Origin of the sequence: Vibrio aquimaris, assembly GCF_009363415.1 — a bacterium.
In the GTDB taxonomy this organism is placed as follows: domain Bacteria; phylum Pseudomonadota; class Gammaproteobacteria; order Enterobacterales; family Vibrionaceae; genus Vibrio; species Vibrio aquimaris.
On the sequence record NZ_CP045350.1, the window covers coordinates 576,715 to 692,057 of the forward strand.

Here is a 115,343-nt window from a genome sequence, read left to right on the forward strand (position 1 = left end):
CTTAGAAGAGTTTTGCAATCCTAATCATGCCTACCAAATAGGGCTTACAGGTCAGCACTATGAGGGTGTTTGTGAAGGAACTGAAGGTGCACAAAAGTTTCGTATGGAATGGCAGCGTGGCTGGAATGAGTATTCCAATTGACAACGGTATTTTGGAGTCTTAACAAATTCTAATATAAAAATGGCAAAATAATATTATTGAACTATGTTCATATTGCTCAATGGTGAGCATAAAACAAGGAATAATATTATGTCAACGCATATGGTTGGTGGCTGGAGTCCATTTCATGAACTCACAGAAGAAAATAAAGAAGTATTTGCTAAAGGTATTGAAGGGCTTGTGGGTGTTAAATACTCGCCTTTAGTTGTAGCAACTCAAGTCGTTGCTGGACAAAATTATGCATTTTTCTGTAATGCAGAAGTTGTTTCCCCTGGAGCGCAGCCCTATCCAGCAATGGTTCATATGTTTAGTGATCTTGATGGTAATGTAGGTATTACTCATATTGAACGCTTAGATTACTAAGTCACCAAGACAACCAGCGCCTGATTTAAAGTTGGGCGCTTTACTTATGCTAACTTCTGTTTGTTTGTTCAATGACAGCTTTCCTCAAGTAACCATTTTGAAGGTTTAACTGTTCTTTAGCCGCATCTCTGTCTAGGCCAGTTAATAGCATCAAAATAGCGAGTTTAACGTCATAGTCGGTTTTTTTAAGGGTGTCTTGGGCCTGTTGCTGACTACAATCGGTTGCTTGTATGACAATGCGTGTGGCTCTTGCAACAAGCTTGGCGTTAGTCGCTTTCACATCGACCATTAAATTTTGGTAGCTTTTGCCTAAGCGTATCATGCTTGCTGTTGTCAGCATATTGAGTACGAGCTTTTGTGCCGTTCCTGATTTTAGGCGAGTGGATCCGGTTAATGCTTCTGGTCCAACAATTGGGCATATCGCGATATTGGCAATATTGGCAATCGGAGATTCTGGATTACAAGATAATGCAATGCTTGTTGCGCCTACCTTATTGGCGTAGTCTAACCCGCCAATGACATATGGAGTGCGCCCGCTGGCCGCGATGCCAACTAGTACATCTTGATGGGAAAGTTTAATACCTTTTAAATCTTGCTCTCCTAATGATGGTGAATCCTCTGCTCCTTCTTGAGCTTTTAATATTGCTTCTTTACCACCAGCGATTAATCCAATCACCATATCATCAGAAACGCCAAAGGTTGGTGGGCATTCAGAGGCATCTAATATACCTAAACGACCGCTTGTTCCCGCGCCCATATATATCAGTCGGCCACCAATTTTAAAGGCGTCAGTGATTTTATCGACGGCTCGTGCTATCTGTGCTAAAACTTTCTCGACAGCGAAAGGTACTAGTTTATCTTGCTGGTTAATACGCTCAACAATGTCCAATGATGAAAGGGTATCAATGTCCATGGTATCTGGATTACGACCTTCTGATATTAAATGAGAAAGTGCGTTAATCAATGTGTCGTTTGTCATGGTCTTCCTTATATATCACTAGGTCTAATCGGCAAAATATACGACACCAAGAGAAGCCAAGCGACTTGCCCCCGTGACTTGTGGTATGTTGCTTGGTAGGTTGTGCATGCGGCGATAGGCAAGCCAAGCAAACGCCATCGCTTCAATATTTTGACTATCGATTCCCTCTGATTCTGTTGACTCAACCGACCAGAGCGGTAAAAGCGCCTTCAATCGTTCCATCAATAAAGGGTTCTTAGCACCACCACCACAGACTAGGAGCCTTTGCCGACTATTGTTATCGTATTTTTTAACTTCATTGCAAATGGTTTGAGCTGTATATTCGCATAAAGTTCTTTGTACATCTTCAGCTGAGCATGAGTATTTGTCTAATATCTTGCCTAGCCATGTCAGATTAAACAACTCACGCCCGGTACTCTTGGGAGATGGTTTTGTCAGGTAAGGTTCTGCTAGCAGCTCATCTAATAAAAGAGTGTATACACTCCCTTGCAAGGCAAAAACAGCATCCTTGTCATAAGGTAAATCTTTATGTTTCACACACCAAGCATCCATTAGTAGATTGCCGGGGCCCGTATCATAACCGAGCAAAGGTTGCTCTGGGCTCAGCACAGAAATGTTGGCAATGCCGCCGATATTCAGCACCACAGTGGTGAATTCTTGTGAGCGAAATAGAGCGTCATGAAAGGCTGGGACCAATGGCGCGCCTTGACCTCCCAGTGCGATATCTTTGCGTCTAAAGTCTGCTATGGTAGTAATTCCTGTTCTCGCAGCAATGATATTGGCATCACCCAGTTGTATGGTAAACGGCGCTTTCCCTGTTGGTTGGTGAAAAACCGTTTGACCATGATTACCAATGGCAGTGACTCTTTCTTTATTCACTCCTGTTTCTTTCAGAAGCGCCAGAACGGACTCAGCATAGAGGTGACCTAGTTGATTATCTAATTTACCGAGTTTGGGTAGATCTGTACTTTGGCCAAGGGATACACTTAAGACTTGTTGCTTGATTACATCCGGATATTCAAAGCTTTTAGCCTCAATCAATACCACCTTGTCATCACATATTTCCGTTAATACCACATCGATGCCGTCTAGGCTGGTACCTGACATAATGCCAATGTATTGCTCTTTCTTCATAGATCCCTGTCTTCCCTAGAACACTCTTAGTACATAGTATGCGATGATACAGAAGGAAAAAGCGATAGATAAGGTGTTATTTGATGAGTTATATAGGCTTATTATCTATGAGTTAGAGTGCTGCGTGTTTGTTCAATCAAATCTGGTATTGGCAAGAGAGGCATCAAAGAAAATGCTCTGCCGATAGTGTCGAGATCTTGTTATTATCTTTGTCTCGTTTCTACGATAATACTTTGCTAGTTATTTAAATAATGAGGAACAACGGTATGGGACCTTTATGGCTTGATGTGGAAGGATGTGAATTGACGGCGGAAGATAGAGAAGTTCTACAGCATCCGACAGTAGGAGGTGTCATACTCTTTTCTCGAAATTATTATGATAATGAACAGCTTATAGCGCTGAATGAGTCTATTCGAACCGCCGCTAAGAGGCCTATTTTAATTGGCGTCGATCAGGAAGGGGGAAGAGTACAGCGTTTTAAACAGGGCTTTTCTAACATTCCAGCAGCAGAGCTCTATGCTAAACAGACGCAAGGTGAAAAATTAGCTGAGCAAGGAGGGTGGCTCATGGCCGCTGAATTGATTGCTCATGATATCGACCTTAGTTTTGCTCCGGTGCTCGATAAAGGTCACCAATCAAAAGCGATAGGAAGTCGTTCTTTTGGTGAAAGTATTGATACCATAGTTCGCCATAGCAGCGCATTTATGCGCGGAATGAAGTCTGTGGGAATGTCGACAACAGGGAAACATTTTCCAGGTCATGGTGGGGTAACAGAGGATTCTCACCTTGAAACACCTCACGATAATCGAGAGTCAATCTTTGATCAGGACATGGCAATTTTTGATGCTCAGATAAAAAACAATTTGCTTGATGCCATGATGCCAGCTCATGTCATTTTTCCTCATTATGATCCCAAGCCGGCGAGTGGTTCAGAGTATTGGTTGCAGAAAGTATTAAGAGAACAGTTAGGCTTTAAAGGGATTATTTTTTCTGATGATTTGACCATGGAAGGTGCGGCAGTCATGGGCAATGTTGCAGAGCGTGCGCAAAAGTCATTAGCCGCAGGCTGTGACATGGTACTTGTTTGTAACCAACGTGATGCTCAAGTCGAGGTGTTAGATACTTTGCCAATTAGTCAGGTTACAAAGGCTACGGGTTTGGTTAAGAAGCAATCGTTTAAACTTGACGAGCTTCGTCGTAGTCAAGAATGGAAAAATGCATCAGAGGCGATGAAATACATTCTTGATTGATGGTGTAAATAATTTATTACATAATGTTTTTTTTGATTTACACTTTGAGTTTTTAATAAACACTGATAAGGTATGTTTGTCCTGCCTTGGCAGGTTTGAGGTGAATTGATGTAAATTTAAATGTACAAAAGTGTGAATATGCAAAAAAGTGAATTGAGCAATATAAATATTACCGAAGAGCAGGTGCTTATCACTCCTGAGGAACTTAAAGCAAAGTTACCGCTAAGTGAAAAGGCTCGCCATTTTATTCAACAGTCTCGTCAGACAATATCGGACATTATTCATAAAAAAGATCATCGTTTGTTGGTTGTCTGTGGGCCATGCTCAATTCATGATATCGATGCTGCCAAAGATTATGCGAGGCGCTTGAAAGCACTTTCTGAGCAATTAAATGATCATATTTACCTTGTAATGCGAGTTTATTTTGAAAAGCCTAGAACCACTGTGGGCTGGAAAGGCTTGATTAATGATCCTCAACTTGATGGCTCATTTGATATAGAACAAGGGTTGCATGTCGGCCGAAGACTACTGGTGGATTTGGCTGAAATGGAGATTCCTCTTGCTACTGAAGCTCTCGATCCTATAAGTCCTCAGTACCTTGCTGACACTTTTAGCTGGGCTGCAATTGGTGCGAGAACGACAGAGTCTCAAACTCACCGTGAAATGGCCAGTGGTCTATCAATGCCAATCGGATTTAAAAATGGTACAGACGGCAGCCTATCTACAGCCATAAATGCTATGCAAGCAGCTTCTTCGAGTCACAGATTCATGGGGATCAGCCGTGAAGGGCAAGTGGCATTGCTAACGACCCAGGGGAACACGGATGGCCATGTGATTTTGCGTGGTGGAAAGCAGACCAATTATGATTCAGTATCGGTGACAGAGTGCGAGCAGGAGATGGAAAAAGCAGGATTGTCCCCATCCTTGATGGTTGATTGCAGTCATGCCAACTCTCGTAAAGATTTCCGTCGCCAGCCAATGGTTGCTGAAGATGTGATTCACCAAATCCGAGAGGGTAACAAGTCCATTATAGGCTTGATGATTGAAAGTCATATCAACGAAGGAAATCAAGCTTCGGACATCCCATTTGATCAAATGGAATATGGTGTTTCAATTACCGATGCTTGTATTAATTGGGATGACACTGAAGCATTATTACGTAGAGCACATAGTGAGTTGGTGCCATTTTTGGTGCAAAGAGTTAAAGGTTAGAAGACTAAAAAAGGAATACGCATGGCTGTTGAACTGAACGCATTGCGCGATCAAATAGATGCTGTCGATAAGAAAATTCTTGATTTATTGGCACAACGTTTATCCTTGGTGGAGCAGGTTGGTGAAGTGAAAAGCACTCATGGTTTACCCATTTACGCTCCCGATCGTGAAGCGGCCATGTTAACGTCACGCCGTGAAGAAGCTGAAAAGATAGGTGTACCTCCTCAGCTGATTGAAGATATTTTACGCCGTACCATGCGAGAATCTTATGCAAGTGAGAAAGACGCTGGCTTTAAGTGTTTGAAGCCTGAGTTGGGTACTGTGGTAATAGTTGGTGGTCAAGGTAAGCTAGGACGGCTGTTTGGTAAAATGTTTACCTTATCGGGCTATCAAGTTGAAGTCATTGGTAGTGATGACTGGGAGCAAGCCGATGATATACTGGCTAACGCTGGTCTGGTGGTTGTTACTGTACCAATAGATCTCACACTAGAGGTGATCAGTAAACTGGGTAATTTACCTAAAAACTGTATTCTTTGTGATTTGACATCGATTAAGGCTACGCCGTTGCAGGCCATGCTAGATATTCACCATGGACCTGTAGTAGGGCTTCACCCTATGTTCGGACCTGATGTGCCGAGTTTAGCCAAGCAAGTCATTGTTTGTTGTAATGGTCGAGGTGAAGAGCAATATCAATGGCTATTGAAACAGTTTTCTATCTGGGGCGTAAGTTTGTGTGACATGGAAGCTTATGAACATGATCATGGTATGACATTTATTCAAGCGTTACGTCACTTCACTTCATTTGCTTACGGTTTACATTTGAGCCGAGAGAACCCAAGCATTGATAAGCTTCTTAAACTTAGCTCACCTATTTATCGGCTTGAATTGGCAATGGTAGGACGTTTATTCGGACAAGATCCTAACCTATATGCTGACATTATTCTTTCATCGGATGAGAATATCCAGATGATTAAGCGCTTTCATCAATGTTTTGGCGAAGCGATTAAGATACTTGATGACCGAGATAAGAAAGCTTTTGTTGCTAGCTTTGATAAAGTTAGTGAGTGGTTTGGTGAGTACTCCCTGCATTTTCTGTATGAGAGCCAAAATTTGTTGAAACAAGCGAACGATGCCATCCACAGAGAGTAATGTATCCGGTATTAGTTGGTGCCCCGAGGTGCAATTCAGGTATCTGGTATTGGGTCAGAATTATATGCTGGCCTATGAGTTGTTACCTGTTTTGTATGCTTACAGCTAGTGATATTCTCCCAAATCGGTTAAGTGTTCTATATCTCTGTGGAGAAGTTCATCATCTCCCACATTCAATTCGATCAACCTTTTTAGGTGCCCAATACTTTCGATGTCTATGTGGTCGATACTCAGGCGTATTACATTGCTGTTGAGGCCAACAACTTGTCCGACAAGTTCAATCACAATATCAGTGTCTTGAAGCGAAAATTCTACATCTACCATGGTATTCAGGCTTAACTCGTCTGCGTTATCAGACGTGAGTAGCAGTCCGTGTAGAGATAAATCGCAAATAAAGCATTCTACTACCTTATTATTTTGAGATAACACTGCGGGCGTCTGGTAAATAATACGCGAAAATTGTCTGCGTTCTATCATGACTGTCTCTCTCTGTGGTACTTAATATTCAATGATTATCAATCAGGAATAACTACCATTTAGCCTTTAATATCAACAAGGTGAGATTATGGCTTTGTTTGCTGTGGCGTTGAAACAAGTAAGGCCGCTAAGTTAAGCGGCCTTACTACGAATGATAAGCGAAATTTATTTGGCAATACGCTTATACTTGATTCGATGAGGTTCCGCCGCATCTGGCCCTAACGTTTTCTTCAGCCATTCCATGTATTCAGTATAGTTACCTTCATAGAAGTTGACCTGACCTTCATCACGATAGTCAATAATGTGGGTTGCAATTCGGTCTAAGAACCAACGGTCGTGAGAGATAACCATGGCACAGCCCGGAAATTCCAATAGTGCTTCTTCTAAAGCTCTGAGAGTCTCTACGTCTAGGTCGTTGGTAGGTTCATCAAGTAGTAATACATTGCCGCCAGCTTTTAATAGCTTGGCTAAGTGTACTCTGTTACGTTCGCCCCCTGATAACTCTCCAATAATTTTCTGTTGGTCGCTGCCTTTGAAGTTGAAGCGAGAGCAGTATGCTCGTGCTGGGATCTCAAAGTTGTTGATTTTGATAATATCAGCACCTTCAGAAATTTCCTGAAAGACGGATTTTTTATCATCCATGCTATCGCGGAACTGATCTACAGAAGCAAGTTTGACGGTATCACCCATTTCAATACTTCCCGAATCAGGTTTCTCCACGCCACTTAGCATCTTAAATAGTGTTGACTTACCAGCACCGTTAGCACCTATGATTCCTACGATCGCACCTTTGGGAATGCTGAAGGACAAATCATCAATTAATACACGTCCATCAAATGACTTGGAGATGTTCTTTGCATCGATAACCTTGTCACCTAAGCGCTCACCTGGCGGAATGAACAGCTCGTTAGTTTCATTACGCTTTTGGTGATCGTTACTTTGAAGCTCTTCGAATCGAGCCATACGAGCTTTTGATTTAGCTTGGCGTCCTTTAGGGTTTTGACGTACCCATTCTAGCTCTTTTTCTATGGTTTTTTGTCTTGCTTTTTCTTGAGACGCTTCTTGTTGTAAACGTGCGTCTTTCTGCTCTAGCCAAGACGTGTAGTTACCTTGCCAAGGAATGCCTTCACCTCTATCTAACTCTAGAATCCAGCCCGCTGCATTGTCGAGGAAGTAACGGTCGTGGGTAATTGCGACTACCGTCCCCGTGTAGTCAACTAAGAAGCGCTCAAGCCAGGCTACAGATTCTGCATCTAGGTGGTTAGTTGGTTCATCAAGCAGTAACATATCAGGCTTTTCAAGTAACAGTCGGCAAATGGCGACTCGGCGTCTTTCACCACCAGATAAGTGTTTAATCTGTGCATCCCATTCAGGTAAACGCAATGCATCTGCCGCTCGTTCAAGAGCATTTTCCAAGTTATGTCCATCTTTAGCTTGTATTAAAGCTTCAAGCTCTCCTTGCTCTTTTGCCAGCGCGTCAAAGTCGGCATCAGGCTCTGCGTAGGCAGCGTAAACTTCATCCAGTCGTTTCATTGCTCCAGCAACGTCAGATACCGCTTGTTCGACAATTTCTCGTACTGTTTTTGACTCATCAAGAACCGGCTCTTGAGGTAAGTAACCGACATTCAAGCCAGGCTGAGGGCGTGCTTCGCCATCTATATCAGTATCAATACCGGCCATGATACGCAGTAAAGTGGATTTACCCGCACCGTTTAGACCTAGAACGCCGATTTTTGCTCCGGGAAAAAAGCTAAGAGAGATATCTTTGAGAATTTGACGTTTCGGAGGCACAACTTTGCTCACCCGAGACATGGTATATACGTATTCAGACATTGCCGATTGTCCCTAGACTGTGAATTGAAATAAAAGGCTATTTTATACTAAGACGAGACGCTTTGTTACCGTCCAAGCAAGGGATAATTATTCTGACTTTTTTGTTTTTAATTAGATTGCTTTTATCGACTAGCTTCACATTGATATGATTTTATTAGTATTTATATCTAGTAAGCGGACTGTTCTGTTTAGAATGGGGATACGTTGGGAGTGATTTCTAAACACACTGTTTTTTCTAATTTGAGAAAAAGCCTATTGGTTTTTTTTGTGATGCATAGCTTGTTTTTATGGCTATCCTTTAAACAGAGTTTTAAGAAATAGAATGATAACAGCCTAGTTCGGCTGAGCTGAAAGTAGACCAACACGCTCTCTTCTAGCGTGTATCAGATTGTTGTAGTAATCGTAATAACCGCGAACTAAACCTTAATTTCTCTATGGGATGAGAACTTATGACACTAATGTTTCCTAAGTCGCTGCATCGCATTCATTCACTGTCTCTTGCGTTAGGGGCAATGGTTTGCAGCTCAATAATTGTCTTACCTGTCTTAGCTGGCGATCTTCAACAGCAACGCAGCATTTATGATAAAGCTCAGCGCTTATTGGATGCAGGGAAGGTATCTCAGTATTTTAGTATTCGTGAACAAATAGACGGCTATCCGCTCACTCCCTATACAGATTACCGAGCCTTTTTGATTAACATTGGCGATAGAACGCCACAAGAAGTTGATACCTTTATTGAAAATTACAAAACAGTGCCTTTTTCTGGCCGAATACGAGCCCCTTATATCGATAGCCTTGTGCATAAAAAACAGTGGAAAAAGCTAATTGAATTCCAAAGGGTTGAACCTAGAGGAGAAAGCTATCAATGTCATTATTATTACGCTTTATACAAATCGGGACACAAAGACAAAGCCTTTATCGGAGCCAGTAAGCTATGGCTATCAGGAGAGAGTGTTTCTGACGCTTGTGATGGCCTTTTTAGTGCTTGGGATCAATCAGGAGTGAGAACAGATCAAGATATTCTAGATCGAATGCAACTTGTATTCGAAACAAGTAATGGCTCTTTGATGAATTTTTTGAGAAAGCAGCTCAGAACGAAAAAAGCCCAGCAGCAAGCGAAGGAAATGAAAGTTTTATTCAATCACCCTGAACAGGTACTCGATTTTGCGTTTGAGAAGCCAGATAATGATTGGTATCGAACCTTGACAGCAATGGCTTTAAGAAAACTTGCTCGCAAAAATAGTAAAAAAGCTTTTAGTGTTTTTGAGCAAGTGGTTTCAGCCAAGAAAATGTCGAAGAAACAAGTTCAGGATTTAGCGGATTACCTAGCATTTCGATTAATCAATACAGATTCGCTGCTGCAGCAACACTGGCGTGACAAAAAAATAGCCACCTCATCCAACTACAAGCTGATAGAAAGACGTATACGACTTGCAATACAGGATGCCGACTGGCAGGGAGTCATTAATTGGATTGATTTACTTCCAGAAAGTAAGCAAGCAAGTTTACGCTGGCAATATTGGTTGGGGCGAAGTGAATTAGCCAAGGGGAAAGTTAAGCAGGGGAGTCAACGTTTAGAGAAAATTGTTGGTCAGAGAAACTTTTACAGTGTTGCTGCAGCGAAAGAGATTAAGCGCTCAATTAACTATCCTGTCTCTACTATTTCTTTTCAGCAAGAGGCAGTACAACCGTTTCGAACTACTTTAATTAGAATTGAAGAGTTGATCGAACGTGATAAAATTGCAGTCGCAAAAAATGAATGGCAATGGTTACTTGACCGAGCTAATGACGAACAAAAAGAAATGTTAGCCGCTTATGCTGCCAATAAGCAATGGTCCCATTTGTCTGTCAAAGCCAGTATTCAGGCTAAAATGTGGGACAATATCGAGCTGCGTTTTCCCGTGGCTCATCAGTGGTGGTTCGACTTTTATGGCGAAAAGCATAGTATTGATCCTATTACGCTGATGTCTTTGGCTCGGCAGGAGAGTGCACTTGATGCTCTAGCAAGATCTCCTGTTGGTGCAAGAGGCATTATGCAAGTCATGCCGTCTACGGCTAAATATACGGCACGTAAATATCAATTAATGTATCGCAGCAGTAATGATTTGTATGAAGTCGGAAAAAATATTGAAATTGGCAGTCACTATTTGAAAGGTTTGCTAGAAAGGTACGATAATAATCGAGTTTTTGCTCTTGCGGCGTATAATGCGGGCCCGCATAGAGTTAAGACTTGGCGAAAACGTACTCAAGGCCGGCTCGATGCCTATGCTTTTATAGAAGCTATCCCATTTAAAGAGACACGTGGCTATGTCCAAAATATCTTGATGTTCGAGACATATTACCGTGACTTGTTAGGAGTAGATGGTGCGTTTTTAAACCAGCATGAGATTGAAACTAGGTATTAGTGTTTAAACATTAAAAGATCATATTTGAATATCTTACTTGATTAAAGTGCCTTTACCTTGGCTACTATTCAACCCCAAAGGGCCAGCAAGCCCTATCTGTCTTAAGAATTCTTGGAACTGTACAATAAATGGCAACACAAACCGAATATCATGAGTGGCAACAAATCTTAGATCTAATAAAAAGTAGCACTAAAGCTAATCAACACGAAATGCTGCTTACTATGTTACTGACTGCGGATGAGAGAGAGGCTTTGATTGCGCGAGTAAACATTTGTTGTGAATTACTTAAAGGTGAGCTTTCTCAAAGGCAGATAAGCAATAAATTGGGTGTGGGGGTCGCGACAATCACTCGGGGCTCTAATGAGTTAAAATCAAAATCAGCAACAGAAAGAGCTCAGATACTCTCACTCCTAAATATCAAATAAGGTTAATCGATATTTAGGAGGTTGTTGGGGAAGTGTTCAGGATTAGTAAATGGAACCAGTGCTAATATCAAGGCTTGATGATAGACACTGCTGCGTGTAAGGCGGTCATGGGTTAATAAGCTAATTGCCCCACCTTTTCGTTTAATATTTTCGGTGCCAAACACATCGTCCATCACATCACCAAGCTCGTTTGCATCGAGCAGTTTTTCTAATACCAGAGGGGGAAGTATTAAACTGGCCGAGCGGGACTCCCCTCTCTGTGTCGCTGACTCTATTATCATCCATGCAAAAGTAGAATTACCCTCTATTCCTGCTTCTAGGCCCACGTAATAGTCTGCATTGGGCTGGTTTTTTTTTGCATTTTTTACTCGGTTAATAGCACCTCTACGAGTTTCTTTATCGCACATAGGTTGATCTGCAACATCGCTTGGTACTTTTATCGTCATAAAATCAAAACGTTGAGAGCCAAATACAGCCTCAAAAGCACTCTCTACAGCCTTCTTCTTCGCAGGGTTAAGAGAAGTGATAACAACTTTCTGTATTGACATCTTTACACCTATGTTCTGGTTGATTAAGAATTTTTAATTCTGATAGTGATAGAGGAGGAGATAGGAAATAACCCTGCATATAGTCACAATGGTTGTCGGTGAGCCAGTTTAACATAGATACAGACTCTATTCCTTCAGCGATTACTATCATTGATTGGGAGTGGCATAGTTCTACCAATGGCTTGATGACTTTTTGATTTTGGGTTTTTATCAATGTGGTCAGAAATTCTCTGTCGAGTTTGATCTTCTGTACGGGGTACTCCACTAATTGAGTGATAGAGGTGTAACCTGAACCAAAATCATCAATAGCTAGCTTGAAGCCCATTAAAGAAAGTTCATGCAGCAGAGGATAGCTTTGTGAGTCAGTCGCAAAAGTTTCAGTAATTTCGAAGTCAACTAAACTGGGCTTTACATGATACTTTTGAGCTGCCGTTTGTATGTCTCTTGCTAACTGTTGAGAGTCCAATTCAGCAGAGGATAAATTAATAGACAATTGAAGAGGGTATTCGAAGCACTCTTGCAATGCTTGGAAGTCTTTGAATGCCTGATGAATAACCCAACGATCAATTTTACCAAATAGGCCAGTTTTTTCCGAAATGGGGATAAATTCTGCAGGATTGACTTTGCCCATGTTTGGGGAAAACCAACGCAGTAATGCTTCAACACCCACAATTTTTCCACCTGAACGGTCAAAGTAGGGTTGGTACATCAATGAAAATTCATCATCGAACTCCCCATTTCTCAGTGCTTGTTCTATTTGATTTCTACGTCGTACAACTTCATCTAGCTCTTGTGAGTATCGCGCAATTTGATTCTTTCCTGCTCGTTTGGCTTGATACATAGCTGTATCTGCATTGGAAAGCAGTTTTTCCAGATCTTGGCCATCATCAGGGTAGGTTGCGATACCTATACTGGCAGTGATTGGAAAATTGCCTAAGGGAGATCCTTGAGAGTTTTGTATTGGCTCTAGGATATCTTCGGCGAGTTGATAAGAATAATCACTGCTTGTTGAAGAGGAGATAAAAATAGCAAACTCATCGCCAGATAATCTTGATGCGAGGCATTTTGTGCCTTGTTTCTGTTCATATGTATGGCTGACTGTACGAATATGCTCCGCGAAATCGATTAGGAGAGAGTCACCTACATGATGACCATATTTGTCATTAACGTATTTAAAATTGTCTAAATCAATATACAAAATCCAAGCCTGAGTACATAGAATATTATCTCTTATTGCTTGGTTTACACATATTTGAAATTGGTATCTATTCGCGAGTTGGGTTAAATGGTCATTTTCAGCCATCGCCTTGGTTTTTTGATAGATCGAACTGAGCTCCTTATACATGTCGTAGAATCTAGTTGATAGTCGTCCAATCTCATCGCTAGTGTTAAGGCGCTGAATATTAAAGCTTTGGCGCTGCTCTACTTGCTGTAGCTGTTTATCAAGAAAAGTAATCGGGCTGATAACTCGGTTATGTAGTAGAAAGAGTAGAATAAAAATAGTGACCACGGTGGAAGCGCCAAAAAAAAGGAGCAGCCTCTGTTTTATCGTATAAAGTTGCTCTGTAAGCAAATATTGAGCAGGATCCAAAACAGCATAAATATCTGATAACAGCTCAACCGATTGAGTTAAACCTGGTTTTACAATAGGGTAATCACTGAAATAGATACTGGTGTCATTGTCAAACTCAATAATATGTTTGAGCTGATCAAACTTGTCTAAGGATAAATAGACAACAACAAAGAAGAAATGATCTCTATTATAACTAAGTGGTGACATTAAAGTGTCAATATCGAGGACATCGTAACGGACTAGGACACTTTGACCCTGATGGTTTTGGGTAAACCCGATAAAAGAATTACTTCCAGTCAACCGATAATTAGCTTCGACGAAATTATGCACCTTTTTATCGAGTGTTGAAAACGGGTCAAGTTGATTATCGGCATAAAACAAGGGAGTACGAGAGTGATCAAGGATCGCTATTGCCACATCGCTATTTTTATCTACTTGAAGGCTAGAGAGCGTAGTGTGCAGTGTATCTATGAGTTCCATCTCGCGATATGGGTTATCTTCCTTGATGAAATAATGGCGTATGATATCGCTTTTCGTTAGAGTCAAAGAGTAACTATTTAACATAGCTACAGACTGACGAAAATGCCCTGCCAGCTTTTCCATTGTTAATTGAAGGTAACTATTTTCGCGTTTTACTAACGCATCTTTTTGATTGTTATATATACCGTAGCTAGAAAATGCAGCACTAATTAGAATGACTGGCGATACTAGCAACAGTACTCTAGTACTGAGTTTCATGACGTTTTAGAATGCGGTTGAGTATTTTAGTTCGTAAACTTATGTTTTCAGGGGATAGCTCTACATCAACGCGACCCTGATCTATTCTTTTCTGTGATGGAAACAATGATGCATCATTTTTATACCAATCAGGTGTTTGTTTTAATGCCGTAAGATTGGGAGTTGAAGCCTTGATAAATATTGCATTTTTTGCAGCCACATCTGGGTCCATCAAATATTCCAGAAAAGCTTTTGCTCCATCAGGGTTAGTTGAGCGGTTATTGATAGCAAGGCAATCAAGCCAGATGAATATTTCACCATCAGGAATAGTAAACGCCCATTTATTCCCAACGAAATATCGGTTGAGAGAATATTGGTCTCCGCTGTAGGCTAGAGCCATGGCAAGCTTATCGTTATGATTTTCTGTTCCCCTTACGTAACTCAATATATATTCGTATGTTAATACTTTTTCATTGAAACTTTGTAGTTGAGGATAAGCAGCTTTGATGGCAGAGGGGGTACCTTCATCAGGAGCCAAACCTAAGCTATAAAATGTAGGAAGAAAGCTTTCAATAGTATCATTGATCATTCCAATACGCCCTTCTAGTTCCTTCGGAGGGGAAGTAAACTCGCTCCATGTTGAAGGTGGGGTTGGGACTAGATCTTTTCTATATGCTATTCCGACTGTACCCCAGAAATAGGGGACAGCGTAATCACCACAAGCTTGCAACCATTTGCTTCCATTATGGTGCCGATTTTTGAGAGTACTGAGATCTTTAAAAGCCCCAAAACGGCCATAAATTTGGGCTGAGACATTGTCTAAAATCACTATATCAAAAGGTAATTGAAGACTTTTCATCATCAACAGGTTGCGTTCATCATCATTATCAAAATGGGTTGCTTTGAGAGGCATGCCCGTTGATGATTCCCAATCTTCAACGACGTAAGGTGAGATAGTATCTTCCCACATGTAGATGTTTATAGGTGCTTTGGTTTGTGCTGAAAAGCTTTGCGTGGTGAACGCGAGTAAAAGGAGAAATAGCGATTTCATGTCAAACGGGAAGCTCCATATGCTCCGATAAATTCGCTCAAAATGACATGTCTGAAATGACTGACACTACATTCATATGCAACTGGTGTTGGCATGTTAAATATTTTTCTTATTAGTGTCAGTCATATGAGATTATTTATTTGATCTATATTCCTTTTTTATTCACTTTTTATTTTTGTGGGTGACACATTTTCACTGGGATAACATCCTAAGACCTTGAGATGTTTGGTTAGCTTTGTAAGTTCTTGCAGTGCTTTTTGCATTTGCTCAGATTCGAGATGAGACTCCAAGTCTACATAGAACATCTCTTCCCATGGATTTCCCATGATAGGTCTAGACTCTAGTTTACTCATATTAATTGAATATTTTTGCAATACGAGTAAGGTTGCAACTAATGATCCTGCTTCCTGAGAAGTTGACATGATTAATGTTGTTTTCGCTGGAATTTGACTCGAGACTTCCACTGGCTTTCTTGCAACAATGATAAAGCGAGTATGGTTTTCTGTTTGGTTCGCAATATTTGTCTGTATAGATTGTAAACCATACAGCTTTCCACTTGCAGCATGGCCAATGGCAGCGACATCGCTTTGGTTTATTTCTTTTACTTTTTTCATTGCATCTGCAGTACTTGTACACGACTCGAGTGTAATATTTTTAAATCGACTCAGAAATTCACTGCATTGCTGATGGGGCTGAGGATGTGAGTAAAGCGTTTTGATGTCTTCTATTCGAACGTCCGACGTAGCAACTAGGCAGTGCTCTATTGGCAGAACAATTTCTCCAACAATGTGCAAAGTCGTATGTTGAAGTAGGTCGTACACCTCATTAATTGAGCCTGAGCTTGTATTTTCAATTGGTAGAACGCCAAAGTCAGCATGGCCAGATTCAACCGTTTGAGCGACCTCTTTAAAATGCTGACAATTAAGCTCGATTAACTCGGTATTTTTTCGGCTGAAGTATTCAAGGCTAGCAAGGTGAGAGTATGACCCTTTTGCCCCTAAAAATGCGACCCTAGCTAATGGCTTACGACTGAGGTCAGGGTTAGCGAGGTTCTGTAGATAAGACTGTTGAAGTAAGACCGAATCTTCAATGATAGTATGAAATAGCTTTGTGATATATTGGGCATCCAGCTCATATTTATCACGTCCTGCGTTAATTAGTTTTACCAAAAGTTGCTGTTCACGAGCTGCGTCGCGTACAGGTTTAGATGTCTGAACCTTACTTTTGGCTACCTCAATACTCATTTGTCTTCTCTCAGATAAGAGCTTTAACAGTTCGTCGTCTAACTCATTCAAACGTGAGCGAATATCATCGAGTGAGTATTTTTGTTCAGTCATCTTGTTGTCCTCATTAAAAAAGCCTCCCAAATGGGAGGCTTCCTGTTCGTTTCTGACTTATCTTTCGAAAACGAGAGTGCCTCCAGGTTTATCGGAGAAAAAAGAAGTCAAAAAAGAACAGGTAGTTTAGAATCATATCTATCAATATAGTTGTGATGGCGCTAACACAATAAGCAAGCGGTTAATCAGCGTCAAGCAAAAAAATAGCGCACAAGGCGCTATTTTCTAACTAGTCATTCCAAACTGATTCAGATAGAGCTTATTCAGCTTCGATTTCTTCGGGCTCTAGTTTCTCAGCACGCCGAGCTTCGGGCTTATGGCGTAGTTTGTTGAGTTGTCGCTCAAGCTTCTGTTCCACCTCATTAACAGCGGCGTAAAGATCTTCGTGTACAGCAGAAGCAACCAATTTACCTTTAGGTACGGTAATTACTGCCTCAAATTTCATTTGTTTATTTGGTTCTTCACTAAAGCAGGCTTGACAGCTGATAATATCGACTTGCCACTTTTCTAACTTCTTAAATTTACTCTCTATATGAGTTCGGATAGCAGAGGTGATGTTAATGTTTTTACCAGTGATGTTTACTTTCATAGATGTTCTTCCTCTGTAGCACCCTTAGTGGATTAACTTCAGATTACCTATCTAGTACCAAAATAATGTGATCTGGATCAATATTCGATTTATGTTTCGAGATAGGCAATTTAAACGTGATCGATATCTAGAATTGAACTTTTGGATGAAAGAAAAGACTTGTGAAGAAATGAGGAGTTGCTAGTTTGTTGGTGTAACAAACTAAAAAGTCTATACTTTTTAGTGCATCCCCTCGACTTAAAAAAACATACCCCAATGTTATCTGAGCACTTGTGGGATACGTTTAGTGTCTTGTTGTTAACACGATATCCCAAAAGCACAATCTACATATCGTTCAAATCAATTAATTGTTGAGTGTGCTTTACAGCATCTTTTAGGCCTAACTCTTGATATGCTTCCAGCTGAATTTTAAGCGATCTTAATGCGGCTTCAGTGTCAGGGTAAGTTTTTTGTAACTCTTGTGCGCGGTTGATTGCGGCTATCCAAGCTTCGCGGCGAAGATAAAAATCTGCAGTTGCCAGGTCGTAATCAGCAAGGCGATTTTTTAGTGAAATCATGCGCTTGTGAGCGTCCTCTGCATATGGGCTATTTGGGTAACGCTCGAGTAATTTTTTAAAGTCAGCAAAAGCCTTTTTCACAGGTTCTGGATCTCGGTCACTACGATCTACGTTAAATAAGTCATGCATAAAATTACGATCTTGTGCCATGTGAGTAAGGCCACGCATATACAATACCCAATCAAGCTTTTCATGCGTTGGATTTAAGCGGGAAAAGCGCTCTATGGTTGCTAATCCTAGAGCTAAGTCATCATTTTTATAATAAGCATAGATAAGGTCTAATTGGACCTGCTCTGAATAAGCACCAAATGGATATCGAGAATCCAAAGCTTCCAACTTATCAATTGCCGATAACCAGTTTCCACTTTGCAAAGATACTTGAGCTTCAGAATATAATTCGGAAGGTGGGATATCCGGAACAATCTCATCGCTGCTAGAGCAGCCGACTAATACAGATAATGCTAATAAGCCAGATAAAGTATGCTTTTTCATGTCAGGATTCGATTCCTCGAGATAAATATTTTGTTGCTTCCGTTACTTTCTGGTCGGGAGCAGATACAATGGAGCAATATTCTTCCACACTAGTGGCAATTAGTCCCACAGTTTTTGAAAAAGTTCGATATGGCTCAGCAGATTGAATTAAGTAATACAGTAAAAGATAGTCAATTGGGTCAGCGTCTTGACCAGGCAATCGCAGAATTATTCGCCGATTTTTCTCGTTCTCGTTTTAAGGAATGGTTATTGGATGGCAAAGTTCAGGTAAATGGAGAAGTTGTCATTAAGCCTCGAACCAAAGTTATGGGTGGTGAAATTATAATCGTTCAAGCCGAGTTAGAGGATGAAGAGCGTTGGGAAGCTCAAGATATTGCGTTGGACATCGTTTACGAAGATGACGACATTATCGTTATTAATAAACCGAGGGATTTTGTCGTTCATCCGGGAGCGGGTACGCCAGATGGAACAGTATTGAATGCTTTGCTGCATCATTACCCAGATATTGCCGAAGTTCCCCGTGCTGGAATTGTCCATCGTCTCGACAAAGATACAACGGGTTTAATGGTTGTTGCCAAAACAGTGCCAGCGCAAACGCGTTTAGTTCGAGCGCTACAAAAACGCAATATTACTCGGGAATATGAAGCTATTGCGATTGGTCGTATGACAGCTGGTGGACGAGTTGAACAGCCTATCGGTCGTCATTCTACAAAACGCACATTGATGTCGGTTAGTCCTATGGGTAAGCCAGCAGTGACGCATTATCGCGTTGCTGAACATTTTCGAGAGCATACGCGTATTCGGTTAAGGTTAGAAACTGGCCGAACTCACCAGATTCGTGTTCATATGGCTTATCTTCAGCATCCATTGCTTGGTGATTCTGCCTATGGCGGACGGGCAAGAATTCCTGCTGGAGCTTCTGAACAATTGGCGAACATGATACGCCAATTTGATCGTCAGGCCCTACATGCCGTGATGCTTAAGTTTGAACACCCTATCTCTGGAGAGGAGTTAGAGTTTCATGCACCTGTACCCGAAGATATGGTATCGATGACAGAAGCTTTGCGCCAAGACGTTCATGAACATGGCATTGAGGAAGACATATAAGGTGGAGATGATTATTCCCAACTGGCCTGTGCCTGCAAATGTTAAAGCTTTTTCTTCGACTCGTAAGCAGGGTTTTTCGAATGGCAAATACCAAGGGTTAAACCTTGGTAGTCATGTTGGGGATGATATCACTCACGTTGAAAGCAATCGCTCTTGGTTAGCTCAACAATCGTCGATGCCTAGTGCGCCGATTTGGTTAAATCAGACACACTCAACCACAGTGTTGGAAGTCTCCACGCCAACTCAGGAAGTACTCAATGCAGATGGTCTATATACCAAGCATGTGGGTGTGGTTTGCTCTGCCATGACAGCTGATTGCCTTCCTGTGTTGCTATCAAACAGCTCTGGTACCGAAGTGGCAGCTGTGCATGCGGGATGGCGAGGTTTAGCCAATGGGATCGTTGAAAACGCGGTTGCACAATTTGACAACCAAGTAATGGCTTGGATAGGCCCTGCGATTGGCGTATCAGCATTTGAAGTAGGAAAGGACGTAGTAGAAGCTTTTGTCGCAAAAAATCCCTCAGCTTGTGAGGCATTCTATCCGACGAACTCACCATTGAAATGGTTAGCTGATATGAACATACTCATCACTCAAAGATTGAACAGCATAGGCATTAGCGATGTGTATTACAGCGGCATGTGTACTTATTCTGATCCTGAGCGTTTTTTTTCCTATCGTCGAGATGGTATAACAGGTCGACAAGCTACTTTTATCTGGATCGATAAATAATACTTTTCAATACATTCCCCTTGAAAGTCGCTGCTTTCGCATCCATCTATCATACTGACTAAAAGAGTTTTCTTCGTTAAGGTTAGGAAGGTAGATATGCGTCTTGATAGGTTTACTAGCAAATTTCAAATCGCGATATCTGACGCACAATCACTGGCGTTAGGACGTGATCACCAATACATTGAGCCCGTTCATCTTATGGTTGCTTTAATGGACCAAAACGGTAGTCCTATTCGTCCGTTGCTTACCACGCTCGATGTCGATGTTACTCACCTGAGATCCAAATTAAGTGAAATCCTTGATCGTTTGCCCAAAGTGAGTGGGATTGGTGGCGATGTACAACTATCAAGTTCAATGGGAACCTTATTTAACCTTTGTGATAAGGTCGCACAAAAGCGCAAAGATGCTTATATTTCATCGGAAATCTTCCTCCTCGCAGCAATAGAAGACAGAGGGCCTTTAGGTGAGTTACTTAAAGAGTTGGGCCTTACTGAAGCGAAACTGAGCGCTGCAATTGATAAAATTCGAGGTGGTCAAACGGTTAATGACCCGAATGCAGAGGAACTTCGTCAAGCGCTAGAAAAATTCACTATTGATTTAACAGAGCGGGCTGAGCAAGGTAAATTGGATCCTGTTATCGGTCGTGATGATGAAATCCGTCGCACTATTCAGGTTTTGCAAAGACGTACCAAAAATAATCCCGTCATTATCGGTGAACCTGGAGTCGGTAAAACGGCTATTGTCGAGGGTTTGGCCCAGCGTATTATAAATAATGAAGTCCCAGAAGGACTGCGAAATAAACGAGTTCTCTCACTTGATATGGGAGCTCTGGTGGCGGGTGCAAAATATCGAGGAGAATTTGAAGAACGTCTCAAATCCGTACTTAGTGAGCTGTCTAAAGAAGAGGGCAGCGTCATTCTCTTCATAGATGAAATTCATACTATGGTCGGAGCTGGTAAAGGTGAGGGTTCAATGGATGCGGGCAATATGCTCAAACCGGCTTTAGCGAGAGGTGAACTTCATTGCGTTGGTGCGACAACACTAGACGAATATCGTCAATATATAGAAAAAGATCCAGCACTGGAGCGCCGTTTCCAAAAAGTATTGGTTGATGAGCCTTCAGTAGAGGATACAGTGGCAATACTACGCGGCCTTAAAGAGCGTTATGAACTTCATCATCATGTAGAGATAACGGATCCAGCGATTGTTGCCGCAGCGAGCTTGTCCCACAGGTATATTTCGGATCGTCAGTTACCAGATAAAGCAATAGACTTAATCGACGAAGCGGCATCCAGTATCAGAATGCAAATAGATTCTAAACCAGAATCATTGGATAAACTTGAACGAAAAATTGTTCAGCTTAAGATCGAGCAGCAAGCACTGACCAATGAACATGATGAAGCGAGTGAAAAGCGTCTTTTTAACCTCAATGAGGAGTTGCAAGATAAAGAGCGTGCTTTTGCTGAGCTTGAAGAGGTTTGGAATGCTGAGAAAGCAGCGCTATCGGGTACACAACACATAAAAGGTGAATTAGAACAAGCGCGATTGGATATGGACTTTGCTCGCCGAGCTGGTGACCTTAATCGAATGTCAGAACTCCAGTATGGGCGTATTCCTGAACTAGAAAAGCAGCTAGACCTTGCGACCCAAGCCGAGATGCAGGAAATGACTCTGCTTCGCAATAAGGTCACGGATAATGAAATAGCCGAAGTGCTATCTAAGCAGACAGGTATTCCTGTATCTAAGATGCTCGAGGCTGAAAAAGAAAAGCTGCTTAGGATGGAAAAAGTTCTCCACACTCGTGTTATTGGTCAAACTGAAGCGGTTGAAGTGGTATCCAACGCGATTCGTCGCAGCCGTGCGGGGCTATCTGACCCCAATAAACCCATTGGCTCATTTTTATTCCTCGGCCCAACAGGTGTAGGTAAAACAGAGCTTTGTAAGACTTTAGCTAACTTCTTATTTGATAGCGAAGACGCCATGGTTCGTATTGATATGTCAGAGTTTATGGAGAAACACTCCGTTGCCAGACTAGTAGGCGCTCCTCCAGGGTATGTTGGATACGAAGAGGGCGGCTATATCACTGAAGCAGTCAGAAGAAAGCCTTACTCAGTTATTTTGCTCGATGAAGTTGAGAAAGCTCATCCAGACGTGTTTAACATATTGCTCCAAGTTCTAGATGACGGAAGACTCACCGATGGCCAAGGTCGAACCGTCGATTTTCGCAACACTGTTGTTATTATGACTTCCAACCTTGGATCAACAAGAATCCAAGAAAACTTTGGTTCATTGGATTATCAGGGTATAAAGGAAGAAGTAATGGAAGTGGTTAACAAGCATTTTCGTCCTGAGTTTCTTAACCGAGTCGATGAGAGTGTGGTGTTTCATCCACTCGCACAAGAGCATATCAAATCTATTGCCTCTATTCAGTTGGATCGACTCTCCAAGCGAATGGAAGACGGTGGATATAAATTGCAAGTAACAGATAAAGCGCTAGATCTCATTGCTCAAGTTGGTTTTGACCCTGTATTTGGTGCTCGACCGTTAAAGAGAGCCATTCAACAAAGTGTCGAGAATCCGCTAGCTAAAGCAATCCTTGCTGGTAAGGTGATACCAGACAAGCCGATTAAACTATCAGTGAGTAAAGATCAGATAGTTGCTCAGCAATAGATTTATACCTGATAGTAGAGTACATCTTTGCTCTACTATCGGGTGGTTTTTACTCCTTTAGTGTGAATTGTGAGCGAACGATACAGTAAATTGAACTTTTTACTGTTTTGCTCTTGTGCTCTTAGAATTCTTCTCTATAATCCGCTCTCGTTGTCAGGGCAAAAGCTCTGATACATCGGTCAGCTTGGTTTTACTAGGCTAAGCAAAAGAAAAATAAAGAAAAGTGTTTGACTCTTTATTTTATATCGCTAGAATGGCCGACTCTTCTTTAGAGAGTAAATAAAGCTAAAGAAGAACGCTCTTTAACAAACTAAACCTATCAATCTGTGTGGGCACTCGTTGATGATAATCCAAATAGTTTCTTTAGAAACAATTTAGGTTTCAATGATACGAAGTGACCATTCGAATTGGGAAGCAGCCTTGAGCTGTTTTGTTTTACTTTTTCAAAAGTGAACACCAATAAGAGCACAGTCAATTCAAACATTACGTTATGTAATGTTCAGTATTCATTGAGCCTCCCCTATTTATTTAGGGAATCAAAACTTTAAATTGAAGAGTTTGATCATGGCTCAGATTGAACGCTGGCGGCAGGCCTAACACATGCAAGTCGAGCGGAAACGAGTTATCTGACCCTTCGGGTGACGATAACGGCGTCGAGCGGCGGACGGGTGAGTAATGCCTGGGAAATTGCCCTGATGTGGGGGATAACCATTGGAAACGATGGCTAATACCGCATAATAGCTTCGGCTCAAAGAGGGGGACCTTCGGGCCTCTCGCGTCAGGATATGCCCAGGTGGGATTAGCTAGTTGGTGAGGTAAGGGCTCACCAAGGCGACGATCCCTAGCTGGTCTGAGAGGATGATCAGCCACACTGGAACTGAGACACGGTCCAGACTCCTACGGGAGGCAGCAGTGGGGAATATTGCACAATGGGCGCAAGCCTGATGCAGCCATGCCGCGTGTATGAAGAAGGCCTTCGGGTTGTAAAGTACTTTCAGCAGTGAGGAAGGTGGGTATGTTAATAGCATACTCATTTGACGTTAGCTGCAGAAGAAGCACCGGCTAACTCCGTGCCAGCAGCCGCGGTAATACGGAGGGTGCGAGCGTTAATCGGAATTACTGGGCGTAAAGCGCATGCAGGTGGATGATTAAGTCAGATGTGAAAGCCCGGGGCTCAACCTCGGAATAGCATTTGAAACTGGTCATCTAGAGTACTGTAGAGGGGGGTAGAATTTCAGGTGTAGCGGTGAAATGCGTAGAGATCTGAAGGAATACCGGTGGCGAAGGCGGCCCCCTGGACAGATACTGACACTCAGATGCGAAAGCGTGGGGAGCAAACAGGATTAGATACCCTGGTAGTCCACGCCGTAAACGATGTCTACTTGGAGGTTGTGGCCTTGAGCCGTGGCTTTCGGAGCTAACGCGTTAAGTAGACCGCCTGGGGAGTACGGTCGCAAGATTAAAACTCAAATGAATTGACGGGGGCCCGCACAAGCGGTGGAGCATGTGGTTTAATTCGATGCAACGCGAAGAACCTTACCTACTCTTGACATCCATAGAACTTTCCAGAGATGGATTGGTGCCTTCGGGAACTATGAGACAGGTGCTGCATGGCTGTCGTCAGCTCGTGTTGTGAAATGTTGGGTTAAGTCCCGCAACGAGCGCAACCCTTATCCTTGTTTGCCAGCACTTCGGGTGGGAACTCCAGGGAGACTGCCGGTGATAAACCGGAGGAAGGTGGGGACGACGTCAAGTCATCATGGCCCTTACGAGTAGGGCTACACACGTGCTACAATGGCGCATACAGAGGGCGGCCAACTTGCGAAAGTGAGCGAATCCCAAAAAGTGCGTCGTAGTCCGGATTGGAGTCTGCAACTCGACTCCATGAAGTCGGAATCGCTAGTAATCGTGGATCAGAATGCCACGGTGAATACGTTCCCGGGCCTTGTACACACCGCCCGTCACACCATGGGAGTGGGCTGCAAAAGAAGTGGGTAGTTTAACCTTCGGGGGGACGCTCACCACTTTGTGGTTCATGACTGGGGTGAAGTCGTAACAAGGTAGCGCTAGGGGAACCTGGCGCTGGATCACCTCCTTATACGATGATTATTAAGACAAGTGTCCACACAGATTGATGGTTTAGAAGTTTTAGAGACGATACTGGGTCTGTAGCTCAGGTGGTTAGAGCGTTCGCCTGATAAGCGAGAGGTCGGTGGTTCAAGTCCACTCAGACCCACCAATCTTATTCCCAATAAGACGTGGCATACAGTATCACCTGATGGGGCTATAGCTCAGCTGGGAGAGCGCCTGCCTTGCACGCAGGAGGTCAGCAGTTCGATCCTGCTTAGCTCCACCATCTTTAAGCGCATTTCTTTTGAAATAGAAAGTCTTAAGTGTTCTTAAACATGGTTCTTTAATGAATCTGCTCTTTAACAATTTGGAAAGCTGACAAAGCAATCTTGATTCTTTGTGAATAAGATTGTTTGTAAAGTTCTCAATGTTTATCGAAAGATAAACACCAATAAACACATTCAAGTGTTCTTGGAAACAACACCTTAGTGTGTTGTTTATATTTGAGTCCGGCAAAATCGAGTCTGCATCATGTTTAAATAATTGCAGACAACTTTGGTTGTTTAATCTAAGACCCTTTGGGGTTGTATGGTTAAGTGACTAAGCGTACACGGTGGATGCCTTGGCAGTCAGAGGCGATGAAGGACGTATTAACTTGCGATAAGCCCAGATTAGGTAGTAAAAACCATTTGAGTCTGGGATTTCCGAATGGGGAAACCCAACTGCATAAGCAGTTACTGTTAACTGAATTCATAGGTTAACAGAGCGAACCGGGGGAACTGAAACATCTAAGTACCCCGAGGAAAAGAAATCAACCGAGATTCCGAAAGTAGCGGCGAGCGAAATTGGATTAGCCCTTAAGCTTTACACGCGTTAGACGAACGGTCTGGAAAGTCCGACAATACAGGGTGATAGTCCCGTAGTTGACGACGCGTGTTCAGTGAAATCGAGTAGGGCGGGACACGTGATATCCTGTCTGAATATGGGGGGACCATCCTCCAAGGCTAAATACTACTGACTGACCGATAGTGAACCAGTACCGTGAGGGAAAGGCGAAAAGAACCCCTGTGAGGGGAGTGAAATAGAACCTGAAACCGTGTACGTACAAGCAGTAGGAGCAGGCTTGTCCTGTGACTGCGTACCTTTTGTATAATGGGTCAGCGACTTATATTCAGTAGCAAGGTTAACCATCTAGGGGAGCCGTAGAGAAATCGAGTCTTAACTGGGCGTCGAGTTGCTGGATATAGACCCGAAACCAGGTGATCTAGCCATGGGCAGGTTGAAGGTTGAGTAACATCAACTGGAGGACCGAACCGACTAATGTTGAAAAATTAGCGGATGACTTGTGGCTAGGGGTGAAAGGCCAATCAAACCTGGAGATAGCTGGTTCTCCCCGAAATCTATTTAGGTAGAGCCTCGGACGAATACTACTGGGGGTAGAGCACTGTTAAGGCTAGGGGGTCATCCCGACTTACCAACCCTTTGCAAACTCCGAATACCAGTAAGTACTATCCGGGAGACACACGGCGGGTGCTAACGTCCGTCGTGGAGAGGGAAACAACCCAGACCGCCAGCTAAGGTCCCAAATTACAGCTAAGTGGGAAACGATGTGGGAAGGCTTAGACAGCTAGGATGTTGGCTTAGAAGCAGCCATCATTTAAAGAAAGCGTAATAGCTCACTAGTCGAGTCGGCCTGCGCGGAAGATGTAACGGGGCTAAGCTGTAAACCGAAGCTGCGGCAATACGATTTATCGTATTGGGTAGGGGAGCGTTCTGTAAGCCGTTGAAGGTGTGTTGTAAAGCATGCTGGAGGTATCAGAAGTGCGAATGCTGACATGAGTAACGATAAAGGGGGTGAAAAACCCCCTCGCCGGAAGACCAAGGGTTCCTGTCCAACGTTAATCGGGGCAGGGTAAGTCGACCCCTAAGGCGAGGCCGAAAGGCGTAGTCGATGGGAAACGGGTTAATATTCCCGTACTTCTTACAATTGCGATGGGGGGACGGAGAAGGCTAGGTGGGCCTGGCGACGGTCGTCCAGGTTCAAGTGCGTAGGCTTGAGAGTTAGGTAAATCCGGCTCTCTACAAGGCTGAGACACGATGTCGAGCTACTACGGTAGTGAAGTCATTGATGCCATGCTTCCAGGAAAAGCCTCTAAGCTTCAGATTGTAAGGAATCGTACCCCAAACCGACACAGGTGGTCGGGTAGAGAATACCAAGGCGCTTGAGAGAACTCGGGTGAAGGAACTAGGCAAAATGGTACCGTAACTTCGGGAGAAGGTACGCTCTTGTCGGTGAAGTCCCTCGCGGATGGAGCTAATGAGAGTCGCAGATACCAGGTGGCTGCAACTGTTTATTAAAAACACAGCACTGTGCAAAATCGTAAGATGACGTATACGGTGTGACGCCTGCCCGGTGCCGGAAGGTTAATTGATGGGGTTAGACGTAAGTCGACGCTCTTGATCGAAGCCCCGGTAAACGGCGGCCGTAACTATAACGGTCCTAAGGTAGCGAAATTCCTTGTCGGGTAAGTTCCGACCTGCACGAATGGCGTAATGATGGCCACGCTGTCTCCACCCGAGACTCAGTGAAATTGAAATCGCTGTGAAGATGCAGTGTACCCGCGGCTAGACGGAAAGACCCCGTGAACCTTTACTACAGCTTGGCACTGAACATTGAGCCTACATGTGTAGGATAGGTGGGAGGCTTTGAAGTGTGCACGCCAGTGTGCATGGAGCCATCCTTGAAATACCACCCTTGTATGTTTGATGTTCTAACTTAGACCCATTATCTGGGTTGAGGACAGTGCCTGGTGGGTAGTTTGACTGGGGCGGTCTCCTCCCAAAGAGTAACGGAGGAGCACGAAGGTGGGCTAATCACGGTTGGACATCGTGAGGTTAGTGCAATGGCATAAGCCCGCTTGACTGCGAGAATGACAATTCGAGCAGGTGCGAAAGCAGGTCATAGTGATCCGGTGGTTCTGTATGGAAGGGCCATCGCTCAACGGATAAAAGGTACTCCGGGGATAACAGGCTGATACCGCCCAAGAGTTCATATCGACGGCGGTGTTTGGCACCTCGATGTCGGCTCATCACATCCTGGGGCTGAAGTCGGTCCCAAGGGTATGGCTGTTCGCCATTTAAAGTGGTACGCGAGCTGGGTTTAGAACGTCGTGAGACAGTTCGGTCCCTATCTGCCGTGGGCGTTGGAAGATTGAAGGGGGCTGCTCCTAGTACGAGAGGACCGGAGTGGACGAACCTCTGGTGTTCGGGTTGTGTCGCCAGACGCATTGCCCGGTAGCTAAGTTCGGAATCGATAACCGCTGAAAGCATCTAAGCGGGAAGCGAGCCCTAAGATGAGTCTTCCCTGACCCCTTGAGGGTCCTAAAGGGTTGTTCGAGACTAGAACGTTGATAGGCAGGGTGTGTAAGCGTTGTGAGGCGTTGAGCTAACCTGTACTAATTGCCCGTGAGGCTTAACCATACAACACCCAAAGGGTTTTGATGGACTCAACTAGAACATTGAATGTGTTAAGAACGAAAACAGCTTTCCAAGTTATTCTCTAGAGATAGAGAGAAAGAATTTGCTTGGCGACCATAGCATTGTGGACCCACCTGACTCCATGCCGAACTCAGTAGTGAAACGCAATAGCGCCGATGGTAGTGTGGGGCTTCCCCATGCGAGAGTAGGACATCGCCAGGCTTTATATTTAGACTTAGGTCTAACCAGTGCGGAGCGGTAGTTCAGTTGGTTAGAATACCGGCCTGTCACGCCGGGGGTCGCGGGTTCGAGTCCCGTCCGCTCCGCCACTTATTTAGAAACCTCGCTAATGCGAGGTTTTTTCAGATATCCACAGGGGTGTAGCTCCAATTGGCAGAGCAGCGGATTCCAAATCCGCGTGTTGGGAGTTCGAGTCTCTCCACCCCTGCCATTACAAATCGCATAATTATGCAGAACGAAACCCGCTCATTGAGCGGGTTTTTTGTGTCTTGAGTGGTAACAGGGTTGACAGAGATCTGTGTGATACCAATCTGGAAAATTAACTGGTCAGCTCTATCCATCTTCTCGAGCACATCTTAGTGACTCTTTTCGAGCTATCCAAAAAGTGATTCCATGCAGCACAGATTTTGGCAACGATATCGTCGTAATCGGTAAACGATTGGTTGGCTAGATAGTGCTGCCTCAACCAACTCCATACCTGCTCTATAGGGTTCAACTCAGGGGAATAGGGTGGAAGTTTTATGATGCTGACATTATTGAGCTCTTTTGCAATATCATTGGTATGCCATCCGGCTCCATCTATGATAACCACCGCGTGACGACCTGTTTCAGTCACCGCGGAGATCTGCTTAAGATGTTCAACCATAATGTCCTTGTTAACCCAAGGAACGACCATCGCCTCACCAATACCTTTAGCGGGACATACTGAGCCAAATAAATACGCATACTCAAACTGCTGCTGTTTTACCGCTCTTGGGCGGGTTCCTCTTTCAGCCCATAGGCGAGTTGTTGTGTTTTGTTGGCCAAACCTTGCTTCATCCTGAAACCAGACATCGACGTTATCAAGCCCCATGTGACCGGGGATCTTAAGGATCGTTTCAATTTTGAATTTTTTTAAAATCGTCTTGGATTGGCTGGGATTGACGAGGGTGCTTGGAGCGTGAAGTTATCCAAGAAAAGCCCATATGGTTGAGCAAGTAGTAGATCGAATCTGGGTGGTAGTGTTTGCCAAATTTATTAACGATATAAGCATGAATATCGTTACCAGTTAATCGACCGCCAGACGAATCCATCGCTCGAGCCTTTATATACTGACGTAATTCTTCTCGCTGCATCGCGTTAAGAAATGCTGGGCGACCCGTTCTTGGTTTCTCTTGCAACCCTTCAAGCCCTTCTTCAAGGAACGTTTGTACCCATTTATTCACACTGGTTCTGCTTACCTTAAGGAACTTAGCAATTTGGGTTCGAGAGTGACCATCTTTGAAATGGGCCAATGCGAGTAATCGCATCTTCATTTGAATAGATTTTTGTTGGCTAGCAAGTTTTTTGAAATCAATGTTATTGAGACTGTCCATAGCGTCTTTTTTCATAAAGAAGTAACAGACTCAATTCGATCATGTTTTTACTCAGATTGGTATTATATTTTTCAGCATATCATTAAATGAAGATTTATTGATATTCGTCTTTATGCCTATTTTATGAAAGCTTCATACATAAAAAAGCCCACTCAATCGAGTGGGCTAGAAGTATCATTGCTGAATCATTTTAAGAGGGCATCGTTGCCGTTTTCGCGGATATGTTTTAGCAGTCCTTTCACACCGCGAGCACTCGAAGAGACGACGTTACCTGACTTCATATAATCTGTACCGCCAGCAAAGTCTGTTACTATTGCTCCTGCTTCGCGTGCAATAAGTTCACCTGCCGCAATATCCCAAGGTTTAAGACCTAACTCAAAGAAGCCGTCAACACGCCCAGCTGCTAGGTAGCATAAATCTAGAGCCGCAGAACCTGTGCGCCTGAAATCAGAGCAGTCAACAAAAAGGGCAGACATGATTTTAAAGTAGGATTCAGAATGTTGCTTTTGCTTGAATGGGAAACCCGTCGCTAAAACAGCACCTTGCATATCTTTAACTTGTTTTACACGGATACGGGCACTATTTAACTGAGCTCCGGAACCACGTTGAGCAGTAAATAGTTCATTCAGCATAGGGTCGTAAACACAAGCAACTTCGGTTTTGCCTTTTAGACGTACTGCGATTGAAACAGAAAAATGTGGGAAACCTTTAATGAAGTTTGTTGTTCCATCCAGAGGGTCTATGATCCATTGAACTTCGTCGTCTTTACCTGTTAGTAGGCCAGCTTCCTCACTGATAATTGTGTGATCTGGATAAGAGGCTCTGATGGTATCAATAACGATAGATTCTGCTTCTTTGTCAATATTAGTGACAAAATCATTGGTGCCTTTTTGTGTAGACTCAATTTTATCGACATTTTCTAAAGATTTAGCAATATGATTGCCTGCTTTTCGCGCTGCGCGAATAGCGATGTTAAGCATAGGATGCATACAAATTTCCCAACGGATTTTAAAGAACAGAAAAACGGACGGGAGTATACCAGATAACTCGCTAAATGGAAGCGGGTGTTTTTTTGTTCTATCAGTCAAAAGGGTGTGATGTTTTTAACTCTGAATATGTTAATATCGCGCGGTTCAAACATACGGTCTGGGAAAACCCAATGCTAGATAATGTCAAAGTGGTACTTGTTGGGACCTCACATTCAGGAAATATTGGTTCTGCAGCTCGAGCTATGAAAGTTATGGGTTTGTCTAACCTAGTTCTTGTTGAACCTCAGTGTGAAATTGATCAGCAAGCAATGTCAATGTCATCAGGTGCGACCGATATACTCGAGAGCGCATCAATTGTTAGCTGTCTCACCGAAGCTATTTCGGACTGTAGTTTGGTTGTCGGTTCTAGCGCACGTTCACGTACTTTGGAGTGGCCGATGTTAGAGCCACGTGAATGTGGTAGAAAGTTTATTGAACAAGCTTCATTTTCTCCAACTGCGTTGGTTTTTGGTCGAGAGAGGACGGGTTTAACAAACGAGGAGCTGCAAACTTGTCATTTTCATGTTTGTATTCCCGCCAACCCTGAATACAGCTCACTTAATCTTGCTATGGCAGTCCAGACGTTGAGTTACGAAGTTCGCATGGCGTATTTAGATCATGAAAAAGCAACCTATCAACCTGCTGAAACATGTGAATTTCCTAGGCATAAAGAACTAGAGCTGTTCTTTTCGCATTTGGAGAGTGTAGTAAAGAGCATTGATTTTATTAGCGATAAGCAGCCTGGAAAAGTGATGAATAAGCTGCGTCGTTTATTCACTCGAGCTCGCCCTGAAGCTCAAGAGCTAAATATTTTACGTGGTATTTTAACTGCAGTGGAAAAAAAACTGCCTTAATTCTTTCCTAAGTATTTTTACAACTAATACTTGAGTAAAATACTTGGTTAAATACTTGACTATTTTAGTCGGGTATGAAAGAATTTATAACACATAAACGATGTGGATATGGTGTTATATGAGACTTACATCTAAAGGAAGATACGCAGTTACAGCCATGTTAGATGTGGCTCTGCACTCACAGCAAAATCCCGTACCACTGGCCGATATTTCAGAGCGCCAGGGTATTTCACTTTCTTATCTGGAACAACTCTTTTCCAAACTACGAAAAGCTGGGCTGGTCGCGAGTGTTCGTGGACCAGGAGGCGGCTATCGTTTGGGTACTGATGCCAACACCATCGCAATAGGGACGGTTATTGCCGCAGTAGATGAATCTGTCGATGCGACAAAGTGCCATGGTCGAGGTGATTGCCAAGGTGGAACTCGTTGCCTAACTCATACACTTTGGCACGATTTGAGCTCAAGAATCAGTGATTTTTTAAACAACATCACTCTTGGTGAGCTGATGACAGATAATGATGTTCTAGAAGTATCCGATCGACAAGACCTTGATCTTGCGACTAATCATGGGTTTTCTAAAAAGAATTCTAACACCGCACCCATCGGTATAAATTTCCGCTCATAAAGCGGTTTGCCTGTTACATTGGAGTAGAGAATGAAACTGCCTATTTATCTTGATTATTCAGCAACATGCCCAGTTGATCCTCGGGTAGCTGAAAAAATGGTTCAGTACATGACTATGGACGGTACGTTTGGTAACCCAGCATCTCGTTCACACAGATATGGCTGGCAGGCGGAAGAAGCCGTAGACACTGCTCGTGAACAGATTGCAGATTTATTAAATGCAGATCCGCGAGAGATTGTTTTCACTTCTGGTGCGACTGAATCTGATAACTTAGCGATCAAAGGTGCTGCTCACTTCTATTCGAAGAAGGGCAAGCATATTATCACTTGCAAAACAGAGCACAAAGCTGTTCTTGATCCATGTCGTCAATTAGAACGAGAAGGTTTTGAAGTGACTTATTTAGAGCCAGAAGCCGATGGTATTATTGACCTAAAGAAACTTGAAGCAGCAATGCGCGAGGATACTGTTCTAGTCTCTATAATGCATGTGAATAATGAGATTGGAGTAGTTCAAGATATTGCGGCAATAGGCGATTTGTGTCGTAGCCGTAAAATCGTTTTCCATGTTGATGCCGCCCAATCAGCAGGTAGATTGCCAGTCGATGTGCAAGAAATGAAAGTTGACCTTATTTCGTTATCGGCACACAAGGCCTATGGTCCTAAAGGTATCGGTGCTTTGTATGTTCGCCGCAAACCACGTATTCGCTTAGAAGCTCAGATGCATGGTGGCGGTCATGAACGTGGTTTCCGTTCTGGTACTTTGCCAACTCATCAGATTGTTGGCATGGGTGAGGCTTTCCGTATTGCTAAAGAAGACATGCAGAAAGACTATGAGCATGCATTGGCTCTTCGTAACCGCTTGTTTGAAGGCGTAAAAGACCTTGAAGCTGTGACTGTGAATGGTTCTTTTGAACAGCGTGTGCCTCATAACTTGAATATAAGTTTTGCTTTTGTTGAAGGTGAATCTTTGCTGATGTCACTGAAAGATCTTGCGGTTTCTTCAGGCAGCGCGTGTACTTCAGCCAGTTTAGAACCGTCATATGTACTACGAGCTTTAGGCTTAGATGATGAACTAGCACATAGCTCAGTTCGATTCTCTTTCGGTCGTTTCACAACCGAAGAGGAAGTTGATTATGCGATTGAGCAAATCCGTTTAGCAGTGACGAAGCTACGCGACATGTCTCCTCTATGGGATATGTACAAGGAAGGAGTGGATTTAAGCACAGTCGAGTGGGCGCACCACTAACTTGCTAAGTTACGCTTCAAAAGTTGTTATAGAGGATTTGAGGAAAAGATTATGGCATATAGCGAAAAAGTAATTGATCACTACGAGAACCCAAGAAATGTTGGTTCTTTTGATAAAGAAGACCCAAATGTGGGCAGCGGTATGGTTGGAGCTCCAGCCTGTGGTGATGTGATGAAGCTACAAATTAAAGTGACGCCAGAAGGCATTATTGAAGATGCCAAGTTCAAAACATACGGTTGTGGCAGTGCCATCGCGTCAAGCTCACTCGTTACTGAGTGGGTCAAAGGTAAGAGCATAGATGAAGCTGCAGAAATTAAAAATGCAGAAATTGCAGAAGAGCTTGAACTTCCGCCGGTAAAAGTACACTGCTCAATTCTTGCGGAAGATGCAATTAAAGCAGCCGTTGCTGATTACAAGAAAAAACACCAATAATAAGCAGTCTGTATATAATGGGGGTATTTGCCCCCATTTCACGAGTTAACAAATTAATTAAGGTGCAGTATGGCCATCACAATGACAGAAACAGCAGCAAGTCGAGTTAGAACATTCTTAGAAAACCGAGGTAAAGGCGTCGGTTTGCGTTTGGGTGTTAAGACGACTGGCTGTTCTGGAATGGCTTACGTACTCGAGTTTGTTGATCAGCTTAATGAAGAAGATGAAGTATTTGAGCATCAAGGCGTTAAAGTCATTATCGACAAAAAGAGTTTAGTTTACCTTGACGGCACAGAGCTTGACTACGTTAAGGAAGGGCTTAATGAAGGTTTTGAGTTTAACAACCCGAATGCCAAAGGTGAATGTGGCTGTGGTGAAAGCTTTAATGTATAACTGATGAGTGCCACTTGGCCCTGAGTTATTTAAGGACCGACCTCTTAATGAATTATTTTGAACTATTCGGGCTACCAAGTCAGTTTCAACTGGATGGTAGCCTTCTTTCTTCGCAGTTTCGTGAGCTACAAAAACGCTTCCACCCGGATAATTTTGCTACTGCATCTGAGCGTGATCGCTTGATGGCGGTACAAAAAGCATCAGAAATAAATGATGCTTATCACGTGCTTAAAAGTCCGCTCTCTCGAGCAGAATATATTCTTGCCGAAAATGGGATTGATATTCGTGATGAACAGCAGACCATGAGCGATTCAATGTTTCTCATGGAACAGATGGAGCTGCGAGAAAAGCTTGAAGATATCCCATCTCAACCTGAACCAGAGGCTGCGCTGTTTGACTTTGATGCTGAGGTGAGCAAAACCCATAAGCAATATCTTCAAGCTGTCGAATTAGAACTGAACGCAGGCCAGTGGACTCAAGCGGCCGATACTGTGCGTAAGATCAAGTTTATCACCAAACTGAAAAATGAAATAGAGCTAGTGGAAGAGAAACTCCTCGGCTAGTGAATGATAAGGACCAAGCATGGCATTACTCCAAATAGCCGAACCTGGACAAAGTTCAGCACCTCATGAGCATAAGCTAGCAGCAGGTATTGATTTAGGTACGACTAATTCGCTTGTTGCCGCTGTACGCAGTGGTGACGCTTCAACGTTAAAAGATGAATTAGGGAGGAGTATTCTTCCCTCCATCGTTAACTACTCCCAAGCAGAACCTATCGTGGGTTATGAGGCGAGACAAAAGGCAGAATCGGCTCCTGAAAACACCATGATTTCGGTTAAGCGTTTACTTGGGCGGTCACTGCAAGATATTCAGGCTAGATATCCTAATTTACCTTATCAGTTTAAAGAAAGTGACAATGGTTTACCTGTGTTCGAGACGGCATCGGGTGACAAAAATCCAATTCAAGTATCCGCTGATATTCTGAAATCGTTATCTGAGCGAGCTGAGCAGACACTTGGTGGTGACTTGTCAGGGGTTGTCATTACCGTGCCAGCTTATTTTGATGATGCCCAGCGCGCTGGTACAAAAGATGCGGCTAAGTTAGCTGGCCTTAATGTTTTACGCCTATTAAATGAACCCACTGCAGCTGCGATTGCCTATGGTCTCGATTCCGGACAAGAAGGAATCATCGCCGTTTATGACCTTGGCGGTGGTACATTTGATGTGTCTATTCTCCGTTTATCAAAAGGTGTGTTTGAGGTTCTTGCTACAGGCGGTGACTCGGCACTAGGTGGGGATGATTTTGATCATCTCTTGGCGGAATATTTATTAGATCAAGCTGGTGTTAAAGCGCCATTGTCTCCAGAGCAGCACAGAACAGTATTGAATCTTGCCACTGAAGCTAAGATTGAATTATCCGAGAAAGACTCTGTTGATGTTGAGGTTCTAGGTTGGACAGGGAAGGTATCTAGAAAAGAGTTTGATTCATTGGTGCAACCTCTGGTGAAAAAAACTCTCATGTCTTGTCGCCGAGCGTTAAAAGATGCGCAAGTTGATGTCGAAGAGGTATTAGAAGTCGTCATGGTTGGAGGTTCTACGAGAACCATACTAGTCCGTGAAATGGTGGGTGAGTTTTTTCAACGCACGCCATTAACCAGTATTAATCCTGATGAAGTCGTAGCAATAGGTGCAGGTATTCAGGCCGATATCCTAGTGGGTAATAAACCGGATACTGAGATGTTGTTATTGGATGTAATACCTCTTTCTCTTGGTATTGAAACTATGGGTGGCTTGGTTGAGAAAATAATCCCACGTAACACGACTATTCCCGTCGCGCGAGCGCAAGAGTTCACCACATTTAAAGATGGTCAGACTGCGATGAGTGTGCATGTTGTGCAGGGAGAGCGAGAAATGGTCGATGATTGCCGCTCGTTAGCTCGATTCTCTCTCAAAGGAATCCCTCCAATGGCAGCAGGAGCTGCGCATATACGAGTCACTTACCAAGTTGATGCCGACGGTTTACTCTCTGTGAATGCCATGGAGAAGAGTACTAAGGTTCAATCTGAAATTCAGGTCAAACCTTCTTATGGCTTGAGTGACGATGAAGTGGCGAATATGCTGCTTGACTCTATGACTTATGCTAAAGAGGATATGTTAGCGCGTGCATTGGCTGAGCAGCGAGTAGAAGCTGATCGAGTGATTGAAGGATTGTTGGTCGCCATCCAAGTAGATGGTGATGATCTTCTGTCGGAGAACGAAAAAGCAACCTTAGTCAAGGTTATTGAGTCCTTAATTGAGCTTCGTAACGGTGATAGTGCTGATGCCATTGAACAAGGCATTAAAGATGCTGACAAGGCGAGTCAAGATTTTGCTTCACGCCGTATGGATAAGTCGATTCGATCTGCGTTATCAGGTCAATCAGTAGATGATATTTAAGAGAAACAGTTATGCCTAAGATTATTGTATTACCGCACGAAGATTTATGTCCTGAAGGTGCGGTTTTGGAAGCGAGCACAGGTGACACAGTTTTAGATGTCGCACTTAAAAATGGCATTGGCATTGAGCATGCGTGTGAAAAATCTTGTGCCTGTACCACATGCCACGTCGTGATCCGTGAAGGTTTTGATTCTCTTGAGGAGAGCGATGAACTCGAAGATGACATGCTAGATAAAGCATGGGGTCTAGAGCCTGAGTCACGTTTAGGTTGCCAAGCTAAAGTTGCTGATGAAGATCTTGTTGTAGAAATACCTAAGTATACACTCAACCACGCTTCTGAAGATCATTAAAAAACGAGTGTTATAAACTAACCAAAAATGAGAAGGAAAGTGAGCAATGAAATGGACAGATTCACGGGACATCGCGATAGAGCTTTGTGATAAGTTTCCAGAGCTTGATCCTAAAACAGTTCGATTTACTGACTTACATAAATGGATCACCGAGTTAGATGAGTTTGATGATGAACCTAATCGCTCGAATGAAAAAATCCTAGAAGCAGTGATATTATGCTGGATGGATGAGATTGACTAGAGAGAAGCGTAAAAACTTTTGAAGTTAACATTTCTGATTAAAAAAACGGGCGATATCGGCCGTTTTTTTATCGAACTAACATTTTTAGCTTTTAAGATGCTAACATCCCTAGGTTGAGCAAACAGGCGTAGAGTTCGCCAGTAATAAAGACAAGGAGAAACCATGTCCGAACAAATGTCAGTATTTTTGAGTACCGAATCAGCGCCTGCCCATTGGGGAGAAAAAGCAATCCTTTCTTTTTCAGAGCAAGGTGCAACGATTCATTTAGGACAAGGTAATGAACAAGAAGTCGTTCAGCGGGCTGCTCGAAAACTAGACTCTCAGGGTATAGCATCGGTTTCACTTCAAGGAGCAGGTTGGGATCTAGAAACAGTTTGGGTATTTCATCAGGGATATCGTAATCCGAAGAAAAACAATGCTTTAATTTTGCCTGAACTTGTTGACGCTGCTCAAGCCGAGTTAGAAGCACGGATTAAAGCGACTGAATTTACCCGCGATATCATCAATAAACCGGCTGAGGAAGTTGCCCCAAGACAGTTGGCGACTATGGCGGCTGAATTTATTAAGTCTGTTGCACCAGAAGGTTCGGTGAAAGTCCGTATCGTAAAAGACAAAGATTTGTTAGATGAAGGTTGGGAAGGTATCTATGCTGTCGGGCGTGGTTCGGAGAGAACATCGGCTATGTTACAGCTGGATTATAACCCTACTGGCGATGAGAACGCACCTGTGTGGGCATGCTTAGTTGGTAAAGGGATAACCTTTGACTCTGGTGGCTATAGCATTAAGCCATCAAACTTTATGACGGCGATGAAAGCAGACATGGGTGGCTCGGGTACTATTACTGGGGGATTTGCTCTGGCGATTATGCGTGGTCTTAACAAACGGGTAAAACTTATTCTCTGCTGTGCTGAAAATATGATTTCAGGTAGAGCGCTAAAGCTCGGTGATATTATTACCTATAAAAATGGCAAGACAGTTGAAATTATGAATACTGACGCAGAAGGACGTTTAGTGTTAGCTGATGGTTTGATTTATGCCAGTGAGCATAAGCCTGAATTGATTATTGACTGTGCAACCTTAACTGGAGCGGCCAAGAATGCACTAGGTAACGACTATCATGCATTAATGAGTTTCGATGAGTCTCTTTCTCAGCAAGCTTTATCTGTTGCTCGAGAAGAAAAAGAGGGCTTGTGGTCGCTTCCTCTGGCCAGTTGTCACCGAGATATGTTACCGTCAAGCTTTGCGGACTTGTCTAATATCAGTAGTGGGGATTACGCACCAGGTGCGAGTACCGCAGCAGCATTCTTATCTTACTTTGTAGAAGATTATCATAAAGGATGGCTGCACTTTGATTGTGCAGCGACGTACCGTAAATCTGCAACGGATATGTGGGCTGCAGGGGCAACTGGAGTTGGCGTACGTACTTTAGCTGGTTTACTCATCCAGCAAGCAAATCAGTAATTTTAGTGGCGTCTTAACGCTCAATCGCAAATATTATAAAGGTATACCTATGGCTCTAGAAAGAACATTTTCTATCATCAAGCCTGATGCAGTAGAACGTAACTTGATTGGCGAAATCTACAATCGTTTTGAAAAAGCAGGATTTAAAATTGTAGCAGCAAAAATGGTGCAGTTGACTGAGGAGCAGGCTAGTGGTTTTTATGCTGAGCATGAAGGCAAGCCATTTTTTCCACCACTGAAAGAATTTATGACATCAGGGCCAATTATGGTTCAGGTTCTTGAGGGAGAAAACGTTATTGCTAGATATCGTGAGCTGATGGGTAAGACTAACCCTGAAGAAGCGGCTTGTGGTACTCTTCGTGCCGACTACGCGATAGACATGCGTCTTAATTCGGTACATGGCTCAGATAGCCCAGAATCGGCAGCCAGAGAAATAGAGTTTTTCTTCCCCGCTGCTGAAATTTGCCCTCGCGGTTAGTTTACTTCTATATCTAATATGGGTGCTGCTGACATTGGTAGCGCCTTTTATCACCTCTTTTTTGCCTAGGTAGATATCTTATCGTGGTTAACAAATGGTTTATCAATTTAGTTGATGAGTCTTGTTATTGATCTTATGAAAATCATAAAGTTAGAATCTTTACCTCCATATTGGTTTTATTTTTTAATCAGCATGTTTACTTGAGTTAAATATTACCTTAACTTGCTGAAAAGTAGTCGTCTCTTATATTTTTCTTCCTTAAGAAAGCAGTACTATCAGGTGATCGTCTTCACGACATAAGTTTTTTTATTCACACATGCACGCAAAGCTATCAGTCTTGACAGATTGTGATATACTCTGCGCGCAATTTATACCTTATTAACAGAGTAAGACAATGGCAGATTTATCAAAGTACAGAAACATTGGTATTTTCGCGCACGTTGATGCGGGTAAAACTACCACCACTGAGCGTATCCTTAAGCTTACTGGTAAAATCCACAAAACTGGTGAAGTACACGACGGTGAGTCTACAACTGACTTCATGGAGCAGGAAGCTGAGCGTGGTATCACAATCCAGTCTGCTGCCGTTACTTGTGAGTGGAACGGCCACCGCCTGAACGTTATCGATACTCCGGGACACGTTGACTTTACAGTAGAAGTATATCGTTCACTTAAAGTTCTAGACGGTGGTATCGGTGTATTCTGTGGTTCTGGTGGTGTTGAGCCTCAGTCAGAGACTAACTGGCGTTACGCGAACGATTCAGAAGTATCTCGTTTGATCTTCGTGAACAAACTAGACCGTATGGGTGCAGACTTCTTCCGCGTTGTTGACCAAGTCAAAAACGTGCTGGGTGCTAACCCTCTAGTAATGACTCTGCCTATCGGTCGTGAAGACGATTTCGTTGGTGTTGTAGATGTTCTAACACGTAAAGCATACGTGTGGGATGACTCAGGTCTTCCAGAAAACTACGAAGTTCAAGATATCCCAGCTGATATGGTTGACGATGTAGAGCAATACCGTGAAGAGCTAGTTGAAACTGCTGTAGAGCAAGACGACGACCTAATGGAAGCGTACATGGAAGGTGAAGAGCCTTCTATCGAACAGCTAAAAGCTTGTATCCGTAAAGGTACTCGCGATCTAGCATTCTTCCCAACTTTCTGTGGTTCTGCATTCAAAAACAAAGGTGTTCAGCTTGTTCTTGACGCAGTTGTAGACTACCTGCCAGCACCAACAGAAGTTGAACCTCAGCCTCTAACTGATCCTGAAACAGGTGAGCCTACTGGTGAAGTTGCTACAGTATCTGCTGATGAGCCACTAAAAGCACTAGCATTCAAAATCATGGATGACCGTTTCGGTGCTCTAACCTTTATCCGTATCTACTCTGGTCGTATGAAGAAGGGTGACACTATCCTTAACTCTGCAACTGGCAAGACTGAACGTATCGGTCGTATGTGTGAGATGCAAGCTGATGAGCGTAACGAGCTGACTGAAGCGCAAGCAGGTGACATTATCGCAGTTGTGGGCATGAAGAATGTTCAAACTGGTCACACTCTATGTGATCCTAAGCACGAATGTACGCTTGAAGCGATGATCTTCCCAGAACCAGTAATCTCAATCGCAGTTGCACCTAAAGATAAAGGTTCCACTGAGAAAATGGGTATCGCTATTGGTAAGATGGTTGCAGAAGATCCATCATTCCAGGTAGAGACTGATGAAGATTCAGGTGAAACTATCCTTAAAGGTATGGGTGAACTTCACCTAGACATTAAGGTAGATATCCTTAAGCGTACTTACGGCGTTGAGCTAGAAGTAGGTGCTCCTCAGGTAGCTTACCGTGAAACTATCACTCAGCCAGTTGAAGACAGCTACACGCACAAGAAGCAGTCTGGTGGTTCTGGTCAGTTCGCGAAAATTGACTACCGTATCAAACCAGGTGAAGCAAACTCTGGCTTTACGTTCTCATCATCAGTTGTTGGTGGTAACGTACCTAAAGAGTTCTGGCCTGCAGTAGAGAAAGGCTTCGGCAGCATGATGGAAACAGGTGTTCTTGCTGGTTTCCCAACACTAGATGTTGAAGTTGAACTATTCGACGGTGGTTTCCACGCAGTTGACTCTTCAGCTATTGCTTACGAAATCGCAGCGAAAGGTGCATTCCGTCAGTCTATGCCAAAAGCGGGCGCTCAGCTTCTAGAGCCAATCATGAATGTTGATGTTTTCACTCCAGAAGACAACGTTGGTGATGTAATCGGTGATCTTAACCGTCGTCGTGGTATGATCAAAGACCAGCAAGCTGGTACTACAGGCGTTCGTATTAAAGCTGATGTACCTCTATCAGAAATGTTTGGTTACATTGGTCACCTACGTACTATCACTTCTGGTCGTGGTCAGTTCTCTATGGAATTTGCACACTACGCACCTTGTCCAGCTAACGTTGCTGAGCAAGTTATTGCAGAAGTTAAAGAGCGTGAAGCTAAGAAGTAATTCTTATCGTCTTATGTGATAAAAACCCGTAACTTTTGTTACGGGTTTTTTATTTTAACTGCACAAAGTTAATCGTTATTCTTCGATTATACCCTGTAGCCACTGAGTGAAAGCGAGAATACGTTTTAGTCGCGGTGACTCCTGATCGTAAAAAACATTAAATTGGATGCCAGGATGCATAGCGATTTCAAAAGGCTTGATTAGCAGCCCCCTACTGACTAGATCATTGGCCAATGAATCTGAGGCAAGACAAGCACCGTGGCCAGCAATCACCGCATTCATTGCGTGATCAAAGGTACGCACTTCTGTCCATTGTACCGACTCTTTATCCATTTTTACGCCCGCTTCTGCAAACCAAGTTTGCCATGGGTATCCGCCAGATTGGTAATGTATTAGCCAAGTGTTAAGCAGTTGCTCTGGTCGCGATAAATCGATGTTGTTTGCTAAATGGGGGGAACAAAAGGGATAGATAGGATCCTCGAATAAAAATTCTTTATGGAGCCCAGTTGTATTTGCAAGCTCTTCACCTTGCCATATTGCCAGATCAACGTCGCCTTGTTTAAGTTTTGGCTCGTCACAGCTTGTTTCAATCCTAATTGGTATGTTGGGGTGCAGAGAGGAAAACTGCCAAAGTTTGGGTAAAAGCCAACATGATGCAAATGAGGGAGTCGAACTGACACAAAGCAGTCCTTCAATCGGTTCACTTTGAATCTGATTTAATCCAGTGACGATATGATCGAACCCTTTAGAGACATGCCTATATAAGATTTTTCCCTGTTCAGTGAGACGCATTTCTCGACCGTCTCGCATAAAGAGTTTACAGCCTAGTCCATCTTCAAGCTGGCGAATCTTTTGGCTCACAGCTGCTTGACTGACAAATAGCTCTTCCGCAGCTTTACTATAACTACTTAATCTGGCTGCAACTTCAAAGTATCTAAGGCCTGAAAGGTGATGTAAGCGTGCGTCCATAGACTCTCTTTATTGGTATTTTCTGTTATAATAATCTTTTCTATTAAAAAGCAAAAGGAGAGCTTGTGCTCTCCTTGACTGTGGCTAATTTGTTTGATTCTTGAAGTTAGAGTGTTTTAGAACCTATTCTTCCCAAACAACGAGTTTGTCTTTTGGCCAATTTTGTCCCACTTCATGGTACATTTGCTCAAGGATATGGCGCTTTATTTTAAGAGTTGGCGTTAAAATACCATTTTCAATACTCCAAGGCTCTTTAATCATTAACACGCCTTTAATTTGTTCGTGCGATTCTAGAGACTCGTTCATTTTCGCAATGACTTTTTTGGTTGTCCTTTCATAGCGTTCTCTGTCGAAATTAGGGAAATCATGAGGAACGACTAAAAGTATCGGATAGGGCAAACCGAGCCCGATTAAGCACATCATTTCAACTCGGCTGTACTCAAATAGTTTTTTCTCTATTGGAACAGGCGCGACAAATTTTCCTTTAGAGGTTTTAAAGGTATCTTTTTTACGGCCTTGAATGGTCAGATAACCTTCACTGTCAATTGAGCCTATATCCCCAGTATGCAGCCAGCCGTCTGAATTGAATGACTCTTGGGTAGCAATATCATTTTTGTAGTAACCTGAGAACAAGCCTTCACCGCGGACCAATATCTCGTCATCTTCTGCAATTTTGAGTTCAATACCAGGACCTGCGTTACCAACACTGCCTATTTTGTCTGCGCGAAACGGATAGTTTAGAGTACTGTATGCAAAAGATTCTGTCATGCCCCAAGCTTCGGTGATGTTAAGACCTATACTGTGATACCACTCGAGCAAAGCTGGTGATACGGGTGCCGAGCCACATCCTAATACACGGGCTTGATCAAGCCCTAGGCCATCAGCCAGTTTCTTTTTGATAATGGAGTTAATAAAGGGTATTTTGAGTAGAATATTGAGCTTTTTCTGCGGCAGCTTGTCTTGAATTCTTTGCTGAAATAGAGTCCAAAGGCGAGGCACAGAAATAAATAGTGTTGGCCTGTGCATCTTTACATCTTCGATAAATGTATCGAGCGATTCTGGAAACGCAGTGGGGACTCCTCCAGCAATAGAGCAGCCAAAGATGTACACTCTTTCAGTGATATGAGCGAGAGGCAGATAAGAAAACAGCCTGTCATTTCGCTCTATGCCTATGTGATTAATTAATTGTTGTACTGACCAGTTGAAGGCTCCGTATGTGAGCATGGCGCCCTTTGGTAATCCTGAGGTACCAGATGTATAGACAAGGGACATGAGTTTATCGTCTTGGTGCTGAGCTCGATAGTTAGTAGGTTGTGACTTCTCTATTAAATCGTTAAAAGTATGCTGACAATTAGGCGCACTATCATAGGGTAGAGAAAGGCTTATTAAGCTTGGAATACTATCTAATACGTGTTGCGTCGCGGTTGGATCATCAAGCTTACCACCGATAATCGCTTTACTTTCACTATGAGTAATACAGTACTCTATGGTCTCAGTGCCTGCAGTTGGGAATATAGGCACACTGATGAAATCACCGATCATCATAGCAAGATCGCAGATAAACCATTCCGCACAGTTTTTAGATACAAGTGCGATTTTATCACGAGGCTGTAAGCCAAGTGATTGCAGAGCAGAAACGAGTTTTAGGGCTTTATCGGCAACTTCTGAATAGGTATATTCGACAAACTGACGGTTTATAATTTGCTTTAAGTACACTTCATTTGAGCGTTCCTCTGCCCAATGAAGTATCATTTCATTCGGTGGTGGAAGAGTACAAGTGCTTTTGCGTAACTCGTTAGGCTGAATCATTTTCTAACTCCATGTTATTAGCAAAGTTTTGTCATTGTTATTGTTAACAGCGTGTTAATTTTAACATGGAGAATAATAAAAGCGGCAAGTCGGGATGAGAACTTGTGACCAGAATGTGAAAACTAGTGCATTTGTCTATAAATTGCGGGGCTAAAGCCTGTCTTCTTTTTGAATATTCTAGAGAAATAAGAGACGTCGTTATATCCGCATTGGAAGGCAACAAAAGAAATTTTTCTTCACGATTTTCACAATATGAAGCGACTTGGAATCATCCATTTGGCTGTTTAGTGCAAGTATCTGGCAGTGGCAAATTTAACCATGAATACATTGAGACCTCAGATAATATCATCAGCACTCTGACAGGTGTTGATGTTTTTTCTACAATTAAATACGTTAGTGTGTAAGGCTAATTTTGAATGTAAATTCGCGTGCTTGTTCTATTTTTTAATCTCTATATGTATGTAGGCGTTTACTGATATTGAAATTATCTATCTTAGAACAACGTCAACACACCCAGATAATTTGTCTGTGTTGTCTAGGAGAAAGTGATGGGAAATGAAGTCAAGATATCATCAAATGGGGAGTGTTATATTCGACTGAAGACCAACTTAACGATCTGGGTCTTTTATTCGTTAGATTCTTTTCAAGTGCATATTAACCAAGAACTTTCCAAGTGCGAAAACTTAAGCTTCGAAATGATTCCACTCAATGGAGTGACTATAAGTAACCTAACACATCTCCCACAGCCTGATTTAATATTTGTTGAGGCAGGGCCTAATTGGGCAAAAAAAATTACCGAACTTCAGCAGTTTGAAGGACCAGAATTTCATGATTTAGGTCGTGACGCTTCCCTTATTGTGTTTGGTAACGAAAATGATAGTGGTGCGCTTAAGATAGCGCTGCGCGTCGGTGCTAGCGATTTTATTTCTGATAAGGCATTACTTGATGAATTAGCGCCTTTATTAAAAAATATTGCGGAAGCAAAAGTTGCCAATTATCACCTCGGTGAATTACTAGTTTTTATGAATACTAAAGGAGGATCTGGAGCATCTATGATTGCCCTGCATACAGGAGTTATGTTGGCAAGGCAATACCCTAATAAAGTACTACTTTTGGATCTAGACATGCAGTTTGGCGCCATTGAAGATTATCTAAATATTGATGAATCTCATCAATATGGATTGGCCGATCTGTTAGCCGAAGTCGATGATTTGGACAAGATGTCTTTAACGAGCTTGGTGACTAAACATGAATCGGGACTGCATACCATTGGTTTTAAACGAGAAAACAGCAAAGACAGCTATGAGAAGGCGGAGCATTTGAATAGGCTTATCCCTATACTCTTGGAGCATTATCCTTATGTAATTGTCGATATGTCTCGAGGTTTAGAACGGATTTTCTCTTCGGTTATTTCTCCTGCAACCAAGATATTTTTAGTCAGTCAGCAAAGTTTGGTTGCACTAAAAAATGCCTCCCAACTAATGAAGGCGTTGGTGCTCGAGTTTGGTGTCGCGAGGGAACAGATTGAAGTGATTGTTAATCGGTACGAAAAACGCCGATCGACTAGCTTGAAAGATGTGGTGAATATTATCGGAAATGTGCGAGTCCATACTATACCTAATGATTTTAAAGTAGCCCGAGAGAGTGCTAATTTAGGACGCCCTTGCATTCGAGTAAAACACAACAGTTTAATCACCAAGTCAGTTAAAAGGAAAATCACTTCATTAATTTTAGGAAAAGAAGAACCAGCAAGTTGGTATAAAAAGCTCTTTTCTTAACTCTTACTAATCTAGATAGTGGGTTATATGCTTTCTAGGTGCAAAAATACTAACTCTAATGGCTGCCTTACTCAGTTAAACCCGAGGCGATTAACAATGTTGGATACTTTCTTATCTTACAAGGTAAGCCCGACAAAGCGATTCCGTATTTACAGCAAGCGATTAATAGTAAATCCTCTTACTACAAGGTAGCGAATGAAAACTTAGAACGGGCATTGGTTTTAGTTCGCGAGCAGTCATCCGCGGGTATTTCATCTAAAAACTTAGCAATACGATTAAACTATCCAGTTACTAGCGACGCCAAGTAGGATAAAGCTTATCACAATGCTTATGATAGGAAGCTGCAGTTGTTTGAGTAGGTAAAAGCCAACAAGCACAAAAACAAGATCGCTTGGGTTAAGTACTGCACTGGTAAATACCGGTTGATAGAGAGCTGATAACAGCAAGCCGACAACCGCAGCATTCACACCATTTAAAGCGCCTGACACTTTTGGCACGTGAGCAAGGTGTTGCCAATGTTTTAGAACGCCAAGAAGGAGCAAAAATCCCGGTAGAAAAACACCCAATGTTGCCACTAACGCGCCCGCAATAGGTGCTTGAGGGATAAGTTGATAGCCAATGTAGGTGGCAAAAGTAAACATGGGTCCTGGAACCGCTTGAGCGGCGGCATAGCCAGTGAGAAAAGCATCCTGAGAGATTTGTTCTCCGACGATATTTTGCAATAGTGGCAGTACCACATGCCCGCCACCAAAAACTAAGCTTCCGGCTTGAAAGAAATCACTAAACAGCTTGATAAGCGGTAGGCCTGATGTCATCAGAGGCAGAGCAAAAATAAGCAAGCCAAAGGTTATCAGTGGCCAAATGCTGGGCGTAAAGCGCTGATGTGTGTTGCTTTGATTTGAAGCTAAGTATTTACAACCGATCAGGGCAGCGAAGAGCAATAAGATAATTTGAGTTGAAATACTGGGTATAAGAAGAAGCGCAGCGGCGGTAAGCAAACATAAACCAGAGGTTAGCTTTTGCTTACAAAAGCTTTTGTACATTCCCCATGTGGCATCGGCAACCACGACAACAGCCAAGAGTTTTAAACCGTGCACTACTCCTTCAAATAAAGGACTCTGATTGAATTTATGACTAAGCAATGCAAGGCAAAGCATGATCAATACTGAAGGCAGAGTAAACCCTATGAAGGCCAATATGGCACCCAATAGACCTTGACGTTGATAGCCAATGGCAAACCCGACTTGGCTTGATCCCGGCCCAGGCAGAAATTGGCTTAGGGCAACAAGCTGGGCGTACTCTTGGTCATCTAACCATCCAAGCTTATCAACAAAGGTATGGCGAAAGTAGCCGATATGGGCTGCTGGTCCGCCGAAACTTATCCAACCTAACCAGAAAAAAGTTTTAAAAATAGAAAACATGCTTAACTTGCCAATTCATTAATCGTTAACCTAACGCAGAAACATTACAGCAGAATGATGACAATTTAATGATTTTGTCATCATTAATGAAGATTAAAGGGCACGTTTGTGAGTGATAATGCCTCATGGAATTTACTAAAGTAGTTTTGCACCCCACCAAGCGTTTCCCTAACCATACTAAACATAATCCTATCTTAAGAGTAATGTATTAAAAAAGAGAATCTTTAATATATTCACATATATATTATTTTTTTACTGTTGCATTTTTTGTTATTTACAGAACTAATAAAAATCATTGTAATGAGAGTCAATGTGCATATTATCAGCTGTTTTTTTATTCTTGTTTTCACTCTATTATTCGCCAGTTTTTTGTGTAACAAGTAGAATAATAGGAATTAAAAATGAAAAAAGCAGTCTTAGCCGCACTTGTTGCAGCGGCTTTGTTTCAAGCAGTTGGCTCTGAATATGTAAATCACGGTTGGTATATTGGTCTTGATGTGATTGATACCGAGTTATCCGCAAATAATTGGACAGGAAATCAGGGTTCATTTAATTCTGCTTCAGATGTATCATCATCTAGCTTTGCCGCTGCGGTGGGGTATGACTTTAAATTAGCTGAACCTTTTTCGCTAGGTGTCGAATTAGAGTATGCGTATTACGGCTAATTCGATGTCGCACTTGACGGACTGATATCTATGCCAGTCCAAAACCTAGAGTTCACCGCATTGAATTTGAACTTAAAACCTAAGTATTACATTGCAGGCTCTGCTGTGTATTTGGGTGGTATCGTCGGGATTGGTTTTGTTAACGTTAATAACGACACCATGAATTCTGGTTCTTTTGGCTCTACAGCGTCCGGTGACTCTGCCATAATAGGCGCTGAGATAGGTTACAGCTTTACCAAGGAATTCAGCGTTAATCTTGGCTACAGAACGACAACTGCTAAACTCGATAATGTTGATTTTGATATGAAAACGATATTTGCAGGTCTAGACTACAAGTTCTAATCACTAAATAAGTGTTAATAGTAAAGGGAGCTTAGGCTCCCTTTAATAATTTATCTATCAAACAGTAGTGATGTTGCTGCACGCCGGCCAAATGGGCGTATGTTGGCGTATGGCGATCGTTTTGACGTGGGCATTGCCAACCTAAGGTATGCTCGATAAATTGTTTGGCAAAAGACTCTGAAATATCGAGGCAGCCGGCGAGTACGGTATCGACATAGCTTTGCATGATAGGCACTTGTTCACAGGGCTGCTTGGCGTCATCATTAATATACAACCAGATATTATCGCTTGAGGTAAGGGAATGAGTGGTATCTATCTCAGAGAGAGATATTTGAATGCGCTGGTAATTGCGCTCTCTAGTATCAAACTCTTTTAGCTCATTTTGAGCAATTTCAATTAACACCCCATTGACTAGCCCTTGCCCTTTTTGTACCACTAAAGGCGATAGGGTATAGCTTGTATCCAGCTTTCCCCATATGCGTTTAAACCCGTGAATAACCGCTGGGTGCGCAAGGCCAGTTGCGCCGGTCAATTGCCTTGATGCTGAGTTTATTAAGCTGCCATAACCGAATATATACGTCGCCACTTATCTCTCCCTTTGTGATTTGCAGTCTCTAACGCTTTACCGCAAATATAACCCTTTTTATCGCTAAGGTACCAATTAGAGCTTATCCACAGCATGATTGATTGTTGTGTCAATATGACAATAAGGAGTAATTATGACATTGGTTATATGGAGTCTTAATGACTTCATTTGATTTTATTTGCATATAAAACAATGGCTTGAGTTCAGGAATAAATATTGCTTACTTTTCTGTATTTAGCTTATTTTACGGGGCATAAGTGATCAATATTAGCGATAAAAGAATAGAAGATGCCATTGTACCTGTTTTTCGTCTGGCTTTTCGACCATTTTTCCTCCTTGGGGCAAGCTATGCGGCGATTGCTATCACGGTATGGGTGTGGATGTTTCAAACGGGTCAGCCCACAATGTTGCAAGTACCTGCCTTGTGGTGGCATGCGCATGAAATGGTATTTGGCTTTTCCATGGCTATCGTCGTTGGGTTTGTTTTGACCGCAGTGCAGAACTGGACAGGGATCAATGGCACCAAAAGTTATCGATTAGCCCTATTGGTTAGCTTGTGGATTTTGCCGCGATTATTGTTTTGGACTGAGTCTTCTTTGTGGTTGATTGCCGCCATTGAAAGCGTATTTATCGCCATGGTCGCTTATGAAACAGGTGTTCGGGTCATCAAAGCCAAAGGATGGCACAACGCATTCTTTATCCCTTTATTTGTCTTGGCTTTGTTGGCTAATTTAATCAGCTATGCGTCGCTACAAGATATTGGGCCTTTTCCTTCATCTGATGTTTGGCTGGCGATGTTGTGGTGGTTTACGATTTTGCTCTCAGTTATGGGCGCAAGAGTTATCCCATTTTTTACTGCTCACCGGTTAAATACGCCCAAGCCCTCCTCAATCCTTTGGCTTGAGGTTTTGGCTATTTTTCCTTTACTGGTGTTGTTTAATCTTAGCTTTTTACCGACAGAATTCGCACATTTGGAGCAAGTGATGATGCTGGTTTCTGGAGTAGCGCATCTGGTTATCGTCATCAGATGGCAGCCTTGGCGCACCTATCGAGAGCCTTTGCTATGGTCGCTGCATCTGGCTTACTTTTGCATTCCCTTGAGTTTGATTCTGCGTGCAGAGCTAAGTCATATGCTTGCAGCGCATAATATGCTGCACTTATTCGTGATTGGTGCGCTGGGCGGTTTGATTTTGTCTATGGTAACTCGAGTGACAATGGGACATACTGGGCGCGCTATTTATCAAGGTCCTAGTATGGCGATAGGTTTTGCTGCTTTGATGATAGCAGCGATTGTGCGCAGTGTAGGGGTAACACTTTGGCCTGAGAAGCTTATTTTACTGCTCGATATCAGCGGCTTTCTATGGGTACTAGCCTTCACGATATACCTAGTTAAATTTGGGTTTATGCTTGTGACAGCCAGAGTCGATGGACATCCAGGGTAGGGTGTTTAGAGATAATGGAGCTGTAGGAATCAACAAAAGGCTGATGGTTTATAATCAGCCTTTCAGTAAGTAGCGACAAAATTTAGTTGTTACTGTGTAGCTCTGAGTTGAGCTCTACCGCGGTTTTGTTAGCGAGACACTCAATTTGACCTGTGACTGAGTTGCGACGGAAGAGTAAATCGGATACGCCAGTAAGATCGCGCGCTTTTACCGTCTCAACCTCATTACCCTGTGAGTCTAGCATAAGAACTTTTGAGCCAGCAGTGACATACAAGCCAGACTCAACAGTGCAGCGATCGCCAAGTGGGAAACCAAGACCAGCATTAGCGCCAAGAAGAGAGCTTTCAGCAATAGACACTACCACGGAGCCACCGCCAGATAGCGTGCCCATAATTGAAGCGCCGCCGCCAATATCAGAGCCATTACCAACCACAACACCAGCGGAAATGCGGCCTTCAACCATACTTGTGCCAGTGGTTCCCGCATTGAAGTTGATGAAGCCTTCATGCATTACCGTTGTACCTTCACCCACATGTGCGCCAAGGCGAACACGAGCCGTATCCGCAATGCGAACGCCAGCAGGTACCACGTAATCGACCATTTTGGGGAATTTATCAACGCAATCAACCGACAAATGACGCCCCGTCAAGCGAGCTTCAATTTGACGCTCAGCAAGCTCTGGCAGATCAATTGGACCTTCGTTAGTCCAAGCAATATTGTGCAGCAGGCCAAAAATGCCATCGAGCACTGTGCCGTGAGGCAGAACTAAACGGTTAGAGATAAGTTGCAGTTTCAGAAAGCCTTCTGCAACAGAAGAGGGCTTTTCATCCGTTTTGAGAATAACAAGCACTAGCGGCTGCTCAGACTCGGCGGCTTTGGCTGCAAATGCGGCGTTATTGCTATCACCGTTGGTTTCGAATGCTTTAGCAAGCTGTGCACTTTGGCTCGCAGTCACCTCTATAACTTGGTTGCCTTCTTGGTAGCCCGTGACTTCTGCTAGTGAATCGACCAGTGCATCAGCGGGCGCTAGTACCGGATGGGGGAAAAAGGCTTCGATGATTTTTCCATCACGGTTTTTCGTTGCCGTGCCGAAAGCGAGAGAGAAAGTAGCCATGTTTTGAATCTCCGTTGGGTAAAGGAAAACGAGTTTCCCTTCTAAGCTTGGTTTGTGTTCATCATAAGGAGAGTGTTTTCGTCTTTAAAGCACCGCAATGGATAACGTCTGAAGGTCGATACTTTTTGTCTTTTTACCGACACTCTGTCTTTTTATCTATATTGGTTAGCTCAATATAGCGTAGATGAAAATCAAAAAGAGCCCAAACATGGTTTGAGCTCTTTGCAAAGTATCTTTCGCATTAACTGATTATTCGTCAGTTGCGACTAAACCTATTACTTGCTTAGGTCGCTAGCGTGCTCAGATAGGAATGCTGCAACACCTTTTGGAGATGCATCCATACCAGCTTTACCTTCTTCCCATTGTGCAGGACATACTTCGCCGTGCTTCTGGTGGAAGTTAAGCGCGTCAACCATGCGTAGCATTTCGTCAATGTTACGGCCTAGTGGAAGGTCGTTAACCACTTGGTGACGAACAACACCTTCTTCGTCGATTAGGAAAGAACCACGGAATGCAACGCCTGCTTCTGGGTGCTCAACGTCGTAAGCTTTGCAGATTTCGTGCTTAACATCTGCAACCAGTGGGTATTTCACTTCACCGATGCCACCATCTTCGATAGCCGTGTTACGCCATGCGTTGTGGGAGAATTGAGAATCGATAGAAACACCGATTACTTCAACGCCTTTTTCTTGGAAGTCAGCTAGACGATTGTCGAATGCAATAAGCTCTGATGGGCAAACGAACGTGAAATCTAGTGGGTAGAAGAAAACAACCGCTTTCTTACCTTTAGTGAATTCTGCAAAGTTGAAGTTGTCAACGATTTCACCGTTACCTAGAACAGCTGCCGCAGTAAAGTCAGGGGCTTGACGACCTACTAGTACCATTTTTTTGCTCCTAAAAAGTATGGTTAGTTCCAAACCATCTTGAGTAATTTTGGTTTGGTCCGTGTTTGTGCGAGACAAACTATAGTACAGATTGTAGTATTGAAAAAAGCGAAATAAATAGATTAAGTTAATCGAAAAAAACGATAGATTAAAATCTATGCGCCGTTCACCAAACTGAGACATTTAAAAAACAAAATTATGATTAAATGGCCGAATCTTAAACAGTTACATTATCTGATCACACTATATGAAACTCGCCACTTTAGCGAAGCCGCCAAAAAGTGCTTTGTGAGTCAATCAACCTTAAGTAAGGGGATTCAAAATCTTGAAGATTTGATTGGTTGCCCGCTTTATGAAAAGAAAGACAAAAAGGGGCCGCTTGTTTTTACTTTAGCGGGAGAGCAGGTGGTAAAACAAGGTCGTGAGTTATTGGCCAAAGGCCAAGATTTGGTTGAGTTAGGCCGGCAGTGTCAAGGAGGAGAAATGCAAGGACAATTGCGACTAGGTTGTATCCCCACCATTGCGCCATTTTTGCTCTGTGATCTTGTCCAAGAAGTGAACCAACGCTTCCCTTTGCTTAATCTCTTGCTAAGAGAAGACACCACTAATAATTTGTTGGCCGCGCTTCGTCATGGTGAATTGGATATATTGATCTTAGCCTTGCCCGTTGAACTCGATGGAATGGAGAGCAAAATTGTTGGCAATGATCCGTTTAAAATGATCATTAGTCGCCATCAGGCGAATACCATTCGTACTCCAGTTATATACGATGACCTTCCCGATGAATCTGTATTTCTGCTTGAAAAAGAGCACTGTTTGACTGAGCACGCGGTTTCAGCCTGTCAGCTAACCAGAAAAGAAAAGATTAATCCATTTTCTGCCACAAGTTTGCATACTTTGGTTCAAATGGTGGCGAATGGCATGGGCACCACTTTTATCCCTCAGATGGCGATTGACCATGGGTTGATTGAAAATCAAAATTTGGTGGTTGTCGATCCGCCAGAGCAACAAGCCCACCGACATATTGGTTTGGTCTGGAGACCCAGTTCTTCAAGAGTCAACACCTTTAATCAGCTAGCACAAGTCGTTTCTGAGCTACTTTAAGTGTAGTGATTATGATCTATTCTTTGTTGTAACCAGTTTTACTGACTGGTTTTTCTGTTTTTAATGGTTTTTTATTCTGCTGGTGAAGTTTAACTTGTAAAATTTCACAGCCATCTCTTGGCGAAGGTTTCATTAAATAATGAAATTTAACAGTGTCAATTTTACAATCCCTTTCACCTTGATTGTTTAAAGTGACTTTATCCGCTGTGCTTGTACATCAAAGCATAGGGTGCCACTCCTTGTTGAAATAAATTAAACGCTTGTTTGAAATTTCTTCTGGTTAATTGATTTTGGTAATTTTGTTACGAAATTAAATTTCATAGCCAATGAAAAATCAATAACTTAAAGTCAAAAAGATAAAATGTTGAATTTTGTTTTTTACGCTCTTGGGAGCTTTTTATTTAATCCTTAATTGTTATAGTTTAATCAGAATCTGATAGTTTTTTGATGCTATGTGTTAGTCATATTTCGGGGCTGTATTTGGTCCAGCGTACAGTACAGGTAGCACAGTGTTTTTGTTGTTTTATAGTTACAGGTGTAATTTTTGTTGACTGTCTTTGTATGAGTTACAAGCGCCATACTTGGATTGTTAACCAAGGAAGGTAAAGGGAATGCTTTTGAAGACTTCAGCTACAGAAAATACAGTTAATCAAGCACAAGAAAATGGTGTGAATAAAGGCAGCTTAGAGATAACCACTGACCTATCACCAGAGCATCAAGCGATTTTTTCTAATGAGTGTCAGAGCTTTTTGTCTGTCTTATGTGAGAAATTTGCTGGTCAAAACCAAATATTACTGGCGGCCCGTGAAGAATATCAGGCTCGTATTGATGCTGGCTCTTTACCTGATTTTGAACCGGATACCAAAGAAATCAGAGACAGTGATTGGAAGATAAGCCAAATTCCAAACGACCTTTTAGATCGCCGAGTTGAGATCACGGGACCAACGGATCGAAAGATGGTCATCAATGCATTAAACGCTAAGGTAAAAGTGTTTATGGCTGACTTTGAGGATTCTATGTCGCCCGATTGGGCGCAATTATTAGATGGTCAGATAAACTTACGCGATGCAATAAATGGCACTATTTCCTACCATGATCCGAAAAGTGGAAAGCAATACCGACTTAAAGACGACCCTGCGGTGCTGATTTGTCGCGTTAGAGGGATTCACCTCAAAGAAAAACATGTGCTTTTTAATGGCAAACCGATTCCGGGTGCTTTGTTTGATTTCGCACTTTATTTTTATAATAACTACCAAAGCTTAATCAAAAAAGGCAGCGGCCCTTATTTCTATTTACCTAAGCTTCAATCTTATCAAGAAGCTCAGTGGTGGAGTCAAATATTCCACTTTACTGAGCAGCATTACGGCTTAGAGACAGGAAGGATAAAAGCGACGGTTTTAATTGAAACCATCCCTGCGGTATTTGTGATGGATGAGATTTTGTTTGCCCTTAAAGAGCATATCGTTGGCCTTAATTGTGGACGCTGGGATTATATATTTAGCTACATCAAGACACTAAAGAATCATCCCGATCGTATCTTACCTGATAGGCAGAGCGTGACTATGGATCAGCCCTTTCTCAATGCCTACTCTCGTTTGCTTATTCGAACCTGTCATCGGCGCGGCGCTTTTGCTATGGGAGGAATGGCCGCATTTATTCCTTCAAAAGATCCAGAGCAGAATCAACAAGTGCTCAATAAAATTCAGACCGATAAGTCATTGGAAGCGCAAAATGGTCATGATGGTACTTGGGTCGCTCACCCCGGGTTGGCAGAGACTGCAATCAAAGTCTTTAACCATGTGTTGGTTGAGCGAAGCAACCAACTTGATGTCACTCGTGAAGATGATGCTCCCATCCTAGCTCAAGATATACTTAAACCTTGCCAAGGTGAGCGAACCGAGCAAGGCATGAGACATAACATCAGAGTGGCGCTGCAATACATTGAAGCTTGGATTTCAGGCAATGGCTGTGTGCCGATTTATGGACTCATGGAAGACGCAGCGACAGCGGAAATCTCAAGAGCATCCATTTGGCAGTGGATCAAGCATGGTAAAGCTCTAGATAACGGGCAAGTTGTTACCAAAGCACTGTTTGAACAGTACTTAAATGAAGAGATTAATGTGGTTAAAGCAGAGCTCGGTGATGAACGTTATCAAGCTGGTCGTTTTGAAGAAGCGGCGAATTTGATGGCCAAACTCACGACCAGTGAAGAGCTAAGCGATTTTCTCACCATTCCAGGATATGACTACCTAGATTAATCACCAACATCGTCAGTAACATCGAGCGTAAACAGCGGAGAAGGAAGTACCGCTGATATAACAACAGCAATATTGGTTCATCAATAGAAGGAAATAACGATGACAAACTTAACTCGCCGCCAACAAATTGAGGCAATCGAAAAAGACTGGGCAACCAATCCGCGTTGGAAAAATGTCAAACGCCCCTATAGTGCAGAAGAGGTGGTCACTTTACGTGGATCCATGGTACCGGAAAATACCATAGCTCAGCGTGGAGCAGACAAGCTTTGGTCCTTGGTCAATGGCGATGCTAAGAAAGGTTATGTCAATTGTCTTGGCGCGCTCACTGGAGGGCAAGCGGTGCAGCAGGCTAAAGCGGGCATTGAGGCGGTTTATCTATCTGGCTGGCAGGTTGCCGCAGATAACAATACTGCATCGTCTATGTACCCTGATCAATCTTTATACCCAGTCGATTCTGTACCTGCTGTGGTGAAAAGGATCAACAATTCTTTTCGCCGCGCCGATCAAATCCAATGGTCAAACGGCAAGTCACCAAATGATGAAGGTGGGATTGATTATTTCCTACCAATTGTTGCCGATGCGGAAGCTGGGTTTGGCGGAGTACTAAACGCCTACGAGTTAATGAAGTCCATGATCGATGCTGGCGCGGCTGGAGTGCATTTTGAAGACCAGCTTGCTTCAGTGAAAAAGTGTGGTCATATGGGCGGTAAGGTGCTGGTACCGACTCAAGAAGCAGTGCAAAAGCTGGTTGCAGCGCGCTTGGCTGCTGATGTAGCGGGGACAAGAACCTTGGTTATTGCTCGCACCGATGCTAATGCGGCGGATCTTTTGACCTCAGACTGCGATCCGTATGATAAAGACTTTATCCAAGGTGAGCGCACTCAAGAAGGATTTTATCGCGTGCGTGCTGGTATTGACCAAGCGATCTCCAGAGGCCTTGCTTATGCCCCTTATGTCGACCTTATTTGGTGTGAAACCGCTACGCCTTGTTTAGAAGAAGCGCGCAAGTTTGCTAAGGCAATCCATGCTCAGTATCCAGAGCAGCTGCTTGCCTACAACTGCTCTCCGTCGTTTAACTGGGAGAAAAACCTTGACGCTGAGACTATTGCTAAGTTCCAGCAAGAGCTATCGGATATGGGGTACAAATACCAATTCATCACCTTAGCGGGGATCCACAATATGTGGTTCAACATGTTTGAACTCGCGCACGATTATGCCCAAGGTGAGGGAATGCGTCATTATGTTGAGAAAGTTCAGCGCCCAGAATTTAAAGCGGCAGAAAAAGGGTATACCTTTGTTGCGCACCAGCAAGAAGTCGGTACGGGTTATTTTGATAAAATGACCAACACTATTCAGGGAGGAAATTCTTCCGTCACTGCTTTGACAGGATCGACCGAAGAAGATCAATTCTAGCCAACAACAGCGAGTCACTGCTTGTTTGGTGACTCGCTAATTTTCAAAAGATTAAAAGTGCGCTGTTTTAATCGATTTCCTCAGGTTCCATTTCTTCTTGTAGTTCCAGCAAGTTAATTGCGATGGCCACAAAATCAGTATCGGTAATGATCCCCACGAGTTGCCCTTTTTCGACCACAGGCAAACAGCCAACTTTGTGCTTTTGCATGTAGAGCGCACTTTGTTTTAACCCCGCTTGTGGTGCAACTGTCATTAAATCGGTTTTCATGACTTCATAGAGCGGAGTATTCAGAGTAAAGGCTTGGTTTTCCGGTATGTTTTGTAGACTGGATTCTTGCGCGGCTAACACATCACGTTGTGATACTACGCCCAGCAGCTGTTTATGAGCATCGACAATAGGAATGTGGCGAATATCCAGTGCGTCCATGGTATGTTTGGCGTCTGAAAGTTGGTGCGAGCGTAACAGAGTGTGTGGGTTACGTGTCATCATGTCTTCAACTTTTATCATGGCTGCCTCCTGAGTTGTTGTTTTATCTTCTCTACTATAGACGCTTTCAGTAAGAGAGTTTGAGAGGTGGCAAGGTTTTTGGTTTTATCTCAATAAAATCGATGTGGTAAATTATGTACAGTCATAGGATTCAACTTTACAGCTAACGACCAAATCAAAATGATTACAAATATTCACACCTCAATCCTTGCTATTGAGTACGTCCAGCATATACTAGTCGGCTGCGAAAAACTCGTCGTCTGTTTGTGACAGAATCAGTTCGGCTTTGATCACAGCAAGAGAAACCACGACAAAAGATTAGTAAGATGCAAGTATCCGATTTTCACTTTGATTTACCTGATGAGCTTATTGCTCGTTATCCTCAACCAGAGCGTACTGCTAGCCGACTACTTCAGTTAGATGGCAATACAGGTCAAGTTTGCGATGGCACATTTACTGATGTCTTAGACCAGATTCAAGCAGGGGACTTGGTCGTGTTCAATAATACGCGCGTTATTCCTGCACGTATGTTTGGCCGCAAAGAGTCAGGTGGTAAATTAGAAGTTTTGGTAGAAAGAATGCTAGATGAGCAGCGTATACTGGCTCATGTTCGTTGTTCTAAATCTCCTAAGCCAGGCTCGACCATAGTTCTGGGCGAAAACGATGAATACTCAGCTAAGATGGTGGCTCGGCATGACGCTTTGTTTGAGTTAAAGTTTGAGTCAGATAAAACAGTATTAGAGATTTTAGAGCATATCGGTCATATGCCTTTACCTCCTTATATCGATAGACCAGACGAAGACTCGGATAAAGAACGCTATCAAACGGTTTATAACCAAAAACCAGGTGCTGTGGCTGCGCCGACCGCAGGACTGCACTTTGATGATGCTTTACTTGCTAAGATTCAGGCGAAAGGCGCGGAGCTTGCCTATGTAACACTGCACGTCGGAGCAGGAACTTTCCAGCCAGTAAAAGTTGATAATATTCACGATCATCATATGCATGCCGAGTATGTGGAAGTTCCTCAGCAGGTGGTCGATGCGATCAACCAAACCAAATCTCGTGGTGGTAAAATTATCGCCGTGGGTACGACTTCGGTTCGTTCTTTAGAAAGCGCTGCACAAGATGCGCTCAAAAAAGGCACAGAACTGGCTCCCTTTTTTGGGGATACGGAAATATTTATTTATCCGGGTTATGAATATCAATTGGTTGACTGCTTGATAACAAATTTTCATCTTCCAGAATCAACCTTGATTATGTTGGTGAGTGCGTTTGCTGGTTTTGAGCATACAATGAACGCGTATAAACATGCAGTAGAGAACAAGTATCGCTTTTTCTCCTATGGTGATTCCATGTTTATTAGTAAGAGAACGTTTGAGCGTTAAATAAAAATTTAAGAGTGTTCGCGGTGCATGAAGCGGCCGATACTAAGCCGCTTTTGGCTAGTGTAATCGCTGGTTTTGATGCGAATACTCGGCACTTTTGGTCAGACTGTATTTCTGACATTGGGAGGCTTAGTGAAATTAAAATTTGATCTGAAAAAGAAAGATGGCACGGCACGTCGAGGTCAGCTGACATTTGAACGTGGTAGCGTGCAAACCCCTGCTTTTATGCCAGTTGGTACTTATGGCACGGTGAAAGGCATGACACCAGAAGAGGTAAAAGGGACTGGAGCAGAGATTTTGCTTGGTAATACTTTCCACCTTTGGCTACGCCCAGGACAAGAAGTCATGAAAATGCATGGTGACCTGCATGATTTCATGAATTGGCAGGGACCTATCTTAACCGATTCAGGGGGCTTTCAGGTCTTTAGTCTGGGGGATATCCGTAAAATTACCGAACAAGGTGTACATTTCCGTAATCCAGTAAACGGAGATAAAATTTTCATGGATGCGGAAAAGTCGATGGAAATTCAGCAAGATCTAGGCTCAGACATCGTGATGATTTTCGATGAGTGTACGCCTTATCCTGCGACTCACGATCAAGCCAAGAAATCGATGGAAATGTCACTGCGATGGGCGCAGCGCTCACGTGATCATTTTGACAAATTAGAAAACCCCAATAGCCTATTTGGTATCGTACAGGGCGGTGTCTACGAAGATTTGCGTGATGTATCGGTCAAAGGTTTGACTGACATCGGTTTTGATGGCTATGCCGTTGGTGGACTCGCGGTTGGTGAGCCGAAAGAAGATATGCATCGTGTACTTGAGCACACTTGTCCACAACTTCCAGAAGACAAACCTCGTTACCTTATGGGGGTTGGCAAGCCGGAAGATTTAGTTGAAGGTGTTCGCCGTGGTATCGATATGTTTGATTGTGTGATGCCGACACGTAATGCCCGTAATGGACATCTGTTTGTGACTGGTGGTGTGATCAAGATCCGTAATGCTAAACATAAAACCGACACAACCCCTCTGGATCCTGAGTGTGACTGTTACACTTGCCAGAATTATTCAAAAGCGTATCTGCACCACCTTGATCGCTGTAATGAAATTTTGGGCGCTCGCCTCAATACCATCCATAACCTTCGTTACTATCAACGAGTGATGGAAGGTATTCGTCAAGCCATCGATGAAGATCGCTTTGATGAGTTTGTTAAAGAGTTTTATGCTCGCCGAAATCGTGAAGTACCACCTTTGGCAAAAGAGCAGTAAAGATGAATAGCCTTTGGCATTGTGCCAAAGGCTTTTATGAATTAGTTAGGCAAATTCTTGGGAATTTTGAGACTAGGCTCTCTAAATGTTTGAGTGTCTCTTGAAACCCTGATGCTCAAGCCCAACTTGGATATTTAATAAAAGTAAATAGAGGATTGTTTTAATGTTGATTACTCCAGCTTATGCCGCAGATGGCGCACCCGCAGGCGGTGGTTTTGAAATGCTGATCATGCTAGGTATGTTTGCGGTTATCTTTTACTTCATGATTTACCGCCCACAAGCTAAGCGTGTCAAAGAGCATAAGAGCCTAATGGCATCGATGGGCAAAGGTGATGAAGTACTGACCAGCGGTGGCTTGGTAGGAAAAATTACCAAAATCGCAGAAGACAACGACTATATTTCTGTTGAACTCAACGCTAACAACGAAATCGTTATCAAGAAAGATTTTGTGACTGCAGTGTTGCCAAAAGGTACGCTGAAATCTCTATAAACAGCTAAAGGATCCTCGCTGTGCTTAACCGCTATCCATTATGGAAGTATTTGATGGTGGTGCTAACCATTGCCATTGCTGCTTTATACGCACTTCCAAACATCTATGGTGAAGATCCAGCTATTCAAATTACAGGGGCGCGTGGCGCCTCTGTCGATATGTCGACGCTGGACTCTATCACTCAAGCTCTGAATGAAAAGGGCTTATCTCAAAAATCCATTGCCCTTGAAGATGGCTCCATTCTTGTACGTTTCAATGATACAGATACTCAGCTAAGTGCCAGAGATGTCATCAATGAATCCTTGGGTAAAGACAAGATTGTTGCTTTAAACCTTGCTCCTGCGACACCGGATTGGCTTGATGCTATTGGTGCTGCACCAATGAAATTAGGCCTTGACCTTCGTGGCGGTGTTCACTTCCTGATGGAAGTTGATATGGACGCTGCGATGGAGAAATTAGTCAGTCAACAGGAAGAAGCATTTCGTAGCGAGCTGCGTGAAGCTAAGATCCGCTATCGAGCAATTCGCCCCGAAGAGCAAGATTCGGTTGAAGTCTTACTCCGCAATGAAGAGCAACTTGCCGATGCTAAGCGACTCTTAACCCAAAATCATCCTGATATGACGTTTGTGGACTCAGACGCTGGTGGTCGATTTACTCTTACCGCGACATTTACTGAGCAACGTCTGGCTGAGATCCGCAACTATGCGGTAGAGCAGAACATTACCATTTTACGTAACCGAGTTAATGAGCTTGGTGTTGCTGAGCCTCTCGTTCAGCGTCAAGGTGCAAGCCGTATTGTCGTTGAATTACCAGGTGTTCAAGATACCGCTCGTGCCAAGGAAATCTTGGGTGCTACTGCAACGCTTGAGTTTCGTGAAGTGGATGACAGAGCGGACTTAGCTGCGGCTGCAAGTGGTAGAGCGCCAGCAGGTAGTGAGATCAAACAAGATCGCGATGGACGCCCTGTCGTTTTGAAAAAGCGCGTGATCTTGGGGGGTTCAAGTATTACCGATGCAAGCTCTGGTACTGATGAATATGGTCGACCTCAGGTCAATATCTCACTTGATAGTGAGGGTGGCAGTAAGATGTCGTCTTTCTCGAAAAAGAATATTGGTAAGCTTATGGCAACCGTATTTGCTGAGTATAAAGACAGCGGTCGACGTACGCCTGAAGGTAAAGTGATTCTGAGTAAACATGAGGAAGTCATCAATCAAGCCACTATTCAGTCAGCGCTTGGTCGTAATTTCCGTATTACTGGTATCGATACTGCCGCCGAAGCGCACAACCTTGCTCTATTGCTTCGCGCTGGTGCTTTGATTGCCCCAATATCAATTGTTGAAGAACGTACCATTGGCCCTTCTATGGGACAACAGAACATAGATATGGGTGTGATGGCGTGTATCTGGGGTATGGTTGCTGTGATGCTGTTTACTTTGCTCTACTACCGCAAGTTTGGCTTTATCGCTAATATGGCGCTGATGGTGAACCTTGTTCTTATCATAGGGGTAATGTCTATGATACCTGGTGCGACCATGACGCTTCCTGGTATTGCAGGTATCGTTCTGACAGTTGGTATGGCGGTGGATGCCAATGTGCTGATTTTTGAACGAATACGTGAAGAGCTTCGTGACGGTCGAAATCCACAGCAAGCGATCCATCAAGGTTATGCCAATGCCTTTAGTACTATAGCGGACGCCAATATTACTACACTGATCACGGCGATTATTCTCTTTGCCGTCGGTACAGGAGCGATCAAGGGTTTTGCCGTGACGCTTTCCATTGGTATTTTGACCTCCATGTTTACTGCCATCATAGGAACACGCTGTGTTGTTAACTTGATGTATGGCGGAAAGCGCATCAATAAATTGTCGATCTAAGGCTGGAGATGATTATGTTTCAGATTCTAAAAGCAGACAAAATGATCGACTTTATGCGTTGGTCAAAATTCGCCTTCCTTTTATCGATTTTGATGATTGGCGCCTCGATCTTTACTTTATCGACTAAGTGGCTGAATTGGGGACTGGATTTTACCGGAGGAACCCTAATTGAAGTCGGCTTTGAACAGCCTGCCAACTTAGAGGAAATTCGTACCGCGCTCGATGCAAAAGGTTTTGGCGATGCTACGGTGCAAAACTTTGGCAGTTCACGCGATGTCATGGTTCGTTTACGTCCTCGTGAGGACGTTGCTGGAGAGACGCTGGGCAATGAAATTATCAGTGCTATTAAAGCTGGCACCGGTGAAGGTGTTGAAATGCGCCGTATTGAGTTTGTTGGGCCTAATGTTGGTGATGAGCTAACAGAGGCTGGCGGGCTTGCTATCATTGTTTCTTTGATTTGTATCTTGATATACGTATCCATTCGTTTTGAATGGCGTCTGGCGGCAGGTGCCGTGCTTGCCCTTGCGCACGACGTCATTATTACACTTGGTGTATTCTCGTTTATGCAAATCGAAGTCGACTTGACTATTGTAGCGGCGCTTCTTACGGTTGTGGGTTATTCACTTAACGATACCATAGTGGTATTTGACCGAATTCGAGAGAATTTCCGCAAGATGCGCAAAGGCGAGCCGGCAGAAGTTATGGACTGCTCTATTACTCAAACCTTGAGCCGTACTCTTATTACTTCGGGTACAACCTTGTTTGTTGTTATCGCTTTATTTGTTCAAGGTGGTGCCATGATCCATGGTTTTGCTACGGCACTGCTATTGGGTATCACTGTTGGTACTTATTCGTCTATTTATGTTGCCTCTGCACTCGCTCTCAAGTTGGGGATAACTAAAGAGCACCTTATGCCGCCTCAGGTGGAAAAAGAAGGTGCTGAGTTTGATGAAATACCTCAATAAAATAAAAGCCGCTGAGAACTCAGCGGTTTTTTTCTTTAATCCATCTTTAAAAGCTTGAAGCAGAAATAATCGAGATATTATTGGCTAACTTGGTATTATGGTGAAAACCTAATTATTAGGAAGCTGCTAATGCCACATTTACGTTTTCGCGCCATGGAGCCACAAAGTGTTCAGTCTTTATCTAAGTCTTTAATTGATGCTTTGCAGCCTCATATGGACTGCCCAAGAGAAGACTTTACATTCGAATATGTCTACACGACTTTTTATCATGAAGGGCAAGTAAGCCAAGCCTATCCTTTTGTCGAGGTATTGTGGTTTGACCGAGGGCAGCAGACTCAGGACGCAGTGGCTGATCTTATCACTGAGCACGTTCGTCATATCTTGGAAGCGGATGTAGATGTTGCGGTTATCTTTACCGCTCTTGAAGCGAATGCCTACTATGATAATGGTGAGCATTATTAATATGTGTTGAGCCTCTCTCATAAAGGTAAACACATGATGTGATTACTGATAGGAGTGTGGGAGATGCTAGATTGTTGGAAATGGCGCATATTGTTCTTGGCTGTTTCATTCTGCCCAACCTTTTCTGCTACAGCTAGCCCTTGGGAGAAGGTTAATACTCCTTCAACGCACTCTCCCCAAGCAATCGGCAGCTATGCAAATGGCTGTTTAGCAGGTGGCTCTGCATTACCACTTGAGGGAGCAGGGTATCAGGTTCTTAGAAGCGATCGTCAGAGATATTATGGTCACCCGAGTGCAGTGAGTTTTGTTCAGCGTTTGGGCAAAATGTCAGAGCAATATCTTAATACGCATATACTGGTTGGTGATTTGTCTTTACCGCAAGGTGGCCGTTTCTCTTCAGGCCATACTAGCCACCAAACAGGATTGGACATCGATATCTGGCTTAGGCTAACTCGAGAAAGACTCACAGAGCACCAGCTACAAAAACCTGTCCCTATTAGTGTGGTCAATATCAAGCAGTATCAAGTGTTAAAGAAAAATTGGGATGCGAGGCATTTTGAATTGATCAAGATGGCCGCTTATGATCCCGCAGTAGAGCGTATTTTTGTCCACCCTGTGATTAAAGAGAAGCTCTGCGCCGATGAAATTCAAGAGCAGCGTGAATGGTTAAGGAAGGTTAGACCATGGTGGGGACATCATTACCACATGCATGTCAGATTAAAGTGTCCTTATGAGAGTACCTCTTGCCGTACTCAAGCAGCGCCGCCTGAGGGCGATGGGTGTGGGGCCGAGTTAATCAGTTGGCGTCCTCAACCTAAGCCCAAAGCATCGCAAAAAGCGAGCAAAAAAAAGCCTAAGGTGATGCCTGCGCAATGTCGGAAAATGCTAAACAATATCTAGATAAAAAGAAGCCGCTTAATTAGTCAGCGGCTTTTATTAATCCAATCAGGCTAGGCCAGCCCTTGAATGATGACGAACTTTTCCAATAGCTGCTCGTCTGTTTCCACATGATTAGGGTCTGTGATAATACACTTTGTGATTGGACATACTGACTGACAAGTCGGCTTTTCATAATGGCCTTTACATTCAGTGCAGAGATCTGGGTCGATCTCAAAGATAGTGTCTCCCATCGAAATTGCCCCATTAGGGCATTCCGGATCGCACATATCACAGTTAATACACTTGTCGGTGATTAACAGTGCCATTGTTATTTGCCTGTTGGATTGCGTGTGTCCTGACCACTATTGAGATTCCGCATCAGGAGTCCGTATTCTAAGTCCATATCTTGTGGTACGGGGATAAACACAAAGTGGCCATTGCCTTTTGCATCGTCAACAGGTTGGGATTTTCTGTTTTCCATCACTTCAAGAGTAAAAACAACATTGCCTTTTGGCGTCATTAACTCAAGGCTATCGCCCAAGAGGAATTTATTCTTCACTTCAACTTCAGCAAGGTCGCCGCGACGTTTCCCCGTGAACTCGCCGACAAATTGTTGAGCGTCGGAGACAGAATAACCATAGTCGTAGTTCTGATAAGTATCGTGCGTATGGCGACGTAGGAAGCCTTCGGTATAACCTCGATGAGCAAGACTTTCTAGGGTTCCCATTAGGCTTTGATCAAATGCTTTTCCAGCAACAGCATCATCAATGGCTTTACGATAGACTTGAGCGGTGCGTGCACAGTAGTAGAAAGATTTAGTACGGCCTTCAATTTTAAGTGAGTGTACGCCCATTTTTGCAAGGCGTTCAACGTGTTGAACCGCGCGCAGATCTTTGGAATTCATGATATAGGTACCATGTTCATCTTCGAATGCGGCCATTTTCTCTTCAGGTTTGTGGCTTTCTGAGAGAAGTACCACTTCATCGGTTGGTTGACCAAGGCCCAGAGTTGCTTGAGGTGCTTCATTTTGAACCTCGATCGTTTGTGCTTGCGCCGGGTCGAACTCTTCTACAATTTGTCCAGAATCGTCTTCTTTGCCTTTTTCGACTTTGTATTCCCAGCGGCAGGCATTTGTGCAGGTGCCTTGGTTAGGATCTCTCTTGTTCATGTAGCCTGATAGTAAGCAGCGTCCTGAGTAAGCCATGCAAAGCGCACCATGAACAAACACTTCTAACTCAGTTTCAGGGCAATGTTGGCGAATTTCTTCGATTTCTTCTAAAGAAAGCTCGCGAGAGACAATGACGCGTTCAACCCCATTCGCAGCCCAGAACTTAACCGTTGCCCAGTTTACAGCGTTGGCTTGAACAGAAAGATGAATTGGCATGTTTGGGAAGGACTCACGCACCATCATGATCAAACCTGGATCTGACATTATCAAGGCATCAGGCCCCATTTCAACGACGGGTTTGAGATCCCGGATAAAAGTCTTGAGCTTAGCGTTATGCGGTTGGATATTGCATACTACGTAAAGTTTTTTGCCCAGAGCATGAGCTTCATCTATCCCTATTTTCAGGTTCTCGTGGTTGAACTCATTGTTACGTACACGCAAGCTGTAACGAGGCTGTCCTGCATATACGGCATCTGCTCCATAGGCAAAAGCGTAACGCATGTTTTTTAAACTGCCCGCAGGGGACAATAGCTCAGGTACAAATGCTTTTTCAGTTGTCATGTTTTCATTCTCTCAGTCTGATCTCAAGTCAGGTCCATTCCACCTAATGGAATTGGGGCGAAAATTCTACGCTAAAACGTGAGTTGTGACTAGGAAAAAGTCCATGAGGTAAGTGTGGTAATTACCAGTGGGTACTTAACTAGGTTAAGCACCCGAGGAAAGTTTAGGCGTTTGTGTGAGACAAACCACCAAGAGATTGGTACAAGTTTGGAAGGAAAGCGCTAAGTTCGCCACACATTAGCGAGAAATCGGCATCAAATCGAGCTGCTTGGTCTTCTCTTGGAATATCATCATTTTTATCTTTCAGCTCATCAGAAAACTTAAGCCGTTTGATACTACCATCCTCGCCAAGAAGAAATTCGATTCGCTCTTGCCACCATAAAGCGAGTTTGGTGACGACTTTATCAGCCTTGATATGGCTGCGGATTTCATCAGCGGTAAGCTCTTGCTTTTTACAGCGAATTACGCCACCTTCTTCAAGAACCGACTTTAGTTCTGCTTCATCAAGCATTTCCATCCCAACAGGGGTATCGCCTGTTTTGACCCATTCGGTCAATGTGGTTTCTAGCGCTTTTTCGGGAATGGCGGGTACAACGGGTAAACTGCCCATAGTCTTACGCAGGAGTGCCAATACCTCTTCTGCTTTTTTATAGCTACTGGCATCGACCAATATAAAGCCCTCTTTAGGCAGTATAAGGACATGAGTATGACTACTGCGGCTAAAGGCTCTTGGCAGCAGGTCCATGACAATATCTTCTTTTAAGGTATCTTTCTCTTTTTTCTTAAGAGGTCTTCCTTCCTGTGCTTCCATGGCTTCAACTTTGGCGCTCAGTGAATCTTTGATCACAGACGCGGGTAGCATTTTTTCTTCTTTCCTTGCGCAGATTAGGATGCGGTTCTCACTGACATGAGTCATCATGTCACCATGCTTGCCCATTGCGGTTACCCAGCCGAATTTTTGTTTGTCCTGGCTGCCACAGGGAGTAAAACGGAATTCAGTCAGTTGTTTTTCCAATTCATCTGCTTGGAATTTAATATCTCGATTAAAACGGTAAACTAGACAGTTTTTAAACCACATACGCTTTCTCTATACCTAGGGTCTGTTGATCTTAAACTTTGGTTGCTCATCATAAAGACTTTTAGTGAGATTGTCCCATTGCAACAACTCATCATTCAGATGAAACTTATATTAAAATTTGTTTTCAAGGGTCACAAAAGTGTCATAATTGATAGTGATAATGCCTTGGTCAATGCACGATTAAATTCCACTTATTCAAAGGTGATTCAATTATGTCGAGAAGGATTCTTGTTGTTGAAGATGAAGCGCCCATTCGCGAAATGCTTTGCTTTGTCCTTGAACAGAAAGGTTATCATGCGGTTGAAGCTGAAGATTATGATAGCGCGGTAACCAAGCTTTCCGAACCTTTCCCAGATTTGGTTCTTCTAGACTGGATGCTGCCTGGTGGAAGTGGGATTAACTTTATTAAACATATGAAGCGAGAAGAGCTGACTCGCAATATTCCAGTTGTGATGCTTACCGCGCGTGGTGAAGAAGAAGATAAGGTTCGTGGTTTGGAAGTTGGTGCTGATGACTACATCACAAAACCGTTCTCTCCCAAAGAATTAGTGGCACGTCTTAAAGCTGTGATTCGCCGAGTGACTCCAACCGCTTTAGAAGATGTGATTGATGTGCAAGGGTTGAGGCTTGACCCTGTATCTCACCGAGTGACGGCCAATGACCAAGCACTTGAGATGGGACCAACAGAGTTTAAAATGCTGCACTTTTTTATGACTCATCAAGAGCGCGTCTATAGCCGTGAGCAGCTACTGAATAACGTTTGGGGCACCAATGTTTACGTCGAGGACAGAACCGTGGATGTGCATATCCGCCGTCTGAGAAAAGCGCTTGAAGGTGCAGGACATGATAGGTTAGTTCAAACGGTGCGCGGTGCAGGCTATCGCTTTTCGACTAAAGCCTGAATCAAGTTTACCATCAGGAGAGGTAAGTGGTTGAACGGTTAACATGGAAAAAGCTAGCCAAAGAGCTAGTTTTTTTTTACACCCCTTGGGTAATTGTCGGATGGATCTTTGGCTATATGTCATGGCTTTTGTTGGCTGCAACCGTGTTGCAGCTCGTATGGCATCTGCACAATCAAATGCGTCTTTCAGCCTGGCTATGGGATGAAAAGCGTTTAACTCCCCCTTCTGGCTCGGGTCATTGGGAGTTTTTGTTTAACGGTATTTATCGTTTGCAGCAACGTCATCGTAGTAAACGCAAAGAACTGAGTAGTTTGATCCGCCGTTTCCGTAATGGTGCGGAATCGCTTCCTGATGCCGTGGTTGTTTTTCGCGGGGAGGGGAATATTGTATGGTGCAACAAGTTAGCTCAGCACCTACTTGGTTTTCGCTGGCCAGATGATTCTGGACAGCCTATTTCTAATCTACTCCGCACGCCAGATTTTATTAAATACCTCAATAAAAACGACTTTTCTCAGCCTTTAGAAATACGCTCTCCACTCAACGTCGAACGCATGCTTGAACTTCGTATTGTGCCTTATACCGAAGGAGAGCACTTGATGGTGGTTCGTGATGTGTCCCAATTAAAACAATTGGAAGGGATGAGGCGTAACTTCTTTGCCAATGTATCCCATGAGCTTCGCACGCCCATGACGGTATTACAAGGGTATCTTGAAATGACAGAAGACCCTGATATGGTCGTTGGCCCTATGTGGACCAAAGCGCATGGTGTTATGACCGAGCAGCTTAATCGTATGAATGGTTTGGTTAATCAGTTATTGACCTTATCAAAGATTGAAGCCGCGCCAATGCATGAATTGGAAGATGTGGTGAATGTCCCTGCTATGTTGGATGTGCTTGAAAAAGAAGCTCAGAGTTTGAGTGGCGAGCAACAGCACAAGCTTAATTTCGATGTCGAAAGTAGCTTATTGGTGCTTGGTGATGAAGACCAATTGCGTAGTGCGATTTCTAATCTGGTTTATAACGCTGTCAAATACACGCCTGCTGGTGCTGATGTAAAAGTTCGCTGGTATTTATCTGCTCAAGGGGCGTGTCTAGAAGTTGAAGACAGTGGTGAAGGCATTGAACCTCAACATTTGCACAGGTTGACTGAGCGTTTTTACCGAGTAGATAAAGCGCGTTCAAGAGATACAGGAGGAAGTGGACTTGGGTTAGCGATTGTCAAGCATGCTCTGACCCATCACGATTCCCATTTAGAAGTTCAATCGGAAGTGGGTGTGGGGAGTAAATTTTCGTTTATTTTGCCTCAACGTTTAGTGGTGGATAGATGAGGTTTAGCGCTGCCATTGTTTGTTTTCTGCTCACATTTTCTGTATCGGCTCAAGAAACTAACGCGCGTCATCAGCACTATCACAAAGTAGCAAGTTTGAGCGGTAGTTTGACTACGGTTGGTTCAGATACGTTAGCGGGAATCACCACTTTGTGGGTAGAAGCGTTTAAACATTTATATCCTAGCGTTAATGGGGAAGTGCAGGCATCAGGTTCTTCGACAGCGCCTCCGGCTTTAACGGAAGGGACAGCGCAGTTCGGACCTATGAGTAGGCCAATGCGTCAACGAGAAATTGAAGCCTTCGAACGTGAACATGGCTACAGACCAACAGAACTGCGGATTGCGATTGATGCAGTTGGTGTGTTTGTTCATCGAGACAACCCAATAACAGGGCTTAATTTTGAGCAACTAGACAGTATATTTTCTTCGACTCTGCGTTGCGGCTCTACTCAGCCAGCTTCAACATGGGCCGATTTAGGACTCAATTATCAGTGGGCAAAGCGCAGCATGCAGCTGTTTGGCCGTAATTCTGTGTCAGGTACCTATGGTTACTTTAAAAAAGTGGCCTTATGTGGCGGTGATTTTAGAAATAATGTCAATGAACAACCAGGATCTGCTTCCGTTGTTCAAGCGACCTCTTCCGCCATCAATACGATTGGTTATTCGGGGGTCGGTTATCAAGTATCTGGAGCCAAGCTTATTCCTATCGCGAGACAAGGCCAAGATTATGTTTATCCCAGTGAGAGTAATATAGTATCTGGTCGATACCCTTTGTCGCGTTATCTCTATCTTTACGTTAATAAGAATCCATCGAAGCCTTTGTCTAACATCATGAAAGAGTTCATTCTTTTTATCTACTCTGAGCAAGGGCAGAGCATAGTCAAAAAAGCGGGTTATGTCCCAGTATCAGCTGAGATGGCAAGTGTTGAATTGAATAAAATTGACACTTTGAGCATTAACTAACCATTTGACCTCTCTTTTAGAAATGAAGATCCCAACCTGCATTCCGCCAATGTTTTTGCTCTGTTGTCAGGTTTGCATGTAATAACTTATTGTTACTCACCCAGCTCCTGTCTTGTGAACTTAAGGTCCAAGTCGGGCCATCGGTAGACAGTTCCAATAAAGGAAGGGGGTCGTTACTGCGTTGACCATGGAGTAAGATGGCAAGCCGCAATATGCGAATCAAGCTAACTACATGCTTCTTCTTAAACAGGGTAAGTTCTTCCATCTCATGTAACTTGAGAGCCTTTCTCTGAAAGCGTACCAAAGTAGCAAGCACGGATTGTTGCTCTCGGTTGAAACCAGGCATATAGGTATGGCGAAGAATATAAGCGGAATGGCGATGAAAAGCTTGTAGACTGATGCTGAGCCCCACCTCATGCAGCAAGGCTCCCCATTGGAGTAAATCGAAGAGCTCAGAATGTTTCTTGATGCCGAGATTTTGATGTATCTGCTGTAAAAACAAAGTGGCTTGCTTTCTTATTCTATCTGCATGTTCCAAGTCTACCGCATGCTTACTGGCGAGGTTTTCAGTTGTTCTCATACGAATATCTGAGCGCTGGAAGCTGTCTTCCATTTGAAACAAAAGGCCTTCTCGCAAAGCGCCTTCTGAGACGTGTAATTCGCTGACTCTAAGACTCGCGAGTATAGCTGCTAGAATGGCAACACCCGCTGGAAATACGGATTGACGCTCTGCTGTGAGCCCGGTGAGTTTGATGTCATTAATTCGGTTCCATTGGCACAAAGTGTCGACTAATTTATCTAATCGTCTTGAAGTGATCAGCCCATCATCAAAGCCCATACCGATTAATACTTCTCGTATTGCTTTAATCGTTCCTGATGAACCAAAGGCGATATCCCAACCTTTTTTCTTATAGTGGTAGGCTATGGATTCCATCTTTTGCTCAGCGCCCAATATGGCTTTGGCGAAGTTTTTCGGTGATAGCTTACCCTTAGAAAAATATTGTTTGGTATAGCTGACACACCCCATTTGTTTACTGTTGATTAACTCAGGCTCAAAACCTCGGCCGATAATAATTTCTGTGCTTCCTCCACCAATATCGACCACAAGTTTTGAATCTGATTCGGGTTGGGTATGGGCAACGCCGAGATAAATTAATCTTGCTTCTTCGACCCCAGGAATAATCTCAATGGGAAATGGCAGCACTTCGCGTGCCCGCAGTAGAAAAAGATGAGCATTACTTGCTTGACGTAATGTATGGGTTGCTGCAATGCGCACGTTATCTTGGTCAAAGCCATGCAGCCGCTCAGCAAACATAGCGAGACAATCAAGCCCTCTTTCAATAGCATCATTATCGAGGTATTTTTGCCCTTTTAAGCCAGCACCTAATCTTACTCTTTGTCTGTGGCGACTAATAAGCTGTAGTCCCTGTTCGACTACGCGAGCGACCACCATATGGAAGCTGTTTGAGCCTAGGTCGATAGCGGCAATATCACGATTCTGTGAGGACTTCTTCATGAATAAGGACTTGCTCCCTACGTTTTCTTGTCTGTTTTTCTACTTCTTTAAGATAGTCGTATATGGCTATTTGCGAACGGATTTTCTTGCGATTACCGCGTGGTACATATTTATTGCTCATTTCTTTGTCTATGAGTCGTGCTTTTACAGTGTCAGTGAAGTGAATGTTGATTATATCAATAATGCGTCGTTTGAGCCTAGGATCGCGAACAGGTGCAGCAACTTCAATTCTGTAATCTATGTTTCGAGTCATCCAGTCTGCTGAAGATATGTAGACTTTATGAGCCCCGTTATTATGGAATATCAGTACCCTAGGGTGTTCTAAAAAACGGTCAACTATGCTGATGATGCGAATATTTTCACTTACACCTTTTACGCCGGGAACCAATGAGCACATGCCTCTAATCACCATTTTAATTTTGACCCCAGCATTACTTGCTTCATAAAGCTTATTAATAAGGGCTTTATCAACCAAGTTATTGACTTTGAGAGTGATGGCTGCTCGCTTACCTGCTTTGGCATTGGTGATTTCTTCATCTATATGATGGTAAAGCTTTATCCGTGAGTTTCGAGGGGACACGATAAGATGCTCAAATTTAACTGGCCGATACGGATTTTCGATGTAAGCAAACACATTTTGTACTTCATGAGTAATTTCAGGGTCCGCGGTTAACAAAGAGAAGTCAGTATAGATTCGAGCGGTTTTTTCGTGAAAATTGCCAGTGCCAATGTGCGCATACCGAACCACACTATTATTTTCTCTGCGGCTGATGAGAAGTAACTTAGAGTGAATTTTTAACCCCGGAGTGCCAAAAAGCACTTGAACGCCAGCTTCTGTGAGTACTTTTGACCACTCAATATTGGCCTCTTCGTCAAAGCGGGCTTGTAGCTCGACAACGACTGATACCTGTTTGCCATTATGCACAGCATCGATGAGTGAGTTCATTAAGCGAGAGTCTTTGGCTACTCGGTAAATATTAATTCTAATACTCAATACTTTGGGATCAAACGAAGCCTGACGCACAAGCTCTGTAATGTGTTCAAATGTATGGTAGGGATAGTAAAGTAAAATATCCCGCTGCTTGATGGCGTCAAATTTGTTGGCATATCCATCGAAATCAGAACATTGTAATGGGGGTAAAGGGCGGTTTTCGAGGTAATCTCGGCCTACATTTGGAAAGTCGATAAAGTCTTTAAAGTTATGGTAACGCCCTCCGGGAATAAGACTGTCGTAATTGGAAATCCTAAGCTTGTCGCATAGAAAAGCTAACATTGCTTGAGGCATTCCCATTTCGTAAATAAAACGTACCGGCATTGCAGTTAGGCGTTGACTGACTCCTTCAGACATCTGCTCGAGCAAACTATGTTCTACCTCATGGCTTAAATCATACTCGGCGTCTCGAGTCATTTTCATCGCGTAGCCTTTGAGTTGGTCGTATTCAAAGAAACCGTAGAAAAGCTCATCCAGACAATATCTGATGATATTGTCCAATAGAATAATGGTTTTTCGACCTCTACCTTTATCTTCAGGTACCATGACGAAGCGAGGTAAGTGACCAGTGGGAATTTCTATCAGTGCATATTGACTAAGCTCGGCTTTTTTAAGTTCAACGGTAAGGTAGGTGTATTCGTCTTTGAGAAACTCCAGTACATCGATGTCATCTCTCAAAAGAAGTGGAGTAATATGAGGCTGGACCTGTTTTCGAAAGTAATTTCGTATCCATATCTGTTGTGATGCGTTTAGCTGAGCTTCGTTAATAAGGAAAATTTTTCGCCGTGCCATCTCTCGGATAAGGTCGGAGTACAAATCATCAAACTTGTCATTGAGCTTAAGGGCTTTGCTTTGCATTTTAGTTAGCAAGTGTTTGGAATTGCCATTGCCCCCACGCTCTTGGTTGATTAAGATGCGTCTCTTAACATCGGCAAAGCGTACTTTGTAAAACTCATCCAAGTTGTTGGAAAATATACCTAGAAATCGAATCCGTTCGATGAGTGGTACTTTTTTATCTCCGGCTTCTTGTAAAACACGTTCATTGAAAGAAAGCCAACTGAGTTCCTTTTCAATATACAGCTTTTCTGTGCTCATGATTTTTCCTATTGACCGACTGACGAAGTTGACTTAAAGAGTCATACTCTGAAGAAGTGCAACTTAAGGAGATAAGGGATCTGCCTTAATTGAGTTAATACATTGTTTTCAGTTGTTTAATCCGCTATGTAATATAATTGTCATCTAATCGAAATATTATACATCTGGGGACTTCTAGATAAGTGAGTGAAATGGCCAAAGCCGATTTTTCATTGCAAGAACGTGATCGCAAGCGACTAATGAAAGACAGATTTGCTCGTTGGCTGGTATCGGCTGGCGGAGTTACTGTATTAGCGGCTCTGGTTTTACTATTTATTTACCTTTTATCTGTCGTTATTCCGTTATTTTCTGATGCGAAAATAACGCCAAATGTATCGATTGAGTCGATAACCACCGAAAAACCAGTAATTCTTGGTGTTGGTGATAATGGAGAGCATGCTTACGCCGTCTCAAAGTTAGGTTATGTGGACTTTTGGGCTTTAGGCAGTCACTCGATAACACCGGTCAAAACCGTTGAATTAGGCAGTCGTTACCGTTTACATCGCTCAAATCGTTTTACTCATGGTTGGTTAGGTGCTGCAAGTACATCTGGTGACGTGCTTTTGTACAAACCTCAGTTACGCAATGTTATTAAAAACGAAAAACGTGTATTTTCGCCTAAACTTGACCGTATTTCTCAGCCTTTCGACCTAAAGTTTTCCGACGGACCTTCTCTGAAGAGCTTTGATTATGCGGTTGGTTCGAGTATTACCTTAGCAGGTTATTATGATGACCATCGAGTACGAGTGCGCTGGCAGGAGAGTAACCAAAATGTGTATTCCTATCAGTTTCCTCAACCATTTGAACACTTAGATCAACTTATTATGACACCTGATGGGAACACCCTTTATCTTCGTTCCGGTTCTGAGTTGGTGGTAGCTAAAAAAGGAGCCTTAGATTTTAGTATTCGAGAAGTTGTAGATTTGAGCCTTGGCCAAGATAAAGCTGTAGTTACAAACATCAACCTTCTTGCTGGTGGTTACTCTTTGCTTGTGACTTATCAAGATGGCTTGGTGGCGCAATGGTTTGATACTGTGACCAATGGCCTGCGGGGCTTGACTCATATTCGAGACTTTCAATTAGCTTCTCAACTGACTTTCTTGCTTCCCGACACGTATCGTAAAGGTTTCTACAGTTTTTACGCCAATGGAACGGTAAAAAGCCATTATACGACAAGTGAGAAACTGGCTATTTTCCAGCGGATTTATCACAAATCGCCGCAATTAGCCGCCATGTCTAATAATGAAACTTATTTATTAACTCTGTCTGGCAACGAATTGCGTTTAGCTTATGTTGATAATGCATTTCCAGAGGTGTCATGGTCTTCGCTTTGGCAAAAAGTGTGGTATGAGAGTTACCCTGAGCCGGAGTATGTTTGGCAAACGTCATCTGCTGACGATGAATTTGAAGCCAAGTATAGTCTAGTCCCTATTGCATTTGGGACTCTTAAAGCTGCTGCCTTTGCTATGATGTTTGCAGTACCCATAGCCGTGTTAGGAGCTATTTATACCGCCTATTTTATGACGCCGACAATGCGCCGAGTCGTTAAGCCTTCGATAGAGTTAATGGAAGCTCTGCCCACAGTGATTATTGGCTTTATTGCAGGCCTTTGGTTTGCTCCCATGGTGGAAAGCCACCTATCTGCCGTCATTGCACTGATCCTTGTACTCCCCATTTCAACCATAATGGTTGGCGGGTTATGGAACAGGCTTCCTAATGTTTGGACTTCAAGATTGCCAAATGGGTTACATGTACTGATTTTAACGCCGTTAATGGTGTTGCTTACCGTTTTGATATGGAATCATAGTACCACTATCGAGTGGTGGTTATTTGATGGCGATATTCGGGTTTACCTTGCCGAGAAGGGAATTGGTTTTGATCAGCGTAATGCTCTGGTGGTCGGTTTTGCTATGGGATTTGCGGTTATACCAACGATTTTTACGATTGCGGAGGATGCTATTTTCTCTGTTCCCAAGCATTTGTCTGATGGCTCTTTGGCATTGGGGGCTACCTCTTGGCAAACTTTAATTCATGTTGTGCTATTAACGGCGAGCCCAGGCATTTTTTCTGCGGTTATGATGGGACTGGGTAGGGCTGTAGGCGAAACTATGATTGTACTTATGGCAACAGGTAATACTCCGCTCATGGACTGGAATATTCTTGAGGGCATGCGTACTTTGTCAGCCACCATAGCAGTTGAAATGCCAGAGTCCGAGGTGGGCAGTTCTCATTTTAGAATTCTATTTTTAGCTGCTCTGATTTTATTGGTATTTACCTTTGTTGTGAACTCATTAGCTGAATGGGTTCGCCAACGGTTGAGAGAAAAATACCGTGCGTTATAAATGCTTTCAGTTAGGGATATTTGATGGAATTTAAGTGGTTCAGATCTGGATCCCCATGGATATGGCTGACAAGTGGTGCTGTTAGTGTAAGTTTGCTATCAGTACTTGGCTTACTGCTCTTTATTGGCTGGAAAGGCTTATCTTATTTCTGGCCTTCTCCACTATACCAATGGAGCAATCAGCAAGGCGAGATGATTGTCGGCCAGCTTTACGCTCGTGAATCAATATCGATTAACAATTTAAAGCAGATGAACGCAGATTTGCCGCTTGATATGGAAAAGGAGAGTGATATCGTGAGGTTGGATATTAAGATTGCCAACCGCGATATTTATCCCGCCGATTTTATTTCTGTATTGTCAAAAGACCTACTTCAACCATCAATGCCTAAAATGTGGGCCGTGGTTGAGCGTACTCAAGGGGGAGATTTTTACGGCAAACCCAAAGGTTACTTCACTTTAGCCAATCAGAACATGGTGACCTCAAATGTTGAAGAAACTATCGAGCAAGCCCTGATTTTTGCCAAAGATCAGCGATTGAAAATTGATCGCTTGGTTGAAAAACAAATCAGAGTGATCAGCGCTCAGTACTCTAAGCTCAAGCTGGAGAAGAAAAAGCGTCAAATAAGTGGTCAGCTTGATGAAGAGTTTATTAGACGTTACGACAATCAGTCTCGTATATTTGGCCAACAACTTATAGAAATGGAAGCAGAGTTAGATGCACTTAGGCAAGAGCTAGAACAGCAAGGCCTGCTTATAGAGGACATGAAGGGTAAAGAATACCAAATTTCACTGAGTGAGATTTTAGATGTTTGGTATCCCAATCAGATGTCTATCTGGCAAAAAGTTCATCATTGGTTTAATCAGGTATGGAAGTTTTTAACCACTGAACCAAGAGAATCTAACTCCGAGGGAGGCGTGTTTCCCGCTATATTTGGCACTGTGTTGTTGGTTTTAATTATGTCGATGATCGTCATGCCGTTAGGTGTCATCGCAGCAATATATTTGCATGAGTATGCCAAGAACAATACTTTAACTCGATTAATACGAGTTGCTGTGATTAATCTTGCGGGTGTGCCCTCGATTGTTTATGGGGTATTTGGTTTAGGATTTTTCGTATACACCCTTGGGGGCTCGATTGACGATTTGTTTTATTCTGAAAAGCTACCTGCTCCAACATTTGGTACGCCAGGTTTATTATGGTCGGCATTGACTCTCGCTGTACTGACACTTCCGGTTGTTATTGTGTCAACCGAAGAGGGACTGACTAGAATCCCCAATTCTGTGCGCAATGGATCACTTGCTTTGGGTGCAACCCAGTTTGAAACTATGTGGAGAATTGTACTGCCCATGGCGAGCCCTGCGATTCTCACAGGGCTGATTCTAGCTGTTGCTCGAGCGGCAGGCGAAGTGGCGCCTTTAATGTTGGTGGGTGTTGTTAAGTTGGCTTCGAGTTTGCCCCTTGATAGCCAGTTCCCATTTTTGCATTTGGATCGAAAGTTCATGCATTTAGGTTTCCATATCTATGATGTAGGGTTTCAAACGACTAACATAGAAAGTGCAAGACCTTTGGTGTATGCCACGTCGTTTTTGCTGGTGTGTGTGATCGTAGGATTGAATTTAACCGCGATCAGTATTCGTAATAGTTTGCGCGAGAAATATCGAACATTAGGGCAAGATTAAACTATGTTTTCAGTTGATCAGACTTTAGGCTATCCGGCGCCGCTTGATGTGAATAACCTCAATGATGAGCAGACCGCAATTAGTATTGAAAAGCTAAATCTTTTTTACCATAACACGCAGACACTTATGGATATTTCTATGCGGATCCCGAAGGGACATGTTACCGCATTTATTGGTCCTTCTGGGTGTGGTAAGTCGACCTTATTACGTTGTATTAACCGAATGAACGATTTAGTGGAAGGGTGCCGTGTCGAAGGCAAGGTGGAACTGAATGGTAGTAATATTTATCATTCCCAAGTCGATGTGCCTACCTTGCGTAGGCGAGTTGGTATGGTATTTCAACGGCCGAATCCTTTCCCAAAATCTATCTATGAAAATGTGGTTTACGGGTTACGCCTGCAAGGAATTAAAAACAGCCGCACTCTAGATGATGCGGCGGAAGCATCCCTTCGGGCTGCTGCCTTGTGGGATGAAGTTAAACATCGTCTCCATGAGAATGCATTTGGTTTATCAGGTGGTCAGCAACAACGTTTAGTTATTGCAAGAGCGATAGCCATTGAGCCAGAAGTGTTACTTCTTGATGAACCGACATCGGCATTGGACCCCATATCAACATTGACTATTGAAGAGTTGATCAGTGAGCTTAAAACAAGGTATACGGTGGTCATTGTCACTCACAACATGCAGCAAGCAGCTAGGGTGAGTGATCATACTGCTTTTATTCATATGGGAAAGTTGGTCGAGTATGCTGATACAGACTCAATTTTTACTTCACCTAGCCAAAAACAAACGGAAGATTATATTACTGGCCGTTACGGGTAGTATTGGAGTGAAATGATTGCTATGAACTTTGGACGTCACATATCCGGTCAATTTAATGTCGAGCTAGAATCTATTCGTACCCATGTTCTCACTATGGGGGGATTGGTTGAACAGCAACTTTCATTTGCGATGCAAGCGTTGCACAAAGAAGATGTTGAGCTTGCGCGAAAAGTTGTGCGAGATGATCACAAAGTTAACGCAATGGAAGTGTCGATTGATGAGGCATGCACGCGCATTATTGCCAAGCGTCAGCCGACAGCAAAAGACTTACGTTTAATCATGGCGATTATCAAAACCATCACTGACCTTGAGCGCATTGGTGATGTGGCGACTCGCATGGCTTATGTTGCAATTGAAAGCCCGTCATCGAAAGAGCGCCAGTTTCAAATATCCTTGGAACCTCTTTGTCGCCAGGCAATCGCGATGTTGCATCAGGCTCTTGATGCCTTTGCGCGCATGGATGTCGAGTCGGCTGCTGAGGTGCATAAATTGGATGATAAAATTGATGCTGAATACGAAGCTGTGATTCGCCAGTTAATGACTTATATGATGGAAGATCCGAAAAATATTCCTCATATACTGCAAGTTATGTGGTCTGCTCGTGCGATCGAACGTGTGGGCGATCGCTGCCAAAATATTTGTGAGTACATTATTTACTTTGTTAAGGGTAAAGATGTACGCCACTTGGGTGATCAAAGCATTGATGATGCCCTGCGTTAGATGACTCAACGCGCTAGTATGTTTGTGGGACCAAGGTTTGTGCCTCGATGGGAGCGCGTTCATACCCAGCTTTTTTTAACTCAGGTAATAGAATTTCGGGATAGTGAATAGCCTGATAGTCAATCTGATTAAGCAGATGGCTAATACAATTTAATCTGGCTTGTTTCTTACTGTCTGACGGCACTACCCACCATGGACAATGTTCAGTATCTGTGTGAGCAAACATTTTATCTTTGGCTTGTGAATATTCTGCCCAGCGTTGGCGTGATTCAAGATCCATCGGACTAAATTTCCAACGTTTGATGGGAGTATGAATTCTTTCAAGGAAGCGTTTTTCTTGTTCTTGATCAGAAACCGAAAACCAATATTTGATTAAGATAATCCCAGAACGCTGCAACATATGCTCAAATTCAGGGCACGATCGCAGAAATTCCGTATACTGCTCTTCGGTGCAAAAATTCATTACACGCTCAACTCCAGCTCTGTTATACCAACTTCGGTCAAAGAGGACGATTTCTCCTGCCGAGGGTAAATGAGCAACGTAACGCTGGAAGTACCATTGTGTTTTTTCTTTTTCCGTCGGCGTGGGTAGTGCCGCGATTCGGCATACACGTGGGTTTAGCTTTTCAGTGATGCGTTTTATCACGCCGCCTTTGCCAGCAGCGTCGCGACCTTCAAAAATAACAACGACTTTTAGTCCTTCTTGTTTGACCCATTCTTGAAGTTTAACCAATTCTGTTTGAAGCCTAGCGAGCTCTTTTTTATAGAGTTTTTTATTCATTTTATCGTCGTCCATGAGGTTGCCTTTTCAGTAAAGGCTATCACTTAGAGCATGGGCGCAAGAGAATGGAAACTAAGAATTGAGAGCTTTTACTACCTTTTCAATCGCGAGCGAGTTAGTGATAGGAACAACAAAATCATCCAAGCTTTGCTGACCCATTCTGGCGTTGTTTGAGAAATTTTGCATTTTACTGGTGCGAGTGGACTTTCCTGATAAATGGACTTCGGTTATTTGAGCTTTGTCGACAATCGTGTTGACATTGTCTGCGTTTAGTCCCGAACCTGCAATAATGGTTAGTCTTCCTTTGGCGAGCTTTGCCATGTCGCATAAGGTATCAAGACCTTGTTCAACGTTGGCGCTTAAACCTGATGTTAGCACTCGTTCGCAGCCAAGTTCAGCAATATCATTGATAGCTTGTCGATAATCCACGCATTGATCTATAGCGCGATGAAAAGTAACCTCTAACTCGTGATGCTTGGCCTTATTGAACAGTCGACGGCTATGCTCCATGTTTACATGTCCTGCAGAGTTTAAGACGCCAAATACTACGCCGTTCATTCCGGCATGTGCTGCGGCTTCTATATCTATCAGCATGCTTTCAATATCATCTTGGTCGTAGAGAAAGTCTCCTTGACGAGGGCGTATCATGGCAAAAACAGGAATATTGGATAGTTTAGCTGCTTGCTTCATCATGCCATAGCTTGGGGTTAAACCACCGAGAGCCAAAGAGGAACATAGCTCTATGCGCGTTGCGCCGCCTTCTATTGCATTGTGGAGAGATTCAAGATTATCGATACAAACTTCAACAACATAGCTCATGGTTACTGACTCAAACTCAAAATCGAGTCACCATGATAAATGAAGCGCAAGGATTTTATTAGGGTAAAAATAGCGAAATGCGTTTTCCCCAAAGCAGATGTAGTCATGAGGAGAGGACGTGTTAACTAAAAATATCAATGACTTAAGTCAACACGGCCATATGATAGAAAAGTAAGAATACTTAGGCTGCGTCGTCTTGAGCCGGCGCCTCATTGATTTCTTCGATTGATTCTACCGCTTTTTTCTTTGCCGCTGGTTTGCGTTTAGCACCAAGAGCGAATAGCAGATCTTCTTTGTGTTGTGCTAAGAACATGGCTAAGTCTTCTTGCTTAGCTTCATCTTCTAGCAATTCGCTTTTACCTAATAGCTCAAAAAGCTCATCAGCCATATCAAGCATTTTGTCATAGGCATCAGCTTCCGCTTTAGAGGTAAAAGTCATTTTTTCTTCTCCATTACGTTCTACCACGTACTTGACGATTACAGCCATGGTTGGTCCTCTAGCTCAAAAAATTAGTTGAATTATTTACTGTCTTTTTATACAGCTTTTACTCTATTAAGTCCAGATTGGATATGAGTTTAAAGTTTAAAACTATCTGCTTTTCTGCCATGAATGACAAAAATCAATAAAGGATTTTAGTAGAGGGCTTTGATATTTTTCTTTGTGCAGCAAAAGCCAGAAACGTCTTTTCATATCCAGAGGAAGTATTAACTCAACGACTCGACCATCTTGTATGGCGGGCTGCGCAGAAAGGCGGGATAGGCAGCTTAGGCCTAAGCCTGCTGCAACACTATTAATTAGTGCTTCCGTTGTATTGAGTTGAAAGCTTTCCTGCCATTGTTCGATTCTTGGCGCTATGGTGCGAAGAAAGAACTCTCGCGAGCCAGATCCCGGTTCTCGTAAAGCCCATTCACTTCCTTCCAATGTATCCAAAGAGATTTGCTTTTTCTTTACTAGAGGTGAATCTGGAGAGCAAATGACACACATTTCATCTTGGCTAAATTGATTCGAAATCAATAAAGGATGATTGGTTTTTCCCTCGATGAGCGCAATATCGAGTTCATAATCGATGAGTTTTTCACATATCAAAGCAGAGTTAGATATAAAAAGGCTCTGAGATTTGTGCATGGTTTGCTTGCGAAAATCACTTAGTAAATAAGGAGCGACCTGATTACCAACTGTATCGCTAGCTCCAATACGCAGTTCTCCAGTTAGAGTTTTACCTCCATCAAATAGCTGATTAATATCCTGAGCACGATGCAGTAACTCATCAGCGAGAGGCAAGAGTTTTTGTCCTTCTTGGTTGAGAATGAGGCGATTATTAACACGATCAAATAAAGAATGGCCAATCTGCTTTTCAAGCTCGGAAAGCGCCATACTTACCGCCGCTTTTGACAAAAACAGCGCCTGTGAGGCTGCGGTAAGCGTGTTGTGCTGAGTAATGGATATAAATACTTTCAGTTGCTTAAGAGAAATATTGGCGGCCATAAGATTTTTGTTAATTTAATCTGAACGTATGTTTTAAATAATCAGATATATTCGAACGAATATCAAGCGTATTATTTCTATTAGGAAACAGAAAAAGATTGTGAGGCAATGATGATTAAAGCGACAAAAGCAAAAGTGATGGGAGCACCCACACCAATGGCAGGATTAGCGCTAGGGATTGCCAGTTTAGGATGGTGTTGGGAGAATTTCGCTCCTTTGCATGGTTATGGTCAGCTACTTGGTGCTGTTATCGCAAGTGTATTACTGGTGGTATTGGCAGTAAAATTTCTTTTTCACGGTCATTTGCTTGGGCAAGATCTTGCTCACCCAGTCGTTGGCAGTGTGGTACCTACCTTTGCAATGGCCACCATGGTGGTGTCGAACTCTCTTGGTCATTTTTATCCCATGCTTGGTGACATGCTCTGGCTTGCAGCTGTCGGTTTACATATTATTTTCCTTGTCAGTTTTGTGTACCACAGAGCAAAAGAGTTTGAGCTACATCATATGGTGCCGAGTTGGTTCGTTCCGCCAGTAGGTATTATCGTTGCTGATGTGTCTTTTTCGGGTAACCCAGATTTATTGTTCATTGCTAATGGCACTTTAATATTTGGTATGCTTGCCTATGCTGTCATGCTGCCTATGATGATTTATCGCTTTATGTTTACTCATCAAGTGCCCGATGCTGCTAAACCAACGCTTGCAATTATGGCGGCTCCTGCCAGCCTTTCCCTAGCCGGTTATTTAACTGTGGTGTCTCAACCTTCACCAGTTATTGTGGGGCTGCTATTTGGTATTGGTGTGTTAATGACCGCCATTATTTACCTCGCTTTCTTTAAATTATTGAGACTGCCTTTTAGCCCTGGTTATGCCGCTTTTACTTTCCCTATGGCAATAGGAGCAACGGCGTTATTTAAGCTTGCCAACTGGATGCAAACGTCTGGATTAGATAGTCAGTATGTGCATCAAATTCATACGCTAGCAGGGTTTGAGTTGATTGTTGCAACAGGTGTTATTGCCTATGTGGCAATCAGGTACTTTAACTTTTATCAACCTCATAAAGTGATAGTGCGTAATGCATAACCTTTTGGTGGATTGATTTGTGTTTAATGCTCAAGAAAGCAATGCACTTATGCTAATCTGAAGCCAATTGCGGCAATGATAGTGTGAGTGCACTTTGTTTACTGTCTACCATTCCAACCAAGTTGATGTCTTAAAGTCCTTACTTGTCGAATTGGTTCGCTTGAACCCTTTAGATAATCCCTTTGAACAAGAACAGATTTTGGTTCAGAGCCCTGGTATGTCCCAGTGGTTGAAAATAGAGTTAGCTAAAGAATTTGGTGTTGCGGCAAATATTACTTTTCCACTCCCCGCAACGTTTATATGGGATATGTTTACCCAAGTTCTGCCTGATGTCCCTCAGCGCAGCGCATTCAACAAAGAGGCGATGACTTGGAAGTTAATGCAAACGCTTCCTCGGTTGCTAAATAATGCAGAGTTTTCTGCCCTAAAACACTATCTGCAAGGTGATGACGATCAGAGCAAGCTCTACCAGCTCGCGGAGAAAATTGCAGATATTTATGATGGCTACCTTGTCTACCGACCCGAATGGATTGCCAGTTGGGAATTGGAACAAGAGGTGCTTGAGTTACAGGGGGAGCACAATTGGCAGTCTATTTTATGGCGAGCTTTATATGAGCACACCACTTCTTTAGGTCAATCGCCCTATCATAGAGCAAATCTCTATCAAGATTTTATTTCTAAGTTAGAAAATAGTACTCATTTTGAACAGCTACCTAAGCGTTTGTTTGTCTTTGGTATCACGTCTTTGCCACCGCGCTATATGGACGCGCTCAAAGCCATGGGTAAGCACATTGATGTGCATTTAATGTTTACTAATCCTTGTCGTTACTACTGGGGCGAAGTTCGTGATCGAAAATATCTTGCTCGCCTTGCTGCTAGGCACCGCCAACATTTGGTGTGGAAAGAGGATCATTCTGAACTTGAAGGTGAAACGCATCAGCTTAAAGGGGATATTGAACAAAACTTAGATGACGAGCTTCACACCAATGCGATTGGCAATAGCTTGCTTGCCTCTATGGGGAAACTTGGCAGAGACAATATGTTTTTGCTATCACAGCTCGACTCCCATGAAATTGAAGCCTTTGTGGATATCGATAGAGACTCTCTGCTACATAATGTGCAAGCAGACATTCTCAATCTTGAAGAGCAGCACAATGATCAATTGATTGATTCTAGTGCCCACAAGCATAGGATTGAGCCTCAAGATGACTCTATCAGTTTGCATGTTTGCCACAGCGCAATGCGAGAAGTCGAGGTGTTGCATGATCAATTACTGTCTATGTTTGATCGACAGCCGAGTTTAAAGCCACGCGACATTATCGTTATGGTGGCGGATATCAATGCCTATAGTCCAGCGATTCAAGCTGTATTTGGTAATGCGCCGGGAGAGCGATTTATTCCTTATTCGATATCAGATAGAACCGCAGATCAAGAAAGTCCTATTTTGCATTCTTTCATGCAAGTAGTGAACTTACCCAATACCCGTTGTCTTGCCTCGGAGTTACTTGAGCTTTTGGAAATACCCGCCATACTTGCTCGGTTCGGCCTCAGTGCTGAGGAGTTTGTGCAAGCTAAACTCTGGGTAGAGGAGTCGGGTATTCGCTGGGGACTAGACCTCAGTACTGGAGAAGAATTCGATTTGCCTCAAACGGCGCAAAATACATGGCAATTCGGTATCCAGCGTATGTTACTTGGGTATGCAATGCCTGACTCCGCTGGATTACTAGAAACTCAAAGTGGTTTGCTTGCCCCTTACAATCAAGTTCAAGGCATGAATGCCGAGCTTGCGGGAAAATTGGCTCACTTTATTCAAACGGTTAGTGATTATCGCAGCAAGTTATCTGTATCTCAGCCGATTGATAAATGGCGTGAAGTATTGACCTTAGCCTTGGATGATTTCTTTATGGTAGATATAGAGGGAGAAGCGGCACTTAAGTCAATACGGGATACCTTATCTGGGTTACATGAGCAGATTAAAGAGGCAGCCTATCAGCAAGACTTGACGCCAAATATTGTCTCACAGTACCTCAAAAAGAAGCTTTCAACGACTCGAGTCAGTCAACGTTTTCTTGCAGGGCAGGTCAACTTTTGTACTTTGATGCCAATGCGATCAATTCCGTTTCACATCGTATGCCTATTAGGAATGAATGATGGTGTATATCCGCGGACCGTCGCGCCAGAAGGTTTTGATCTTATGAATGGTAGATCTCGACCTGGGGACCGTTCGCGCCGTGATGATGATAGGTATCTTTTCTTAGAGGCTTTGTTGTCTGCACAACAAAAGCTTTACATCAGTTATGTTGGTCGCTCAATTCAAGATAACACTGAACGAGTACCCTCAGTTTTGGTCTCCGAGCTTATGGAATATTGCCAACACAACTATTGCTTGGCGGGGGATGAAGGCTTGGACTCCGATCAATCTGGCAAACAATTATTAGCATGGATACGGCGTTTACATCCCATGGTGCCTTTTAGCGTCAACGCGTTTACCCATGGTAATGTTAGCTATGCCAAAGAGTGGCTTCCGGCTGTTAATCGTCAAGGCCATAGCAGTGGTGAGTTTAATCGCCAGCTAAGTGATTATTTGCTTGATGCTGTCTATCCGCTTGATTTGGATTTAGTTGAATTACAACGCTTTTGGCGATTGCCGGTGCGATACTTCTTTAATCGGCGTTTAAAAGTGGTGTTTGAACCCCCTTTGCCCGTAACCCAAGACGAGGAACCTTTTGCCCTTAGTGGTCTAGAAAGCTATCAAATGAGAGATAGCTTGCTTGAAGTTTTACTTGAGGCGCAACATAAAGGGGATCTTGAGCAACAAATTATTATCGACGATTTTATTGCAGAGCAAAGAGCTCAAGGAAAGTTACCAGTGGGCGCTTTTGGGGATATTGAGTTTGAAACCAATCGGGTCCAAGCGCAGGAGTTAGTCGAAAAGCTAGCTTGGCTTTGTTGTGACGAAAAAGAAGATCATGAAGTAAAGTTGTCGTTTGACGTATTAGGTGAGGGACGAGTTGTTGAACTTAGTGGTTGGTTAACACAAAACTATCGTTCAGGTTTGGTGCGCTTTCGCAGTGGTCGCATAAGAGCTCAAGATTACTTATCCGCTTGGATAGATCATCTAGCCATCAATGCCATGGGCCAAAACCAGCCTTCCCATCTGCTTGGTTATGATCGTAAAGAGGGTGTTGTACACTTAAGCTTTCCTTCAATCGCTGACATGTCATTGGCTCAATCTCATCTTGGTGAGTTGATTCGACTGTATTATCAAGGAATGACCACGCCCTTAGCTTATTTTCCCAATACCGCCTTAGCTTGTGTCGAAGCTGGCTTTAGTCGAGGCAGTTGGTCTGATAATCAAGAAAAGTCGTTTAAGAAGATGGCCGAAGTGTTCAACGATGGTTATTTCAGCAAAGGTGAAGGGGCGAACACTTATATTAATAGGATTTGGCCCCAGTGGAATGATGAGCTTGCAAGTCAAGTATGGGAGTTAGCGGCTTTGGTTATCCAAGCTCCGAGATTAGCTGTACAGGCCGATGACGAGAAGTAACCGGTGAAGGTGTTTAATAATGTCAATTATCACGAGTCTGCGCGGCTCTTTTATGTGCAAGTTAAAGGTGGAAAATAGTGACATCTAGACCGGCAGCTACATCGCTTAATACCATGACTTTTCCACTCCATGGCGCTCGCTTAATTGAGGCATCTGCAGGAACCGGAAAAACTTTTACTATCGCTGGCTTATACCTAAGGCTACTTCTTGGTCATGGTAGCGCAGAAACCAAACATCAGCAGCCATTGACCGTGGACCAAATATTAGTGGTCACTTTTACCGAAGCGGCAACGGCTGAGCTGCGCGATCGTATTCGAGCTCGTATTCATGATGCGAGGATCGCGTTTTCGAGAGGAAAAAGCACTGATCCTGTTATCGCACCCTTATTGAATCAAGTTGATGATCATCGCCAAGCTGCGGAGATTCTTTTGCAAGCCGAAAGACAAATGGATGAAGCGGCAGTTTTTACCATTCACGGCTTTTGTCAGAGAATGCTCACTCAAAATGCATTTGAATCGGGCAGTCGTTTTGACAACGAATTTATTACTGATGAAAGCCGGCTCAAAGCTCAGGTAGTTGCGGATTATTGGCGACGCAACTTTTATCCATTACCGCTGAATTTAGCGGGAGAGGTTCGCCGTCTTTGGGGCAATCCTAGTGAGTTATTAAGGAAAATCAGCCCATATTTGACTGGTTCTCCACTGCGAATTTCTGTCCCTGTTATGCAAGGCAGCTTAGCTGAACTCCATGCTGAAAATATTAATAAAGTCAACAAGCTTAAAGCGCTTTGGTTGTCTGGTAAGGATGATTATCTCGCCCTAATTAGTGACTCAGGAATTAATAAACGCAGCTACAGTAAAAAATCTTTGCCCGCATGGCTTGAAACGGTCGATGCTTGGGCATCTACAGACACAACTGGCTACGATTATCCCGATAAGCTGGAAAAGTTTTCCCAAAATGTATTGCAACAAAAAACGCCGAGTGGTGATGTGCCTTGCCACCCTGTATTTGTTGCGATAGAGCAATTTCTCTCCAGCCCCATCAGTTTAGAAGCGCCGATATTGGCTCATGCAATAGACCAATGCCGTGAAATGCTGAGCAAAGCCAAGCAGCAGAAACAGTGGTTGTCGTTTGATGATTTGCTGACTCAGCTTTCGGCCGCGATAGATGATGACGATGCCGAACAGCTTGCTTCGCGGATACGAACATTATATCCGGTTGCGATGATCGATGAGTTTCAAGATACTGACCCGCTGCAGTATAGTATTTTCAGTCGTATTTATCTGAGTGAACCACAATGTGGTTTGTTTATGATTGGCGATCCTAAACAGGCGATATATGGTTTTCGAGGGGCCGATATTTTTACTTATATCAAGGCCCGTAATCAGGTGTCATCTCATTTCACTTTGGGAACAAACTGGCGCTCAAGTAAAGACATGGTCACTGCGGTGAACCAGTTATTTGATACGCCAGATTGCCCGTTTATATACGATGATGATATTCCTTTTTTGCCCGTTGATACTAGCCCAGAAGCAGACAAACGCCAGTGGTTGTTAAATGGCAAAACACAACCTGCTTTGACTTTTTGGCTACAAGAAACCGAAAACACCCCTATTACTAAGGGCGAATACCAACAAGTAATGGCGCAAGCATGCGCGCAAGAAATTCAGCATATTTTAGTCTTGGCTCAGCAATCACAGGCGGTATTTGATGATGGGAAATCTCAGTATGGTATTCAAGCTGGAGATATCGCTGTATTGGTAAGAACTGGCAGTGAAGGACGTCTTATCAAGCAAGCATTAGCGGCGAAGGGCATTGCCAGCGTCTATCTGTCAAACCGTGATAATGTGTTTACTTCATCGGTTGCGCAAGATATTCAACGTTTATTGCAAGCCGTACTGACACCAGAAAATGAACGAGCGCTACGAGCTAGCATTGCTTCGGAGTTATTTGCATTAGACGCAGGATCACTAGATAAACTCAATAATGATGAAATTGAATGGGAAAATATCGTCAATGAGTTTAGAGAATATCGGCATTTGTGGATGCAGCGTGGTGTGTTGCCCATGCTTCGCAGCGTAATTAGTAAACGGCATATTGCAGAGCGTTTATTAGAGGAAGACAGTGGCGAGCGCTTTCTAACTGATTTGATGCACATTGGTGAGTTACTGCAACAAGCGAGTATCGAGTTAGATAGTGACCATGCGCTCTTACGTTGGTTAGCCCAATCCATCACTGATGCTGAAGCAGGCTTTGGCGGCAGTGAAGAACAGATTCAGCGTTTGGAATCTGAGCGTAACTTGGTACAAATCATTACTATCCACAAATCCAAAGGGTTGGAATATGACCTAGTCTTTTTGCCATTTGTGTTTTCTTATCGCAAGGCCAGTGAAGCCAAGTATTATGATAGTCAACTGGATCAAACTATACTCGATATCAGGGCGCAGGAGGCGTCACTTCAACAAGCTGATAAAGAGCGGTTAGCCGAAGATCTACGTCTCCTTTATGTTGCGCTGACGCGAGCTGTCTACAGCTGTTTTGTTGGCGCGGCACCAATTCGAGATGGTCGTTCCAGTAAAGAGCCTACAGGCGTTCATCACAGTGCTATAGGTCATCTATTGCAAAATGGTCAGCAAGCAGGTGTGGCTGAGTTGACGGCAGCAATCGAGAAACAAGTCAATAACCAGACTTGTATCAAGCTTGTCTCTTTACCTGAATTTAATAGCGAAAAGTTGATCACTAATCAAGTTGAGCAAGTAAAGTTAACAGCCAAAGAATTACAAGCAAGCATTGACCGAAACTGGCGAATTACCAGTTATTCAGGGCTGGTTAAGCAAGGGGCTAGTCGCGCATTTAATGAGGCTGCAACAGACATATTGACCTTAGATCTGGACTCTTTTGATGATAAAGAGGTTGAGAACGAACTCGAACCTCAAAAGAATATCTTTACCTTTCCTAAAGGTGCGAGAGCCGGTACTTTTTTACATACTGTATTTGAAGATATCGAGTTTACCGAGCCGGCGACAAGTTCTACTAACACTAAAGTCATTATTGATTTGATGGAAGGTGAGCAATTAGACTCTGGATGGTTACCCGTATTGCAGGGCTTGGTGGAGACAGTGTTGACCACCCCTCTAGATGGTAAAAAGCTGAAACTCAATCAAAAAAGTTCATCTTCGCGCCTTGTTGAAATGGAGTTTTTACTTCCAATTGAGGTACTTACCGCGCCAGCTTTAAATCGCGTTATTCAGCGTTATGATCCTTTATCTGCCAAAGCGGGCGATCTGGGCTTTCATTCAGTACAAGGCATGCTTAAAGGTTTCATCGATTTAGTGTTCGAGCATCAAGGCCAATATTTTATCCTCGATTGGAAATCAAATTATCTTGGTGACAGCGTCAGTGACTATCATGGGGATGCGTTAAACAACGCGATGGCTGAGCATAGATATGATTTGCAATACCAAATTTATGCTTTGGCATTGCATCGATTCTTGCGCTCTCGTTTGCCCGATTATGATTATCATGCTCATTTTGGTGGTGTTTATTACTTGTTTTTACGTGGTATGGATGGTCAAAGCGAACATGGGATTTTTTATGCTCGTCCCTCGTTGGCTCTTTTGAATGATTTAGACAGTTTAATTGACGGGCATTCGATCGAACCAAAACAAACCGATTCAGGACAGATGGAGTTAATATAGGATCCTAGTTATGCAAAGTCTGTTTTCATACCTAAAGCCTCTTGTCGATAAAGGCGTAATTCGGCAGATCGACTACCAATTTGCTCGATTTGCTCGTGAACAAAGTGGCAATGACAATATTGCCTTTATTGCTGCAATTGTGAGCTGTGAGTTAGGACATGGCCATATTTGCCTGCCTTTAATCGACAAATTTGGTCAGCCATCTGATTTGGTAGTCAAACTCGGTGTATTTGGTGATTTCGCAGACCAACTTAACTATGTGTTGCGCAAAATAGATTGGTTGAGCGAGTTACAGAACACTTCTTTTGTTGGAACGACTGACCAGAGCTTACCTATGATTTTCGATGGTGAAAGGCTTTATCTTCATCGCTATTGGCATTACGAATCTGTGTTGGCGAAGCGATTGAAGAGCTTAGGGTCACCCATGATCATAAAGCCTACTGATGGTCAAAAGCTTGCTCAATGGTTAAATCATCTGTTTGCTAGAGACTACCGGTACCTTTTCAGCGCTTTAGCCTCATTGCAATCTGACTTAGCACCACAGGTGGCTAGACAACAACTTGTCTGCGACCATCTTGATGTAGTCAGTAGCGAAGGGCTTGATTGGGACACCATAGACCAAAAGCTCTTGAGTGCTGCAAAAGTTTCGCACCTTGATGTGTTAGATGAACTAGTACCTTTATCTATGTGTGTGAATTGGCAAAAAGTGGCAGCGGCGGTGGCTTTAACAAGACGCTTTGCCGTGATTTCTGGTGGGCCAGGAACCGGAAAAACAACCACGGTAACTAAGCTGCTTGCTGCGTTAAATGTTCAGGCTCAACAATCTGGTCAATCGCCAGTGATTAAATTGGTGGCACCAACGGGAAAAGCTGCTGCACGCTTAACTGAGTCTATAGGAAAAGCTGTTGCTAAGCTTCCTGTTGAGCCGAGTATCAAAGCTCTAATACCAAGCAGCGCGAGCACGCTACATCGTTTGCTAGGTGCTATACCAAACAGCGCTGAGTTTCGTCATAACCAACAAAACCCTCTTCATCTGGACATACTTGTTGTTGACGAAGCGTCAATGGTTGATCTGCCTATGATGTATAAGCTGGTGGATGCTCTACCCAGGCACGCAAGATTAATACTACTAGGTGATAAGGACCAAATTGCTTCTGTAGAGGCGGGCGCTGTGCTTGGTGATATTTGCTCTTTTAATCAACATGGCTATAGCTTTGAGCAAGCCAAGCTAATAAGTCAGTTAACGGGTTTTTCATCCTTGAACAACCATAATAGTCAGTCTGCTAGTATTGCTGACAGTTTATGCATGTTACAAAAAAGCTATCGTTTTGACGCCCGCTCAGGAATAGGTCAATTAGCTAAGGCCATCAACTCTGGAGCTAAGACCAAGGTTGATCTTGTTTGGCAAAAAGGCTTCGATGATATCGCTCACTTTCCCGTTGATGCCCTTCATTATCGGCAGATGATACAAACCTTAGTGGTAGAATATAGCCACTACTTAAATCGTATTAAGCCAGCAATGCAGGGGATTGATGACGAGCCAATTTATGATGTTGCAAGAGAAGCTTTACAGCTTTTCTCTCACTGTCGTTTGCTTTGTGCCGTTAGAGAAGGCGACTTTGGTATTACTGGACTCAATCATAGTGTGGAACGAGCACTTAAGGCGCGTAAACTCATCAAGGTACAAGATGAGCTTTGGTATCATGGCAGGCCTGTAATGATAGTGCGTAATGATTATGCACTAGGCCTCTACAATGGTGATATTGGTTTGTGCTTGCTTGATAGATCTGAAGGAGAGGCGAGACTGAAAGTATTTTTTGAGCTTGCAGATGGTTCAATCAAAGCAGTGCTGCCTAGCCGAGTACCTGAGCATGAAACTGCTTATGCGATGACGATTCACAAATCCCAAGGCAGCGAGTTTGAACATACCTTGATGGTGCTACCACCAGATCCTAACCCTATTTTGACCCGTGAGCTGATCTACACTGGTGTAACTCGAGCGAAGAAGAAGTTGAGTTTATTTGTTGATGATAGAGTGATGGCTCGCGGTATAAAAGTTCGCACTCAAAGAGCCAGTGGTTTAGTTGATAGGCTTACCGAATAATGCCCATTTTACTGGGCATTATCAAAAATCAGGCTTATAGCTCAATAGATAAAATCTTCGATTTACGTTGGAAATTATACAGGTTTTGTTTTTGTGAAGGTAAACATTCAACGGACATTTCCTCAAAGCCCTGCTCACGAAACCAGTGAATACTGCGCGTAGTAAGGACAAAAATATGCTTTATTCCTTGCGCTTTCGATTGCAGCTTTATGTGTTTAAGCAATAGAATGCCTCGATTGCCATCTCTGTACTCTGGGTGAATGGCGACACAAGCCATTTCGGCCATTTTCTCATTAGTATAGGGATACAAGGCGGCACATCCGATGATCAGGCCGTCTTTTTCAATAATGGTAAATTGGTGGATTTCTTGTTCCAGTTGTTCTCGCGATCGTCTGACAAGCACACCTTGTTGTTCAAGAGGGCGAATTAAATCCAAAATACCGCCAATATCGTCGATTTGAGCCTGACGAACTTGTTCTGTGCTTGCTTTCGATATTTGGGTACCAATCCCATCGATAGAAAAGAGCTCCTGAATTAATGCGCCATCGAGCTTATAACTGATTAAGTGGCTACGAGGTACTCCAGCACGGCATGCGGCTGTTGCTGCTCTTAAAAAACGTTGTGTCCCCGAGCTATCTTCGCCTGCTTGTTCTAATTGCTCGAGGATCTGTTCTGCATCACGTGGAAACAATTCAGCAACAGCACGTCCATTGGCGTCGATTACTCCTTGCTCAGAACAAAAACAGACCAGCTTATCTGCACCAAGTTTTATCGCAACCTGAGTTGCCACTTCTTCAGAGAGCAAATTGAACGACTCCCCTGTCACTGAGCTAGCAATTGGGCCAAGTAGAACAATGGAACCTTGTTCTAGGGCTCGGTTGATTCCCTGTCTGTCTATACGTCGAATGCGGCCGCTGTGACAGTAATCAACCCCTTCATCGATACCCAATGGTTGCGCAGTGACAAAATTACCACTCACTACATTGAGTTGAGTGCCTGCCATCGGCGTATTGGCAAGACTCATCGACAATTGAGCGGTAATAGTCAGTTGAAGTTGACCTGATGCCTGCATAACAATATTCAGACTTTGTTGATCAGTTATTCGAATGCCTTTGTGGTATGGGCTAACATGTTTTACTTGATCCAGCATGTGATTTATCTGCGGTCTGGCGCCATGGACCACAACAATATTGACCCCTAGGCTGTGAAGTAGAGCAATATCATTGATAATGTTTGAAAAGTTTTCATCTGCGACGACTTCACCACCAAGCATAATGACCATAGTTTTACCCCTATGAGCGTTTACATATGGAGCAGATTGCCGAAAGCCTTTGACCAAATCTGTGTTGCGTATTTTCATATTTTATATAGAGATGAATTTATATGTCTTAATATTGCATTTATATTCTTTCTTGTTCAAGGTTTTTATTGCTTGAATCCCTACTGATTTTTCAAGCACACAGGTCCAGTTGTCAGAAGCGATTAAAAATCACGTTTTCTACACACATACTTGATTGCGCTTGTCGTTGGAGTTTGTCATCCTTAGTCACAGTTCAATAAGGAATTCTTCTCGTGTTTAAAAAATATCTTCCTCTTGTTGCCGCCAGTGTTTTGTTTGGTTGTGCACAGCCTACCGATCGTGCCCAGCAGTACCTTGATGGTGAATTTTCAGCAACTCTCAATAAAAGTACGACGATTGCCTCCAATAAACCTAAGGACTTCACAGAATTTATTAAGCAATCGCAGCAAGTTATTGAAAACTCGCCTTCAATGGCAGGTTTGTATCAGCCGCTATACGATCAATTAAATGAATGGGCGTTACAAAGTGGAGATCCTGCTCAACTGGAGAATTTTGGTATTCAGGCAGCTCAATTGGGTGGAGGCGATAAAAAAGGTAATGTCTTATTTACTGGCTATTTTTCTCCTGTGATGGAACTTCGTCATGAGCCCGATGATAAGTATCGCTACCCAGTGTATGCCAAACCTGATTGTGAAGCAGAGTGCCCAACTCGCGCGCAAATTTATGATGGAGCATTAAATGGCTTAGGGCTGGAACTTGGTTACTCTGCCAATATGATCGATCCATTTATGATGGAAGTGCAAGGTAGTGGCTTTGTTCATTTTGAAGATGACGATACGCTGGAATACTTTGCTTATGGCGGAAAAAACAACAAAGCTTACGTCAGCATAGGTAAGGTACTGATTGAAAGAGGTCTAGTCGCTCGGGAGAAAATGTCACTAAAAGCGATTAAAGATTGGGTTCTGACCAATGATGACCAAACTGTGCGTGAGCTGTTAGAGCAAAATCCATCTTATGTCTTTTTTGAACCGAGAGCGGATGCACCAGTGACAGGCACTGCAGGTATTCCATTACTACCAATGGCTTCGGTAGCTGGCGATCCTGCACTCTTTCCAATGGGAACACCAATCCTTGCCGAGGTGCCATTACTCAATGCTGATGGCAGCTGGAGTGGCGCGCATCAACTGCGTTTATTGATAGTCCTTGATACCGGGGGAGCGGTTAAGCAGAACCATTTAGATTTGTATCATGGAATGGGCCCTAGAGCAGGAACCGAAGCAGGCCATTACAAGCATTTCGGCCGTGTATGGAAGTTAGGACTCGAGAACTCGGCAACTCAGGCTCCGTGGGCACTGCCGCCAGAAAAATTAGAATAGTCATTGTTGGCTAGACTTTTTAACAAAGAGTGCGTATAAAACGCACTCTTTGTGTTTAACCCTCATTTAGCGGAACAAAACATCATGCGTGAACTTGATACACCAGCTTCAGACAGCTACGACCAACGTTTTGGTGGAACTCGGCGCCTTTATGGCCATTCACAAGTTGAAGTTCTCCGCGCGGCACACGTGTGTGTGATCGGTATTGGTGGGGTGGGTTCATGGGCGGTTGAAGCTTTGGCTCGAACAGGTATTGGTCAATTAACATTGATTGATATGGATGATATATGTGTAACCAACGTTAACCGTCAAATTCATGCTTTGAGCGGTAATATTGGTCAAAGCAAAGTCGACGTGATGGCAGAAAGAGTCAAGCTCATCAACCCTGATTGTCAGGTTAATGTGATTGATGACTTTATTACGCCTGATAACCAGCATGAGTATCTGACTAAAGACTTTGATTATGTGCTTGATGCCATCGATAGTGTGAAAGCAAAAGCGTCACTTCTGGCTTATTGCCGCAGCAATAAGATTAAAGTCATTACTACTGGTGGTGCTGGCGGGCAAATTGACCCGACCCAAATACAAGTTGCCGATTTAACCAAAACGATTCAGGATCCTTTGGCAAAGAAAATCAAAGATACGCTGCGACGCCATCATAACTTTCCTAAAAATCCTCAACGAAAGTTTGGTATAGAATGTGTTTTTTCTACAGAACAGTTAAAGTATCCACAGCCAGATGGCTCAGTGTGCAGTATGAAAGCGACTGCTGAGGGGCCAAAACGTATGGATTGTGCAACAGGCTTTGGGGCGGCGACTGCAGTTACAGCGACGTTCGGTTTTGTTGCCGTTTCACGTATTGTTGAAAAGCTGATACAAAAATACAGCCAGTAAGTGTTAATTTTGGAGCTTGTTATGTCTTCTTTCCCCAAATCACCATTCGGTAGCGAAATAACGGTCGCGGATATAGTTGCTACAATGCAGAATTTAAAAGGCTGGGAAGAGCGTTATCGTCAAGTGATTCTGTGGGGAAAACAGCTTCCTGTCATGCCTGAAAACCTTAAGTCCGAACAAGTAAAAGTCTCGGGTTGTGAAAGCCAAGTATGGTTAGTGAGCGAAAAGGTTGATGATGTTTGGCATTTCAGTGCTGATTCTGATGCTCGTATTGTCAGAGGGCTTATTGCGCTTGTATTAACTCCTTTTGATGGCAAAACCTCGCAGCAGATTCAAAATTTTGATCTTGAGAATTACTTTGACAGTTTGGGCCTCATTTCTCACCTTAGCCCTTCTCGCGGTAATGGTCTAAAAGCTATCGTAGAGCAAATTAAGCAGATCAGCCGAGAAAATTAATCTTGGTTAATTTTTAATCATAATGATATTAATGCCTTATAAAATACAGGGTGTTAGAGCGCTTGTTGTTGCTGAGTAAAGGCTGTACAATTCGCGCCCTTAAATAATGTTACGTCGTTTCGTGAGGCACCATGAGCACTGAAAAAATTAATCTACTCGATTTTGATCGTAAAGGAATGCGTAAACTTTTTGCTGAGGAACTTGGTGAAAAAGCATTTCGTGCCGATCAAGTGATGAAGTGGATCTACCATTTTGGTGTCGATAACTTCGAAAATATGAGCAACATTAATAAAAAGTTGCGTGAAAAGCTCATGCAGCGCTGCGAAATTAAAGCCCCTGTTGTGGCTGAAGCTCAGCATTCTTCCGATGGCACAATCAAATGGGCAATGAAGGTAGGCGATCAGGATGTTGAGACGGTTTATATTCCTGAAGATGATAGGGCAACATTGTGTGTCTCTTCCCAAGTGGGCTGTGCTCTTGAATGTAAATTTTGCTCAACTGCGCAGCAAGGTTTCAATCGTAACCTCAAAGTGTCTGAAATTATTGGCCAAGTTTGGCGCGCTGCACGGGAAGTCGGATTAGAAAAAGAAACGGGTCGTCGTCCAATTACAAACGTCGTTATGATGGGGATGGGCGAGCCGCTACTCAACATGAAAAACCTGATTCCTGCTCTTGAACTTATGTTGGATGATCTTGGTTTTGGCTTGTCAAAACGTCGAGTGACTGTCTCAACTTCTGGTGTTGTTTCTGGCTTGGATCAAATGACTGGCCAGATAGATGTTGCACTTGCTATCTCACTGCATGCACCGAATGATAAGTTGCGCAGTGAAATTATGCCGATCAACGACCGTTGGGATATTGAAGATTTTCTTGCTTCTGTTCGTCGCTATATTGCTTCTTCTAATGCTAATAGAGGCAAAGTTACGGTTGAGTATGTATTGCTGGATCATGTTAATGACGATATGGATCATGCCCGAGAACTCGCTGAGTTGCTAAAAGACACACCATGTAAAATTAACCTGATTCCATTCAACCCGTACCCAGGCTCTCCGTACAAAAAGCCAAGCAATTCGCGAATTGACCGTTTTCAAAAGACGTTAATGCAGTATGAACATACGGTAACCGTGCGCAAAACACGTGGCGATGATATTGACGCGGCTTGTGGTCAGTTAGTAGGAGATGTGATTGACCGGACAAAACGCACCGCGGCTATTCGCGCAGCGAAAGGTGATACAATAGCGATTAAAGCGGTTTAAATGCGCTTTTTGTCGATAGCAAACCAGAGCTCAGCTCTGGTTTTTTTTAAACTGATTGAGCTAAATAATGTCAAAATATGGAAAAACCTTGAGCTGGTTGTGAATTATACGTGTTTTCGATGTTGTTTCATCTCTGATATCTATTAGAATTAAACTTTAGTGCTTTAGAGATAATATTTCTAAGAGCTAGGTGAAGTGCTTTACACATTTTGGTGAGGGATTTTCCTCTGAATATAAGATTTTCATTAAAGACTGTGCAACTAACGAAAAAGAATAAATGTACGTTTGGCGTGGAATCCTGCAAAAAGAGACGTTTATACAATGAGTGCTGAACATACACCCCAAATGGAAGAAGAGACAAAACTTGAAGCGGGTACCATTTTAAAGCAAAAACGGGAAGAGCTTGGTTTAACCTTGGAACAGGTTGCTAGTCGATTACGTCTTCGACGTTCAATTATTGAAAATATTGAATCGAATCAGTTTGAAAGTGAGCAGGTTGCGACTTTTACTCGCGGGTATTTACGTTCTTATGCGCGCGTCGTCGGCATAGAAGAATCCGTTGTGTTATGTGCTCTTGATGATAATGGAGAAGCTCAACATCAAGAGCATGAAATGCAAAGTTTTTCGCAAAAAACTAGTCAAGAGAAGCACGATAATCGAATAATGATACTGACATGGGGTATTTCTGCAATTATTATCGGTATTTCCTGTGTCTGGTGGTGGCAAAATCAAGAAAATACGGCAGTTGAGTTGACTTCGACGACTGAACAAGAACAAAAAATAGAAAAAGAGCTGGCGGAAAAAAATGAATTGGACTTTGCTGTGGTTGAATCACAACCTTCAAGTGAAATTCAACCGCAAGAGTCAAAGCTTGTCGAGCAGCCCTTAGAAGAGGTAACCACTAAAGTGGCCTCTCAAGAGCAGCCTGAGAGAGTCGTCGAGGTAGTCAAAAGCTCGAAGGAGCAAACTCCTGTAGAACAAAGCAAAGTTGAGTCAGTCGTTCCTAACACAGCAGTAGAGACATCTTCTAAACCTGAAACTAATACCTTGGAAACGGCAAAAACTTCCTCTAAGGAACAAGAAAAGCAGCTCCAGCCAGAGCAAGAGGCAGCTGACATAGTCGCTAACTTACTAGAAATGTCTTTTAGTGATGACTGCTGGATTCAAGTCAAAGACTCAACTGGCAAGACGCTGGCAACTGGCATTAAAAAAGCAGGCCAAGGCATCCGGCTCAGCGGCAATCCTCCTTATAAAGTCATTTTGGGAGCGCCGGAAAATGTATCAATAACTTTATCAAGTGAACCTATTGACCTCTCTGGGTATACTTCTGGTAAAGTAGCAAGGTTCACCTTACACTAGAAGTAACTATGCAATACCAATCTCCTATCAAACGTCGCCCGTCCACTCGTGTTTATGTGGGCGATGTACCCATCGGTGATGGCGCTCCAATCGCTGTTCAGTCGATGACAAACACAAGAACAACAGATGTTGAAGCGACTGTTGCCCAAATTAAATCACTGGAAAATGTGGGTGCAGATATTGTACGCGTTTCGGTTCCTACTATGGAAGCGGCGGAAGCATTTAAACAGATAAAGCAGCAAGTATCTGTTCCATTAGTTGCCGATATTCACTTTGATTACCGCATTGCCTTGCAAGTCGCAGAATATGGTGTGGATTGTTTACGCATCAACCCGGGTAATATTGGCAAGGAAGACCGCATCAGAGCCGTTGTTGACTGTGCACGTGATAAAAATATTCCTATTCGAATTGGTGTCAATGGCGGATCGTTAGAAAAAGATATCCAAATGAAATATGGAGAGCCAACGCCAGAAGCATTGCTGGAGTCAGCCATGCGTCATGTGGATATTTTAGATCGTCTTAACTTTGATCAATTTAAAGTCAGTGTGAAGGCATCGGATGTTTTTCTTGCAGTCGATTCATACCGCTTGTTAGCGAAAAAAATCGATCAGCCGCTTCATCTAGGGATTACAGAAGCGGGTGGTGCTAGAGCGGGAGCGGTAAAATCTTCTGTTGGACTGGGGATGCTGTTAGCCGAAGGTATCGGCGATACGTTACGTATTTCTCTTGCTGCTGATCCTGTCGAAGAGATCAAAGTGGGTTTTGATATACTTAAATCGCTGCGAATTCGCTCCAGAGGCATTAACTTTATTGCCTGTCCAAGTTGCTCTCGTCAGGAGTTTGATGTGATTAACACGGTTAATGCATTAGAAGAGCGACTTGAGGACATCATTACACCTATGGATGTCTCCATTATTGGCTGTGTAGTTAACGGACCAGGTGAAGCAGAAGTTTCCCATCTTGGCCTTGCAGGTAGTAACAAAAAAAGTGCCTTTTACGAAGACGGAAAACGTCAAAAAGAGCGCTTTGATAACGATGATTTAGTTAATCAATTGGAAGCAAAAATTCGTGCCAAAGCTTCTGTTATGGATACACAAAATCGCATTGATGTGAAAGTCAAAGATTAATCTCAGATCACCTAAATTACGGTAAATATTGTGGTAAAAAAAATCCAAGCAATTCGAGGCATGAATGACTGCCTTCCGACCCAGTCTGCGTTGTGGCAAAAATTAGAAAACGCAGTCAAGAAAGTCGTTAGCTCTTATGGATGTACTGAAATACGTATGCCAATTGTTGAGATGACGCATCTCTTTAGTAGAGCAATCGGCGAAGTGACCGATGTGGTTGAAAAAGAAATGTATACCTTTGATGACCGTAATGGTGACAGCCTGACTCTTCGTCCAGAAGGGACTGCTGGTTGTGTGAGAGCGTGTATTGAAAATAGTTTGATTGACCGCTCAGAACAGCGTCTTTGGTATATGGGGCCAATGTTCCGCCATGAGAGACCGCAGAAGGGGCGCTATCGTCAGTTTCACCAATGTGGTGTGGAAATTTTTGGTTTAGACGGTCCTGATGTCGATGCTGAACTCATTATGATGACTGCCCGCTTATGGCAAGAATTAGGTATTGATAAGCATGTACGTTTAGAGCTTAACTCAATTGGTTCATTAGAAGATCGCGCAAGTTACCGTACGGCTTTGGTCGCGTTTTTGGAGCAAAACATCGATGTTTTAGATGACGATTGTAAGCGCCGCATGCATACTAACCCACTTCGAGTGCTGGATAGTAAGAACTCGGCAGTGCAAGCGATGTTGGCGGATGCTCCAAGACTGTCTGACTATCTAAGTGATGAATCCAAACAACACTTTTTAGGTGTGTGTGAACTTCTTGACGCGGCAGGTATCGAATACAGAGTCAATGAACGTTTGGTTCGTGGACTCGATTATTACAACCGTACCGTATTTGAATGGGTAACCGAGGATCTGGGTGCTCAAGGAACAGTATGTGCTGGTGGCCGTTATGATGGCCTTGTTGAGCAGTTAGGCGGTAAGTCGACTCCAGCCGTTGGTTTCGCTATGGGATTAGAGCGATTGGTTCTAATGTTAGAAACACTTGAGCTTACGGATGTACGTCGTGCTGTCGATGTCTATATGGTCACTGCGGGTGAAGGGACTATGGTTGCGGGTTTGAAGCTTGCTGAAAACCTTCGCGAACGTATTGATGGTCTTCGAGTGATGACCCATTTTGGCGGCGGTAACTTTAAGAAGCAGTTTAAACGGGCTGATAAAGTCGGTGCTGTGGTTGCTTTAGTTCTGGGTGAGAATGAAGTAGCAGAAGACACCGTTGTTCTCAAAGATTTACTTGGCGGCACTCAAGAGACATGTAAGCAAAGTGATGTCGCTGCTAAATTGGCAGAGCTAATTTAAATACAATTTCACATTAAAAGTGGCGGCTGATGTCGCCATTTTTTAGATTTATGAGGGCAGGAAGTGGAACTCTACGATACTGAAGAACAACAGGTTGAAGCGATTAAGGACTGGTGGAAAGAGAATGGAAAATCAGTCATTTTAGGCGCAGTCATTGGTCTGGGTGGCCTATTTGGTTGGCGCTATTATCAAGACTCAGTGACAACTGCGCAAGAGACTGCTTCTGAGAGTTATTCCAAAGCTGTTCAGCAGTTAGCAGAGAACAATACTGAAGGTGAAGCTGCCTTACAAGCTTTCATTGATGCCAACAACGAAAGCCAATACGCAGTTCTAGCAGCGCTTCAACTGGCTAAAGTCCAAGTAGAGGCGGGAGAATTCGATGAGGCTCTGGCTCAACTGGAGTGGGCTAAATCAGCGACAGAAGACCAAGCTTTATCTTCTGTGATTACCTTTCGTCTTGCCCGTTTAAAGTTGGAGCAAAGTGATTTTGATGCTGCTTTGGCTGAACTTTCTTCCATTACCGATGAAAGTTGGTCTGGAAGAGTGGCTGAACTAAAAGGAGATATCCTGCTTCGTAAAGGTGATTCTGAGGGGGCTTATACGGCCTATGTAGAAGCTCAGCAGGCTGAAGATGTTAGCCAGACATTACAAATGAAACTGGACGATCTGGCGAAATAAGGATCAATGCATGAAAAAAATGCTTAAGCGGGCAATCGCATCTGCAGCAATTGTCGGCATCCTCGCTGGTTGTGCTAGTGAAGAAGATACTGTCATAATGGCGCCAGTACCTAAGGTAAATAGTGAGTTTACTCCTAAAAACCTTTGGAGTGCCAGTATTGGTGATGGTGTTGAACACTACTTTTCTAAACTTACTCCTGAATACGCTTATGACAAGGTGTTTGTTGCCAGTCGAGAGGGCTTGGTAAAAGCACTCAACCCAGAAAATGGCCGTACTCTGTGGCAGCAAGATCTCGAGCAAGAGGTACCAGCTCGCTTATCAGGTGGAATTACTGCTGGTTACAGCCAAATTTTCATCGGTAGTGAAAATGGTCAAGTTATCGCGCTTGATGAAGAAACCGGTGCAGTAAACTGGCGAGTCGATGTAGAAGGGGAAGTATTAGCCGCTCCTGCAACGGATGACAACCTAGTCATGGTCCATACTACGACAGGCATGCTGATCGCCCTCGAACAATCAACGGGTGATGTAAAGTGGACGATAAGTACTGAAGTGCCGAATTTGACTTTGCGTGGCAATAGTAAGCCTGTGACTGTGTCCGGTGGTGTTTTTTGGGGGACAGCTGGTGGGCGTTTAGCCGCTGCGATTGTAGAGCGAGGCCAATTGATTTGGCAGCAGCCTATAGGCACGCCTTTAGGTGCGACAGAAATTGATCGTTTAGTAGATGTGGATGCATCACCACTTATTTTGGGTAGCACCTTATATATTGTGGGTTATAACGGCCAATTGACGGCTTTGGATTTACGATCGGGTAAACCAGTTTGGAAACGTAAGTACTCTTCATCAACTGATTTAGCGAGTGACACAAGGCGCATTTACTTAGTTACGGCCAAAGATCATCTTGTTGCTGTGGATGCAAGAAGCGGTACTGAATTATGGACCAATGAACAGCTGGAAAACCGTCTATTAACGGCTCCAGCTATCATAGAAAACTACTTAGTTGTGGGTGACACCGAAGGTTACTTGCACTGGCTAGATAGAGAATCTGGAGAATTTGTTGCGCAGCAGAAAATCAATAGTAGTGGCTTTGCTGTGGCACCGATTAAGGTTGATGACGGGTATCTTGTTGTGACTAGAAATGGTCAAGTAAAGAAACTGACCCTGACCAAGTGATCATGTGATACAATTCACATTCGGCTCCTTTCTGGCGACAGTTTGGAGCCGTTTGTTTGTTTTAGAGATTGGTAGATTAATGTGGTTATAGGTAACAGTCTCATTGAAGATGTTGACCTTGAGTTGTTACCTATAACTACATAAAGAAAAGAATATTGTAGAGGTTGTTATGGTACCTGTAGTTGCTCTAGTAGGGCGTCCAAACGTTGGAAAATCAACGTTGTTTAACCGACTAACTCGTACTCGCGATGCTTTGGTTGCGGATTTCCCTGGTTTAACTCGTGACCGTAAATATGGGCAAGCCAAGCTTGGTGAACACGAATTTATTGTGATTGATACTGGTGGTATCGATGGCACTGAAGAAGGCGTGGAAACTAAGATGGCTGAGCAGTCACTAGCGGCCATTGATGAAGCTGATGTAGTGCTGTTTATGGTTGATGGTAGAGCTGGTTTAACCCCGGCTGACATTGCTATTTCAAACCATTTGAGAAAAATTGAAAAGCCATCAATGCTAGTAGTTAATAAGGTCGATGGTATCGATGTTGATGCTGCTTCGGCTGATTTTTGGCAACTCGGTGTAGAACAAATGTATCAAATTGCAGCAGCTCACGGTCGTGGGGTTGGGGCTTTGATCGACCGTGCTCTAAATCCATTTGCAGAAAAAATGGCAGAGGAAGCAAACGGGGAAATAGAGGATCTTACTGACTTTATCGACGAAGATGAAGAGAAGCTGGATTACACCGAAGAAGAGGCAGAAGAAGAGTTTAAACGCCTTCAAGATCAGCCCATAAAGTTAGCGATTATTGGCCGCCCCAATGTAGGTAAGTCGACTCTAACTAACCGTATTTTGGGTGAAGAACGCGTGGTTGTTTACGATATGCCGGGAACGACTCGTGACTCGATTTATATCCCGATGGAGCGTGATGACCGTGAATACGTTTTAATTGACACGGCAGGTGTTCGCCGTCGCAAGCGTATCAATGAAACGGTGGAAAAATTCTCTGTGGTTAAAACCTTGAAAGCCGTAGAAGATGCTAACGTCGTTTTATTGATTATTGATGCGCGTGAAAATATCTCTGACCAAGACTTAAGTTTACTAGGCTTTGCGTTAAATGCTGGGCGTTCAATCGTTATCGCAGTAAACAAATGGGATGGCTTAGAATCGGATGTGAAAGAGCATGTGAAAAAAGAGCTTGATCGCCGTTTAGGTTTTGTTGATTTTGCACGTATTCATTTTATTTCTGCACTCCATGGTACGGGCGTTGGGCATTTATTCGAGTCAGTTCAAGAAGCCTACAAGTCAGCAACGACACGTGTCGGAACTTCAGTATTGACGCGTATCATGAAGATGGCAACTGAAGATCATCAGCCGCCTTTAGTTCGAGGCCGTCGAGTAAAACTTAAGTATGCCCACGCAGGCGGATACAACCCACCGATAGTTGTGATTCATGGTAACCAAGTGAATGAACTGCCTGATTCTTACAAACGTTATCTGATGAATTATTACCGTAAGTCACTCGAGATCATGGGTACGCCAATTCGCATCCAGTTTCAAAGCAGTGAAAACCCCTTCGAGGGTAAATCGAATAAGATGACATTATCCCAAGAGCGTAAACGCAAACGCCTAGTGGGTATGATGAAAAATCGCAAGAAATAGTGAGAAGCGCCTAATATAACAGGCGCTTTTTTCATTTAGGAGACCCTATGTCAGTTACACCCACAGTCATTCGCTTTTGCCATGATATTTGGAATTTGAGCTCAGCGGTTCAGATGATAGGAAGTAATGAAAACTATTGCTACGTCATAACCCAAGCAACACCTTTCCATCCAGTCAGCCATATTTGGCCTGATCACCCAGCAGACAAAGGGTGGTTAGAAGAATATCCGGTTGTTGATTGTCTTGTTGGAGCGGTTGACTCATCGAGCGGAGAATTATTTGTAGGCACTGAGATACCTGTACGACGTGACCAAGATGGCTGGAGTTTTGTTGTAGTTCATTGCTTGGAAAAGAATAGGGTGGATTTATCCATAGGTCAGTCAGTGTCGTTAAAGGTGGATAAAGCGTATCAGCAAACGCTTAGCCGCGGACATAGTGCGGGTCATCTTGCCTCTCTTGCTCTTAATAAAACTCTCGCTATGCAAGGGTATTGGCGTAAAGATGCAGAACGTAAAGATACTCATGGATATTGTGATTTTAATAGTTACGCGCAGCAATCAAGTTTTGTCACACCAGGGCAGTGTCATGATACGTATCGTTTGGGCAAGACGTTACGCAAAAGAGGGCTAAATAGTGCAGAGCTTCTCGACAATCTTAAAGATATTGAAGCAGCAGTAAACCACCAAATAGCACAATGGCTAATTCTTAAAGCTGATATCAGCATGAAATGCTGTGGTGACACTTTGACAGACTCTCGTTATTGGCAATGCGATCTAGGTGAGAATAATATTGCCGAGATACCTTGTGGAGGTACACATGTACGAAACTTACGGGAATATCAGCAGATTCAAGTGACTTTAACCCAAGTAGACGAACAAAATATTGAAATGCTCACACACGTAACTTTCACTTAGTAATTATCAGATCTTTTTGTAATATTCTGCTATCTATTATTTATTATGTTTAATTTGGTTTTTTGTTCTTTTTAGAATTCAAAAACAGGATATGTAACTTATGCTTTCGGTGTGTGGTGATATAAATATTCTTTTATGGCCAGATCGCTGATCAAAATGGATTTAGCCTACGATCGGATAAGGATCCAATCTTTGCGTGATATGGATCATTCTGTAGATTAATCTTTGAGGTTAAGATGAACAATGGTGATTAGACAAGATTAAAGGTGTAGCTATGATTCAATGTCCCGACTGTGATGTTGAGCTAAAATGGAAGGGGAAATATCACTGTGAGCAGTGCCAAATGGATTTTGACAAACAGGCTTATTGCCCAGACTGCCAAGCTCAGCTTGAAAAGCTTTTGGCCTGCGGTGCAAGTAATTATTTTTGCAACCAGTGTAATGAGTTAAAGTCCAAATCTAAAGTGCGGTTCGTACTTGCTAAGATATAACCTTTAAGAGACTGTCGATCGAATCTCACCATCATTGAGGCGAGTCACTAGGATATCGCCTGACTTTACATCACCTGAACGAGTAACGATTTGGCCAGATTCTGTTTGGCTGATAGAGTAACCGCGCTTAAGTGTTGCTAAAGGACTAACCGTATCGAGTTTTTCACCCGCCAGTGAGAGTTGATGACGAGCTTTTAGAAGGTTTTTATCCATTGATGTGATGAGCTTTTGTTCGAGCCTTTCTAGTGCTGATCTTTGATCTTGAATATAGTGACTTGGCGTATGTAATTGCAGCTTATACTGCTGGCGTTCAATATGTTGGCTCTGCGCCGCTAGATTGCTTTGCATTGCTCTATTTAAGCGTATAAAGAGTTCGTCAAGTCGCTGGCTCTGTTGCTGAAGCTGATAAGTAGGATGTTGCCTTTCTAATCTGTGCAGCAGCCCAATGATCACTTGTTTATTTTTAGTTAAGTAGTGACTAAACCTTGCTTGTAACTTGTTGATCAAGTTATTGAGTGTTTGTAATTTATGACTGTTATCACGGCTAACCAGTTCGGCGGCTGCTGAAGGGGTCGGTGCGCGTAAATCGGCAACAAAATCACTGATGGTGACATCTACTTCGTGACCAACCGCACTTATGATTGGAATTTGACTTGCAGCTATGGTGCGGGCGACGATTTCATTGTTAAAGCACCACAAGTCTTCAAGAGACCCGCCGCCACGACCTAAAATTAATACATCACATTCATTGCGGCTGTTGGCGCATCCAATAGCTTGAGCTATTTGAATCGATGCTTCTTCACCTTGAACCATAGTTGGGTAAATCACCACTTCTAAGGAAGGATCACGGCGTTTCAGTACATCAAGAATGTCATACAGTGCTGCCCCTGTCTTTGAGGTAATGATGCCGACACGTTTAGGGTGCTCTGGTAGCGCTAGTTTAGTGCTTTGAGCAAAAAGCCCTTCAGCGGCTAACTTGAGTTTCAGTTTTTCAAACTCTTGTTGCAGACGCCCGTCGCCTTCAGGCTGCATACTTTCAATGATTAATTGATAATCGCCGCGAGGTTCATAAAGTGATAAGCGCGCCTTAACCAGTACCTGCTGACCATTTTGAGGTTTAAAGGTGACGCGCCGATTGTTACCGCGAAACATTGCACATTTAACTTGTGCGCGTGAGTCTTTGAGAGTGAGATACCAATGACCAGAAACTGGGGCAGAGAAGTTTGATATTTCGCCCACTAGCCAGACTATGCCCATTTCATTTTCGAGCAAAAGGCGAACTTCAGCATTTAAGCGTGAGACGGTGAAAATATTTTGGTTAGTCAGGGATGACACTGCTAGTCTCGTGGGCGTGAGTATGGAGATTAGCGGCAATATAATACATATCAAGGGGGGTAATGCAAGAAAAAAATAAAAAAAAATTGTAGTAAATCGATTGCGTTAGCCGTATAATCCGTCCGCAATATCTAATCCAAATGTAGTAAAGTTTTATCACTATACTGCACTCATTATGCGAAACGATGAGGTTGGATTGTCCTTTTACTCCTTTTATTGTGAGATATTGCAAATGCTAAGAATTGCCAAAGAAGCGCTGACATTCGACGATGTATTGCTAGTGCCAGCACACTCCACCGTTCTCCCAAACACAGCTGATCTTCGCACTCGGCTGACCAAAAATATTACCCTGAATATCCCAATGATCTCGGCCTCCATGGATACGGTCACTGAGGCGCGTTTAGCGATTGCGCTTGCTCAAGAGGGCGGTATTGGATTTATTCATAAAAACATGTCCATAGAGCAGCAAGCTCAGATGGTTCATCAAGTGAAGATCTTTGAAGCTGGTGTGGTGTCTCACCCTGTAACCGTTAACCCAGACGCAACCATTGCTGATGTTATCGCACTGACCGAAAAACACGGCTTTGCTGGCTTCCCCGTGGTAACAGATACTAATGAATTGGTTGGTATCATTACTGGTCGAGACGTTAGGTTTGTAACTGACTTATCTAAGAAAGTTGAAGTGGTTATGACGCCAAAAGAGCGCTTGGCTTCAGTAAGAGAAGGAGCCACTCGCGAAGAAGTGCAAGAGAAAATGCACGAAGCGCGCGTTGAAAAAGTACTGGTTGTTAACCGTGATTTCCAACTTACTGGAATGATCACGGCTAAAGATTTCCACAAAGCAGAACGTAAACCAAACGCATGTAAAGATGACCAAGGTCGTTTGCGTGTTGGTGCCGCTGTGGGCGCAGGTCCAGGTAATGAAGAGCGCGTTGCTGCATTGGTTGAAGCTGGGGTCGATGTTTTATTAATCGACTCGTCTCATGGCCACTCTGAAGGTGTACTTAATCGTATTCGAGAAACTCGAACGGCTTATCCTGATCTCGATATTATTGGTGGTAACGTTGCTACTGGCGCTGGCGCATTGGCGCTTATCGAAGCAGGTGTTAGTGCTGTTAAAGTAGGCATTGGCCCTGGCTCTATTTGTACAACGCGTATTGTAACTGGTGTAGGTGTTCCTCAAGTTACAGCGATTGCTGATGCTGCAGAAGTAGCAAATGAATATGGAATTCCTGTGATTGCTGATGGTGGTATTCGTTTTTCTGGTGATATCTGTAAAGCGATTGTGGCTGGCGCGTCATGTGTCATGGTCGGTTCTATGTTTGCGGGCACAGAAGAAGCACCTGGTGAGGTTATTCTCTACAACGGTCGTTCCTACAAGGCATATCGCGGAATGGGCTCTTTGGGTGCTATGTCTCAAGGGTCTTCGGATCGTTACTTCCAGTCGGATAATGCAGCCGATAAGCTTGTGCCTGAAGGTATCGAAGGCAGAATTGCTTATAAAGGTCGTTTGAAAGAAATTGTTCACCAACAAATGGGTGGACTACGTTCAAGCATGGGCTTAACGGGCAGTGCGACGGTTGAAGATATGCGCACTAAAGCTGAGTTCGTGCGTATCTCTGGTGCGGGAATGAAAGAGTCCCACGTGCACGATGTGCAAATTACTAAAGAAGCACCAAACTACCGTTTAGGATAATAGTCGCTGATTGGCCGTTTGAAAAATGATCAGAAAGTCGTGGTGGTGAGAGCAACCACGATTGCTTTTCAAATCTTCAAGTTGCCAAAACACAAGTAACACAACCTAAAATGTTAGCCCTAGCTTAACGAATCAATTAAGAGGCGAGTATGCTCGCCTCAGTTTTAATATAAAGCTTATAAGACTGTTCAAAATGACTAAAAATATCCATGACCAACGAATTCTGATCTTGGACTTCGGTTCCCAGTACACCCAACTTGTTGCTCGCCGCGTTCGTGAAATAGGCGTTTATTGTGAGCTGTGGAGCTGGGATGTTGATGAAGACGATATTCGTGAATTTAACCCAGATGGTATTATTCTTTCTGGTGGCCCAGAGAGCGTGACTGAAGACAACTCACCACGAGCACCTCAATATGTGTTTGATTCGGGTGTGCCTGTGCTTGGCGTTTGTTATGGGATGCAAACCATGGCCGAGCAGTTGGGCGGTAAGGTTGCTACATCTGATGAACGTGAATTTGGTTATGCTGCTGTAGAAGTTTCTGAAGAGTCCTCAATCTTTAAAGATCTTGAAGCAACTCAAGATGTTTGGATGAGCCATGGCGATAAAGTGGTCGAAATCCCAGAAGGCTTTGTTAAGGTAGGTGAGACTGAAACCTGTCCTTACGCTGCAATGGCCAATGAAGAGAAAAAATACTTTGGTGTTCAATTTCACCCAGAAGTAACCCACACCAAAAATGGCCTACAAATGCTGGAAAACTTTGTGCTTGGCGTTTGTGGTTGTGAGCGTCTTTGGACTTCAGAATCGATCATTGAAGATGCCGTTGCCCGCATTAAAGAGCAAGTAGGCAGTGACGAGGTTATTCTTGGTTTGTCTGGTGGCGTTGATTCTTCTGTTGTTGCTATGCTTGTTCACCGTGCCATCGGCGATAAGTTAACCTGTGTATTTGTTGATAATGGCTTACTGCGATTGAATGAAGGCCAACAAGTCATGGACATGTTTGGCGATAAGTTCGGCCTTAACATCATAAAAGTGGATGCAGAAGAGCGCTTTATGTCCGCACTTGAGGGTAAAGCAGATCCTGAAGATAAGCGCAAGACTATAGGTCATGTGTTTGTTGATGTCTTTGATGAGGAATCAAAGAAGCTTAAGAATGCGAAATGGTTAGCGCAAGGTACTATCTATCCGGATGTGATTGAATCTGCTGCGTCTAAGACAGGTAAAGCGCATGTAATTAAATCACACCACAATGTAGGTGGTTTACCCGACGATATGGAAATGGGGCTTGTCGAGCCACTTCGCGAGCTATTTAAAGATGAAGTACGTAAGATAGGTTTAGAACTTGGCCTCCCATATGACATGCTTTATCGTCATCCTTTCCCAGGCCCTGGCCTTGGCGTTCGAGTACTGGGTGAAGTGAAAAAAGAATACTGCGATTTGCTTCGTCGAGCCGATGCTATTTTCATTGAAGAGCTTCACGCAGCAGATTTGTATCATAAGGTTTCTCAAGCCTTTACCGTATTTCTACCTGTTCGCTCTGTCGGTGTAATGGGCGATGGCCGTAAGTACGACTGGGTTGTGTCACTACGAGCGGTAGAAACTATCGACTTTATGACCGCGCATTGGGCCCACTTGCCATACGATTTCTTGGGTAAAGTCTCTAATCGCATTATCAACGAAATTGATGGGATCTCTCGCGTGGTTTACGATATCTCGGGCAAACCACCAGCGACGATTGAGTGGGAATAACGCCAGATAATTTGTTTTTCAAAGCCAGCTTTATGCTGGCTTTCTTGTCTTTGAGCTAATTTTACTCATCTCATTAGCACTAGAGTGTTTTTGAAGCCATATTGCATTTTTTATGGCCTCAGCTCTTTTTTGCTCTTTATAACTCCAAAGCCACTCGCAACTTAAAGCTTGCTTAATGCTAGTGCAATGAATATTTGTTTGGCCTTCTCTAATCTTTTCTTGCCGTCAATGACAAGGAAAAGTGTGATGAGAAACGCAAGTTATTTAGCTGCAACCTTATGTATCTTCGCCATCTCTCCAAGCTGGGCTGTAATGAATATTCAGCCTGATCCCCTTAATCCAACGGGATACGTTATTAAACGTTCTGATATTGAAAAAGTAGAGCAAGCCAAAGCTTCCAGTCCAATGTACCAAGTTTGGTCCCAAGCGCTCAGGACAGCGCCTAATTCGATTGTTGAAGCTATCAGTCCAGGATTAAATAGTAACCCGAGTAACGTTAAGCGTGCAGAACGAGTCTTTCCTATACAGGAATGGGATTTTCTCACTCACATGGCAGCACCTGAATACAGCTATACCCGCTTTTTGCGAGCAATAGGAAAGTTTCCGGCATTTTGTGGTCAATATGCGGATAATCGGGACGCAGATGCGATTTGTAAGCGCTCTATCATCACGGCATTTGCTCATTTTGCTCAGGAAACAGGAGGACATATTGCCAAAGATAACACCTCGGATAACCCACTTGGTTTAGAAGAGTGGCAGCAAGCCTTAGTTCATGTGCGAGAGATGGGATGGTCTGAAGGTGATACTGGCTACACCACAGGGTGCGGCGAGAATAATTGGCAGAATAAAAAATGGCCGTGTGGTGTGGGGCAAGGGTATTTTGGGCGAGGAGCCAAGCAACTATCTTATCACTTTAACTATGGTGCCTTTTCTGAGGTGATGTTTGATGGTGATGCGACAGTGTTACTTAACAACCCCGGCTTAGTCGCAGATTCATGGCTTAACCTGGCTTCCGCTATCTGGTTTTTCCTCACTCCTCAAGCGCCCAAACCTGCCATGTTGCATGTGATTGATGGAACTTGGCAGCCATCTCAGCGAGAGCTGGATGCGGGTATAGGTTATGGTTTTGGCACCACAATCAATATTATTAATGGAGGAATAGAGTGCGGTGCGCAGAATAAAAATAAAGGTCAGCCAGTTAATCGAATAAAGTACTGGAGAGGCCTATCTTCTCACTATCAGATCCCTCTTAGCCCAAATGAAAAAGATACATGCTGGCAGCAAATCCCCTACGGCAGCCTTAATCTTGATGGAGCAGAGGATGTGCTTTACACCAATTGGGATGGTAATTGGAAATACTACCCTGATCGCCCTGAAGGTTATTCCTTTGAATGTGACTTAGTGGGATTTCAAACTGCGTATTCAGCACTTGTCGATGGGGATTATGAAAAGTGTGTGACTAACTTCTATCAGTCTCATACTCAGTGGCCTGAAGTTCGTATTGTTGACCAGCTCGACGACCCCGATCCAAACAAAGGAAATGAATGGAACGCCAATAAGGAATATATGGCAGGTGAAGAGGTCACTTACAAGCAAATTACCTATAAAGCAAAATGGTGGACAAAAGGAGATAGGCCAGATTTAGGTGGGCCTTGGCAAAGGTTATCAGATGGTCCCACAAATCCTAGCCCAGGTGAATTCATACCGTGGCAAGAAGGCGTTACCCAAGTGAACAATGGTGATAAGGTAACTCATCAGGGAAAATGCTTTATTGCCAAAAATGGACCTGGAGTTTGGGACACGCCTCTTGGCTCAAATTGGTTTTGGGATGAAATTCAATGCCCTTAGTTTAATTCAGGAAATATAAAGGGGTTAGCGTATTGCTAACCCCTTTTTTTAACCACTGCTTTTTATCTTAAATAATATTGTTAGGTCGAGGGTTGCTCTACTGACTTAGACTCGACCTCTGATGCAGGTTCTTTACCTGTCTTACGACGGTATTTATCTTCCCAATAATCAGCACCTTTAATGCCAAGCTTGACTGGGTTGAATGTGTATTCGGTGACACCTTGCTTCTGCTGTTCTTCATAATCATGCAACGCTTTCAACGCTGGTTTGGCCATAAAGAAAATGATCAAGATACCGACGATGTTCAGCCATGCCATTAGGCCAACACCTACATCACCCATTGCCCATGCTAAGTTGGCTGTCTTTACTGTACCGTAGAACACAACGGCTATCATCGCCACTTTCAGAATGAACATCAATCCATTAAGTTTGATGTGGCGACGGATATAGGCCACATTTGTTTCTGCGATGTAGTAATAAGCAAGAATAGTTGTGAAG

93 protein-coding genes, 4 tRNA genes, 3 rRNA genes, 2 pseudogenes and 1 other annotated feature (2 of these 103 only partly in view) are annotated in these 115,343 nt (G+C 43.3%); of the genes and pseudogenes, 70 read left to right on the forward strand and 32 right to left on the reverse strand.

Translation table 11 applies throughout. The features are described 5' to 3' along the window. Both FIV01_RS02695 and FIV01_RS02700 read left to right on the forward strand, forming a co-directional pair. A protein-coding gene (locus FIV01_RS02695; protein ID WP_152429613.1) for a DUF2799 domain-containing protein crosses the window boundary here: on the forward strand, positions 1–142 show its 3' portion. Its footprint begins 200 nt before the window's first position; 142 of the gene's 342 nt are visible here — the last part of the coding sequence; the start codon falls outside the window, past its left edge; its stop codon occupies positions 140–142. 108 nt (positions 143–250) lie between these two features. Next, positions 251–523 carry a hypothetical protein gene (locus FIV01_RS02700; protein WP_152429614.1) on the forward strand — a complete coding sequence of 91 codons (273 nt, stop codon included), beginning with the start codon at positions 251–253 and terminating at the stop codon, positions 521–523. Between the two features lie 49 nt (positions 524–572). Here the strand turns inward: FIV01_RS02700 and murQ are convergent, their stop codons facing one another. Together murQ and FIV01_RS02710 are read right to left on the reverse strand one after the other, a co-directional pair. Further along, on the reverse strand, positions 573–1,502 hold the full coding sequence (gene murQ / locus FIV01_RS02705; protein ID WP_152429615.1) for an N-acetylmuramic acid 6-phosphate etherase: 930 nt from the start codon (positions 1,500–1,502) through the stop codon (positions 573–575). A 24-nt stretch (positions 1,503–1,526) separates the two neighbouring features. Beyond that, complete coding sequence (locus FIV01_RS02710) at positions 1,527–2,636, reverse strand: anhydro-N-acetylmuramic acid kinase (RefSeq protein ID WP_152429616.1); 1,110 nt, start codon at positions 2,634–2,636, stop codon at positions 1,527–1,529. 266 nt (positions 2,637–2,902) lie between these two features. Here FIV01_RS02710 and nagZ point away from each other — a divergent pair, with 266 nt between their 5' ends. The 3 genes from nagZ to tyrA all read left to right on the forward strand — a co-directional run bounded on the left by nagZ (position 2,903) and on the right by tyrA (position 6,247). Then, positions 2,903–3,886, forward strand: a complete 984-nt coding sequence (gene nagZ / locus FIV01_RS02715) for a beta-N-acetylhexosaminidase (protein WP_152429617.1) — start codon at positions 2,903–2,905, stop codon at positions 3,884–3,886. 138 nt (positions 3,887–4,024) lie between these two features. Next, positions 4,025–5,098 (forward strand): 3-deoxy-7-phosphoheptulonate synthase, encoded by a 1,074-nt coding sequence (locus tag FIV01_RS02720; RefSeq protein ID WP_152429618.1) that lies wholly within the window; start codon positions 4,025–4,027, stop codon positions 5,096–5,098. Positions 5,099–5,119: 21 nt separating this feature from the next. Continuing rightward, on the forward strand, positions 5,120–6,247 hold the full coding sequence (tyrA, locus tag FIV01_RS02725; RefSeq protein WP_152429619.1) for a bifunctional chorismate mutase/prephenate dehydrogenase: 1,128 nt from the start codon (positions 5,120–5,122) through the stop codon (positions 6,245–6,247). Positions 6,248–6,352: 105 nt separating this feature from the next. Here tyrA and FIV01_RS02730 read toward each other — a convergent pair whose 3' ends face one another. Next, positions 6,353–6,724, reverse strand: coding sequence for a PilZ domain-containing protein (locus tag FIV01_RS02730; RefSeq protein ID WP_152429620.1), 372 nt, complete (start codon positions 6,722–6,724; stop codon positions 6,353–6,355). Between the two features lie 165 nt (positions 6,725–6,889). Further along, on the reverse strand, positions 6,890–8,557 hold the full coding sequence (gene ettA / locus FIV01_RS02735; RefSeq protein ID WP_152429621.1) for an energy-dependent translational throttle protein EttA: 1,668 nt from the start codon (positions 8,555–8,557) through the stop codon (positions 6,890–6,892). Between the two features lie 449 nt (positions 8,558–9,006). On the opposite strand from ettA, the gene FIV01_RS02740 reads away from it, so the two are divergent. Both FIV01_RS02740 and trpR read left to right on the forward strand, forming a co-directional pair. After that, positions 9,007–10,962: a transglycosylase SLT domain-containing protein gene (locus tag FIV01_RS02740; protein WP_152429622.1), complete on the forward strand. Its 1,956-nt coding sequence runs from the start codon at positions 9,007–9,009 to the stop codon at positions 10,960–10,962. A gap of 128 nt (positions 10,963–11,090) precedes the next feature. Then, positions 11,091–11,387 (forward strand): trp operon repressor, encoded by a 297-nt coding sequence (gene trpR, locus FIV01_RS02745; RefSeq protein WP_152429623.1) that lies wholly within the window; start codon positions 11,091–11,093, stop codon positions 11,385–11,387. 2 nt (positions 11,388–11,389) lie between these two features. Here trpR and yjjX read toward each other — a convergent pair whose 3' ends face one another. From yjjX to FIV01_RS02775, 6 genes are all read right to left on the reverse strand, one after another. Then, positions 11,390–11,935: an inosine/xanthosine triphosphatase gene (gene yjjX, locus FIV01_RS02750; protein ID WP_152429624.1), complete on the reverse strand. Its 546-nt coding sequence runs from the start codon at positions 11,933–11,935 to the stop codon at positions 11,390–11,392. After that, positions 11,901–14,246: a putative bifunctional diguanylate cyclase/phosphodiesterase gene (locus FIV01_RS02755; protein WP_152429625.1), complete on the reverse strand. Its 2,346-nt coding sequence runs from the start codon at positions 14,244–14,246 to the stop codon at positions 11,901–11,903. Before FIV01_RS02755 ends, yjjX begins: the two co-directional genes overlap by 35 nt. Next, on the reverse strand, positions 14,230–15,276 hold the full coding sequence (locus FIV01_RS02760) for a polyamine ABC transporter substrate-binding protein (RefSeq protein WP_152429626.1): 1,047 nt from the start codon (positions 15,274–15,276) through the stop codon (positions 14,230–14,232). The genes FIV01_RS02755 and FIV01_RS02760 overlap by 17 nt, the downstream gene beginning before the upstream one ends. A gap of 158 nt (positions 15,277–15,434) precedes the next feature. Further along, entirely contained in the window at positions 15,435–16,613 is a 1,179-nt protein-coding gene (gene pheA / locus FIV01_RS02765; RefSeq protein WP_152429627.1) for a prephenate dehydratase, read from the reverse strand. 12 nt (positions 16,614–16,625) lie between these two features. Next, positions 16,626–16,747, reverse strand: a sequence feature (Phe leader region). A 125-nt stretch (positions 16,748–16,872) separates the two neighbouring features. Beyond that, positions 16,873–17,202 (reverse strand): ribosome hibernation-promoting factor, HPF/YfiA family, encoded by a 330-nt coding sequence (gene hpf, locus FIV01_RS02770; RefSeq protein ID WP_152429628.1) that lies wholly within the window; start codon positions 17,200–17,202, stop codon positions 16,873–16,875. A 323-nt stretch (positions 17,203–17,525) separates the two neighbouring features. Further along, complete coding sequence (locus FIV01_RS02775) at positions 17,526–18,251, reverse strand: outer membrane protein assembly factor BamD (protein ID WP_152429629.1); 726 nt, start codon at positions 18,249–18,251, stop codon at positions 17,526–17,528. Positions 18,252–18,380: 129 nt separating this feature from the next. Between FIV01_RS02775 and rluD the strand changes: the two genes are divergently transcribed. The 10 genes from rluD to FIV01_RS02825 all read left to right on the forward strand — a co-directional run bounded on the left by rluD (position 18,381) and on the right by FIV01_RS02825 (position 28,756). Further along, complete coding sequence (gene rluD / locus FIV01_RS02780) at positions 18,381–19,358, forward strand: 23S rRNA pseudouridine(1911/1915/1917) synthase RluD (RefSeq protein WP_152429630.1); 978 nt, start codon at positions 18,381–18,383, stop codon at positions 19,356–19,358. A 1-nt stretch (position 19,359) separates the two neighbouring features. After that, positions 19,360–20,088 (forward strand): peptidoglycan editing factor PgeF, encoded by a 729-nt coding sequence (gene pgeF / locus FIV01_RS02785; RefSeq protein WP_152429631.1) that lies wholly within the window; start codon positions 19,360–19,362, stop codon positions 20,086–20,088. Between the two features lie 96 nt (positions 20,089–20,184). Continuing rightward, a complete protein-coding gene (gene clpB, locus FIV01_RS02790) occupies positions 20,185–22,758 on the forward strand; it encodes an ATP-dependent chaperone ClpB (protein WP_152429632.1) in 2,574 nt (857 codons plus the stop codon). Between the two features lie 546 nt (positions 22,759–23,304). Next, a 16S ribosomal RNA gene (locus FIV01_RS02795) occupies positions 23,305–24,856 on the forward strand. A gap of 64 nt (positions 24,857–24,920) precedes the next feature. Further along, positions 24,921–24,997, forward strand: a tRNA-Ile gene (locus FIV01_RS02800). 41 nt (positions 24,998–25,038) lie between these two features. Further along, positions 25,039–25,114 (forward strand) — tRNA-Ala (locus FIV01_RS02805). Positions 25,115–25,418: 304 nt separating this feature from the next. After that, positions 25,419–28,308, forward strand: a 23S ribosomal RNA gene (locus FIV01_RS02810). A gap of 103 nt (positions 28,309–28,411) precedes the next feature. Then, positions 28,412–28,527, forward strand: a 5S ribosomal RNA gene (gene rrf, locus FIV01_RS02815). The 16S, 23S and 5S rRNA genes sit together here with 4 tRNA genes alongside, the layout of an rRNA operon. Before the next feature lie 30 nt (positions 28,528–28,557). After that, a tRNA-Asp gene (locus FIV01_RS02820) sits at positions 28,558–28,634 on the forward strand. 45 nt (positions 28,635–28,679) lie between these two features. Continuing rightward, a tRNA-Trp gene (locus FIV01_RS02825) sits at positions 28,680–28,756 on the forward strand. 108 nt (positions 28,757–28,864) lie between these two features. Here FIV01_RS02825 and FIV01_RS02830 read toward each other — a convergent pair. Next, positions 28,865–29,900, reverse strand: a protein-coding gene (locus tag FIV01_RS02830; protein ID WP_152429633.1) for an IS630 family transposase whose coding sequence is annotated in 2 segments (ribosomal slippage) — positions 28,865–29,440 and positions 29,442–29,900 — 1,035 coding nt in all. Because the reading frame shifts where the segments join, the coding sequence is not laid out codon by codon here. Positions 29,901–30,085: 185 nt separating this feature from the next. Then, positions 30,086–30,889 carry an inositol-1-monophosphatase gene (gene suhB, locus FIV01_RS02835; protein WP_152429634.1) on the reverse strand — a complete coding sequence of 268 codons (804 nt, stop codon included), beginning with the start codon at positions 30,887–30,889 and terminating at the stop codon, positions 30,086–30,088. A gap of 170 nt (positions 30,890–31,059) precedes the next feature. Here suhB and trmJ point away from each other — a divergent pair, with 170 nt between their 5' ends. The 12 genes from trmJ to fusA all read left to right on the forward strand — a co-directional run bounded on the left by trmJ (position 31,060) and on the right by fusA (position 41,925). Further along, a complete protein-coding gene (gene trmJ / locus FIV01_RS02840; protein ID WP_152429635.1) occupies positions 31,060–31,782 on the forward strand; it encodes a tRNA (cytosine(32)/uridine(32)-2'-O)-methyltransferase TrmJ in 723 nt (240 codons plus the stop codon). Between the two features lie 118 nt (positions 31,783–31,900). Further along, on the forward strand, positions 31,901–32,407 hold the full coding sequence (iscR, locus tag FIV01_RS02845; RefSeq protein WP_114788025.1) for a Fe-S cluster assembly transcriptional regulator IscR: 507 nt from the start codon (positions 31,901–31,903) through the stop codon (positions 32,405–32,407). A gap of 30 nt (positions 32,408–32,437) precedes the next feature. Then, on the forward strand, positions 32,438–33,652 hold the full coding sequence (locus FIV01_RS02850; protein WP_152429636.1) for an IscS subfamily cysteine desulfurase: 1,215 nt from the start codon (positions 32,438–32,440) through the stop codon (positions 33,650–33,652). A 51-nt stretch (positions 33,653–33,703) separates the two neighbouring features. Further along, the gene (gene iscU / locus FIV01_RS02855; protein ID WP_114788027.1) at positions 33,704–34,084 is read left to right on the forward strand and encodes a Fe-S cluster assembly scaffold IscU; all 381 of its coding nucleotides are present in this window, start codon (positions 33,704–33,706) and stop codon (positions 34,082–34,084) included. A gap of 69 nt (positions 34,085–34,153) precedes the next feature. Beyond that, on the forward strand, positions 34,154–34,477 hold the full coding sequence (gene iscA, locus FIV01_RS02860) for an iron-sulfur cluster assembly protein IscA (protein ID WP_114788028.1): 324 nt from the start codon (positions 34,154–34,156) through the stop codon (positions 34,475–34,477). A 47-nt stretch (positions 34,478–34,524) separates the two neighbouring features. Continuing rightward, on the forward strand, positions 34,525–35,040 hold the full coding sequence (gene hscB / locus FIV01_RS02865) for a co-chaperone HscB (protein WP_152429637.1): 516 nt from the start codon (positions 34,525–34,527) through the stop codon (positions 35,038–35,040). 19 nt (positions 35,041–35,059) lie between these two features. Beyond that, entirely contained in the window at positions 35,060–36,913 is a 1,854-nt protein-coding gene (gene hscA, locus FIV01_RS02870) for a Fe-S protein assembly chaperone HscA (protein ID WP_152429638.1), read from the forward strand. Between the two features lie 11 nt (positions 36,914–36,924). Continuing rightward, positions 36,925–37,263: an ISC system 2Fe-2S type ferredoxin gene (fdx, locus tag FIV01_RS02875; RefSeq protein WP_114788031.1), complete on the forward strand. Its 339-nt coding sequence runs from the start codon at positions 36,925–36,927 to the stop codon at positions 37,261–37,263. Between the two features lie 46 nt (positions 37,264–37,309). Then, the gene (gene iscX / locus FIV01_RS02880) at positions 37,310–37,504 is read left to right on the forward strand and encodes a Fe-S cluster assembly protein IscX (protein WP_152429639.1); all 195 of its coding nucleotides are present in this window, start codon (positions 37,310–37,312) and stop codon (positions 37,502–37,504) included. A 162-nt stretch (positions 37,505–37,666) separates the two neighbouring features. Then, positions 37,667–38,965 (forward strand): aminopeptidase PepB, encoded by a 1,299-nt coding sequence (gene pepB, locus FIV01_RS02885; protein ID WP_152429640.1) that lies wholly within the window; start codon positions 37,667–37,669, stop codon positions 38,963–38,965. A 49-nt stretch (positions 38,966–39,014) separates the two neighbouring features. Then, positions 39,015–39,443 (forward strand): nucleoside-diphosphate kinase, encoded by a 429-nt coding sequence (ndk, locus tag FIV01_RS02890; RefSeq protein ID WP_152429641.1) that lies wholly within the window; start codon positions 39,015–39,017, stop codon positions 39,441–39,443. 394 nt (positions 39,444–39,837) lie between these two features. Continuing rightward, complete coding sequence (gene fusA / locus FIV01_RS02895; RefSeq protein ID WP_152429642.1) at positions 39,838–41,925, forward strand: elongation factor G; 2,088 nt, start codon at positions 39,838–39,840, stop codon at positions 41,923–41,925. 75 nt (positions 41,926–42,000) lie between these two features. Here the strand turns inward: fusA and FIV01_RS02900 are convergent, their stop codons facing one another. The 3 genes and pseudogenes from FIV01_RS02900 to FIV01_RS02910 form a co-directional block, all read right to left on the reverse strand. Next, positions 42,001–42,894 (reverse strand): LysR substrate-binding domain-containing protein, encoded by an 894-nt coding sequence (locus FIV01_RS02900; RefSeq protein ID WP_152429643.1) that lies wholly within the window; start codon positions 42,892–42,894, stop codon positions 42,001–42,003. 123 nt (positions 42,895–43,017) lie between these two features. Then, on the reverse strand, positions 43,018–44,703 hold the full coding sequence (locus FIV01_RS02905; protein WP_152429644.1) for an AMP-binding protein: 1,686 nt from the start codon (positions 44,701–44,703) through the stop codon (positions 43,018–43,020). 122 nt (positions 44,704–44,825) lie between these two features. Then, positions 44,826–44,936: pseudogene (locus FIV01_RS02910) on the reverse strand (helix-turn-helix domain-containing protein); the annotation flags it as partial. Between the two features lie 315 nt (positions 44,937–45,251). Between FIV01_RS02910 and FIV01_RS02915 the strand changes: the two are divergent. After that, entirely contained in the window at positions 45,252–46,481 is a 1,230-nt protein-coding gene (locus tag FIV01_RS02915) for a CpaE/TadZ family protein (RefSeq protein WP_152429645.1), read from the forward strand. An 80-nt stretch (positions 46,482–46,561) separates the two neighbouring features. Next, positions 46,562–46,789: pseudogene (locus tag FIV01_RS20695) on the forward strand (hypothetical protein); the annotation flags it as partial. On the opposite strand, the gene chrA reads toward FIV01_RS20695, so the two are convergent. After that, positions 46,757–47,902: a chromate efflux transporter gene (chrA, locus tag FIV01_RS02920; RefSeq protein WP_152429646.1), complete on the reverse strand. Its 1,146-nt coding sequence runs from the start codon at positions 47,900–47,902 to the stop codon at positions 46,757–46,759. The pseudogene FIV01_RS20695 and the gene chrA overlap by 33 nt on opposite strands. A gap of 401 nt (positions 47,903–48,303) precedes the next feature. On the opposite strand from chrA, the gene FIV01_RS02925 reads away from it, so the two are divergent. Continuing rightward, a complete protein-coding gene (locus tag FIV01_RS02925; RefSeq protein ID WP_152429647.1) occupies positions 48,304–48,567 on the forward strand; it encodes a hypothetical protein in 264 nt (87 codons plus the stop codon). Positions 48,568–48,597: 30 nt separating this feature from the next. Next, entirely contained in the window at positions 48,598–48,909 is a 312-nt protein-coding gene (locus FIV01_RS02930; RefSeq protein ID WP_152429648.1) for an outer membrane protein, read from the forward strand. Between the two features lie 31 nt (positions 48,910–48,940). Here the strand turns inward: FIV01_RS02930 and FIV01_RS02935 are convergent, their stop codons facing one another. Continuing rightward, positions 48,941–49,495 (reverse strand): gamma-glutamylcyclotransferase family protein, encoded by a 555-nt coding sequence (locus tag FIV01_RS02935; RefSeq protein WP_152429649.1) that lies wholly within the window; start codon positions 49,493–49,495, stop codon positions 48,941–48,943. A gap of 257 nt (positions 49,496–49,752) precedes the next feature. Here FIV01_RS02935 and FIV01_RS02940 point away from each other — a divergent pair, with 257 nt between their 5' ends. Continuing rightward, positions 49,753–50,937, forward strand: coding sequence for an NnrS family protein (locus FIV01_RS02940; RefSeq protein ID WP_152429650.1), 1,185 nt, complete (start codon positions 49,753–49,755; stop codon positions 50,935–50,937). Between the two features lie 82 nt (positions 50,938–51,019). Here FIV01_RS02940 and dapD read toward each other — a convergent pair whose 3' ends face one another. Together dapD and FIV01_RS02950 are read right to left on the reverse strand one after the other, a co-directional pair. Further along, on the reverse strand, positions 51,020–52,051 hold the full coding sequence (dapD, locus tag FIV01_RS02945; RefSeq protein ID WP_152429651.1) for a 2,3,4,5-tetrahydropyridine-2,6-dicarboxylate N-succinyltransferase: 1,032 nt from the start codon (positions 52,049–52,051) through the stop codon (positions 51,020–51,022). A 275-nt stretch (positions 52,052–52,326) separates the two neighbouring features. Further along, positions 52,327–52,935, reverse strand: coding sequence for a peroxiredoxin (locus FIV01_RS02950; RefSeq protein WP_114786445.1), 609 nt, complete (start codon positions 52,933–52,935; stop codon positions 52,327–52,329). Between the two features lie 198 nt (positions 52,936–53,133). On the opposite strand from FIV01_RS02950, the gene FIV01_RS02955 reads away from it, so the two are divergent. The 3 genes from FIV01_RS02955 to aceA all read left to right on the forward strand — a co-directional run bounded on the left by FIV01_RS02955 (position 53,134) and on the right by aceA (position 57,710). Continuing rightward, complete coding sequence (locus FIV01_RS02955; protein WP_152429652.1) at positions 53,134–54,039, forward strand: hydrogen peroxide-inducible genes activator; 906 nt, start codon at positions 53,134–53,136, stop codon at positions 54,037–54,039. A 611-nt stretch (positions 54,040–54,650) separates the two neighbouring features. Beyond that, positions 54,651–56,297 carry a malate synthase A gene (gene aceB / locus FIV01_RS02960; RefSeq protein WP_152429653.1) on the forward strand — a complete coding sequence of 549 codons (1,647 nt, stop codon included), beginning with the start codon at positions 54,651–54,653 and terminating at the stop codon, positions 56,295–56,297. A 99-nt stretch (positions 56,298–56,396) separates the two neighbouring features. Continuing rightward, the gene (gene aceA / locus FIV01_RS02965; protein ID WP_152429654.1) at positions 56,397–57,710 is read left to right on the forward strand and encodes an isocitrate lyase; all 1,314 of its coding nucleotides are present in this window, start codon (positions 56,397–56,399) and stop codon (positions 57,708–57,710) included. Positions 57,711–57,777: 67 nt separating this feature from the next. On the opposite strand, the gene FIV01_RS02970 is transcribed toward aceA, so the two are convergent. After that, positions 57,778–58,218, reverse strand: coding sequence for a CBS domain-containing protein (locus FIV01_RS02970; protein WP_114786449.1), 441 nt, complete (start codon positions 58,216–58,218; stop codon positions 57,778–57,780). A 305-nt stretch (positions 58,219–58,523) separates the two neighbouring features. On the opposite strand from FIV01_RS02970, the gene queA reads away from it, so the two are divergent. The 7 genes from queA (at position 58,524) to mepA (ending at position 65,545) form a co-directional block, all read left to right on the forward strand. Next, on the forward strand, positions 58,524–59,582 hold the full coding sequence (queA, locus tag FIV01_RS02975) for a tRNA preQ1(34) S-adenosylmethionine ribosyltransferase-isomerase QueA (protein WP_152429655.1): 1,059 nt from the start codon (positions 58,524–58,526) through the stop codon (positions 59,580–59,582). A gap of 132 nt (positions 59,583–59,714) precedes the next feature. Beyond that, a complete protein-coding gene (gene tgt / locus FIV01_RS02980; protein WP_152429656.1) occupies positions 59,715–60,851 on the forward strand; it encodes a tRNA guanosine(34) transglycosylase Tgt in 1,137 nt (378 codons plus the stop codon). 163 nt (positions 60,852–61,014) lie between these two features. Beyond that, complete coding sequence (gene yajC / locus FIV01_RS02985; protein ID WP_152429657.1) at positions 61,015–61,341, forward strand: preprotein translocase subunit YajC; 327 nt, start codon at positions 61,015–61,017, stop codon at positions 61,339–61,341. Between the two features lie 20 nt (positions 61,342–61,361). After that, positions 61,362–63,218 carry a protein translocase subunit SecD gene (secD, locus tag FIV01_RS02990; RefSeq protein WP_152429658.1) on the forward strand — a complete coding sequence of 619 codons (1,857 nt, stop codon included), beginning with the start codon at positions 61,362–61,364 and terminating at the stop codon, positions 63,216–63,218. A gap of 14 nt (positions 63,219–63,232) precedes the next feature. Next, complete coding sequence (secF, locus tag FIV01_RS02995; RefSeq protein WP_152429659.1) at positions 63,233–64,183, forward strand: protein translocase subunit SecF; 951 nt, start codon at positions 63,233–63,235, stop codon at positions 64,181–64,183. 129 nt (positions 64,184–64,312) lie between these two features. After that, positions 64,313–64,645 carry a DUF1904 domain-containing protein gene (locus FIV01_RS03000; RefSeq protein WP_152429660.1) on the forward strand — a complete coding sequence of 111 codons (333 nt, stop codon included), beginning with the start codon at positions 64,313–64,315 and terminating at the stop codon, positions 64,643–64,645. 63 nt (positions 64,646–64,708) lie between these two features. Next, positions 64,709–65,545, forward strand: coding sequence for a penicillin-insensitive murein endopeptidase (gene mepA, locus FIV01_RS03005; RefSeq protein ID WP_152429661.1), 837 nt, complete (start codon positions 64,709–64,711; stop codon positions 65,543–65,545). A gap of 50 nt (positions 65,546–65,595) precedes the next feature. Here the strand turns inward: mepA and FIV01_RS03010 are convergent, their stop codons facing one another. The 3 genes from FIV01_RS03010 to rdgC form a co-directional block, all read right to left on the reverse strand. After that, the gene (locus tag FIV01_RS03010; protein WP_152429662.1) at positions 65,596–65,850 is read right to left on the reverse strand and encodes a YfhL family 4Fe-4S dicluster ferredoxin; all 255 of its coding nucleotides are present in this window, start codon (positions 65,848–65,850) and stop codon (positions 65,596–65,598) included. Between the two features lie 2 nt (positions 65,851–65,852). Next, positions 65,853–67,253: a prephenate-dependent tRNA uridine(34) hydroxylase TrhP gene (gene trhP / locus FIV01_RS03015; RefSeq protein ID WP_152429663.1), complete on the reverse strand. Its 1,401-nt coding sequence runs from the start codon at positions 67,251–67,253 to the stop codon at positions 65,853–65,855. Between the two features lie 163 nt (positions 67,254–67,416). Beyond that, positions 67,417–68,331 carry a recombination-associated protein RdgC gene (rdgC, locus tag FIV01_RS03020; protein WP_152429664.1) on the reverse strand — a complete coding sequence of 305 codons (915 nt, stop codon included), beginning with the start codon at positions 68,329–68,331 and terminating at the stop codon, positions 67,417–67,419. Between the two features lie 212 nt (positions 68,332–68,543). Here rdgC and phoB point away from each other — a divergent pair, with 212 nt between their 5' ends. The 3 genes from phoB to FIV01_RS03035 are packed head-to-tail and all read left to right on the forward strand — an operon-like array spanning position 68,544 to position 71,523. After that, positions 68,544–69,233 (forward strand): phosphate regulon transcriptional regulator PhoB, encoded by a 690-nt coding sequence (phoB, locus tag FIV01_RS03025; RefSeq protein WP_152429665.1) that lies wholly within the window; start codon positions 68,544–68,546, stop codon positions 69,231–69,233. 26 nt (positions 69,234–69,259) lie between these two features. Next, a complete protein-coding gene (gene phoR, locus FIV01_RS03030; RefSeq protein ID WP_152429666.1) occupies positions 69,260–70,561 on the forward strand; it encodes a phosphate regulon sensor histidine kinase PhoR in 1,302 nt (433 codons plus the stop codon). Then, positions 70,558–71,523, forward strand: coding sequence for a PstS family phosphate ABC transporter substrate-binding protein (locus FIV01_RS03035; RefSeq protein WP_152429667.1), 966 nt, complete (start codon positions 70,558–70,560; stop codon positions 71,521–71,523). The genes phoR and FIV01_RS03035 overlap by 4 nt, the downstream gene beginning before the upstream one ends. Positions 71,524–71,539: 16 nt before the next feature. Here the strand turns inward: FIV01_RS03035 and ppx are convergent, their stop codons facing one another. Together ppx and ppk1 are read right to left on the reverse strand one after the other, a co-directional pair. Beyond that, positions 71,540–73,039 (reverse strand): exopolyphosphatase, encoded by a 1,500-nt coding sequence (gene ppx / locus FIV01_RS03040; protein WP_152429668.1) that lies wholly within the window; start codon positions 73,037–73,039, stop codon positions 71,540–71,542. Then, positions 73,014–75,125, reverse strand: a complete 2,112-nt coding sequence (gene ppk1, locus FIV01_RS03045; RefSeq protein WP_152429669.1) for a polyphosphate kinase 1 — start codon at positions 75,123–75,125, stop codon at positions 73,014–73,016. Before ppk1 ends, ppx begins: the two co-directional genes overlap by 26 nt. A 191-nt stretch (positions 75,126–75,316) precedes the next feature. On the opposite strand from ppk1, the gene FIV01_RS03050 reads away from it, so the two are divergent. The 4 genes from FIV01_RS03050 to phoU are packed head-to-tail and all read left to right on the forward strand — an operon-like array spanning position 75,317 to position 80,727. Further along, positions 75,317–77,506, forward strand: a complete 2,190-nt coding sequence (locus FIV01_RS03050) for an ABC transporter permease subunit (RefSeq protein ID WP_152429670.1) — start codon at positions 75,317–75,319, stop codon at positions 77,504–77,506. A 23-nt stretch (positions 77,507–77,529) separates the two neighbouring features. Continuing rightward, positions 77,530–79,185, forward strand: coding sequence for a phosphate ABC transporter permease PstA (gene pstA, locus FIV01_RS03055; protein ID WP_152429671.1), 1,656 nt, complete (start codon positions 77,530–77,532; stop codon positions 79,183–79,185). Between the two features lie 3 nt (positions 79,186–79,188). After that, positions 79,189–80,007 (forward strand): phosphate ABC transporter ATP-binding protein PstB, encoded by an 819-nt coding sequence (gene pstB, locus FIV01_RS03060; RefSeq protein ID WP_152429672.1) that lies wholly within the window; start codon positions 79,189–79,191, stop codon positions 80,005–80,007. A 21-nt stretch (positions 80,008–80,028) separates the two neighbouring features. Further along, positions 80,029–80,727 carry a phosphate signaling complex protein PhoU gene (gene phoU, locus FIV01_RS03065; protein ID WP_114786588.1) on the forward strand — a complete coding sequence of 233 codons (699 nt, stop codon included), beginning with the start codon at positions 80,029–80,031 and terminating at the stop codon, positions 80,725–80,727. Between the two features lie 13 nt (positions 80,728–80,740). On the opposite strand, the gene ppk2 is transcribed toward phoU, so the two are convergent. The 4 genes from ppk2 to FIV01_RS03085 all read right to left on the reverse strand — a co-directional run bounded on the left by ppk2 (position 80,741) and on the right by FIV01_RS03085 (position 83,813). Continuing rightward, positions 80,741–81,523 carry a polyphosphate kinase 2 gene (gene ppk2 / locus FIV01_RS03070; RefSeq protein ID WP_152429673.1) on the reverse strand — a complete coding sequence of 261 codons (783 nt, stop codon included), beginning with the start codon at positions 81,521–81,523 and terminating at the stop codon, positions 80,741–80,743. 57 nt (positions 81,524–81,580) lie between these two features. After that, positions 81,581–82,327: a copper homeostasis protein CutC gene (locus FIV01_RS03075; RefSeq protein WP_152429674.1), complete on the reverse strand. Its 747-nt coding sequence runs from the start codon at positions 82,325–82,327 to the stop codon at positions 81,581–81,583. 181 nt (positions 82,328–82,508) lie between these two features. Then, positions 82,509–82,814 carry a YebG family protein gene (locus tag FIV01_RS03080; RefSeq protein ID WP_152429675.1) on the reverse strand — a complete coding sequence of 102 codons (306 nt, stop codon included), beginning with the start codon at positions 82,812–82,814 and terminating at the stop codon, positions 82,509–82,511. A gap of 102 nt (positions 82,815–82,916) precedes the next feature. Beyond that, on the reverse strand, positions 82,917–83,813 hold the full coding sequence (locus FIV01_RS03085) for a LysR substrate-binding domain-containing protein (RefSeq protein ID WP_152429676.1): 897 nt from the start codon (positions 83,811–83,813) through the stop codon (positions 82,917–82,919). A 111-nt stretch (positions 83,814–83,924) separates the two neighbouring features. Here FIV01_RS03085 and FIV01_RS03090 point away from each other — a divergent pair, with 111 nt between their 5' ends. The 4 genes from FIV01_RS03090 (at position 83,925) to recD (ending at position 94,242) form a co-directional block, all read left to right on the forward strand. Then, positions 83,925–84,893, forward strand: a complete 969-nt coding sequence (locus tag FIV01_RS03090) for a TDT family transporter (protein WP_152431638.1) — start codon at positions 83,925–83,927, stop codon at positions 84,891–84,893. A gap of 94 nt (positions 84,894–84,987) precedes the next feature. Beyond that, a complete protein-coding gene (recC, locus tag FIV01_RS03095) occupies positions 84,988–88,440 on the forward strand; it encodes an exodeoxyribonuclease V subunit gamma (protein WP_152429677.1) in 3,453 nt (1,150 codons plus the stop codon). A 113-nt stretch (positions 88,441–88,553) separates the two neighbouring features. After that, on the forward strand, positions 88,554–92,138 hold the full coding sequence (gene recB / locus FIV01_RS03100; protein WP_152431639.1) for an exodeoxyribonuclease V subunit beta: 3,585 nt from the start codon (positions 88,554–88,556) through the stop codon (positions 92,136–92,138). Positions 92,139–92,148: 10 nt separating this feature from the next. Continuing rightward, a complete protein-coding gene (recD, locus tag FIV01_RS03105) occupies positions 92,149–94,242 on the forward strand; it encodes an exodeoxyribonuclease V subunit alpha (protein WP_152429678.1) in 2,094 nt (697 codons plus the stop codon). Between the two features lie 34 nt (positions 94,243–94,276). On the opposite strand, the gene argA is transcribed toward recD, so the two are convergent. Continuing rightward, the gene (argA, locus tag FIV01_RS03110; RefSeq protein ID WP_152429679.1) at positions 94,277–95,602 is read right to left on the reverse strand and encodes an amino-acid N-acetyltransferase; all 1,326 of its coding nucleotides are present in this window, start codon (positions 95,600–95,602) and stop codon (positions 94,277–94,279) included. A 212-nt stretch (positions 95,603–95,814) separates the two neighbouring features. Between argA and mltA the strand changes: the two genes are divergently transcribed. From mltA to FIV01_RS03170, 12 genes are all read left to right on the forward strand, one after another. Continuing rightward, positions 95,815–96,918, forward strand: coding sequence for a murein transglycosylase A (mltA, locus tag FIV01_RS03115; protein ID WP_152429680.1), 1,104 nt, complete (start codon positions 95,815–95,817; stop codon positions 96,916–96,918). A gap of 84 nt (positions 96,919–97,002) precedes the next feature. Beyond that, entirely contained in the window at positions 97,003–97,812 is an 810-nt protein-coding gene (gene tcdA, locus FIV01_RS03120; protein WP_152429681.1) for a tRNA cyclic N6-threonylcarbamoyladenosine(37) synthase TcdA, read from the forward strand. 21 nt (positions 97,813–97,833) lie between these two features. Beyond that, a complete protein-coding gene (csdE, locus tag FIV01_RS03125) occupies positions 97,834–98,268 on the forward strand; it encodes a cysteine desulfurase sulfur acceptor subunit CsdE (protein WP_152429682.1) in 435 nt (144 codons plus the stop codon). Between the two features lie 131 nt (positions 98,269–98,399). Further along, a complete protein-coding gene (rlmN, locus tag FIV01_RS03130; RefSeq protein ID WP_152429683.1) occupies positions 98,400–99,524 on the forward strand; it encodes a dual-specificity RNA methyltransferase RlmN in 1,125 nt (374 codons plus the stop codon). 321 nt (positions 99,525–99,845) lie between these two features. After that, positions 99,846–100,883: a cytoskeleton protein RodZ gene (gene rodZ / locus FIV01_RS03135; RefSeq protein ID WP_152429684.1), complete on the forward strand. Its 1,038-nt coding sequence runs from the start codon at positions 99,846–99,848 to the stop codon at positions 100,881–100,883. 8 nt (positions 100,884–100,891) lie between these two features. Further along, complete coding sequence (gene ispG, locus FIV01_RS03140) at positions 100,892–102,010, forward strand: flavodoxin-dependent (E)-4-hydroxy-3-methylbut-2-enyl-diphosphate synthase (protein WP_152429685.1); 1,119 nt, start codon at positions 100,892–100,894, stop codon at positions 102,008–102,010. A gap of 30 nt (positions 102,011–102,040) precedes the next feature. Further along, positions 102,041–103,309, forward strand: coding sequence for a histidine--tRNA ligase (hisS, locus tag FIV01_RS03145; RefSeq protein ID WP_152429686.1), 1,269 nt, complete (start codon positions 102,041–102,043; stop codon positions 103,307–103,309). A 63-nt stretch (positions 103,310–103,372) separates the two neighbouring features. Then, on the forward strand, positions 103,373–103,987 hold the full coding sequence (locus FIV01_RS03150) for a YfgM family protein (RefSeq protein ID WP_152429687.1): 615 nt from the start codon (positions 103,373–103,375) through the stop codon (positions 103,985–103,987). A gap of 10 nt (positions 103,988–103,997) precedes the next feature. Then, positions 103,998–105,158 (forward strand): outer membrane protein assembly factor BamB, encoded by a 1,161-nt coding sequence (bamB, locus tag FIV01_RS03155; RefSeq protein ID WP_152429688.1) that lies wholly within the window; start codon positions 103,998–104,000, stop codon positions 105,156–105,158. Between the two features lie 169 nt (positions 105,159–105,327). Beyond that, complete coding sequence (gene der / locus FIV01_RS03160) at positions 105,328–106,815, forward strand: ribosome biogenesis GTPase Der (RefSeq protein WP_152429689.1); 1,488 nt, start codon at positions 105,328–105,330, stop codon at positions 106,813–106,815. A gap of 47 nt (positions 106,816–106,862) precedes the next feature. Further along, positions 106,863–107,729, forward strand: a complete 867-nt coding sequence (locus FIV01_RS03165; RefSeq protein WP_152429690.1) for an alanyl-tRNA editing protein — start codon at positions 106,863–106,865, stop codon at positions 107,727–107,729. A 274-nt stretch (positions 107,730–108,003) separates the two neighbouring features. Next, on the forward strand, positions 108,004–108,219 hold the full coding sequence (locus tag FIV01_RS03170; RefSeq protein WP_152429691.1) for a zinc ribbon domain-containing protein: 216 nt from the start codon (positions 108,004–108,006) through the stop codon (positions 108,217–108,219). Positions 108,220–108,222: 3 nt separating this feature from the next. Here the strand turns inward: FIV01_RS03170 and xseA are convergent, their stop codons facing one another. Further along, positions 108,223–109,554 carry an exodeoxyribonuclease VII large subunit gene (xseA, locus tag FIV01_RS03175; RefSeq protein WP_152429692.1) on the reverse strand — a complete coding sequence of 444 codons (1,332 nt, stop codon included), beginning with the start codon at positions 109,552–109,554 and terminating at the stop codon, positions 108,223–108,225. 232 nt (positions 109,555–109,786) lie between these two features. Here xseA and guaB point away from each other — a divergent pair, with 232 nt between their 5' ends. The 3 genes from guaB to FIV01_RS03190 all read left to right on the forward strand — a co-directional run bounded on the left by guaB (position 109,787) and on the right by FIV01_RS03190 (position 114,845). Continuing rightward, positions 109,787–111,250: an IMP dehydrogenase gene (gene guaB, locus FIV01_RS03180; protein WP_152429693.1), complete on the forward strand. Its 1,464-nt coding sequence runs from the start codon at positions 109,787–109,789 to the stop codon at positions 111,248–111,250. A gap of 193 nt (positions 111,251–111,443) precedes the next feature. After that, complete coding sequence (gene guaA, locus FIV01_RS03185; RefSeq protein WP_152429694.1) at positions 111,444–112,997, forward strand: glutamine-hydrolyzing GMP synthase; 1,554 nt, start codon at positions 111,444–111,446, stop codon at positions 112,995–112,997. A gap of 246 nt (positions 112,998–113,243) precedes the next feature. Continuing rightward, complete coding sequence (locus FIV01_RS03190) at positions 113,244–114,845, forward strand: chitinase (protein ID WP_152429695.1); 1,602 nt, start codon at positions 113,244–113,246, stop codon at positions 114,843–114,845. An 80-nt stretch (positions 114,846–114,925) separates the two neighbouring features. Here the strand turns inward: FIV01_RS03190 and FIV01_RS03195 are convergent, their stop codons facing one another. Continuing rightward, positions 114,926–115,343, reverse strand: partial view of an alanine/glycine:cation symporter family protein gene (locus tag FIV01_RS03195; RefSeq protein ID WP_152429696.1) — the final stretch only. It continues 1,121 nt past the right edge of the window; the window shows 418 of its 1,539 coding nt (coding positions 1,122–1,539); its start codon lies off the right edge, out of view; its stop codon occupies positions 114,926–114,928.

Bases quoted from the DNA above. Each gene is read 5' to 3' on its own strand.
- ettA (WP_152429621.1), bottom strand. From the start codon at position 8,557: ATGTCTGAATACGTATATACCATGTCTCGGGTGAGCAAAGTTGTGCCT.
- aceA (WP_152429654.1), top strand. From the start codon at position 56,397: ATGACAAACTTAACTCGCCGCCAACAAATTGAGGCAATCGAAAAAGAC.
- queA (WP_152429655.1), top strand. From the start codon at position 58,524: ATGCAAGTATCCGATTTTCACTTTGATTTACCTGATGAGCTTATTGCT.
- fdx (WP_114788031.1), top strand. From the start codon at position 36,925: ATGCCTAAGATTATTGTATTACCGCACGAAGATTTATGTCCTGAAGGT.
- ppk2 (WP_152429673.1), bottom strand. From the start codon at position 81,523: ATGGACGACGATAAAATGAATAAAAAACTCTATAAAAAAGAGCTCGCT.
- FIV01_RS02760 (WP_152429626.1), bottom strand. From the start codon at position 15,276: ATGAAATCGCTATTTCTCCTTTTACTCGCGTTCACCACGCAAAGCTTT.
- tcdA (WP_152429681.1), top strand. From the start codon at position 97,003: ATGCGTGAACTTGATACACCAGCTTCAGACAGCTACGACCAACGTTTT.
- iscX (WP_152429639.1), top strand. From the start codon at position 37,310: ATGAAATGGACAGATTCACGGGACATCGCGATAGAGCTTTGTGATAAG.
- csdE (WP_152429682.1), top strand. From the start codon at position 97,834: ATGTCTTCTTTCCCCAAATCACCATTCGGTAGCGAAATAACGGTCGCG.
- ppk1 (WP_152429669.1), bottom strand. From the start codon at position 75,125: ATGAGCACAGAAAAGCTGTATATTGAAAAGGAACTCAGTTGGCTTTCT.
- FIV01_RS03000 (WP_152429660.1), top strand. From the start codon at position 64,313: ATGCCACATTTACGTTTTCGCGCCATGGAGCCACAAAGTGTTCAGTCT.
- chrA (WP_152429646.1), bottom strand. From the start codon at position 47,902: ATGTTTTCTATTTTTAAAACTTTTTTCTGGTTAGGTTGGATAAGTTTC.
- FIV01_RS02720 (WP_152429618.1), top strand. From the start codon at position 4,025: ATGCAAAAAAGTGAATTGAGCAATATAAATATTACCGAAGAGCAGGTG.
- rluD (WP_152429630.1), top strand. From the start codon at position 18,381: ATGGCTCAGCAGATTGAATTAAGTAATACAGTAAAAGATAGTCAATTG.
- FIV01_RS02930 (WP_152429648.1), top strand. From the start codon at position 48,598: ATGCCAGTCCAAAACCTAGAGTTCACCGCATTGAATTTGAACTTAAAA.
- bamB (WP_152429688.1), top strand. From the start codon at position 103,998: ATGAAAAAAATGCTTAAGCGGGCAATCGCATCTGCAGCAATTGTCGGC.
- recD (WP_152429678.1), top strand. From the start codon at position 92,149: ATGCAAAGTCTGTTTTCATACCTAAAGCCTCTTGTCGATAAAGGCGTA.
- pepB (WP_152429640.1), top strand. From the start codon at position 37,667: ATGTCCGAACAAATGTCAGTATTTTTGAGTACCGAATCAGCGCCTGCC.
- hpf (WP_152429628.1), bottom strand. From the start codon at position 17,202: ATGAAAGTAAACATCACTGGTAAAAACATTAACATCACCTCTGCTATC.
- FIV01_RS03010 (WP_152429662.1), bottom strand. From the start codon at position 65,850: ATGGCACTGTTAATCACCGACAAGTGTATTAACTGTGATATGTGCGAT.
- FIV01_RS03075 (WP_152429674.1), bottom strand. From the start codon at position 82,327: ATGAGCTATGTTGTTGAAGTTTGTATCGATAATCTTGAATCTCTCCAC.
- FIV01_RS03165 (WP_152429690.1), top strand. From the start codon at position 106,863: ATGTCAGTTACACCCACAGTCATTCGCTTTTGCCATGATATTTGGAAT.
- yjjX (WP_152429624.1), bottom strand. From the start codon at position 11,935: ATGTCAATACAGAAAGTTGTTATCACTTCTCTTAACCCTGCGAAGAAG.
- FIV01_RS02775 (WP_152429629.1), bottom strand. From the start codon at position 18,251: ATGAAAAAGCATACTTTATCTGGCTTATTAGCATTATCTGTATTAGTC.
- FIV01_RS03170 (WP_152429691.1), top strand. From the start codon at position 108,004: ATGATTCAATGTCCCGACTGTGATGTTGAGCTAAAATGGAAGGGGAAA.
- der (WP_152429689.1), top strand. From the start codon at position 105,328: ATGGTACCTGTAGTTGCTCTAGTAGGGCGTCCAAACGTTGGAAAATCA.
- hscA (WP_152429638.1), top strand. From the start codon at position 35,060: ATGGCATTACTCCAAATAGCCGAACCTGGACAAAGTTCAGCACCTCAT.
- ndk (WP_152429641.1), top strand. From the start codon at position 39,015: ATGGCTCTAGAAAGAACATTTTCTATCATCAAGCCTGATGCAGTAGAA.
- pheA (WP_152429627.1), bottom strand. From the start codon at position 16,613: ATGACTGAACAAAAATACTCACTCGATGATATTCGCTCACGTTTGAAT.
- FIV01_RS02905 (WP_152429644.1), bottom strand. From the start codon at position 44,703: ATGATTCAGCCTAACGAGTTACGCAAAAGCACTTGTACTCTTCCACCA.
- FIV01_RS03090 (WP_152431638.1), top strand. From the start codon at position 83,925: ATGATTAAAGCGACAAAAGCAAAAGTGATGGGAGCACCCACACCAATG.
- hscB (WP_152429637.1), top strand. From the start codon at position 34,525: ATGAATTATTTTGAACTATTCGGGCTACCAAGTCAGTTTCAACTGGAT.
- FIV01_RS02850 (WP_152429636.1), top strand. From the start codon at position 32,438: ATGAAACTGCCTATTTATCTTGATTATTCAGCAACATGCCCAGTTGAT.
- phoB (WP_152429665.1), top strand. From the start codon at position 68,544: ATGTCGAGAAGGATTCTTGTTGTTGAAGATGAAGCGCCCATTCGCGAA.
- FIV01_RS02915 (WP_152429645.1), top strand. From the start codon at position 45,252: ATGGGAAATGAAGTCAAGATATCATCAAATGGGGAGTGTTATATTCGA.
- secF (WP_152429659.1), top strand. From the start codon at position 63,233: ATGTTTCAGATTCTAAAAGCAGACAAAATGATCGACTTTATGCGTTGG.
- argA (WP_152429679.1), bottom strand. From the start codon at position 95,602: ATGAAAATACGCAACACAGATTTGGTCAAAGGCTTTCGGCAATCTGCT.
- rlmN (WP_152429683.1), top strand. From the start codon at position 98,400: ATGAGCACTGAAAAAATTAATCTACTCGATTTTGATCGTAAAGGAATG.
- FIV01_RS02710 (WP_152429616.1), bottom strand. From the start codon at position 2,636: ATGAAGAAAGAGCAATACATTGGCATTATGTCAGGTACCAGCCTAGAC.
- fusA (WP_152429642.1), top strand. From the start codon at position 39,838: ATGGCAGATTTATCAAAGTACAGAAACATTGGTATTTTCGCGCACGTT.
- ppx (WP_152429668.1), bottom strand. From the start codon at position 73,039: ATGAAGAAGTCCTCACAGAATCGTGATATTGCCGCTATCGACCTAGGC.
- FIV01_RS02730 (WP_152429620.1), bottom strand. From the start codon at position 6,724: ATGATAGAACGCAGACAATTTTCGCGTATTATTTACCAGACGCCCGCA.
- FIV01_RS03035 (WP_152429667.1), top strand. From the start codon at position 70,558: ATGAGGTTTAGCGCTGCCATTGTTTGTTTTCTGCTCACATTTTCTGTA.
- murQ (WP_152429615.1), bottom strand. From the start codon at position 1,502: ATGACAAACGACACATTGATTAACGCACTTTCTCATTTAATATCAGAA.
- trmJ (WP_152429635.1), top strand. From the start codon at position 31,060: ATGCTAGATAATGTCAAAGTGGTACTTGTTGGGACCTCACATTCAGGA.
- iscU (WP_114788027.1), top strand. From the start codon at position 33,704: ATGGCATATAGCGAAAAAGTAATTGATCACTACGAGAACCCAAGAAAT.
- guaB (WP_152429693.1), top strand. From the start codon at position 109,787: ATGCTAAGAATTGCCAAAGAAGCGCTGACATTCGACGATGTATTGCTA.
- nagZ (WP_152429617.1), top strand. From the start codon at position 2,903: ATGGGACCTTTATGGCTTGATGTGGAAGGATGTGAATTGACGGCGGAA.
- dapD (WP_152429651.1), bottom strand. From the start codon at position 52,051: ATGGCTACTTTCTCTCTCGCTTTCGGCACGGCAACGAAAAACCGTGAT.
- rodZ (WP_152429684.1), top strand. From the start codon at position 99,846: ATGAGTGCTGAACATACACCCCAAATGGAAGAAGAGACAAAACTTGAA.
- FIV01_RS03190 (WP_152429695.1), top strand. From the start codon at position 113,244: ATGAGAAACGCAAGTTATTTAGCTGCAACCTTATGTATCTTCGCCATC.
- FIV01_RS02700 (WP_152429614.1), top strand. From the start codon at position 251: ATGTCAACGCATATGGTTGGTGGCTGGAGTCCATTTCATGAACTCACA.
- phoU (WP_114786588.1), top strand. From the start codon at position 80,029: ATGAACTTTGGACGTCACATATCCGGTCAATTTAATGTCGAGCTAGAA.
- suhB (WP_152429634.1), bottom strand. From the start codon at position 30,889: ATGCATCCTATGCTTAACATCGCTATTCGCGCAGCGCGAAAAGCAGGC.
- FIV01_RS02925 (WP_152429647.1), top strand. From the start codon at position 48,304: ATGAAAAAAGCAGTCTTAGCCGCACTTGTTGCAGCGGCTTTGTTTCAA.
- recB (WP_152431639.1), top strand. From the start codon at position 88,554: ATGACTTTTCCACTCCATGGCGCTCGCTTAATTGAGGCATCTGCAGGA.
- FIV01_RS02970 (WP_114786449.1), bottom strand. From the start codon at position 58,218: ATGATAAAAGTTGAAGACATGATGACACGTAACCCACACACTCTGTTA.
- clpB (WP_152429632.1), top strand. From the start codon at position 20,185: ATGCGTCTTGATAGGTTTACTAGCAAATTTCAAATCGCGATATCTGAC.
- yajC (WP_152429657.1), top strand. From the start codon at position 61,015: ATGTTGATTACTCCAGCTTATGCCGCAGATGGCGCACCCGCAGGCGGT.
- FIV01_RS02955 (WP_152429652.1), top strand. From the start codon at position 53,134: ATGATTAAATGGCCGAATCTTAAACAGTTACATTATCTGATCACACTA.
- tyrA (WP_152429619.1), top strand. From the start codon at position 5,120: ATGGCTGTTGAACTGAACGCATTGCGCGATCAAATAGATGCTGTCGAT.
- ispG (WP_152429685.1), top strand. From the start codon at position 100,892: ATGCAATACCAATCTCCTATCAAACGTCGCCCGTCCACTCGTGTTTAT.
- trhP (WP_152429663.1), bottom strand. From the start codon at position 67,253: ATGACAACTGAAAAAGCATTTGTACCTGAGCTATTGTCCCCTGCGGGC.
- FIV01_RS02950 (WP_114786445.1), bottom strand. From the start codon at position 52,935: ATGGTACTAGTAGGTCGTCAAGCCCCTGACTTTACTGCGGCAGCTGTT.
- aceB (WP_152429653.1), top strand. From the start codon at position 54,651: ATGCTTTTGAAGACTTCAGCTACAGAAAATACAGTTAATCAAGCACAA.
- FIV01_RS03085 (WP_152429676.1), bottom strand. From the start codon at position 83,813: ATGGCCGCCAATATTTCTCTTAAGCAACTGAAAGTATTTATATCCATT.
- trpR (WP_152429623.1), top strand. From the start codon at position 11,091: ATGGCAACACAAACCGAATATCATGAGTGGCAACAAATCTTAGATCTA.
- iscA (WP_114788028.1), top strand. From the start codon at position 34,154: ATGGCCATCACAATGACAGAAACAGCAGCAAGTCGAGTTAGAACATTC.
- FIV01_RS02740 (WP_152429622.1), top strand. From the start codon at position 9,007: ATGACACTAATGTTTCCTAAGTCGCTGCATCGCATTCATTCACTGTCT.
- FIV01_RS02755 (WP_152429625.1), bottom strand. From the start codon at position 14,246: ATGAAACTCAGTACTAGAGTACTGTTGCTAGTATCGCCAGTCATTCTA.
- mepA (WP_152429661.1), top strand. From the start codon at position 64,709: ATGCTAGATTGTTGGAAATGGCGCATATTGTTCTTGGCTGTTTCATTC.
- rdgC (WP_152429664.1), bottom strand. From the start codon at position 68,331: ATGTGGTTTAAAAACTGTCTAGTTTACCGTTTTAATCGAGATATTAAA.
- iscR (WP_114788025.1), top strand. From the start codon at position 31,901: ATGAGACTTACATCTAAAGGAAGATACGCAGTTACAGCCATGTTAGAT.
- guaA (WP_152429694.1), top strand. From the start codon at position 111,444: ATGACTAAAAATATCCATGACCAACGAATTCTGATCTTGGACTTCGGT.
- FIV01_RS02900 (WP_152429643.1), bottom strand. From the start codon at position 42,894: ATGGACGCACGCTTACATCACCTTTCAGGCCTTAGATACTTTGAAGTT.
- pstB (WP_152429672.1), top strand. From the start codon at position 79,189: ATGTTTTCAGTTGATCAGACTTTAGGCTATCCGGCGCCGCTTGATGTG.
- pstA (WP_152429671.1), top strand. From the start codon at position 77,530: ATGGAATTTAAGTGGTTCAGATCTGGATCCCCATGGATATGGCTGACA.
- FIV01_RS03050 (WP_152429670.1), top strand. From the start codon at position 75,317: ATGGCCAAAGCCGATTTTTCATTGCAAGAACGTGATCGCAAGCGACTA.
- FIV01_RS03080 (WP_152429675.1), bottom strand. From the start codon at position 82,814: ATGGCTGTAATCGTCAAGTACGTGGTAGAACGTAATGGAGAAGAAAAA.